The organism is Bradyrhizobium sp. HKCCYLS3077 (genome assembly GCF_051167555.1).
GTDB lineage: Bacteria > Pseudomonadota > Alphaproteobacteria > Rhizobiales > Xanthobacteraceae > Bradyrhizobium.
Genome location: NZ_JBNPTH010000001.1, coordinates 1,235,001 through 1,350,343 on the forward strand (window position 1 = coordinate 1,235,001; position 115,343 = coordinate 1,350,343).

At 64.9% G+C, this 115,343-nt stretch carries 94 protein-coding genes, 2 tRNA genes and 4 pseudogenes (1 of these 100 only partly in view); 54 read left to right on the top strand and 46 right to left on the bottom strand.

The window, feature by feature from the left end; all coding sequences use genetic code 11:
* Positions 1–18 precede the first annotated feature (18 nt).
* The gene (locus tag ACQR0Z_RS05470; RefSeq protein ID WP_434879595.1) at positions 19–612 is read left to right on the top strand and encodes a hypothetical protein; all 594 of its coding nucleotides are present in this window, start codon (positions 19–21) and stop codon (positions 610–612) included.
* A gap of 76 nt (positions 613–688) precedes the next feature.
* Here the strand turns inward: ACQR0Z_RS05470 and ACQR0Z_RS05475 are convergent, their stop codons facing one another.
* Positions 689–1,993 (bottom strand): NAD(P)H-dependent oxidoreductase, encoded by a 1,305-nt coding sequence (locus ACQR0Z_RS05475; RefSeq protein WP_434917908.1) that lies wholly within the window; start codon positions 1,991–1,993, stop codon positions 689–691.
* A 126-nt stretch (positions 1,994–2,119) separates the two neighbouring features.
* A complete protein-coding gene (locus ACQR0Z_RS05480) occupies positions 2,120–2,920 on the bottom strand; it encodes a phytanoyl-CoA dioxygenase family protein (protein WP_434859898.1) in 801 nt (266 codons plus the stop codon).
* A gap of 174 nt (positions 2,921–3,094) precedes the next feature.
* Here ACQR0Z_RS05480 and ACQR0Z_RS05485 point away from each other — a divergent pair, with 174 nt between their 5' ends.
* Both ACQR0Z_RS05485 and ACQR0Z_RS05490 read left to right on the top strand, forming a co-directional pair.
* Positions 3,095–3,637, top strand: coding sequence for a methylated-DNA--[protein]-cysteine S-methyltransferase (locus tag ACQR0Z_RS05485; RefSeq protein WP_434917909.1), 543 nt, complete (start codon positions 3,095–3,097; stop codon positions 3,635–3,637).
* 92 nt (positions 3,638–3,729) lie between these two features.
* Positions 3,730–4,062, top strand: a complete 333-nt coding sequence (locus ACQR0Z_RS05490) for a DHCW motif cupin fold protein (RefSeq protein WP_434917910.1) — start codon at positions 3,730–3,732, stop codon at positions 4,060–4,062.
* A 2-nt stretch (positions 4,063–4,064) separates the two neighbouring features.
* Here the strand turns inward: ACQR0Z_RS05490 and ACQR0Z_RS05495 are convergent, their stop codons facing one another.
* The 4 genes from ACQR0Z_RS05495 to ACQR0Z_RS05510 all read right to left on the bottom strand — a co-directional run bounded on the left by ACQR0Z_RS05495 (position 4,065) and on the right by ACQR0Z_RS05510 (position 7,480).
* Entirely contained in the window at positions 4,065–4,928 is an 864-nt protein-coding gene (locus tag ACQR0Z_RS05495) for an MBL fold metallo-hydrolase (RefSeq protein ID WP_434917911.1), read from the bottom strand.
* A gap of 22 nt (positions 4,929–4,950) precedes the next feature.
* Positions 4,951–5,565: a glutathione S-transferase family protein gene (locus ACQR0Z_RS05500; RefSeq protein ID WP_434917912.1), complete on the bottom strand. Its 615-nt coding sequence runs from the start codon at positions 5,563–5,565 to the stop codon at positions 4,951–4,953.
* 130 nt (positions 5,566–5,695) lie between these two features.
* Positions 5,696–6,538, bottom strand: a complete 843-nt coding sequence (locus ACQR0Z_RS05505) for a fumarylacetoacetate hydrolase family protein (RefSeq protein ID WP_434917913.1) — start codon at positions 6,536–6,538, stop codon at positions 5,696–5,698.
* A gap of 78 nt (positions 6,539–6,616) precedes the next feature.
* Positions 6,617–7,480 (bottom strand): MBL fold metallo-hydrolase, encoded by an 864-nt coding sequence (locus tag ACQR0Z_RS05510; RefSeq protein WP_434918030.1) that lies wholly within the window; start codon positions 7,478–7,480, stop codon positions 6,617–6,619.
* Between the two features lie 115 nt (positions 7,481–7,595).
* Here ACQR0Z_RS05510 and ACQR0Z_RS05515 point away from each other — a divergent pair, with 115 nt between their 5' ends.
* Positions 7,596–8,051, top strand: a complete 456-nt coding sequence (locus tag ACQR0Z_RS05515) for a DUF3775 domain-containing protein (RefSeq protein ID WP_315722017.1) — start codon at positions 7,596–7,598, stop codon at positions 8,049–8,051.
* A 258-nt stretch (positions 8,052–8,309) separates the two neighbouring features.
* Here ACQR0Z_RS05515 and ACQR0Z_RS05520 read toward each other — a convergent pair whose 3' ends face one another.
* Together ACQR0Z_RS05520 and ACQR0Z_RS05525 are read right to left on the bottom strand one after the other, a co-directional pair.
* Positions 8,310–9,092: an SDR family oxidoreductase gene (locus ACQR0Z_RS05520; RefSeq protein ID WP_434859904.1), complete on the bottom strand. Its 783-nt coding sequence runs from the start codon at positions 9,090–9,092 to the stop codon at positions 8,310–8,312.
* Positions 9,093–9,209: 117 nt separating this feature from the next.
* The gene (locus ACQR0Z_RS05525; RefSeq protein WP_434859905.1) at positions 9,210–9,725 is read right to left on the bottom strand and encodes a CvpA family protein; all 516 of its coding nucleotides are present in this window, start codon (positions 9,723–9,725) and stop codon (positions 9,210–9,212) included.
* Positions 9,726–9,838: 113 nt separating this feature from the next.
* Here ACQR0Z_RS05525 and ACQR0Z_RS05530 point away from each other — a divergent pair, with 113 nt between their 5' ends.
* Entirely contained in the window at positions 9,839–10,600 is a 762-nt protein-coding gene (locus tag ACQR0Z_RS05530; protein ID WP_434859906.1) for an SDR family NAD(P)-dependent oxidoreductase, read from the top strand.
* Here ACQR0Z_RS05530 and ACQR0Z_RS05535 read toward each other — a convergent pair.
* Positions 10,597–12,198 (bottom strand): GMC family oxidoreductase, encoded by a 1,602-nt coding sequence (locus ACQR0Z_RS05535; RefSeq protein ID WP_434917914.1) that lies wholly within the window; start codon positions 12,196–12,198, stop codon positions 10,597–10,599. The genes ACQR0Z_RS05530 and ACQR0Z_RS05535 overlap by 4 nt on opposite strands.
* Before the next feature lie 159 nt (positions 12,199–12,357).
* Complete coding sequence (locus ACQR0Z_RS05540) at positions 12,358–13,791, bottom strand: coniferyl aldehyde dehydrogenase (RefSeq protein WP_434917915.1); 1,434 nt, start codon at positions 13,789–13,791, stop codon at positions 12,358–12,360.
* A 486-nt stretch (positions 13,792–14,277) separates the two neighbouring features.
* On the opposite strand from ACQR0Z_RS05540, the gene ACQR0Z_RS05545 reads away from it, so the two are divergent.
* From ACQR0Z_RS05545 to ACQR0Z_RS05565, 5 genes are all read left to right on the top strand, one after another.
* A tRNA-Met gene (locus ACQR0Z_RS05545) sits at positions 14,278–14,354 on the top strand.
* A gap of 281 nt (positions 14,355–14,635) precedes the next feature.
* The gene (locus ACQR0Z_RS05550; RefSeq protein ID WP_434917916.1) at positions 14,636–15,490 is read left to right on the top strand and encodes a type IV toxin-antitoxin system AbiEi family antitoxin domain-containing protein; all 855 of its coding nucleotides are present in this window, start codon (positions 14,636–14,638) and stop codon (positions 15,488–15,490) included.
* Positions 15,477–16,391, top strand: coding sequence for a nucleotidyl transferase AbiEii/AbiGii toxin family protein (locus ACQR0Z_RS05555; RefSeq protein WP_434917917.1), 915 nt, complete (start codon positions 15,477–15,479; stop codon positions 16,389–16,391). The genes ACQR0Z_RS05550 and ACQR0Z_RS05555 overlap by 14 nt, the downstream gene beginning before the upstream one ends.
* Positions 16,392–17,159: 768 nt before the next feature.
* Complete coding sequence (locus tag ACQR0Z_RS05560) at positions 17,160–17,366, top strand: hypothetical protein (RefSeq protein WP_434917918.1); 207 nt, start codon at positions 17,160–17,162, stop codon at positions 17,364–17,366.
* A 138-nt stretch (positions 17,367–17,504) separates the two neighbouring features.
* The gene (locus ACQR0Z_RS05565) at positions 17,505–17,975 is read left to right on the top strand and encodes a hypothetical protein (protein ID WP_434917919.1); all 471 of its coding nucleotides are present in this window, start codon (positions 17,505–17,507) and stop codon (positions 17,973–17,975) included.
* Positions 17,976–18,087: 112 nt separating this feature from the next.
* On the opposite strand, the pseudogene ACQR0Z_RS05570 reads toward ACQR0Z_RS05565, so the two are convergent.
* Positions 18,088–18,507: pseudogene (locus ACQR0Z_RS05570) on the bottom strand (MobA/MobL family protein); the annotation flags it as partial.
* Positions 18,508–18,677: 170 nt separating this feature from the next.
* On the opposite strand from ACQR0Z_RS05570, the gene ACQR0Z_RS05575 reads away from it, so the two are divergent.
* Together ACQR0Z_RS05575 and ACQR0Z_RS05580 are read left to right on the top strand one after the other, a co-directional pair.
* The gene (locus tag ACQR0Z_RS05575) at positions 18,678–19,004 is read left to right on the top strand and encodes a conjugal transfer protein TraD (protein ID WP_434917920.1); all 327 of its coding nucleotides are present in this window, start codon (positions 18,678–18,680) and stop codon (positions 19,002–19,004) included.
* A 51-nt stretch (positions 19,005–19,055) separates the two neighbouring features.
* Positions 19,056–19,178, top strand: a complete 123-nt coding sequence (locus tag ACQR0Z_RS05580) for a conjugal transfer protein TraD (RefSeq protein ID WP_434917921.1) — start codon at positions 19,056–19,058, stop codon at positions 19,176–19,178.
* Positions 19,179–19,599: 421 nt separating this feature from the next.
* On the opposite strand, the pseudogene ACQR0Z_RS05585 reads toward ACQR0Z_RS05580, so the two are convergent.
* Positions 19,600–20,482, bottom strand: a pseudogene (locus ACQR0Z_RS05585) (IS630 family transposase); the annotation flags it as partial.
* Between ACQR0Z_RS05585 and ACQR0Z_RS05590 the strand changes: the two are divergent.
* From ACQR0Z_RS05590 to ACQR0Z_RS05605, 4 genes are all read left to right on the top strand, one after another.
* Positions 20,475–20,711, top strand: a complete 237-nt coding sequence (locus ACQR0Z_RS05590) for a hypothetical protein (RefSeq protein ID WP_434917922.1) — start codon at positions 20,475–20,477, stop codon at positions 20,709–20,711. The pseudogene ACQR0Z_RS05585 and the gene ACQR0Z_RS05590 overlap by 8 nt on opposite strands.
* 221 nt (positions 20,712–20,932) lie before the next feature.
* Positions 20,933–21,415 carry a toxin-activating lysine-acyltransferase gene (locus ACQR0Z_RS05595; protein WP_434917923.1) on the top strand — a complete coding sequence of 161 codons (483 nt, stop codon included), beginning with the start codon at positions 20,933–20,935 and terminating at the stop codon, positions 21,413–21,415.
* Positions 21,416–21,647: 232 nt separating this feature from the next.
* Positions 21,648–23,798, top strand: coding sequence for a type I secretion system permease/ATPase (locus tag ACQR0Z_RS05600; RefSeq protein WP_434917924.1), 2,151 nt, complete (start codon positions 21,648–21,650; stop codon positions 23,796–23,798).
* A 4-nt stretch (positions 23,799–23,802) separates the two neighbouring features.
* Positions 23,803–25,293 (top strand): HlyD family type I secretion periplasmic adaptor subunit, encoded by a 1,491-nt coding sequence (locus ACQR0Z_RS05605; RefSeq protein WP_434917925.1) that lies wholly within the window; start codon positions 23,803–23,805, stop codon positions 25,291–25,293.
* Between the two features lie 176 nt (positions 25,294–25,469).
* On the opposite strand, the gene ACQR0Z_RS05610 is transcribed toward ACQR0Z_RS05605, so the two are convergent.
* Positions 25,470–26,108: a hypothetical protein gene (locus ACQR0Z_RS05610; protein WP_434917926.1), complete on the bottom strand. Its 639-nt coding sequence runs from the start codon at positions 26,106–26,108 to the stop codon at positions 25,470–25,472.
* Between the two features lie 75 nt (positions 26,109–26,183).
* On the opposite strand from ACQR0Z_RS05610, the gene ACQR0Z_RS05615 reads away from it, so the two are divergent.
* The gene (locus tag ACQR0Z_RS05615; protein ID WP_434917927.1) at positions 26,184–38,876 is read left to right on the top strand and encodes a beta strand repeat-containing protein; all 12,693 of its coding nucleotides are present in this window, start codon (positions 26,184–26,186) and stop codon (positions 38,874–38,876) included.
* A gap of 167 nt (positions 38,877–39,043) precedes the next feature.
* Here the strand turns inward: ACQR0Z_RS05615 and ACQR0Z_RS05620 are convergent, their stop codons facing one another.
* The 5 genes and pseudogenes from ACQR0Z_RS05620 to gspD all read right to left on the bottom strand — a co-directional run bounded on the left by ACQR0Z_RS05620 (position 39,044) and on the right by gspD (position 44,661).
* Positions 39,044–39,268: an SMP-30/gluconolactonase/LRE family protein gene (locus ACQR0Z_RS05620; RefSeq protein WP_434917928.1), complete on the bottom strand. Its 225-nt coding sequence runs from the start codon at positions 39,266–39,268 to the stop codon at positions 39,044–39,046.
* 45 nt (positions 39,269–39,313) lie between these two features.
* A pseudogene (locus ACQR0Z_RS05625) lies at positions 39,314–39,496 on the bottom strand (hypothetical protein); the annotation flags it as partial.
* Between the two features lie 246 nt (positions 39,497–39,742).
* The gene (locus tag ACQR0Z_RS05630) at positions 39,743–41,623 is read right to left on the bottom strand and encodes an alkaline phosphatase family protein (RefSeq protein ID WP_434917929.1); all 1,881 of its coding nucleotides are present in this window, start codon (positions 41,621–41,623) and stop codon (positions 39,743–39,745) included.
* Positions 41,624–41,843: 220 nt separating this feature from the next.
* A complete protein-coding gene (locus tag ACQR0Z_RS05635) occupies positions 41,844–42,392 on the bottom strand; it encodes a tetratricopeptide repeat protein (RefSeq protein WP_434917930.1) in 549 nt (182 codons plus the stop codon).
* The gene (gene gspD, locus ACQR0Z_RS05640; RefSeq protein WP_434917931.1) at positions 42,364–44,661 is read right to left on the bottom strand and encodes a type II secretion system secretin GspD; all 2,298 of its coding nucleotides are present in this window, start codon (positions 44,659–44,661) and stop codon (positions 42,364–42,366) included. Before gspD ends, ACQR0Z_RS05635 begins: the two co-directional genes overlap by 29 nt.
* Before the next feature lie 250 nt (positions 44,662–44,911).
* On the opposite strand from gspD, the gene ACQR0Z_RS05645 reads away from it, so the two are divergent.
* The 10 genes from ACQR0Z_RS05645 to ACQR0Z_RS05690 are packed head-to-tail and all read left to right on the top strand — an operon-like array spanning position 44,912 to position 53,045.
* Positions 44,912–46,567: a GspE/PulE family protein gene (locus ACQR0Z_RS05645; protein WP_434917932.1), complete on the top strand. Its 1,656-nt coding sequence runs from the start codon at positions 44,912–44,914 to the stop codon at positions 46,565–46,567.
* Between the two features lie 8 nt (positions 46,568–46,575).
* Positions 46,576–47,787 (top strand): type II secretion system F family protein, encoded by a 1,212-nt coding sequence (locus ACQR0Z_RS05650; RefSeq protein ID WP_434918031.1) that lies wholly within the window; start codon positions 46,576–46,578, stop codon positions 47,785–47,787.
* 20 nt (positions 47,788–47,807) lie between these two features.
* Positions 47,808–48,284 carry a type II secretion system major pseudopilin GspG gene (gene gspG, locus ACQR0Z_RS05655; protein ID WP_434879579.1) on the top strand — a complete coding sequence of 159 codons (477 nt, stop codon included), beginning with the start codon at positions 47,808–47,810 and terminating at the stop codon, positions 48,282–48,284.
* Positions 48,277–48,741 carry a pilus assembly FimT family protein gene (locus tag ACQR0Z_RS05660; RefSeq protein ID WP_434879578.1) on the top strand — a complete coding sequence of 155 codons (465 nt, stop codon included), beginning with the start codon at positions 48,277–48,279 and terminating at the stop codon, positions 48,739–48,741. Before gspG ends, ACQR0Z_RS05660 begins: the two co-directional genes overlap by 8 nt.
* Entirely contained in the window at positions 48,713–49,132 is a 420-nt protein-coding gene (locus ACQR0Z_RS05665; RefSeq protein WP_434879577.1) for a prepilin-type N-terminal cleavage/methylation domain-containing protein, read from the top strand. Before ACQR0Z_RS05660 ends, ACQR0Z_RS05665 begins: the two co-directional genes overlap by 29 nt.
* On the top strand, positions 49,132–49,869 hold the full coding sequence (locus ACQR0Z_RS05670) for a type II secretion system protein (RefSeq protein ID WP_434917933.1): 738 nt from the start codon (positions 49,132–49,134) through the stop codon (positions 49,867–49,869). Before ACQR0Z_RS05665 ends, ACQR0Z_RS05670 begins: the two co-directional genes overlap by 1 nt.
* Positions 49,869–50,798: a general secretion pathway protein GspK gene (locus ACQR0Z_RS05675; protein ID WP_434879575.1), complete on the top strand. Its 930-nt coding sequence runs from the start codon at positions 49,869–49,871 to the stop codon at positions 50,796–50,798. Before ACQR0Z_RS05670 ends, ACQR0Z_RS05675 begins: the two co-directional genes overlap by 1 nt.
* Positions 50,795–51,868 (top strand): PilN domain-containing protein, encoded by a 1,074-nt coding sequence (locus ACQR0Z_RS05680; protein WP_434917934.1) that lies wholly within the window; start codon positions 50,795–50,797, stop codon positions 51,866–51,868. Before ACQR0Z_RS05675 ends, ACQR0Z_RS05680 begins: the two co-directional genes overlap by 4 nt.
* Positions 51,865–52,428 (top strand): type II secretion system protein GspM, encoded by a 564-nt coding sequence (gspM, locus tag ACQR0Z_RS05685; protein ID WP_434917935.1) that lies wholly within the window; start codon positions 51,865–51,867, stop codon positions 52,426–52,428. Before ACQR0Z_RS05680 ends, gspM begins: the two co-directional genes overlap by 4 nt.
* Positions 52,428–53,045, top strand: coding sequence for a hypothetical protein (locus tag ACQR0Z_RS05690; protein ID WP_434918032.1), 618 nt, complete (start codon positions 52,428–52,430; stop codon positions 53,043–53,045). Before gspM ends, ACQR0Z_RS05690 begins: the two co-directional genes overlap by 1 nt.
* 5 nt (positions 53,046–53,050) lie before the next feature.
* On the opposite strand, the gene ACQR0Z_RS05695 is transcribed toward ACQR0Z_RS05690, so the two are convergent.
* The 5 genes from ACQR0Z_RS05695 to ACQR0Z_RS05715 are packed head-to-tail and all read right to left on the bottom strand — an operon-like array spanning position 53,051 to position 56,699.
* Positions 53,051–53,533, bottom strand: a complete 483-nt coding sequence (locus tag ACQR0Z_RS05695) for a prepilin peptidase (RefSeq protein ID WP_434917936.1) — start codon at positions 53,531–53,533, stop codon at positions 53,051–53,053.
* A gap of 46 nt (positions 53,534–53,579) precedes the next feature.
* Positions 53,580–54,197: a HupE/UreJ family protein gene (locus ACQR0Z_RS05700; protein ID WP_434917937.1), complete on the bottom strand. Its 618-nt coding sequence runs from the start codon at positions 54,195–54,197 to the stop codon at positions 53,580–53,582.
* Positions 54,194–54,805 carry a HupE/UreJ family protein gene (locus ACQR0Z_RS05705; protein ID WP_434860072.1) on the bottom strand — a complete coding sequence of 204 codons (612 nt, stop codon included), beginning with the start codon at positions 54,803–54,805 and terminating at the stop codon, positions 54,194–54,196. The genes ACQR0Z_RS05700 and ACQR0Z_RS05705 overlap by 4 nt, the downstream gene beginning before the upstream one ends.
* A 17-nt stretch (positions 54,806–54,822) precedes the next feature.
* Positions 54,823–55,803, bottom strand: coding sequence for a HupE/UreJ family protein (locus ACQR0Z_RS05710; protein WP_434917938.1), 981 nt, complete (start codon positions 55,801–55,803; stop codon positions 54,823–54,825).
* On the bottom strand, positions 55,800–56,699 hold the full coding sequence (locus ACQR0Z_RS05715) for a peptidyl-prolyl cis-trans isomerase (RefSeq protein ID WP_434917939.1): 900 nt from the start codon (positions 56,697–56,699) through the stop codon (positions 55,800–55,802). Before ACQR0Z_RS05715 ends, ACQR0Z_RS05710 begins: the two co-directional genes overlap by 4 nt.
* A gap of 266 nt (positions 56,700–56,965) precedes the next feature.
* On the opposite strand from ACQR0Z_RS05715, the gene ACQR0Z_RS05720 reads away from it, so the two are divergent.
* The 3 genes from ACQR0Z_RS05720 to ACQR0Z_RS05730 all read left to right on the top strand — a co-directional run bounded on the left by ACQR0Z_RS05720 (position 56,966) and on the right by ACQR0Z_RS05730 (position 60,177).
* Positions 56,966–58,990 carry a hypothetical protein gene (locus ACQR0Z_RS05720; RefSeq protein WP_434859923.1) on the top strand — a complete coding sequence of 675 codons (2,025 nt, stop codon included), beginning with the start codon at positions 56,966–56,968 and terminating at the stop codon, positions 58,988–58,990.
* A gap of 128 nt (positions 58,991–59,118) precedes the next feature.
* The gene (locus tag ACQR0Z_RS05725; protein WP_434859924.1) at positions 59,119–59,457 is read left to right on the top strand and encodes a hypothetical protein; all 339 of its coding nucleotides are present in this window, start codon (positions 59,119–59,121) and stop codon (positions 59,455–59,457) included.
* A 96-nt stretch (positions 59,458–59,553) separates the two neighbouring features.
* Entirely contained in the window at positions 59,554–60,177 is a 624-nt protein-coding gene (locus tag ACQR0Z_RS05730) for a 2OG-Fe(II) oxygenase family protein (protein ID WP_434859925.1), read from the top strand.
* 4 nt (positions 60,178–60,181) lie between these two features.
* Here the strand turns inward: ACQR0Z_RS05730 and ACQR0Z_RS05735 are convergent, their stop codons facing one another.
* Together ACQR0Z_RS05735 and ACQR0Z_RS05740 are read right to left on the bottom strand one after the other, a co-directional pair.
* On the bottom strand, positions 60,182–62,698 hold the full coding sequence (locus tag ACQR0Z_RS05735) for a spermidine synthase (protein WP_434918033.1): 2,517 nt from the start codon (positions 62,696–62,698) through the stop codon (positions 60,182–60,184).
* Positions 62,699–62,980: 282 nt separating this feature from the next.
* Positions 62,981–63,820, bottom strand: coding sequence for an SDR family NAD(P)-dependent oxidoreductase (locus tag ACQR0Z_RS05740; protein ID WP_434859926.1), 840 nt, complete (start codon positions 63,818–63,820; stop codon positions 62,981–62,983).
* Between the two features lie 148 nt (positions 63,821–63,968).
* Between ACQR0Z_RS05740 and ACQR0Z_RS05745 the strand changes: the two genes are divergently transcribed.
* Entirely contained in the window at positions 63,969–64,373 is a 405-nt protein-coding gene (locus ACQR0Z_RS05745; RefSeq protein WP_434859927.1) for a response regulator, read from the top strand.
* Positions 64,374–64,515: 142 nt separating this feature from the next.
* On the opposite strand, the gene ACQR0Z_RS05750 is transcribed toward ACQR0Z_RS05745, so the two are convergent.
* Complete coding sequence (locus ACQR0Z_RS05750; protein ID WP_434859928.1) at positions 64,516–64,713, bottom strand: hypothetical protein; 198 nt, start codon at positions 64,711–64,713, stop codon at positions 64,516–64,518.
* Between the two features lie 256 nt (positions 64,714–64,969).
* Between ACQR0Z_RS05750 and ACQR0Z_RS05755 the strand changes: the two genes are divergently transcribed.
* Together ACQR0Z_RS05755 and ACQR0Z_RS05760 are read left to right on the top strand one after the other, a co-directional pair.
* Positions 64,970–66,199 (top strand): GGDEF domain-containing protein, encoded by a 1,230-nt coding sequence (locus ACQR0Z_RS05755; RefSeq protein ID WP_434859929.1) that lies wholly within the window; start codon positions 64,970–64,972, stop codon positions 66,197–66,199.
* Positions 66,200–66,217: 18 nt separating this feature from the next.
* The gene (locus ACQR0Z_RS05760; RefSeq protein ID WP_434917940.1) at positions 66,218–66,841 is read left to right on the top strand and encodes a peptidoglycan recognition protein family protein; all 624 of its coding nucleotides are present in this window, start codon (positions 66,218–66,220) and stop codon (positions 66,839–66,841) included.
* A gap of 71 nt (positions 66,842–66,912) precedes the next feature.
* Here ACQR0Z_RS05760 and rpoH read toward each other — a convergent pair whose 3' ends face one another.
* Together rpoH and ACQR0Z_RS05770 are read right to left on the bottom strand one after the other, a co-directional pair.
* Entirely contained in the window at positions 66,913–67,812 is a 900-nt protein-coding gene (gene rpoH, locus ACQR0Z_RS05765) for an RNA polymerase sigma factor RpoH (RefSeq protein WP_434859931.1), read from the bottom strand.
* 220 nt (positions 67,813–68,032) lie between these two features.
* A complete protein-coding gene (locus ACQR0Z_RS05770; protein WP_434918034.1) occupies positions 68,033–69,028 on the bottom strand; it encodes an RluA family pseudouridine synthase in 996 nt (331 codons plus the stop codon).
* A 31-nt stretch (positions 69,029–69,059) separates the two neighbouring features.
* Between ACQR0Z_RS05770 and ACQR0Z_RS05775 the strand changes: the two genes are divergently transcribed.
* On the top strand, positions 69,060–69,398 hold the full coding sequence (locus ACQR0Z_RS05775) for a hypothetical protein (RefSeq protein WP_434859932.1): 339 nt from the start codon (positions 69,060–69,062) through the stop codon (positions 69,396–69,398).
* Positions 69,399–69,849: 451 nt separating this feature from the next.
* Positions 69,850–69,924 (top strand) — tRNA-Glu (locus ACQR0Z_RS05780).
* Positions 69,925–70,032: 108 nt separating this feature from the next.
* On the opposite strand, the gene ACQR0Z_RS05785 is transcribed toward ACQR0Z_RS05780, so the two are convergent.
* Positions 70,033–71,412: an aspartate aminotransferase family protein gene (locus ACQR0Z_RS05785; RefSeq protein WP_434917941.1), complete on the bottom strand. Its 1,380-nt coding sequence runs from the start codon at positions 71,410–71,412 to the stop codon at positions 70,033–70,035.
* A 1,221-nt stretch (positions 71,413–72,633) separates the two neighbouring features.
* Here ACQR0Z_RS05785 and ACQR0Z_RS05790 point away from each other — a divergent pair.
* The 3 genes and pseudogenes from ACQR0Z_RS05790 to ACQR0Z_RS05800 form a co-directional block, all read left to right on the top strand.
* The gene (locus ACQR0Z_RS05790; protein WP_434917942.1) at positions 72,634–72,903 is read left to right on the top strand and encodes a hypothetical protein; all 270 of its coding nucleotides are present in this window, start codon (positions 72,634–72,636) and stop codon (positions 72,901–72,903) included.
* 11 nt (positions 72,904–72,914) lie between these two features.
* Positions 72,915–73,727: a hypothetical protein gene (locus tag ACQR0Z_RS05795; RefSeq protein ID WP_434917943.1), complete on the top strand. Its 813-nt coding sequence runs from the start codon at positions 72,915–72,917 to the stop codon at positions 73,725–73,727.
* Between the two features lie 1,610 nt (positions 73,728–75,337).
* Positions 75,338–75,880 (top strand): annotated as a pseudogene (locus ACQR0Z_RS05800) (Dps family protein); the annotation flags it as partial.
* A 330-nt stretch (positions 75,881–76,210) separates the two neighbouring features.
* Here ACQR0Z_RS05800 and ACQR0Z_RS05805 read toward each other — a convergent pair.
* From ACQR0Z_RS05805 to ACQR0Z_RS05825, 5 genes are all read right to left on the bottom strand, one after another.
* The gene (locus ACQR0Z_RS05805) at positions 76,211–77,407 is read right to left on the bottom strand and encodes a cytochrome P450 (RefSeq protein WP_434917944.1); all 1,197 of its coding nucleotides are present in this window, start codon (positions 77,405–77,407) and stop codon (positions 76,211–76,213) included.
* Between the two features lie 268 nt (positions 77,408–77,675).
* Positions 77,676–77,978 (bottom strand): hypothetical protein, encoded by a 303-nt coding sequence (locus tag ACQR0Z_RS05810; protein ID WP_434917945.1) that lies wholly within the window; start codon positions 77,976–77,978, stop codon positions 77,676–77,678.
* A 466-nt stretch (positions 77,979–78,444) separates the two neighbouring features.
* Positions 78,445–79,203, bottom strand: coding sequence for an SDR family NAD(P)-dependent oxidoreductase (locus ACQR0Z_RS05815; protein WP_434917946.1), 759 nt, complete (start codon positions 79,201–79,203; stop codon positions 78,445–78,447).
* 166 nt (positions 79,204–79,369) lie between these two features.
* Complete coding sequence (locus tag ACQR0Z_RS05820; protein ID WP_434918035.1) at positions 79,370–79,891, bottom strand: ParB N-terminal domain-containing protein; 522 nt, start codon at positions 79,889–79,891, stop codon at positions 79,370–79,372.
* Positions 79,892–80,150: 259 nt separating this feature from the next.
* Positions 80,151–81,062, bottom strand: coding sequence for a LysR family transcriptional regulator (locus tag ACQR0Z_RS05825; protein ID WP_434917947.1), 912 nt, complete (start codon positions 81,060–81,062; stop codon positions 80,151–80,153).
* Between the two features lie 179 nt (positions 81,063–81,241).
* Between ACQR0Z_RS05825 and ACQR0Z_RS05830 the strand changes: the two genes are divergently transcribed.
* From ACQR0Z_RS05830 to ACQR0Z_RS05855, 6 genes are all read left to right on the top strand, one after another.
* Positions 81,242–82,258, top strand: a complete 1,017-nt coding sequence (locus ACQR0Z_RS05830; protein ID WP_434917948.1) for an alpha/beta fold hydrolase — start codon at positions 81,242–81,244, stop codon at positions 82,256–82,258.
* Positions 82,259–82,338: 80 nt separating this feature from the next.
* Positions 82,339–83,319: a catalase family peroxidase gene (locus tag ACQR0Z_RS05835; RefSeq protein ID WP_434878517.1), complete on the top strand. Its 981-nt coding sequence runs from the start codon at positions 82,339–82,341 to the stop codon at positions 83,317–83,319.
* A 31-nt stretch (positions 83,320–83,350) separates the two neighbouring features.
* On the top strand, positions 83,351–83,905 hold the full coding sequence (locus ACQR0Z_RS05840; RefSeq protein ID WP_434878428.1) for a hypothetical protein: 555 nt from the start codon (positions 83,351–83,353) through the stop codon (positions 83,903–83,905).
* A gap of 210 nt (positions 83,906–84,115) precedes the next feature.
* Positions 84,116–85,621, top strand: a complete 1,506-nt coding sequence (locus tag ACQR0Z_RS05845) for an outer membrane protein (RefSeq protein WP_434878429.1) — start codon at positions 84,116–84,118, stop codon at positions 85,619–85,621.
* A gap of 152 nt (positions 85,622–85,773) precedes the next feature.
* A complete protein-coding gene (locus ACQR0Z_RS05850) occupies positions 85,774–88,602 on the top strand; it encodes a DUF3160 domain-containing protein (protein WP_434917949.1) in 2,829 nt (942 codons plus the stop codon).
* The gene (locus ACQR0Z_RS05855) at positions 88,599–90,023 is read left to right on the top strand and encodes a CapA family protein (RefSeq protein WP_434878431.1); all 1,425 of its coding nucleotides are present in this window, start codon (positions 88,599–88,601) and stop codon (positions 90,021–90,023) included. The genes ACQR0Z_RS05850 and ACQR0Z_RS05855 overlap by 4 nt, the downstream gene beginning before the upstream one ends.
* A 164-nt stretch (positions 90,024–90,187) precedes the next feature.
* On the opposite strand, the gene aroQ is transcribed toward ACQR0Z_RS05855, so the two are convergent.
* Positions 90,188–90,646 (bottom strand): type II 3-dehydroquinate dehydratase, encoded by a 459-nt coding sequence (gene aroQ / locus ACQR0Z_RS05860; protein WP_434878432.1) that lies wholly within the window; start codon positions 90,644–90,646, stop codon positions 90,188–90,190.
* Positions 90,647–90,900: 254 nt separating this feature from the next.
* A complete protein-coding gene (locus ACQR0Z_RS05865) occupies positions 90,901–93,093 on the bottom strand; it encodes a methyl-accepting chemotaxis protein (protein WP_434917950.1) in 2,193 nt (730 codons plus the stop codon).
* Positions 93,094–93,459: 366 nt separating this feature from the next.
* Here ACQR0Z_RS05865 and ACQR0Z_RS05870 point away from each other — a divergent pair, with 366 nt between their 5' ends.
* Both ACQR0Z_RS05870 and adh read left to right on the top strand, forming a co-directional pair.
* Entirely contained in the window at positions 93,460–94,458 is a 999-nt protein-coding gene (locus ACQR0Z_RS05870) for a helix-turn-helix domain-containing protein (RefSeq protein ID WP_434917951.1), read from the top strand.
* A 138-nt stretch (positions 94,459–94,596) separates the two neighbouring features.
* Entirely contained in the window at positions 94,597–96,114 is a 1,518-nt protein-coding gene (gene adh / locus ACQR0Z_RS05875) for an aldehyde dehydrogenase (protein WP_434917952.1), read from the top strand.
* Positions 96,115–96,197: 83 nt separating this feature from the next.
* Here adh and ACQR0Z_RS05880 read toward each other — a convergent pair whose 3' ends face one another.
* Positions 96,198–96,872, bottom strand: a complete 675-nt coding sequence (locus tag ACQR0Z_RS05880) for a helix-turn-helix domain-containing protein (RefSeq protein ID WP_434878436.1) — start codon at positions 96,870–96,872, stop codon at positions 96,198–96,200.
* Between the two features lie 246 nt (positions 96,873–97,118).
* Between ACQR0Z_RS05880 and ACQR0Z_RS05885 the strand changes: the two genes are divergently transcribed.
* The 4 genes from ACQR0Z_RS05885 (at position 97,119) to glnT (ending at position 101,410) form a co-directional block, all read left to right on the top strand.
* Positions 97,119–98,012 carry a class II glutamine amidotransferase gene (locus ACQR0Z_RS05885; protein WP_434917953.1) on the top strand — a complete coding sequence of 298 codons (894 nt, stop codon included), beginning with the start codon at positions 97,119–97,121 and terminating at the stop codon, positions 98,010–98,012.
* Positions 98,012–98,695, top strand: a complete 684-nt coding sequence (locus ACQR0Z_RS05890) for a protein glxC (protein ID WP_434917954.1) — start codon at positions 98,012–98,014, stop codon at positions 98,693–98,695. The genes ACQR0Z_RS05885 and ACQR0Z_RS05890 overlap by 1 nt, the downstream gene beginning before the upstream one ends.
* Before the next feature lie 10 nt (positions 98,696–98,705).
* A complete protein-coding gene (locus tag ACQR0Z_RS05895) occupies positions 98,706–100,031 on the top strand; it encodes an FMN-binding glutamate synthase family protein (protein ID WP_434917955.1) in 1,326 nt (441 codons plus the stop codon).
* 80 nt (positions 100,032–100,111) lie between these two features.
* Entirely contained in the window at positions 100,112–101,410 is a 1,299-nt protein-coding gene (gene glnT, locus ACQR0Z_RS05900) for a type III glutamate--ammonia ligase (protein ID WP_434917956.1), read from the top strand.
* Between the two features lie 314 nt (positions 101,411–101,724).
* On the opposite strand, the gene ACQR0Z_RS05905 is transcribed toward glnT, so the two are convergent.
* Genes ACQR0Z_RS05905 through ACQR0Z_RS05920 form a run of 4 tightly spaced genes read right to left on the bottom strand, consistent with a single transcriptional unit; the run spans position 101,725 to position 106,812 of the window.
* The gene (locus tag ACQR0Z_RS05905) at positions 101,725–102,321 is read right to left on the bottom strand and encodes a sarcosine oxidase subunit gamma (RefSeq protein ID WP_434917957.1); all 597 of its coding nucleotides are present in this window, start codon (positions 102,319–102,321) and stop codon (positions 101,725–101,727) included.
* The gene (locus ACQR0Z_RS05910; protein ID WP_434917958.1) at positions 102,314–105,292 is read right to left on the bottom strand and encodes a sarcosine oxidase subunit alpha family protein; all 2,979 of its coding nucleotides are present in this window, start codon (positions 105,290–105,292) and stop codon (positions 102,314–102,316) included. The genes ACQR0Z_RS05905 and ACQR0Z_RS05910 overlap by 8 nt, the downstream gene beginning before the upstream one ends.
* Positions 105,289–105,552 (bottom strand): sarcosine oxidase subunit delta, encoded by a 264-nt coding sequence (locus tag ACQR0Z_RS05915; RefSeq protein WP_434859980.1) that lies wholly within the window; start codon positions 105,550–105,552, stop codon positions 105,289–105,291. Before ACQR0Z_RS05915 ends, ACQR0Z_RS05910 begins: the two co-directional genes overlap by 4 nt.
* Positions 105,553–105,561: 9 nt before the next feature.
* A complete protein-coding gene (locus tag ACQR0Z_RS05920; protein ID WP_434917959.1) occupies positions 105,562–106,812 on the bottom strand; it encodes a sarcosine oxidase subunit beta family protein in 1,251 nt (416 codons plus the stop codon).
* A gap of 56 nt (positions 106,813–106,868) precedes the next feature.
* Between ACQR0Z_RS05920 and ACQR0Z_RS05925 the strand changes: the two genes are divergently transcribed.
* The gene (locus ACQR0Z_RS05925) at positions 106,869–107,852 is read left to right on the top strand and encodes a GlxA family transcriptional regulator (protein ID WP_434917960.1); all 984 of its coding nucleotides are present in this window, start codon (positions 106,869–106,871) and stop codon (positions 107,850–107,852) included.
* A 15-nt stretch (positions 107,853–107,867) separates the two neighbouring features.
* On the opposite strand, the gene ACQR0Z_RS05930 is transcribed toward ACQR0Z_RS05925, so the two are convergent.
* The 5 genes from ACQR0Z_RS05930 to ACQR0Z_RS05950 all read right to left on the bottom strand — a co-directional run bounded on the left by ACQR0Z_RS05930 (position 107,868) and on the right by ACQR0Z_RS05950 (position 112,523).
* Positions 107,868–108,335, bottom strand: coding sequence for a J domain-containing protein (locus tag ACQR0Z_RS05930; protein ID WP_434878446.1), 468 nt, complete (start codon positions 108,333–108,335; stop codon positions 107,868–107,870).
* Positions 108,336–108,382: 47 nt separating this feature from the next.
* A complete protein-coding gene (locus tag ACQR0Z_RS05935) occupies positions 108,383–108,721 on the bottom strand; it encodes a Rieske 2Fe-2S domain-containing protein (protein WP_434917961.1) in 339 nt (112 codons plus the stop codon).
* Positions 108,722–108,925: 204 nt separating this feature from the next.
* Positions 108,926–109,873 (bottom strand): ABC transporter substrate-binding protein, encoded by a 948-nt coding sequence (locus ACQR0Z_RS05940; protein ID WP_434917962.1) that lies wholly within the window; start codon positions 109,871–109,873, stop codon positions 108,926–108,928.
* Positions 109,874–109,969: 96 nt separating this feature from the next.
* Positions 109,970–111,007 (bottom strand): ABC transporter permease subunit, encoded by a 1,038-nt coding sequence (locus ACQR0Z_RS05945; RefSeq protein WP_434859986.1) that lies wholly within the window; start codon positions 111,005–111,007, stop codon positions 109,970–109,972.
* A complete protein-coding gene (locus ACQR0Z_RS05950; protein WP_434917963.1) occupies positions 111,000–112,523 on the bottom strand; it encodes a sugar ABC transporter ATP-binding protein in 1,524 nt (507 codons plus the stop codon). Before ACQR0Z_RS05950 ends, ACQR0Z_RS05945 begins: the two co-directional genes overlap by 8 nt.
* 326 nt (positions 112,524–112,849) lie before the next feature.
* On the opposite strand from ACQR0Z_RS05950, the gene ACQR0Z_RS05955 reads away from it, so the two are divergent.
* The 3 genes from ACQR0Z_RS05955 to ACQR0Z_RS05965 form a co-directional block, all read left to right on the top strand.
* Positions 112,850–113,686, top strand: a complete 837-nt coding sequence (locus ACQR0Z_RS05955; protein ID WP_434917964.1) for an SDR family oxidoreductase — start codon at positions 112,850–112,852, stop codon at positions 113,684–113,686.
* A 171-nt stretch (positions 113,687–113,857) separates the two neighbouring features.
* Positions 113,858–114,982: a diguanylate cyclase domain-containing protein gene (locus tag ACQR0Z_RS05960; RefSeq protein ID WP_434917965.1), complete on the top strand. Its 1,125-nt coding sequence runs from the start codon at positions 113,858–113,860 to the stop codon at positions 114,980–114,982.
* Between the two features lie 88 nt (positions 114,983–115,070).
* Positions 115,071–115,343: the beginning of an acyclic terpene utilization AtuA family protein gene (locus ACQR0Z_RS05965; protein ID WP_434917966.1), read on the top strand. 1,062 nt of this gene lie beyond the right edge of the window; 273 of the gene's 1,335 nt are visible here — the first part of the coding sequence; its start codon is at positions 115,071–115,073; its stop codon lies beyond the right edge, outside the window.

Sequence of the window (115,343 nt, forward strand, 5' to 3'; positions counted from 1 at the left end):
GTCCCACAGGAGATCCTCATGCGCATGTTCGTCCGGACCACCTTCGTCGCGTTGGCCCTTGTGGGGTCAGGCGCCGCGATGACGGCCCTTGCCACGCTTCCGGCCCTTGCGCAGGCCGCCAAGGATTCGCCGGCTGCGCCGGCGGGCCCCACGATCAGCCAGCCGCCGCAACTGAAGCAGATCGCGCTGACGGACAAGCAGATCGAGAACGTGCTGGCGTCGCAGAAGGACATGGACGCGATCACCGACAAGCTGCCGGAGAACGCCCCGCCGGACCAGAAGGTGGTCACGCAGCTCGACGGCGTCGCCAAGAAATACGGCTTCGCGAGCTACGACGATTTCAACGTCGTGGTCGACAACATCAGCCTGGTGATGGGCGGCATCGATCCGAAGACCAAGAAATATGTCGGGCCGGAGGCCGTCATCAAGGACCAGATCGAGCAGGTCCAGGCCGACAAGAAGATGAAGCCCGACGACAAGAAGAACGTGCTCAACGATCTCAATGCGGCGCTCAAGGCAAAACCGCCGGAGGTCGAGAACAAGGGCAACATCGACCTCGTCGTGAAATATTACGACAAGCTGGCCGCCGCCTTCGGCGAGGACGACAATTGAGACTCTGACCCATCAGGACAACAAAGCCCCGACCACCGGTCGGGGCTTTTTTATTGTGCATGTGGAGGCACAGTGCTCAGCGGACGAACGCCGCCTCCATCGTCTTGCGAACCGCGACGGTCTCGTCCGATGCGTCCACCGCGACGTCGCTCCAGCGGACGACCGCACCATGGGCGACGTCGTTGATGACCTTCACCCGATGCGCAAGACCGATCGGCAGCGCGCCGATTGCGAGGCTCGATGCGGCCGGCAGCACCTTGCCCCAGACCGTATAGCCGCCTTCGCCATCGAGCATCTCGCCGGCGCGGAGCTGCTTCTTGGCGACGGCGACGACATCGCCGCGGAAGCCGAGCGGCTGTCCCGTCGGCTCACGCCGCAGCGCCGCCGACAGCACCGACACGTTCAGCTCCAGCCCGATCAGATGATAGGGCTTGTACATCGCGGCATAGCGGCCGCTTACATCGGTCTTCAAGCCGTACTGACGGAAGCAGTCGGACGCGTAGTCGTTCGGCGCTTCCAGCACGACATAGACGCCCCAGCGCAGATCGCGAAACACCGGGCGGCCGTCACGCTCGAGAGATGACACCACCTCGACCATGCCCGATCGCTCGAGCACGCCGCCGCGCTCGCGCGGCCGCAGCACATGCGGCAGGTCATCGACGCCGCAAGGCGGAAACAGCAGGCCGTCCGACGGCACGTCGAGCCCGGTCGCATTGGCGATCGCCGCCATCTCGATCGCCGACTTGGTGCCGTCGAGGAAGGAGTTGAACATCTGCGGATTCATGCCTGCGGACTGCGCTTCGCCCGCGGTCAGCCCGTAATGCTGCCAGACGCCGTCGGGCGTCACATCGTGATAGGCCGGCAGATACTTCGTGCCCTTGCCGGCGGCGACGACGTGAAAGCCGGTCGCGCGCGCCCAGTCGACGAGCTCGGCCGTCAGCGCTGGCTGGTCGCCATAGGCGAGCGAATAGACGACGCCCGCCTTGCGGGCCTCGTCCGCGAGCAGCGGTCCCGCCAGCACGTCGGCCTCGACATTGACCATCACGATGTGCTTGCCGGCCCTGATCGCCGCGCGCGCATGGCGGATGCCCGCGGCCGGGCTGCCGGTTGCTTCGACGACGACCTCAATGGTGTCGGCCAGCGCTTTCGCGCCATCGGCGCTGAATGTCGTGCGTTCGATCAGTTCGGTGGGCCAGCCGACCGTGCGGCAGGCGTCGCGGGCGCGCTCGGGATCGAGATCGACGATGACCGGCACCTCGAGGCCCGCGACATGCGGCACTTGTGACAGAAACATCGAGCCGAACTTGCCGGCGCCAATCAGCGCGACGCGGACGGGCTTGCCGGAGGCGGCGCGGGCCTGGAGGATAGCGTGGAGGTTCATGGGCGACCTTATCAGTTGTCGTCATTCCGGGGCGTGCGGAGCACGAGCCCGGAATCCATACTCACGATGGTGGTTATGGATTCCGGGCTCATCGCTGCGCGATGCCCCGGAATGACGGAGGGAGTGTTACTCGGCCGCCTCGCGATGCGCTCGCGCGAGTTGCAGCAACGTATCATCCGGCAGCGTTTCGATCGGCGTGAAGTCGCGGTGCGCGATGTATTCCGGCCTGGTCGGCGTGCGAATGTGGTTCGAGACGGCGTTCAGCGTCAGGTACACGATCTTGCGCGGATAGGGGGTGATGTTGCCGGCGGAGCCATGCACCAGATTGCCGTGGAACATCAGCATGCCGCCGGGCTTGCCGATCGGCGCGACGATGCCGCCCTCGGCGACCAGGCGGGTGACCGTCGCCTCGTCGAGCGTCCACAGCGGATAGGAGGTCGTGGCAAGATCGTGCGAGGCCTCGAGATCGCCGGCGTGCTGGCTCTTCGGCACCAGCATCAGCGGACCGTTGATCGGCATCACCTCGTCGAGAAAGATCGCGATGTTCATCGCGCGCGGCTCCGGCATGCCATCGTCGCGCTTCCAGGTGCCGTAGTCCTGGTGCCATTGCCAGACATCGCCGGTGAACGCCGATTTGGCGTTGATCTTGAACTGATGCATGTAGAGCTTCTCGCCAAAAATCTGCTCGATCGGCTCGATCATGCGGGGATGCGCCGCCAGCACGCGGAACGCGTCATTGTAGAGATGCGCCGCGAACGCGGTGCGCGGCACGCCGCTCTTCTCGCGCCAGACCTCGGGCCTGTCGGCCGCATAGATCGCCTCCGCCTCGCGGGCGAGGAAGGCGGTCTCCTCCGGGCTGAACAGCTCGGGCAGGAACAGCCAGCCCTCGCGGTTGAAGAATGCGACCTGTTCCGGCGTCAGCTTCATGGCGTTCTCCCTTGTTGTTTTCCTCGTTCGAGACGTCCGATCTTGCGCCGGCCGGTCTCCGCGGGCTTCGTATACGCACCTGTCGACATTGGCAGAATCCGGGTGGATCGCAACATTCTCCAAGCCTAGTTTGATCGGCAGATGATACGGGGCAGCGCGACGATGGAGCCCGCCATGTCAGACCAGAGCTACGCCATGTTTGAAACCGCGATCGGCACCTGCGCGATCGCCTGGGGACCACGCGGCATCAACGCGGTCCAGTTGCCGATGGGCGGCGCCGCCCAGATCCGGACGCGGATGCAGCAACGCCATGCCGGGATCGCCGAGGCTGAGCCGCCGCAGCATGTGCAGCGCGTCATCGGACGCATCAAGGCGCTGCTGGCGGGCCAGCCGGATGATCTCAGCGACATCGACCTCGATCTCGACGGCGTCAGCGCGTTCCAGCGCGGCGTCTACGACATCGCCCGCCGCATCCCGCCGGGGCAGACGCTGACCTATGGCGACATCGCCAAACAGCTCGGCGGCGTCGAGCTGTCGCGTGAGGTCGGTCAGGCGCTCGGGCGCAACCCGTGCCCGATCGTCGTGCCGTGCCATCGCGTGCTCGCCGCCGGCAACAGGCCCGGCGGCTTCTCCGCCAATGGAGGCGTCGACACCAAGCTGAAGATGCTCGCGATCGAGGGGGCCGCGGTGAACTACACGCCGAGCCTGTTCGATTGACGGGCCGCCCGTCAGGCTGTTTGATCTCAGGCGCGGGGCGTTCTATGCCATGAGGCAGCTTGTCTTCGCCTGATCCTGCAACGAGCCCGCCGATGAAAATCCCGACGCTGCCCTTCACCGTCACCGACTGGTCCGCCGTTCCCGTCACCGAGCATCCGGGCGAGCAGGGCAAGGCGTATTGGCGGACACTGATGATCGGCGACATCAGGGTACGCCAGGTCGAATATACGCCCGGCTATCTGGCCGATCATTGGTGCGATCGCGGCCACATCCTGCTGGTGCTGGAAGGCGAGCTCGAAAGCGAGCTCAAGGACGGCCGCAGGTTCACGCTGTCGGCGGGAATGAGCTACCAGGTTTCGGATTTCGGCGATGCCGCACACCGGTCGTTCACCGCGACCGGCGCAAAGCTCTTCATCGTCGACTGAGGCTAGATCGCCTCGCAGGCGAAGCCGGTGCCCTTGCGCGTGATGCGGCCGACCGAGGGCGACGGGAAATGCGCCGTGCAGCACAGCGTCGGCGTGTCGCAATAGCGATCGAGGAAAGCACGTCGAGTCCCCGCAGCCTGCGCCGGATCGACGTCGAATTTCGGCGACAGCTCGGGATAGGCGAGTTGCAGCGGCGTGTGGATCAGGTCTCCGGCAAACACCGCATCGTCCTGGCCCTTGCCGACGGCGACCGCGATATGACCGGGCGTATGGCCCGGGGTCGGCAGCAGCCGCACATGATCGCCAATCGCAAATGTATCGCTGACGATGTCGGCCCGCTGCGCCTCGACCACCGGCAGCACGCTGTCGGCGAAGGCGGGCACCTCGGCCTTGGCATTCTGCGCAAGCCAATAGTCGTATTCGGTCTGCGCAAACACGTAGCGCGCCTTCGGAAACGTCGGCACCCAGCGGCCGTTGTCGAGCCGCGTGTTCCAGCCGACATGGTCGGTGTGCAGATGCGTGCACATCACGACGTCGATGTCATAAACCCCGATGCCGGCAGCGGCGAGCGCCCGCATGTAGGTGTCGTCGGACTTCATGTTCCAGACCGGCCGCGCGCGCGGCTTGTCGTTGCCGATGCAGCTGTCGATCAGGATGGTGTGGTGAGGCGTCTTCACCACATAGGACTGGAAGCACAGGATCAGCGTGTCCTGTGCGTCGAGTGCGTTGGCCGTTTGCAGAGCGCCGCGCTCGGCTGCCAGCATCTCCGGCGTCAGATCCGGAAACATCTCGCGCGCCGGCAGGAAGGTGGTCTCCTGCTCGATGATGCGATGGATGGTCGTGTCGGCAACCGAGAACGTCAGCATCGCGGCGCTTTCTTTCAGACAATCACGCTGCCGGCGGCACCGAGATCTTCACCGACTCACGCTCCAGCATCTTCTGATGGAAGGCGTCGAGCGTCGGATAGGCCTTGCGCCAGCCGCAATCGGCGAAGCGGAAATCGGCATAGCCGAGCACGCAGACGAGGCCGATCGAGACAATGTCGAACGGGCGCGTCAACAGGTCGGGCTGCGCATTGAAGCGCGCCATGCCCATCCACGCCCTGTTCCAATGATCGTCGGACCAGGCCTGCCAGCGCGTGCCCTCGGGCCGCACCATCGCCTCGTAGCGGCACAGCAGCATGGAATCGAGCATGCCCTGCAGCATGGAATGCTCGCTCTTGACCTTCCAGCGCGACGGGCCGGAGGCCGGGATGAGCTTGTTGCCGCCGGCGAGCTCGTCGAGATATTCGACGATGACGTAGGAATCCAGAATGACGTCGCCATTGTCGAGGATCAGCACCGGCAGCTTCTTCAGCGGCGTGATCTTCATATACTCGTCATTGGCCTGGCCGGGCATGACAGCGGCGGGCGTGAACTCGATCTTGTCGATCAGGCCGAGCTCGATGGCGGCGATGCGCACCTTGCGGGCGAACGGCGAGGCGGGCGAGAAGGTGAGTTTCATCGAGGCATTCCTGTTGGCTCGCTGCGGATTGTTTGTCCGTCATTGCGAGGAGCGAAGCGACGAAGCAATCCAGAGCCGCGTGTGACGCCCTGGATTGCTTCGCTTCGCTCGCAATGACGGAGAGTGACGTTTAAGCCTCGATGATCTCCTGGCGCTGCTCGCCGAGGCGCTCGATGCCAAGCGTCACGACGTCGCCGACGTTGAGGAAGGCCGGCGGTTTCATGCCCATGCCGACGCCCGGAGGCGTGCCCGTGGTGACGATGTCGCCCGGCAGCAGGGCCATGAACTGCGAGACGTAGGAGATGCACTTGGCCATCGAGAAGATCATCGTCGCCGTCGTGCCGGTCTGGCGGCGCTGGCCGTTGACGTCGAGCCACATCGACAGGTTCTGCACGTCCGGAATCTCGTCCTTGGTGACGAGCCAGGGGCCGACGGGCCCGAACGTGTCATGCGACTTGCCCTTCGTCCACTGGCCCAGGCGCTCGATCTGGAAGTTGCGCTCGGAGACGTCGTTGCAGATCGTGTAGCCGGCGACGTGGTTGAGGGCATCGGCCTCGGAGACATACTTGGCGCGGGTGCCGATGATCGCGGCGATCTCGACCTCCCAGTCGAGCTTGGTCGAGCCGCGCGGCTTCTCGACCTGGTCATAAGGGCCGCACAGCGCGGTGTTGGCCTTGAGGAAGAAGATCGGCTCGGCCGGGATCGGGTTGCCGGTCTCCTTGGCATGATCGGAGTAGTTGAGGCCGATCGCCACGAACTTGGAGATGCCGGTGACGGGCGCGCCCAGCCGCGGCTTGCCGGACACCGCTGGCAGGGAGGCCGGGTCGATCGCGGCGAGCTTCTTCAGCGACTCCGGCGCGTAGGCGGCGCCATCGAGGTCCTTCACATGGGCCGACAGGTCGCGCAGCTGGCCGGATGCATCGATCAGGCCCGGCTTTTCCGCGCCTTTGTCGCCGTAGCGAACGAGCTTCATCTGGTTTCTCTCCCTCAGATCCTTGGTATTCCAGAGCCCTGTCATGAAGCATGGCGGGGCGAAATTCAACCGTGCGGGCTATGCGCTGCCGCCGCCCGGCACTGCTTCGAAGCGGAAGGCGGCCCCGTCGCGGCGGATGTGGCCGGCGTCGAAATGGCCGCCGATCACCAGCGTGCCGGTGTCGGCGAAACGGGAGAACAGCGCCCGCCGCGTGGCCGCCGCCTGCGCCGGATCGGAATCGACCGTCGAGCTCCACTCCAGATGCGCCATCTGGCAGGGATGGTGCGCGACGTCGCCGCTCAGCAGTGCCTGCGCACCATCGGAGCGGATGTGCAGGCTGACGTGCCCGGGGCTGTGGCCGGGCGTCGGGATCAGCGTGATCTCGTCGCTGATGACGGCATCGCTGGCCACCAGCTCGGCCCTGCCGGCGTCCACGATCGGCTGTACGGAATCCGCGAAGGTCGCGGTCTCGTCCGCTGCCGCGCTGTGGTCGCGCCAGTGCTCATATTCAGTGCGGCCGAAGACGTAGCGCGCGTTTGGAAAGGTGGGAATCCAGCGGCCGTCGACGAGGTGCGTATTCCAGCCGACATGATCGACGTGGAGATGCGTGCAGATCACCATGTCGATACTGTCAGGAGGAAATCCGGCTGCGCTCATCGTCTCCAGGAAGGGCGTCGAGCGGGCATTCCACACCGGCACGCTGCGCCCCTGCTTGTCGTTGCCAAGGCCGGTGTCGACCACGATCCGCTCGGTCGGCGTCTCCAGCACCAGGCTGTGGATCGACATTTTCAGCCTGCCTTCGGCGGTCGCGAAATCGGGGCTGAGCCAGGAGAGCTCGCGGATCGCCTCGGGCGTCGCCTGCGGCAGGATGAAGCGGGTGCCGCCCACCGTCTCCAGCTCGGTGAATTTGGTGATCCTGACCCTGCCGACCGTCCACTGCATACGCGCTTCCTCGTTTGTTCTTATAGGGCGCGACGATGCCGTGTCGGACGTTCCAGCGCAATGGATCGAGTTTCGGGAACAAGCGTTGTCGTGACCAATCCACGAGGAGAGGGTCATGCCCGAGCTGACGATATCACCCGAGAAGGTCGCCTTCCTGATCGAGAAGGCCCGCGAGTTCGACGTCAAGGAGCAGGCGACGGATGACGATTCCGGCTCGAATGCCGCCGATGACGACATGATCGATGTGTTGCAGGACAGCGGTGACGATCCCGTCGTGCGCGAGATCACCGGCTTCATCAACGCCATGACCGAAGACGAGCAGACCGATCTGGTGGCCCTGATGCGGCTCGGCCGCGGCGACGGCGACATCGACGAATGGGACGATCTGCGCCGTGAAGCCGCCGGCCAGCGCGACCGCCACACCGCGCGCTATCTGCTGGGTGAGCCGATGCTCGGCGATCTGCTCGCGGAGGGCCTGGACGCGTTCGGCATCGACTGGACGGAAGGGCGAACGACGGCGGATTCGTCGAGCCCGAGCCAGCGCGATGAGGACGAGATCACGAAGCAGTAGTTGTCAGTTCGAGCCCGGCTGATTTCCGCGCGGTCGGTGCGCTCCCTCTCCCCGTTCTTCACGGGGAGAGGGTTGGGGTGAGGGGCAGCCGCACGGGAAGTGTGAGAAGGGCATACGCGCCGGGAGTGTTTGCCGTTGGACCTGTACCCCCTCACCCGGATTGCATCTTCGATGCAATCCGACCTCTCCCCGCAAGCGGGGAGAGGTATGCGCGCGTGGCTAATTCTACGCCCAAATGATCGAGAGCAGGCGCTGCGCTTACAGCGTGCCCGGGAACGCACCACCATCCAGCAGGATATTCTGTCCCGTGATGTAGCCGGACTTGGCGGCGCAGAGGAACGCGCAGGCCACGCCGAACTCTTCGGGATCGCCGAAGCGGCCGGCGGGGTTGGTCTTGGCGCGGTCGGCCAGGATCTGCTCCGGCGTGACACCGCGCTTCTCGGCTTCGCCCTTCGCCGTCGAACGCAGCCGGTCGGTCTCGAACGGGCCCGGCAGCAGCGCGTTGATCGTGACGTTGTTGATCACCGTCTTGCGCGACAGGCCGGCGACGAAGCCGGTGAGGCCGGCACGGGCGCCGTTGGACAGGCCGAGAATGTCGATCGGCGCCTTCACCGCGGCCGAGGTGATGTTGACGATGCGGCCGAACTTGCGCGCCATCATGCCGTCCACGGTCGCCTTGATCAGTTCGATCGGCGTCAGCATGTTGGCGTCGATCGCCTTGATCCAGTCGTCGCGGGTCCAGTTGCGGAAATCGCCGGGCGGCGGCCCGCCGGCATTGTTGATCAGGATGTCCGGATCCGGGCAGGCCGCGAGCACGGCGGCGCGGCCCTCGGGCGTGGTGATGTCGCCCGCCACTTCGGTCACGGTGATGCCGGGATTGGCAGCGCGAATCTCGGCCGCTGTCTTGGCCAGCGCCTCGGCGCCGCGCGCGGTAATCGTGACATGCACGCCCTCATTGGCGAGCGCGATGGCGCAGGCGCGGCCCAATCCCTTGCTGGAGGCGCAGACGATGGCGCGGCGGCCCTTGATCCCGAGATCCACGATTGATCACTCCGATATGTCAGTGGCTGGATGATGCGCGCATTCTAGCCGCCCGGACCGCCGCTGATAAGAGCAGCCGGCCTGTGCCGAATTGCATGGCTCGACGCGCGCATGCGCTCAGATGCGGCGTTCCTGCTTGAGCCGGTCGATCAGGCCGGCGACTTCAGGCGGCAGCGAGCGAAAGCCTTTTGCACCTGCGAGCGACAGGATCGGCCGCAGCCGGGAGCCTTCCAGAAAGCGCGGCTGGCGTTCGACCGGAACGATTCTGTCGAACACCAGCACGAGCGTGGTGGCGACCATCGCGACGCGGATGGCGCCGAGCAGGGCGCCGCCGAGCCGGTCGCCGAAGCCGGCTTCGGGACCGATCGCCTCGTCGAGCAGGATGCGGCCGATCTTGCCCAGCGCCGCACCAATGACCACGAACGCCGCGAAGAACTGCAGCCAGCCCTGGGCCAATGGGAGACCGCGCACGTCCTGCAATTGCGGGCTCATCGCGGCGACCACCCCCATCGCCAACGGCATCGCCAGGAGATAGGCGAGGATCGTGATCGCGCTGCGCAAGAGGCCGGTCGAGAAGCCGCTGTAGACGGCAATCACCAGGGCGATACAAGCGGCGAGGTCGAACATATTCATGATGGATATGCTTGGGTTGTAGGGCGGCTCCGTAAACAATTCGCCTTCTCGCTCCGTCAAATCGTCTGTATCAATCGCGGCAACGAAACGAGGGAAACGCGAGGGATCTCTGCATGTCCAACCTGTTCGACGTCAGCCGCGAGGTGATCCTGATCACCGGCGCGAGCCAGGGACTTGGCCGGCAGTTCGCGCGCGTGCTGTCGGCCCATGGCGCGGCCGTTGCGCTGGCGGCGCGCCAGACCGGCAAGCTCAAGGCGCTGGAGGAGGAGATCAAGGCCAAGGGCGGCCGCGCCGCCGCGGTCGAGATGGACGTGACCAGCAATGCCTCCATCGCCAAGGCGCTGGATGCCGCCGAGGCTGCGCTCGGGCCGGTCACCGTGCTGATCAACAATGCCGGCATCGCGGCGGAGAAGCTCGCGGTCGAGCAGAGCGAGGCCGATTGGGACGCGGTGATCGGCGCCAATCTGAAGGGCGCCTATTTCGCCGCGACCGAAGTTGCGCGCCGCATGATCGCGCGGAAGGCGCCGGGCAACATCATCAACATCGCCTCGGTGCTCGGCTTCAGCGTCGTCAAGTTCGTCTCGCCCTATGCGATCTCCAAGGCCGGCGTGGTGCAGGCCACCAAGGCGCTGGCGCTGGAACTCGCCGCCAACAACATTCGCGTCAATGCGCTGGCGCCAGGCTATATCGACACCGACATCAACCGCGACGTCTGGGAGACGCCGGCCGGCGAGAAGCTGATCAAGCGCATCCCGCAGCGGCGGGTCGGCCATGAGAGCGATCTCGACGGCGCCATCATGCTGCTGGCCTCGAACGCGTCGCGCTACATGACCGGCAGCGTGGTGACCGTGGATGGCGGCTTCCTGCTGACCTAATTGGCGCGCATCTCGCCCTTGATCATGTCCGCGGCCTTCTCGCCGATCATGATCGTCGGCGCGTTGGTGTTGCCCCCGATCAAGGTCGGCATGATCGAGGCATCGACGATGCGCAAGCCCGAAAGCCCGTGCACGCGGAGCTGAGGATCGACGACGGCGAGCGGATCATCCACGCCCATCTTGCAGGTGCCGACGGGGTGATAGACGGTGTCGACGCGGTCACGCAGGACGGCGCGGATATCATCGTCGGTTCTGACGTCGGCTGTGAACAGATCGCGCGTCTGGAGTCCGCGCATCGCTGGCGTCTCCATCAGCCGCCGCGTGGTCTTGTATCCGGCCACCATCGTCTCGACGTCCTCCTCTTCGCCGAGGAAGTTTGGATTGATCAGTGGCGGTGCGAGCGGATCCGCTGTTTTCAACGACACGCTGCCCCGGCTCTTTGGCCGCAGCAGACAGAAGTGACAGGAGAAGCCGTTGCCGTGACGCTTGCGGCCGTGGTCGTCGGTGACGGCCATGCCGAAATGCAGCTGGATGTCGGGGATGTCGAGGTTGGGATCGCTCTTCAGGAAGCCGCCGCATTCGGCGAAATTCGATGTCAGCACGCCGCGCCGTTCGCGCCGGTACTGGCCGATACCGGCGAGCAGCCTGCGGATGCCTTTCGGCGACAGCGACGAGAAGTTCGGGTTGTCGGAGGTGTAGGCGAAGATGAAGTCGGGATGGTCCTGCAGGTTCTGGCCGACACCGGGCAGATGATGAACGCTGGCAATGCCGTGTTTGGCGAGTGCCGTCGCATCGCCGACGCCGGAGAGCATCAGCAGTTGCGGCGTCTGGAATGCGCCGGAAGCGAGGATCACCTCGCGGCGGCAGCGGATCTCCTTGACCTCCTTGCCCTGCCGATACTTCACGCCGACCGCGCGCTGGCCGTCGAACAGGATCATCGAAGCGTGCGCCGAGATCTCGACGCGCAGATTGCGGCGGCCGAGATGAGGCTGGATGTAGGCGCGCGCCGCGCTCCAGCGTTCGCCGTTGTGCTGGGTGACCTGGTAGAGGCCGAGACCTTCCTGGGTTTCCGCGTTGAAGTCCTCGCGGATCGGAAACTGCGCCTCGCGCGCCGCCTGTAGGAAGATCTCGTGCACGGGATTTCCGGTGCGCAGCCGGTTGACCGGCAGCGGGCCGGATTGGCCGTGATATTCGCCGTTGAACTCCGCGTTGTTCTCGGCGCGCTTGAAATAGGGCAGCACGTCGTCATACGACCAGCCGGGATTGCCGAGCGCGGCCCATCGGTCGTAGTCGGCGCGATGGCCACGGATATAGACCATGGCGTTGATCGCGGAGGAGCCGCCGAGCCCGCGGCCGCGCGGCTGATAGCCGACGCGGCCGTTGAGACCCTTCTGCGGCACCGTCGTGAACGCCCAGTTGTTGACGGTACCTGCCACCATCAGGAACAGCATGTACGGCGTGGTGACGATCCAGTTGTCGTTGCGTCCGCCGGCATCGAGCAGCATCACCGACGTGCCCGGATCCTCGGATAGCCGCCCCGCGACCGTCGCCCCGCCACTGCCGCCACCCACGACGATGAAATCGACTTCCTCCGCCACGCGCGTTTTCTCCCTGATGGACTTATTGTTGTTTTGACGTCATTCCGGGGCGCCGCGCCTCTGCGCGGCGAACCCGGAATCTCGAAGTTGATTCACGTGCTGGTCACCTCCAGATTCCGGGTTCGCGCTTTGCGCGCCCCGGAATGACCGGGCACGTGACTAGCTCAGAAACCGCAGCAGCTTCTCAATCCGTGCGATGCTGGCGCCATAGGGCGGATAGAGATCCTTCATGCGGTTGAAGGGCGAGCGGTAGAACACCGGCTTCAGCTTACTGAAGCTGTTGAAGCCCCATTCGCCGTGATAGTGGCCGATACCCGAGGCGCCGACGCCGCCCATGGGCTGGTTCATCTGCGCGAAATGCAAGAGGCAATCGTTGATGGTGACGCCGCCGGACACGGTGCGCGCTAGCACCTGGTCGCGGGCGGTCTCGTCGCGGCCGAACCAGTACAGCGCCAGCGGCCGGTCGTGGGCGTTGATGGAGCGGATCACCTCGTCGGCATCGCGATAGGTGAGGATCGGCAGCAGGGGACCGAAGATCTCCTCCTGCATGATCGCCATCTCGGCGGTCGCGCCGACCACGACCGTCGGCGGAAACTTCCGCAGCTTCTTCCAGGCGGGGTCTTCCGGGCTGGTCGTGCTCAGCGGCTTGGCGCCGCGTGCGATCGCATCGCGCAGCAGGCCTTCCAGCCGGGCATAGTGCCGGTCGGAGATGATCGACGTGTAGTCGCCATTGGCGGGGTTGGTGCCGAACATCTGCATCATGTGCCGATGGAGCTTGCCGGCGAAGGCGTCGCGCTGCGGCTCCGGCACGAAGACATAGTCCGGTGCGATGCAGGTCTGTCCGGCGTTGAGCAGCTTCGCATAGGCGATGCGCTCGGCAGCCTCGTCGAGATCCGCCGAGACGTCGACGATGGTCGGCGACTTGCCGCCGAGCTCGAGCGTGACAGGGGTGAGGTTGCGTCCGGCGGCCTCGGCGACGATGCGGCCGACGCGGGTCGAGCCGGTGAACACCAGATGATCGAACGGCAGGGCCGCGAAGGCTTGTGCTACACCATCCTCGATCCCCGTGACGGATAGCTCCGTCGGGGCGAAGGTCGCAGCGACCAGCTCCTTCAGCAGCGCCGAGAACCGTGGCGTGAGCTCGCTCGGCTTGATCAGCACGCGGTTGCCGGCGGCGAGGGCTCCGATCGCCGGCGCGAGCGTCAGTTGCAACGGATAGTTCCAGGGCGCGATGATGCCGACGACGCCGAGCGGCTGCGGCAGCAGGCGATTGCGCGCGGGAAAGAACTGCAACGAGGTGGCGATCCGCCGCGCGGCCATCCAGCGCGGCAGCATCTTCAGCGTATGCTTCAGTTCGGTCTGCAGGAACAGCGTCTCGGCGATGGTGGTCTCGACCGCGCAGCGATGGCCGAAATCGTCCGAGATCGCCTGCTTGAGGCGCTTCTCGTTGCCGGCGAGCATGGTCCGCAACCGCGTCAGGCTCGCCTGCCGCGCGGCCAGATCGAGTGGTGGCGCGTTGCGCGAGGCCTCGAGCATGGCATGGAATGCGTCGTCGAGCGCGGTGACCGGGGGGGTCTTCAGGGAGTGGTCCATCGACGTCTCCTCGCATGTCCTGCGGCCGCGTTCCGGCCGTCATTCTGGTCGCATCGAAGCTGCCGCGTTGCGGAACCAATGGCAAGCGCGGCGAGGCCGCGGATACTGTCTAAGGGCCGGACGGATGCGGCGGTAGCCTGCCGCCGATTCCCCGTGTCCCGCAGGCGGCCATGCCGTTGTCCATGACGTTTGCGCCAGCGCGCCCGCCAGAGATCGCTGACGTTTCTGAGCCAAGCTTCTAATCCATTGATTAAAAGAGGATTTTTGAACAGCGGGCGGAGGAGTCGCCGGTGTCACAATCCGGCAAAAAAACTTCCGAAAAGGCCTTTCCAAACCCGCCTCGCATTGGTACATACCGCCCGCACCCGATGGCCGGCACGGCCGACGGGCTCAAGCCTTCTCAGGAAGCTTTGGGATGAACTCGGCGACGCTCAGACGCGTCAGCCAGGAGCACCCGGCAATTCCCTGAAGGCGTGCACAAGTTAACGCGGGGTGGAGCAGCCCGGTAGCTCGTCAGGCTCATAACCTGAAGGTCATAGGTTCAAATCCTATCCCCGCAACCAAAAATTCCTAGCGAAATCAAAGAATTAGCCCGCCCCTGGCGGGCTTTTTCATGCCTTACCAATCTCTCTCAATCAGTACAAAAGAAATCTAATTATTTTCAATTGGTTACGGGAATTTCGGCGAGAATTACCAATCGTTCCCAGATTCTCCACAGCACAAAAATGGCACAAAAACCTGTGAGCCGAAGGTTTGAGAAACTTCCTACATATCAATAATGGCTTGATGTAACATGATTTTTTCAAACTGGATTTCGGTTTGAGATTGTGCTATATTATCAAGTATGGATAGACAAAGAGGCAAACTTTTAAACCAGCTCGCCGACATGCTCCCCGAAGGGATGCTCGTCGATGCTGCCTGGCTAAAGGCCCACGGCTATTCCCCCCAGTTGCAGCATCAGTACGTGAAGTCGGGCTGGCTTGAGCAACCCGCTCGCGGGGTCTTTCGGCGTCCGCGCGGCTCCCTGAGCTGGCAACAGGCCGTAATCTCGCTTCAGACAATTCTGAACTTTTCGCCCCTTGTCATCGGGGGCCGAACCGCGCTCGAATTTCAGGGCTATGCACACTATCTGACGCAGTCGACGATACGCGTCCATCTGTACGGTCCGAAAGCGCCCCCGGCCTGGCTCCAAAAGCTGCCACTATCGGTCACGTTCGTCTATCACAACGACCGGCGCCTCTTCAAAAACGATCCCGTGGCCAAGGGCATAAGCAGCGTTCGCTGGAACGTCGAGACCGGGCAGATGACCGATGTCACGGCCTTCCGAGGCGGCGATGTTACTCAGCTGAATTGGGGCCAGTGGGATTGGCCTTTGACTCTCTCGATGCCAGAGCGCGCTCTCTTCGAACTGCTTGATGAGCTTCCCAAGGACGAAAGCTTCGACCAGGTCGATGCCCTGTTCGGCGGCCTAGCCAATCTACGTCCCGACCGGCTGCAGAAACTCCTCAATGACTGCGCAAGTGTAAAGGTCAAGCGACTGTTTTTCTACTTCGCGGATCGCCACAAGCACGCCTGGCTCAAATATCTCAAGAAAGACACGGTTGACCTCGGTCATGGCAAGCGCATGCTCGTGCGGGGAGGCGTTCTCGATCCCACCTACCAGATAACGGTGCCGGGAGATCTCCATGGCGTTCGCTGAGATCTACAGAAAGCAGGTCGCCCTGCTGCTCCGCGTTCTACCCATCGTCACGGAAGAAGATTGCTTTGCCCTCAAGGGCGGTACTGCGATCAATCTGTTCGTGCGCGACATGCCGCGTCTTTCGGTCGATATCGATCTGACTTACGTTCCCGTTGCGCCGCGACCAAAATCGTTGGCCGACATCGACGCCGCGATGAAACGTATCGCGGCCAAGATCAGACAAGCCATACCGGGTGCCCAGGTTCACGAAACGCAAAAAGAAAATGCGATTATCAAGCTCGTGGTCAGATCGCAGGGAGTCCAGATTAAGATCGAAGTAACCCCGGTCCTGCGCGGTTGCGTATTCGAGCCGGTGCTTGCTCCTGCTACCCCTGCCGTCCAAAACCAGTTCGGCTTTGCGGAGGCCCGGATCGTATCCTTTGCCGATCTGTATGGCGGAAAGATCGTGGCGGCGCTCGACCGTCAGCATCCCCGAGACCTTTTTGACATACGCGACCTCCTCGCGAATGAGGGCGTGACAGACGATCTCCGCAAAGCTTTCATCGTTTATCTGTTGAGCCACGATCGGCCAATGTTCGAAGTCCTCGGATCATCCGCCAAGGACATCAGCGACGAATTCCTGCATGGCTTTCAGGGGATGACCAATGAGGCGGTTTCAAAAGACGAGCTCCTTGCTGCGCGAGCGGCTCTCGTCGCGGCAATCCTAGACGAAATGCCCAACGATCACCGAAAATTTCTTGTTGCGTTCGAACGGGGTGAGCCGGACTGGCATCTGCTTGGTGTTCCGGCCGCTCCTGATCTGCCGGCCGTAAAATGGCGCCAGCAAAACCTCAACACGCTGCCCCAGGAAAAGCGCGATGAACTCGTTGCAGGCCTTGAGCGCGTACTGGCTTCCAAATAAGGTCTGGGCGTTTCCGTCCGCCTCTAGTTCGGCCGGTGAATGCGTTTTTCCTGGCTTGCTATGAAGTCAACGAGCACCGACTTGCGTGCACACAGGACTGACCCAAGTCTAAACACGGGCAACTTTGAAGTTTCCGCCCAATGGTAGACCTTGCGGCGGTAACGGTGCCCGTCCGAGCCGAAAAGATATGAGGCGATGGCTGCGGCTCCCTTGAGGATGTCGTCAGCCAAAGGTTCTGTTGTCACCTCCTGTAGCACCATGCGCCCTCCACGTTCTTTTCGAATTCATACGTAACCTGCTAATCCCCTGGTTCAGTCTCGTGCCGCGTTGCTGCGGTCTATTATGCTGCCAATAAAAGGTAGTCCCTGCGATCGTCTGCTTGAAAACCTCTGGCTGCAGAAGCCCTATTGTCTTTTTTTTGGGTAGGTGTGGAGTCAAACGTAAAATGGTGCAGTGCGGAACGTTTGCAATCATTCCGCCTCTGTCATGATCTTGATGCTGACGCGCTTCCACGGTGAGATACGATTCCCCTTACATATCGGCGGTTGCTATTAACAGACTTTCTCAAAGATTCCGCGTTTCGGGCACATGTAAACGACAAGCCGGCAAAGTCTAAAAGTCCCTCCTTTCAATCGAGCCGTTCGGCTGCCACTAGCTCTGCCTACCAACGAATACCAATCATTCCGTGGGCGTTGGCATCTTCTTGCGAGTAATAGAGGTCAGTACCGTCACGATTAATGGTAACGACCTGTTCCGAGGGAGAGCGCAGTGTGGGAGCCGCTGACAGCAACAGGCGAGCCGAACCGTGGTGTCACAGCCGCGCAGCGGGTTGAGATCGAGCGTTCTCCGGCCTGGGCTTACAATATCAATGGTGGTGGCGGTGCGATTGACTATTTCGACGGTTACAGGTGGTACGAAATGGCCTGCCGTCATATCGCCAATGACGACGAGCGGCGTCGCGAGCGATCACGCTGACAACGCTCTATGTCGCGGATGAGACCGCATCTACCAGAGATTCTCAGTCATTCCGCTACGATTCCCAATCCTTCCGATGGGGCGTCTGTGCTGCCTTCAGTAAGCTGATCTCCATCAACCACAACCAAGGAGATCATCATGAAAGTCATCACGATCGGCAAACGCCTCGTTCCCGTCGAACAGATCGCTTACGTCGAACCGTTCGATCCCGCGAGCAATCCAGACTTCAAGAAGGAGTTCAAGGGATGTGTAGTCCTGCTCAACCGCGAGATGGTTCTCACCGAACAGACGCCGCAAGACTTCGCGGTGGAGCATGCACTGCATCTGTTCACGGAGGACAGTGTCGCGGTCAACAAGGCGATCCAGTTCAAGATCGAGACCTTTGAGCCAACCGAGAGCTTCAAGCCGGCCAAGCCGTACCAGACGCGCCTCAAATGGCGGGATCATGCCGGCGAGGAGCAAAGTAAGCTGCTCGTCACGTCTCCCGAGATCGTCATCGCGGAAATACTGAGCGCCAAGGTGGAGATGGCGCCCGTCCCAAAACGGTCACCACGCCGTCCGCAAAGAGGCCGAAACGGCTCTCGCCGGATGGAAGGGTTTCAGGCCTGAGGTCGGACGAAACCTGAAGGATCGAGTGTAGAGCGCCTCTGCCGAAAGCTCCGGCAGAGGCGTTTCTCTATGAGTTCAGAAATACAGGCCTCGTATGGTCATCACCCGGTGTCACATGGGCATGGGTTTTCTGCAGTCCGTCCTCACCCCTGTCCCAATGCACATTGAGATCGGCAACCATGCCCAGACCAACGAACTCGTCGCGAACGAAGTCCCGCGCTAGCTCGATGCCCTGCGCCTAAGTCAGTTCTCGCGGAAGGGCGAACTCGATCTCCCGGGCAAGCTGGGCGTCCTTGCGGACTTCGAACGCTTCTATATCGTTCGAGAGCCGCTCGCCGTCGCTCCGGTCTTGCGGCGCGTTCTCCGGCAGCATCACCTCGGAATGAACGACGCCGCGCTTCCCGGAAAAATCTTGCTCACGACCAAGCCGCTCGTCCCGCAGCCGCGAGCCGGAGCGGTAGGCCGCCGCAGCCACCGCACTGCTCCCGGCTTTCCGGCCAATGATCTTGACGTGAAGATGATAGATCGCCATCGCGATCAGATCACTGGCACAGCGAAGTGTACGTCGGAACGACGTATAAGCGCGCCCTCCCTCGAAAAAATCTCGGGAGGGATCGCACCGTCCCAGGCCGTCCTGATGACCTTACAGCATTCTGTCGTGTACTCGCCTATCATTTCTCTATCGAACTCTTGGAGACGACGATGCGCCAACTACGCGACTTTGACGCGGACCTTAAGTCACTCGAAGACAAAGCGCGCGGGCTGAAAACTCGTAAGGTGCGTCAGCTCGACGATCTGGTCATCGCCACCGGAGCTGACGCGCTCACTGCGGAAGAGCTGGCCGACGCACTGATCGTGCTGGCCGAGACGAAAGAGGCCGGAAAGAGGGAGGCATGGGTCAAGCGCGGGGCCGCGTTCTTTCAAAGCCGGTCGCTGCGAAATGCGCCAGCAACTGACCGCAACACGGACAGCGCTCCTGCGCAGTCGAGCGGCCCGCAACCGGCACCAGGCCGCAAAGGCACGACATGACATGCGCGAGTGGCAGGTCAAGCGCCGAAAACTACACGGCATCTCATCGAGATGGGCGGCCTGGTTGTCAAGGCCGGCGTGGTAGGCCTGACCGGCGATGATCGCGCCATCATCTTTGGCGCGCTCCTCTGGGGGGCGACAAACTCCAAAGCGATCAAGGCGAAAGGTGCGTAAGCTTTGGGCCGCAAAGGGAAAGCAAGCGTTCGAGGCGGACCCGGCAACACCCGCGGGACGGATCGAACTATTTCAGCAGTTCGCCGATTATGTGTGACAAGAACACGTCGATGATTGACTGGGTACGAAATGTCCCTCCAGAATGAAATCGGCTTTGGAAGTGAGCTAATGGAGCTCGTGCTGCGTCAAAAAAGACCGCTGGCTGCGCGGGCAGGATATAGTCAATTCATGCCGTCAGCTGGTGTAGAGACAGTATGCATACGACGACCATCTGATCGACGCCGGCAGGCTGGCGCGAAGCTTTAGGCGGCCTGCTCAATGGCTTGGCGTTCGCCTTGGCGCAGGAGGTTGCATTGCCAGAGAGTAAATCGTGTAGACGCAATACAGCAAGATCCGCGACAAGGGCGAGTACCTCGACACAAAAGGTCAGACGGCGCAGCAGCCGACGCGTCTGGTCGGCCGGGAATGTCTGGTAGAGCGCGCCAGCCGTATGGGTGATAGATTGTCGATCACAACGCGAATGCGATCGGCCTTGAGACAATGCACGTCGACGAATTCGCACATGCGCTGGGCGAAGTAGGTGGCGGCGCGGTGCTCGGTGACCTTCACCTTGCGCCATGACGGTTCACGTCGATGAGCACGAACAGAATGGACGTGCCATTGCGTCGATACTCGTAATCATAGCACTCGATCCGTCCAAGCTTTGCCGAGATCGGTGGCCGGATCTCGCCGATGAGCTGGACCGGACTCTCATCGAAGCAGATCACAGGCTGATGCGGATCAGTTGGCTCGGCGTACAGATCGAGCACATCCTCCATGCGCGCGACATACTCCGCGTCGACCTTGGGCACGTACCACAAGCGCTTGCGCTACGGCTTGAGATCGTTCTCGGCCAGGCGCCGCGGCACCGTCTCGCGCGACAGGCTCTCGTGGGGCGTCAACCTGACCATCTCGTCGGCCAGAAGCTCCAGCGTCCAACGCGCCCGGCCCGCAGGCGGGCTCGAGCAGGCGGTGGCCACCAGCAGGGCTTCCTGCTTGTCGGTGAGCTTGCGTTCTGCACCTGCCCGTGGCTCCTCACTCAGGGCGGCAGTCAGCTTGCCTTCGACGAAACGCCGGCGGGGCCGATACACCGTCGAATGACCGACGCGACGCTAGTGGCGATGTCGTCGTCGCTCATCCCGGCATCGGCTGCCAGCAGATCTGCGCCCACTTGAGCTTGCGTACGGCTTGGCTGCCGCCGGCCAACAAGAGCTCCAGTTCCGACCGCTCGGCGCTGCTCCGACAACATGATAGCGTATGTTCATCGTGGCCTCCGCCCCGGAGGCCGAGTTGAATCGACCGATGAATCAAATGTCTGGCAAGGCCGCGGCCGGCTTCACTCCCAAGCAAGGCCAGTATCTGTCGTTCATCGACGCCTACACCCGCGTCAATCGGCGGCCACCCGCCGAACGCGACATTCAGCACTATTTCGGCGTCACGCCGCCGACCATGCACCAGATGATCCTCACACTTGAGCGCGCCGGATTCACCTGAAGAACCCCGAGCGCCTCACACAGCATCCAAGTCTTAGTCGCGCCCGAAGACCTGCCGATCCTGCAGGACCCTGATCAACGGGTCAAAACCTCTGTGTCGAGATACTAGCCCGAAGATTCCGGTCAAATGTGACCTCGACGCATTTTCAAGAATTCGCTCAACTTTCTCGTCGGTTCGGTTTAGGACCTAGTCGTTTCATTGTCGGGAGGAAGGAACGACACATGACCGAAAATCAAGCCGACGTCAGGGCGGGGCCAGCCGCACACGGGGCTTCTGCACCAGAGCAGCCGCGCAATCCGCCGCCGGATGCGGTGCTCGGCCAAGTTGTATGGCTCATGATGAATATGCCGCGGTACAGGCACATCTTTCTCGCAGATCTCGAATGGATGGTCCTGCCGCCAATCCTTCTCAACCAATATCGGCTGTTTCGCGCCGGGAACCACATCGTCGCTTTCGCGGCCTGGGCGTATCTGTCCGAAGAGGCGGAGGCGCGATTGCAGGAGCCGCATCCTCGGCTTGCACCGACCGACTGGAAGAGCGGCGACCGGCTGTGGCTGATCGATCTGCATGCTCCGTTCGGACAGCAGGAGCTTGCCTTGAAAGAACTGGGTGAGACGGCGCTGAAGGGGAAGACATACAAGATGCATCGCTGGACGCCCCATGGTCGGCAGACTGTGGAAGTCGCGCCGCAAGCGGGGTCCTGATTTCAATTCTTGAGAGTGATCGAGAGGAGTGCAAGCGACAATGCTGCGACGCTTTCTCTCGTTCACTACGTACTCCAGCCAACGCATAATAATAAGTTTTTGTTTCTGAAGGTGGCTGCGATTGACAATCGAGCCGCAGAGCGGCTACGTAGGGTTGTGCTGACAAGCGAGGTATTAGTAATTGCCGAAAGTCGGCTACTCGCGTTTTGGTAGAAATATTTTGTGGGGGCGCATGGCGGACGTTGGGGGCAACGCCAGCCAGCAAGGTGGCAGTCCCGATGTTGCGGATACGGGGCTCGGCTGTCTGGGGCTAGTCTTGGCGATTGCTGGCGAGGCGTTCGATGTCGAGCGCGCACGCCGCGAATATTTGCGGCCCGGCTGCGTTGCGGAAAGCCATGATCTGCTGCGCATTGCGAAGGGAGAGGGCCTGAAGGCGCGACTCAGTCGGTCCTCGATCGGACGGATTCAGGCGTTATCGTTGCCGGTGATTGCCAAGCGCGTCGATGGCCGATTCTTCGTCATTGGTCGTCGTACAGAGGCGGGCGTGCTGGTGGGGCTGGCGGGTGGTCCGCCGCTGTCCTGGACCTTGGAAGAGCTCGCGCAGCAGTGGACTGGTGAAATCCTACTGGTCGTGAGGCGTGATCGCCTCGCCGGCGATGTCGTCGGCTTCGGGCTGAAATGGTTTCTGCCCGTGGTTCGGCGCTTCGCGCGAATCCTGGCGGAGGTGCTGGTCATCTCGGTGTTCATCCAGCTCGTGGCGCTGGTGTCGCCGTTGTTCTTCCAGGTCGTGATCGACAAGGTTCTGGTGCATCGGGCGTTGACGACGCTCGAAGTGCTGGTGATCGGGCTCCTGCTCATCAATCTCGCTGACGTTGCGCTGAACTGGCTGCGGACCTATGCCTTCGCGCATACGACCAGCCGGATGGATGCGATGCTGGGCTCGCTGCTTTTCCGCCATCTGGTCGCGCTTCCGATCGGCTATTTCGAGTGTCGCGCCACCGGGCAGACCGTCGCGCGCGTGCGCGAGCTGGAGAACGTCCGCCAGTTCATCACCTCGTCGGCGCTGACGCTGGTGCTCGACGTCGTGTTCGGCCTGCTCTTTCTCGTGGTGATGTTCTGGTACAGCCCGAAGCTCACGCTCGTCGTGGTGCTGTCGATTCCCTGCTACGCCGCCATCTCGATCGGGATCACGCCAGCGCTGAAGGCGCGGGTGCAGGAGAAGTTCCAGCGCGGCGCCGTCAACCAGTCGCTCCTGGTCGAGAGTCTCGCCGGTATCCAGACATTAAAGGCGATGGCGGTCGAGCCGCAGGTGCGCCAGCGTTGGGAGGAGCAGCTCGCCGGCTACATCGGCGCATCGTTGCGCGTGGTGACGCTCGGCGCCACCGGCTCGCAGCTGGTCTCGCTGGTCAACAAGGCGACCTCGGCGGCGCTGCTGTGGTTCGGCGCCCAGGCGGTCATTTCCGGGACGATGACGATCGGTGAGTTCGTCGCCTTCAACATGCTGGCGGGACAGATCTCCGGCCCGGTGCTGCGGCTGGCCCAGCTGTGGCAGGATTTCCAGCAGTTCCGGCTGTCGATCGAGCGGCTCGGCGACATCATCAACACGCCGACAGAGCGCGCGGTGGCCAGCGCGCGGCAGAATCTGCCGCCGGTGCAGGGCCACATCCGCTTCGAGAACATCGTCTTCCGCTATCGTCCGGGCACGCCGGAGATCCTGCGTGACCTCTCGCTCGACATCCGCGCCGGCGAGGTGGTCGGGCTGGTCGGCCGGTCCGGCTCCGGCAAGTCGACGCTGACCAAGCTGCTGCAGCGGCTGTACGTGCCCGAGCGCGGCCGCGTGATGGTGGACGGGATCGATGTCGCGCTGCTCGATCCGGCGTGGCTGCGCCGGCAGATCGGGGTCGTGCTGCAGGAGAACGTGCTGTTCAACCGCTCGGTGCGCGACAACATCGCGCTGATCGACCCGTCGATGCCGCTGGATCAGGTGATGCGGGCAGCGCAACTGTCCGGCGCGCACGAATTCATCCTCGAGCTGCCGCACGGCTACGACACCGTGCTCGAGGAGCGCGGCGCCAATCTTTCGGGCGGCCAGCGCCAGCGCATCGCGATCGCGCGCGCGCTCGTCAGCAATCCGCGCATCCTGATCTTCGACGAGGCGACGTCGGCGCTGGACTATGAGAGCGAGCGCATCATCCAGAGCAACATGCGGGCGATCTGTCAGGGCCGCACCGTGCTCGTCGTCGCGCACCGGCTGTCGACCGTGCGCAACGCCGACCGCATCATCGTCATGGAGCGTGGCCGGCTGGCCGAGGCCGGCACGCACGACGCCCTGATGACCCACGACGGTCTCTACGCCAACCTCGTGCGACAGGCGGTGGGATAGAGCCATGGTCGAGCCGACACCGCTGCGCAGTTCCGACAATGGAAGAGCATCCGCCGAGCCGCCTGCCGCGGCCAAGCCGGCTGCCAAGGTCATGGCGTTTCCGGGCAAGCCGATCCGGCTGAACGCCGAGGAGCGCGAGTTTCTCCCCGCCGCGCTCGAAGTGATCGAGACGCCACTGTCGCCGACCTTGCGGCTCACCGCCGCTACGTTGTGCGTGATCATCGTCGGCTCCGTCTCCTGGGCGTCGCTGTCGCACATCGATATGGTCGCCGTGGCCGAAGGAAAGGTCGTGCCGCTCGGTCAGGTCAAGGTGGTTCAGCCGCTGGAGACGGCGATGATCCGCGCCATCCATGTCGACGAGGGTGATCACGTGAAGGCCGGGCAGCTGCTCGTCGACCTCGATCCGACCGAGGCGCGGGCCGATCTCGATTCGCTGCGCTCGGTCCGCGCGCAGGCGGCGCTCGATGCCGAAGTGGCGCGGGTGCTGCTGAGCCGCAATCCCGAGGAGGAGTTCCGGCCGCCGGCCGACGCCGATCCGGTGCTGGTGGCGCAGTCTCGCGACCAGGCGCATCGCGAGATCGAGAAGCATCTGGCGACCATGGCCGCCTATCAGGCCGATATCGCGCAGAAGAGCGCGGCGCTCGAGGCCAACGACGCGCAGATCGAGCGCGCGCGGCTGACGATCCCGTTGCTGCAGGAAAAGAACGACGTGGCGAAGGGATTGTTCGAGAAGGGCTACGGTCCGCGTCCCCCGGTGCTCGAGAGCGAGCAGCAGCTGGTCGAGAAGCGCGCCGAACTGCGGTCCGCGCAGGTCAATGTCGACCAGATCCAGGCCGAGATCCGCGCGCTGAAGGCGCGGCTTGCCGAGTCCGCCGCCGGCTATCTCGCTGACGCCACGGACCGCCGCACCAAGGCGCTGACCAAGATCGCGCAGCTCGACCAGGATCTCACCAAGGCGCGGCAGAAGGAGAGCTATCGCCGGCTCGCCGCCCCCGTCGACGGCAGCGTCCAGGGACTCAAGATCCACACGCCGGGCGCGGTCGTCACCACCGCCGACACGCTGATGACCATCGTGCCGGACGGTACCGGCATCGAGGTCGACTGCCTGATCCAGAACAAGGACATCGGCTTCGTCAGCGAAGGCCAGGACGCCGAAGTGAAGCTGGAGGCGTTCCCGTTCACCCGCTTCGGCCTCGTGCACGGCCGCGTCCGTAAGCTCGGCCGCGACGCCGCGACCTCGCCGAACGCGCCGCCCGGCAGCGCCGCTGCGCTAGTGACGCAAGGTGCGCCGATGAGTCCGGGCGTGCCTCCCGAATTGTCCTATCCAGCTAAGGTGACCCTGCTGCAGGACTGGATCGCCGTGAACGGCCGCCACGAGCCGATCCGTCCCGGCATGCGTGTGTCGGCGGAGATCAAGACGGGAGAGCGGCGCGTAATCGAATATCTGCTGTCGCCCGTGATCCAGGCGGTGACGGAAGCGGGGAGGGAGCGGTGATATCAAAACCATTCATCCAAACTAAAAATAGGCGGTCAGTCCACCTCTTCAAGGCGATCGACGACTCGGCAAAGCAAGATGCTGATCTTCTTGCGAGTAAATTAATCGATGCACTTAGCTCTTCGAGGGAGCGTTGGAAAAAGTCTCTCCTGGGAGCCGAAGAGTGGCTGATCTCCTTAGTCCTTAGCTCGCGCGACTATGTTTCCGTAAAAGCTGTCTTCGCTCCATGTTTCTCGATTTTCTTTAGCGGAGTGGATGTTCTTGCACTCAGTGTACGACCACTTCATCGGGTTGAACGGGCGTCTCCGTTTTGGAAAGTCTATGAAGTGCGATGCGCCCGACATCGGTTCGGGGGCAACGTGAGGTCGCCACTGCAGCTTTGGATTTCGGTAGATAATACATTCACCCATGTAGATGCCGATATCGAACACAACATTCAGACCAAGCAGTGAGCCTGTCCAAGGAGCTTCGAACCAATTGTAAGCTCGCCAGAGGGCGTCACTCTCTTGGTGCTGAAGTCCGTCGACCAAAAGGTCTGCATAGGTAGGAAGCCAAGTCGACACTTCTCGAATGTTCTGGTCCGTGAAACCTTGCGCAACATCAAACTTCTCAAGGAAGCGACGCAATGCCTGCAGCCGAGGATGCCGCTGATCAATAAAATAGCGGACGTATTCCTCGTTCGCACTCTCGGCCGACTGCGCATATGAGTTCCAGATCGGTGGCGTGTAGGGCGGATAGCCACGAAGGGCGTCAAGTACACGGAGCTTCTCAGAGCTAAGAGCCGATGTTCTTCGGCGACTCAACCAAGAAAACATTCAATGCCTCCAGATCTGCTGCAGCTAACGTCGCATCCGCCACGGGGTAGGCGCAACCATTCGGAGATATCTTAGATGACCGACTCACCCGTTCCGACATCTTTTCTCGTTTCGACTGGTACGTTCACCATTGGAGCTGGCTTCTCGGCGATTTTGACCTATCCATCAATCCAGAACAATTGGGGATTTTGGCAGTCGCCCAACAATCAATATTGGGATCCTTCGGCGCGCCTACGCGCGCAACTTGAGATTGGGGGAGCCAACATCATTGAGATACCCGGGGCTCCGGATGGGTCCATGACATTCGCAGAAGGATCGCGTCTCGGCTTTAATCGCTCACAAGTAAATAATAGTAACGGTACTGTTGCTGCAGAGCAGTTAAACGAGTTGCTAGTTAGTCCGAGTGGCAGAAATTACGGGAGTCAAAGTTTCTACACCATGACGGCCGACGGCAAGATGGAGCTGTTCACACAAATTGACGGTGTGACGACCAGTCGGTCGGCATGGTTTGGCACAACGATTGGTAACAATGAGAGCAAGCTCGGTTTCTCAGATGCGGTCAGGCAGTTTGCCTTTGATGAGCGATTCGTCGCGATTCCCTCAGACATTGCTCAAGGGCTCAGAATTCCAGGTGTGCTATCTGCGGAGGGCAGAGCAACAACTCTTATAACCTCCGCGGCTGCGGACGGAATTGCGAACGCACGCTTTTGGGGTGCGTTGGGGGCTTGGACAGGCGCGGCGATCACGGTTGTCGGAGTACCAATTGATCTCTATTCGGGCTACCAAGCTTACCAGGCTGGTGGTGGAGAGTGGTATAGTTGGCTTGGCACCTCAGGTGTCTCGTACGGCGGCGCGGCGGCAGGTGCCGGATACTCGTGGTTGGCAGGATCCTCGGTTGTAGCCGGAATTCAACTGGGTGCTATCCCGGGATTCGTAGCCGGCGCGTTGGTCATGAATTACCAAATGTTCCGCAAGCTCGATGCCGCAGATCCGCAGTGGGCGATGAACCTGCGCTATGCCGCGAGCGGAGATTTCAACGGCTTGGCCGGCGTGTACGAGCCCACCAATAACGCTTACACGGCTCCGCTTCCTGCTTTGCTGACTCCTTGGCGTGCCTTGGCGCCTAGTAGCGCGACCATACCATGGCCGGGCGAAAGCCAGCTCATTTCGACTGAGGCCGGCACTTTAAGCGTTCCCATTCCGGCCTTGAGCTCGGTGCCGTATGTTTCGGAGCAACAATACTATGATTCCGCAATCTATGGCAGCAACAGTGGATATCGGCTGTCAGGTGTAACAGGAGGTGTTTCTCCTTGGGTGGCTTTAGGCGTATGGCCGACGCAGGCTTTATCCGGACAAAAACTCGATCTAGACACGATTAATCTGCCGAGGTGGACTGCGCCGAATGCAGATGCTGGACTCTATAACGATACAACGGATCTGATAGAGGGAGACACTTCCGTTGCGCCGATCGTTCTTGATCTGAACTATAACGGGATCGACATTACTCGGCTGGACCAGTCCAACACGTTCATGAACGTGGTGGGCGACGGCATGAAGCATCGCACAGCGTGGGCCGGGGCGGGCGATGGCGTGCTGATGTATGATGCGGCCGGCAATGGCGCGATCGACGATCCCAAGGCGTTCGAGTTCACGCGCTGGGATCCGACGGCGGCGACCGACATGCAGGCGCTGGCCGACATCTTCGATACCAACCACAACGGCAAGCTCGATGCTGGCGATGCCGGGTGGGACAAGTTCAAGGTGCTCGTCACCAATGCCGACGGCGTGACCACGCTGGAGACGCTCGGCCAGCTTGGCATCACCGCGATCAATCTGACGTCGGACACCAAGACGCAGACCTTGGCCGACGGCTCGGTGATCTCGGGCCAGACCACGTTCACGCGCGCCGACGGCTCGACCGGAACGGTGGCCGACGTGTCGTTTGCCTATGATGCGAGCGGTCACGCCGTGCAGACGGTGACGACGCACAATGCCGACGGCTCGACCACGACCGACGCCACCTTGTTCAACGCCGACGGCAGCCGCGCGGGCGAGAGCATCAGCACCATCTCCGCCGATGGCCGCAGCCACGCGTTGCGCCGGGACACCACCGGCAGCGGCATCTTCGATTCCGTCCAGTCGGACGTAACCGTCGTCAATGCCGATGGCAGCCGCACCGAGACGCTGTCCGACTTCAACGCGGCCGACGTGCTGCGCGACCGCACGGTCACGACGACCGGCGCGGACGGCCACAGCCAGATCATCGCGCGCGACCTCGACGGCAACGGCTTTGCCGAACAGTCGGAAATCCACGTCACGGCGGCGGACGGGTCGACCATCGTGACGACCTCCGACCTCGTGCCGAACGGGGCGGTGCGAGATCGCACCGTGCTGACGACCAGCGCCGATGGACTCGGCAAACGAACCGATGTCGATCATGCCGGCAGCGGCACGTTCGACGTCTCCGTCACCGACGTGACCATGGTCGCCGCCGACGGCGGCCGCACGGAGACAATCGCGACGCTGTCTGCCAACGGTACGGTCGAAAGCCGCAGCGTCAAGGTCACCAGCGCCGACGGCCGCACCAAGACCACCACGAGCGATCTCGACGGCAACGGTACGACGGATCTCGTTCAGGTCGCGGCCATCGTCGTCGCGGCGGACGGCAGCTCGGTCACCACCCACAGCGACAGGAACGGCGATGGCAGCCTGCGCGACCGAACCGTCAGCTCGCTCAGCGCCGACGGTCTCTCCCGGACGGTTCAGAGCGATTTGGACGGCAACGGGGCCGTCGACCTGACCACGACCGATGTCACCGTCCTGAATGCCGGCGGCTCCCGCACGGAGACGGTCACCGAGCTCAATGCCGATGGCTCGCGGCGTGACCAGACCGTGACCGTCTACGGCGCCGACGGCCGCTCGCGCACGATCTCGGCCGACAGCAACGGCGATGGCGTGATCGATCATCTCGAGACCATCCTCATCGCTGCGGACGGCAGCAGTATCGACATGATCGATGACGTCACGCCCAGCGGCACGCTGCGCAGCCGGACCATCGTCAGCACCAGCGCCGACGGCCTCTCCAAGACCACGCAGATCGATGCCACCGGCAGCGTCGATGCCAACGGCCACGTTGTCGATGATCTGGTTCGCAGCGACATCACGGTTGCCAATGCCGACGGTAGCCGCACCGAGACCTTGACCGAGACCCATGCCGACGGCTCGCTGAAGGACAGGACCGTCACGACCGTCAGCGCGGACGGCTTGAGCCGCACGACCCGGCAGGACTCTTTTGGTGTCGGCAATTTCAATTTTAACGAGCATAATGAGATAATAATCAATCAAGACGGTAGTCGCGTCGAGACGGTGACGGACACCCGTGCGGACGGCTCGCTGATCAGCCGCAGCGTGACCACGACCAGTGCCGACCATCTCTCCGTGCTGGCCGTGATCGATGCGACCGGGGCAGGGGCGGCCTCGCAGACGCAATCCACGATCATCAAGGCCGACGGCAGCGCGGTGAAGACCGTGACCGATCTCAACGCTGACGGATCGGTGCGGGATCGCAGCGTCACGACCACCAGCGCCAACGGGCTCGCGGTGACGACGCAGACCGATTCCAACGGCGACGGGCACTTCGAGCAGACCCGCACCGACGTCACGATGCTCAACGCCGACGGCAGCCGCACCGAGATCATCACCGACCTCAACGCCGACGGCACGGTCCGCGACCGCACGGTGAAGACCGCTACGGCGAACGGGCTGTCGGTCACGACGCAGAGCGACTTGACCGGCCACGGCCGCTTCGACCGCACGCGCGCCGATGTCACTGTGCTCAATGGCGACGGCAGCCGCACGGAGACCGTCACCGATCTCGCTGCCAATGGCGCGGTGATCGACCGCACGGTCAAGACCGTCAGCGCCAACGGCCTTGCGGTGACGACCTCGTCCGATCCGTCGGGCAGCGGCACGGTGGTGACGACCACCGATGTCACCGTGCTCAACGCCGACGGCAGCCGGACCGAGACGATCAGCGACATCGCTGCCAACGGCGCGCTGCTCGATCGAACCGTGACCACGATCTCGGCGTCGGGCGAGAGCAGGACCGTAAGTCGCGATGTCGACGGCGACGGTCATGTCGACCAGACCGAGACCATCCTGATCGGCGCAGACGGCAGCCGGATCGATACGGTCTCTGATCTCAACGGCGATGGCTCGGTGAAGGACCGCGTCGTGACCACGACTACGGCCAACGGACTTGCGGCAACGATCCAGCGCGATCCGACTGGCACGGGCGGCTACGCCCAGACCGAGACCGATGTCGTCCTGCGCAAGGCGGATGGCAGCCAGGTCGAGACCGTGACCTGCCGCAACGCGGATGGCGGGGTGCGCTATCGCGTGGTGACGACGACCAGCGCCGATGGTCTCTCGAAGACCACGCAATGGGATGACACCGGCACCGGCCGCCACGATCGGACCAAGACGGACGTGACCGTCATCAACGGCGACGGCAGCAGGACCGAGACCGTCACCAATCTGAACGCCGACGGCTCCGTCCACGATCAGACCGTGACCACCACGAGTGCGGACAACCGCACGGTGTCGGTGCAGCGCGTGGTCAACGGCGCGACGTCGACCGAGATCCAGAAGGTCATGGCGAACGGCTCTGCCGTGACCACCGTCTCGGATCTGAATGTCGACGGTACGCTCAAGGACAGGATGGTGACTACGGTGAGCGCCGACGGGCTCACCACCATTGTCCAGCGCGAGCCGGCCGGCAGCGGCAGCTTTGTCCAGACCGACACCGACAGCATTGTCGTCAACGCCGACGGCAGCCGGGTCGAGACCAAGGCGGCGCGCAATGCCGACGGCGTGCTGCGCTACCGCACGGTGACGACGACCAGCGCCGACGGTCTGTCGAAGACGACGCAGTTCGATCTGGCCGGCGCCGGCCGCTTTGATCAGATCCAGACCGACGTGACCGTCCTCAACGCCGACGGCAGCCGCACCGAGACCGTCAGCACCTTCAAGTCCGACAATAAGCTGATCAATCGGCGGGTGCAGAGCGTCAGCGCCAATGGCCTCAGCACCACCACGCAGTGGGATACGACCGGCTCCGGCACCTTCAATCAGACGGCGACCGACATCACCGTGCTCAATCGGGACGGCAGCCGCACCGAGACGATTACCGACCTCAACGGCGACGGGACCGTCCAGGCGCAGACCATCATCACCACGTCGCCCGACGGCCGGACGGTGACGACACAGACGCGAAAGACCTCGGATTCGCGGTTCGACCAGAACCAGACCGTGGTGACGACGAAGAACGCGGACGGCAGCGCGATGCAGATGCTGACCGACAGCGCCGACGATGGCAAGCTCCGGGATCGTGCGGTTACGACCACCAGCGCCGACGGCCTCACCGTCACGATTGCACGTGATTCCAATGGCGACGGCAAGGTCGACCAGACAGAGACCGACGTCACACAGGCCGATGGCAGCAAGGTCCAGACCATCGCGGACTACGCGGCCGACGGAAGCCTGCTCAACCGTACGGTCATCACGACCAGCTTCGATGGCCTGACCCAGAGCACCCAGCAGGACGAGAACGGCAACAACACCATCAGCCGGACCCGCAGCGATGTCACGATCGTCAATCTCGACGGCAGCAAGACGGAAACGATCATCGATCGCAACAGCGACAACACGATCCGTCAGCAGGCGGTGGTGACCACGAGCGCTGACGGCCTCAGCACGTTCTCCAAGCTCGATTCGCAGGGCAAGAGCTTCTACGGCCACACCGAGACGATGACGGTGAACGCCGACGGCAGCACGCTTACGATCGCCAAGGACGTCGACGTCAACGGCAAGCTGCTGGACGAGACGGATACGATCATCAGCGCCGATCGCCACAGCAAGACCGTGAAGATCGATTCCAAGGGCACCGGCGTCTTCAACTCGGTCGCGGTCTCGCAGTCCAATATCGACGGCAGCATCTCGACGACGATCACCGACTACAACGACGACAAGAGCGTCAAGGACCGGGCGGTCACGACCCTCAGCGCGGACGGACGCACCAAGGTCATTCAGATCGATTCGAAGAATGCCGGATCGTTCGACCTCACCACGGTCAGCATGATCGGGATCGACGGCAGCAAGACCGTCACCTCGACCAACATCAACGGCACGGTAGACCGCCGCTTCTACGACTCGATCGGCAATCTCGACAGCGAAACGATCACGGCCGGCAACGGCTCGACGCTGAAGACGACTTACAAATATGGCATTCCGGTCAGCACCAGCTACACGAATGCCAATGGATCCGGAGGTCAGGGGGCCTCCGGCATCGGTTCCGCCTATGGCGCGTTCCTCGGCGGAAATTCGATGATTGCCGGCATCGGTCGCTCGTACCTGATCGGCCAGTTGGGCCAGGCGATCGCCAAGTCTGATGCCCTGAACGAGCTCGCGAGATCAATCGCTGATGCCGCGGGGAATGCTTCTCCGCTCAATGCGGCCCTGAGCCAGTCCGCGGGAACGACGGATCTGAACATCGCCGATGGCGTCAACGGCATGATCTCATCGCTGCTATTGACGGAGGCAGCGCAGGCGCTCGGGATCAAGGGCTTTGCCGGCACTGTGTTTACGATCACTGGATCGGCGATCACCAGGCAGATTCTTGGTAATCTCGAGGACATCGCCAAGTCGGCGGTCAATGGCGTAGCGCTCGATTCCTCTACGGTCGGTCAGCTCTTCAAGGGCTTTGACCCCGCCACATTCTTCACCAACCTCGGCGACGCGATCGGCGGGGCGGCGGGCAGCTATCTTGGCTCGCAGGTCGTGGCACCGACCAACATCGTAGGAGCGATCGGTGCGCAGATCGGTAGCACGATCGGCGGCACCGTTGGCCTCATTATTGGTAACGCTCTTCTGCCGGGCATCGGCGGCATCATCGGTGACTTCATCGGCTCGTTCGTCGGTGACATTCTCGGGACCTTGTTCGGAAATCTGTTCGGTCCTGATGGGCCGCCTTCAGCCTCCATCACGCTCGGCGTTCTCAACGGAACCCTCGGTGTCGTCGCGACATCTCACGACAATGGTGGTGAAGTCGGGCCGCTGATGGGAATCGCGAGTGCTGTCGACAACATGGTCGATGGGCTTATTGGCATGACCGGGGGCAAACTGAGCCTCGGCGCGCAACCGTCAACGACTGGAGCTGCAACGGGAGACGGTTTCCTCGGGAGTGCGCTGGGCGGCGGCATCGGGTTGATCGGCGGATCCGCGGACGTGACGTTCTCCTATTCGGGCAACAAGGCCAGCGTCTACATTCCGGGCATCGGCACCGAGGACCTGCCGACCTCGGGAGATACATCGGCGGCATGGACGAAGGCCGCGCAGGATAGCGTGTGGGCCATCATTCAGGAGGCGCAGCTGTCGGCCGGCGATCCGATTCTCACGACCGCATTCGCCGCGGCACGCGTGCAGAACGGCAATTTCGAGGCCGTGGCCTCCGACCTGCAGGTGGCCAAGGACTATGAGACCTATCTGGCCAATACGGCTGCGATCAATCAGCTCATCGCGCAGAGTCCGGATTCCGCCTTTGCCGCAGGCTGGTTGCTCACCTTGCTGCGCGCCGAGGAGCTGGGCCTGACCAGGGTGCCTTACGAACAGGGCTGGACAGCCAATCTGGTGGCCGGCACCGGTACGGTCGGTGCGATCGAGAAAGTCTACGACAACAACGGCATTCTGGTCGAGGAGGTCGACTTCAACAAGGACGGCAGCCAGGTCGACCAGCAGTACTTCAAGAACCTCACTGTCAATCTGAGCAACGCGACGCTGCATGACCCTGACGGATCGACATGGTCGATCACCGGGGATAACGACACCGTGACTGCCAAGCGCCTGTCGATCGTGAATCTGACGGGCAATAACGACCGCGTCACGGTCACTGGATCGAAGGCGACGGTCAATGTCACGGGCAGCGCCGATGATGTGACGATCACGGCCGGCACGGTCATGGCCGCGGGGCAAGGCAGCTGCGTCAGGATCCACGGCAACAATGACGTGATCATCGGCGGCAAGGGCACGACGCTGACGGTGTCCGGAACCGCCGAGGCGATCACGCTGGACGGCAGCACGCTCACCCTGACCGACGACGGCATCAATGCTGCCATCGCCGGCACCGGTGGTCAGATCACCGTCGCCAACAGCGTAACCGTGGATCTCACGGCAGCGGCGAGCGCCCTGACGGCCGGCTACGGCCTCACCGCCACCGTCGAGGGAGCCGGGTCCAGCATCACTGCGTCGACGCTCGCGCACGTCGTCGCTACGGGTGGCGGTGAGGCGGTCAACGTCGGGGAGACGTCGAGCGTGTTCATGAACGCGGACGGCGGTAGCATCACTGCAGGCACCTCGTCCCAGATCACGCTGAACGGCAACAACGCAAGCATCACGGCCAAAGACAGCGAGCAGATCACCGTTACTGGCAACAACGACACGACCAAAGTCGGCGACCAGTCGACCGTGACCGTCAACGGGTCGGGTGATACGACGAGCGCGGGGGCACTGGCGGTCATCAACGTCACGGGCTCAGGCGACGTCACCACCGCCGGAAGCGGCTCGACGTTCGTCGTGGACGGCGACGGCAACACACAGACCTCCGGCGACGGCGCCACGATGACCGTGACCGGCGCCCACGAGATCAACTCGGCGGGCGATAAGTCCACGATCATTCAGAAGGGGGCTGGTAGCGCCACGACTGCGGGTAAGAACTCGACGGTGACGGTAACGGGTGATCAAGCTAAGATCACCGTCGGTGACGGCTCCCGTGCTACTATTGCCGGCTTGTCGGAAGTCGTCGCCGGCGGAATGCAGTCCGTTCTTTCGGTGCAAGGTGATTCGGCGACGATAACTGCAAGCGATTTTTCCATTGTTACAGTCACCGGTAACTATGCAACGATATCGGCGGGCGCCGGCGCTCAGGTCAACGCTGTCGGTGGCCATGAGACGATCAACGTCGGAGCGCAAGCTAGCGTGGTCGCCGTAGGCGGCTTCAATACCGTTAATGCGCTCGGCCTCGGGGCATCGATCTCTCTCAGCGCGACTGGCAGAAGCAGGTCGATCGCCAATCTGAGCGGAGGCTCGGTCTTTCTGAACAATGCGCAGGCGCTGATCAATGGCACGGGCAATATCATCACGCAAAATACGAACACCAACATAACCGTGGTCGGGGCTGCGAACGCCGTGGATGTTCTTGGCGTTGGCAATACGACCACAATTAGCGGTGGCTCGATCACCGTCGAAGCCGACGCCAGCATCGCTGCGGTCGGCAACAATGATGCAGCACTCGTGAAATCGAATGCAACATTGTCGCTGAGCGGAACCGGGAACTCGATCGACGTGACAGGGACTGGCGCCGCCGTTACCGCGGCTAACGCCAGCATCCGGGTCGAGAACGGCGCCGGCGGAACGCTGAACGGCTCGTCAGATACGATCGTGGTCGGCAGCAACGCCTCGCTCAGTCTCATCGGCAGCAATTCGATTGTGACGGTGAACGGTACGGGCACCAGCATCGGCGTGACCGGCAGCACGGACTCGATTGTGATCAACAACGGCAACGTTGCGCTCGGGTCGTCTTCCAGTGTGATCATCTCCGGCGACGCAAATGCGATCGCAGTAACCGGTCACGACACCGTCATTGCGAGCGGCAAGCAAGATAGTGTCGCCGTCTCCGGCACCGGCAACGTGGTCGCGATCTCCAACGCGACCATCTACCTCTCGGATGGCGCGGACGCGGTGATCGTCGGCTCGAACGACACGATCATTGCCGGCAGCAATGCCTCACTCACGCTGATCGGAAATAATGACGGCGTTACCGTGAACGGCACAAATACGTCGATCGATCTCGCCGGTAACGGCGACTCGATCAAGATGAGCGGCGGCTCGCTGACGCTTGAGCCTGGAACGGTGGCGACCGTCGTCGGCTCCAACAACAACATCCAGCAAGGCAAAGGACTGACGCAAGGCGACAACGCGATCATCCAGACGACCGGCGGCGACGGCATCTTCGTTGCGGGCAACAACGCCCATGCGGATGTGACCGGTACCCACAACGTCGTCGTCGTCGACGACAGTTCGACTGCGAACGTGTCTGGAGCCTCGAACCTGGTCAGCGCCGGCAACAAGGCCGCTGTGACCATGTCGGGCAACGACAACTCCGTCTCGGTTGGCGACGACGCCAACGTCAACATCACCGGGTCGTCCAACATGCTCGCCGCGGGCGCCAACCTGACGGTGGACGAGGGCGGGACGCACAACTCGGTGACGGCAACGACGGGGGCGCATGGCATCTTGAGCGGCACCAGCGATCAGCTCATTCTGGGGAGCAACGCCGCTCTGCAGGTCACCGGAAGCAACGACACCTTTACCGCGGGAACCTCTTCGAGGGTCATCGTGACCGGAAACAGCAACCAGGGAAGCGTCGGCGACGGTTCGTCTGTGACCGTTAACGGTACCTCTGACATCATTAGCGCGGGCAGCTACGCGACGATCACGGTCGGCGGTGCCCAGGATACGATCAGCGCAGGCGCCAACGCCTGGCTGACGGTCAACGGCAATTCCAATGTGGCCTATGCGGGCGACCATTCCAGCGTGTGGCTCAACGGCGCCCATGACACGCTGGGGTCTTCCACCGCCGCAAGCGCCTGGATCTCGCTGAACGTCGCGGGCAGCTACGATCAGGCGACTATGGGCAACAACGCCAGCGTGACCCTGAGCGGCTCCAATGCCCTGGTGACGGCAGGGGCCGGGTCGACCCTCAGCGTCGGCGGCATCGCCAACAACGCGTCGCTCGGAGACGCCGCGAAGATCACGCTTGCTGGCAGCGGCAATACGGTGTCGGGCGGCAAGACGTCGTCGGCGACGGTCACGGGGACCTCGGATACGCTCACGCTGGGCGCCGGGGCTAGCCTGACGGTGCAGGGCAATGCCGATACCTCGATCGTCGGAGACGGGTCGACCGTCGTGGTGTCCGGCTCGCAAGACACGACCACGACCGGCGCGAGCTCGACGCTTACCGTAAGCGGCGCGGGAGACACCAGCTATGTCGGCAATGGCACGTCGGCGGCCGCGTCCACAGTCGTCGTTTCCGGAAGCGGCAATGCGACGACGGCCGGGGCCTATGCGTCGGTTCAGGTGATCGGAGACTCCAACACCACCACCGCCGGCGCGTCGTCGACCGTGGTCGTCAACGGCGCCAAGAACGGCACGACGGCCGGTCCCAATGCCACCTTGACGATCAACGGCAACATCAACGGTATTGCAGCCGGATACGGGTCGTCGGCGACCGTCAATGGGGCGAACAGCCAGATCAGCATGGACTACTCGGCCTGGCTGCAGGTGAACGGCAACTATGATACCAGTACGGTTGGCACCGGCTCAACCGTCATCGTCGCCGGCAACCACGATGGCACCACTACAGGCAGCGGCTCGAACGTGACACTCACTGCAACCGCCACCGCCGATCAGGTCTCGCTCAACGACAACACCAAGCTCACGGTGAACGGAGCTGGAAACACGATCAATGGCGGTTCGGGCGATACGCTGACACTCGCCGGAAGCTCGAATGGTATGACCGTCGGCACCGGCGCCAGCATCACGGTAGCAAGTGACAACAACACAATCTCAGCCGCAGCTAAGGCTTGGATGCTGATCAGCGGTAATTCGAACTCCGAAAATGTGGGAGCGGGGTCAAACGTCACGGTCGGGGGAACCGCGAACAACACTCTGTTGGGTGATGGCTCGACAGCGGCAATCACCGGATCGAAGAATTCGACATCCTACAATGCGAGCGGTGTCAACGAGAACGTGATTGTCTCCGGCGACAGCAATTCGCTCTACGTCGGTGCAGGAGCACACGTCATGGTGAGCGGCTCCAGCAACTCGACAACAGCGTTGGCGAGCGCTTGGATGTACGTCTCAGGCAATTTCAATGCTGAGAACGTCGGTGCCGGAGCCAGCGTGACGGTCAACGGCAACGGAAACCAGACTTGGCTTGGAGATAACTCCGCCGCCGCCATCAACGGGTCGAACAACACGACCTCCTACAATGCGACTGGGTCGAACGAGAACCTAAACATCTCGGGTAACTCCAACACAACGACCGCCGGCAACGGGGCGAGCGTCTATATTGGGGGCGCCGGCAATAACACCATCCTTGGGCAATCGGCGGGGATTCAAATCGTCGGAAATTCCAATTCAACGACGGTGGGGAACTCGTCGACCGTCACGGCTGGCGGTTCGTCTAACTCCACCACGATTGGTGCTGGTTCAAATGTAACCGTCTCCGGCTTGTCTGATACGACATCCGTCGGCGCAGGATCGTCTATCAACGTGTCGGGGAGCAGCAACTACACGACCGGCGCAAGCAGCGAGACCGTATGGATTAACGGAGGGAACAACCAGCTCTATATCGGCAATAGTGCCAATGTAACTGTTTCCGGGAACGGCAACGTGGCCAAAATGGGTGATAGCTCCTGGCTGACCGTGAACGGAAGCTCTAATAATCTGACGGCGGGAAACGCCTCTGGCATCATCGTCAATGCAGCTAACGACTACATCGTTACTGGGCAGTATTCAGGTTTTCACTACAATGACTTCAGCGTCTGGCAGGCGTATTTCTCCCCTCCGCGTGGGACACAGCCGGCAGGAGCGGCTATCGGAGGTCATGGAACTCAGTATTTCTTGGGAAGCCAATATGAATTCCAAGTTTGATGCTGCCGGTCGGTTCAGCTGCCGCTTGATGCGCCACGAAGACCGAGTAGGCGTTCCTTGTCGGCGCCGATGGTCTTTTTTATCGAACGCTGAATAAATGGCGCGTACACTGGTTGGTTAAGGCCAAGAAAGTCGAGGAACAACGCAAGACCAATCGTTTGGATAGTCTATCGATGCACCCGACTTGAAGGCGCCGTCGGCACCTCAGATGACGACAGCAAGCGAATGTCGGAATCGGTGGTTGCGCCTCCCCGCAACAAGACTGAACTCCCGTAGCCGACCGGCTGCGGGAGTTTTGTTTTTGTGCGTCCTTTTGCCGTCGTGACGAACAGCGTCTTGAGGTCCGGTCCGCCGAAGCAGACGCATGTCGGGTTGGTCGCTGTTCGCGCCAACGCATGCGCCGTCAGGTCTTTTCTTGGACGCTAGGCAAAGCGTTATCAGTACCTGGTCGGCGCCGGCACCGCAGTGCGGTTCGCGGGCACCGTGACAGGCTGGTAGGAGAATACGTCGCGGCTGCGCGGATCGACGGTGACCTCGAGCCAGCGTACATCGTTGTTGTCGTTGCCCTGGTTGTCGCCGAACGTTTCAACGCGGACGAAATTCTCCAGCCGCTGGCCGCTGCCCGCTGGCCGCTGGCCGCTGCTGCTGAGGATAATCGAAATTGCATGTGCAAGATCCCCTAAGATCTCGGTTGCGCGGCCGCTTGCAGGGAAGCGGCCGCGCAACGATGCGGAGCCTCGATAGCGGGGGCGTGACGATGACATCCTCCTGACGGATCTGCGATGCCGGTCGCGGCCAATACGCTGGATCAGATGATCAGAGCCCGCCGTATTGTGCAGCGGGCTCCTCATCATGGTCGCTTTCAATTACCAGCGATCGACGCCGTAGCCGTGATGATCGTGGTCGTGATGGTGCCAGCCATCATCGCCATCGTGATCGCCGTCCCGATCCGCGAACACGAACAGATTCATGAGGTCGCCGATCGCCGGGCGGTTCCGCGGCACATACAGGTGATCGTCGCGATCATGGATCGGATTGGGGAGATGGTCGCGGCTCACGGCCGAGATCGTCGGCAGCCGCCAGTTGCGCTCGATGAACTTCAACAGCGAGACATGGTCGTAGTAGGTGTGGTCGACATGACCCTTCTTGGCGAGCGGGGAGACGACGATGAACGGGATGCGGGTGCCGTCACCGAGGAAATCCACCGGCTGGACGTAGCCGGAGTCGTAGTAGCCGCCGCCTTCGTCGGTCGTGATGAAGATTGCGGTCTTGGCCCAGATCTTCGGATTGGCCTTGACGCGATTGATCAGCGCCTCGAGGAACTTCTCGTAGAGGTCGGTGGTTGAGTCGGCCGGGTGGCCGGCCAGTGCCTCGAACGGGCGCACGAACGAGACGGCAGGCAGCGTGGAGTTCTCGACGTCCTTGATGAACGCGCCATAGTTCTGCAGCTTGGCTTCCTCCGACGGGGTCTTCATGATCTTGATGAAGCCGGTCAGCGGGTCGCAGATGCCGCAGTAGGAGTGGAACAGCAGCGGAACGCCGTCGACGCTCTTGGCGAAGGTCGTGGCGTCGTCGCCGCGATCGGCGCTGTAGTACTTCCACGACACGCCGCGCGCCGTCATCACGTCGGCAATGGTGGGGGCGCTCTGCGGCGGCAGCACGAACTTGTCGGAACCGAGCGCATTCGGCTTCGTGCTGCTCTGATTCCAGAACATGTTGTAGTTGTTGACCAAATAATAGTGGTTCGGCGCGCAGCGGTTGTCGTAGACGCCGTTCTTGAGCAGCTGCTCGTTGATCGCGGCCACCCCCGGTGCGGTCGGATCGGAGCAATTGACATAGGAGCCGCCGCTATAGCCGTCCTGCTTGTAGTAATTGTTGGTGCCGGGGACCGGATCCGGGTTCTCGATCTGGTTGGCATAGGGCACTGCGGGAGCGCCGTTCATGGTTTCGGGGTTGGTGAAGAACGCCGCGTGTCCGGTCACCAGCGACTGGAAGTTGGCGCCGGTGCCGCCCATGATCGCCTGGTGATAGTTGTCGCTGATCGCATATTCGTCGGCCAGCTGCTTGAAGAACGGCGCATCGCCGGGCTGCGCCTTGCCGGTCGCGTCGGTGAACGGGTTCATGTTGTAGAAACCCATCGAGATGGCGCCTTCCATCGGATTGAAGCCGCCGGCCGGATAGGGCTTGCCGTTCGAGCCGGTGCCGATGGTCTGTTCGACCCACACGAACTTGTCGTGCTTGCCGCCGTCGATGTCCTGCCACATCTGGAAGAACCGATGCACCGGATCGCCAGTGTAGGCGGCATAGGTCACGTATTTCGAGATCTGGTACGGCCCGTTGGGAAGATTGGCCGGAAAGCGGGTGTCGAGCACGTTCTGCGGCAGGCCGATGCCGTAGGTCGTGTAGGGCTGCGGCAAGGTCGCATAGGCGCCGGTCGAGGCGGTCTCGGCGCCGTAGCGCACCTCATCGCGGCCGATCCGCTGCTCGGCCTTCTTGAAATGCCGGCCGGGTGAGCCGTCTTCATTGACGATGCCCTTGCTCAGCAGATTGTCGATGCTCTGGCCCGGCTTCGGCTTGTAGGTGCCGAACAGATTGTCGAAGGTGTGGTTCTCACCGACGATGATAATGACGTGCTCGATGGGCGTGCTGGTCGCAGGGCCTGCGAAGGCCGGTGCGACGCTGGTGCTTGCGAACACAGCAGTGGTCGCGAGCGCGATCGCCTTGGATCGCGTGACTATTCTGGTCATGGATGTCTCCCGACGGAGTGGTGGTCGGCACCGGCTCGGAGTGATGCAGTGCCTGCGACGATTTATCGCGGCAACAAATTGCAACGCAGTGTCGATCTCGATGCGGTTTTGTGACAGCGCGCAACGAAACGACACGCGTGCGCCGTTCCGCGGATCGCAGCGATGCGTCAGCTGGCAGCGGATGTCTGCTGATGGGATGTGCGGGAGCGGCGAGCCGCGATCAGAGCTGGCCGGGAATCCAGGCGAGCGCCAGCGCCTGGCCTTGCGCGATCTGGCTCGCCGACATCTTCGACGCGACCGCGTTGCGCAGGCGCAGATAGTAGCTGCGCTGCGCATGGCCGGTATTGGCAGCTGCAAGATTCAGCCATTTGTAGGCGAGCACTACGTCCTGCGGGACGCCGTGGCCCTTGTCGTACATCAGCCCGAGCATGGCTTGGCCGAACGGGTTGCCGGCGGCGGCGGCCTGACAATAGAGATCGCTGGCGACGACATAGGCCTGCGGCGTGCCGAAGCCGTTCTCGTACATGAAGCCGAGCATGGCCTGGGCGCGCGGATCGCCGCGCAAGGCGAGCGGCGTGAGCACGCGGACCGCACGGACGAAGTCGCCCAGCGCATACGCGCTCCGGGCCGCCGCGACCGAGTCGGCATGCGCAAGTGAGGGCCAGCTGCCCAGCAGCAGGCAGGCCGCGGCGAGCGCGAGGATGGAGCCGCGCCGCGTCGGCATCGCCGTACGACGGGTCTCAGCGCGTGGTGCGGACACGCAGTTCATCCGTGATGGCGGCTCCGACCGAGCCGCGGAGCTTGGAACGGAGTTCTTCGGCCACTTGATGCGCATCGCTGCCGTCCCTGATGATCTGCGGGCGGATGAAGATGATCAGCTCGGTCCGCGTGCCCTTCTTGCCCTGATGCGAGAAGGCGTCGCCCAGCACCGGAATTTCATCGAAGCCCGGAATGCCGTTGCGGTTGCCGTTCTGCTGCTCACTGATCAGGCCGGCGAGCAGCACGGTCTGGCCGTTGGCGACCGAGATCGCGCTCTTGACCTTGCGCTGCGACACCGTCGGCGTCAGGCTCGATGAGCTCTGCGCCGCGACGTTGCTGATTTCTTGCTCGACCTCGAGCCGCACATTGCCGTTGGCCGCGATGCGCGGCACGACGCGCAGGATGATGCCGGTGTTGCGATAATCGATGGTGTTGACGACGGTGTTGCTCGACGACAGCACCGTGGCGCTGCCGGTCGAGACCGGCACGACGTCGCCGACCTGCAGCGTCGCGGTCTGGTTGTTGATCACCACCAGCGACGGATTGGACAGCACCTTGACGCTGGTCACGGTGTGAAGCGCGTCCAGGATGATGTTGGGCGACGTCTCGCTGCCGATCAGGAAGTTGAAGCCGGGAAGCGCGCGATTGATGAGAGCGCTCGCGGCAGTTGACGCCGTGGCCGTGGCGACCGATGTTGCCTGCGTGTTGGAGATCGAGCCCCGATCGGTGCCGAGGCCGAGGAACTTGCTCGAGAGATAGGACTGCACGCCGTAGGACAGCTCGTTGGTCAAGGTGACCTCGGCGATGGTCGCCTCGATGCCGACCTGGAGCACCGGCTGGTCGAGCTGCTGCAGCGTGCTGGAGATGGTGCGGTAGTTCTCGCGGTCCGCGTAGATCAGCAGCGAATTGTTGACCGTGTCCGGCGTGATGCGCACGTTGGGCATCAGCGCCTGTCCGCCCGCGCCGCCGCTGCGCGACTCCAATCCGGTCGAGGTCGGCGGGGTGCTGGCGGGACTGGAGTTCGAAGTGGCGGTGCCGGTCAGGCCCGATGCGCCCTGCATGCGGCTCGACGGATTGGCGCCGGAGCTGGACGAGCCCGTGTTGAAGGACAGTCGGTCGGCAACGGAGGTCGTGGTGCCGTCCGAGCCCGGCGCCGTCTGGCCGTCTGCGCTATCCGTGGATGACGACGAGCCGGCGCCGCCGAACATGTCGGAGAGGATCTTGGCGAGCTGCCGCGCATCGCCGTAGCGGATTCGATAGACGTGGACGCTGGTGCGCCCGGAGTCCGCCTGGTCGAGCCGTCGGATCCAGGTCGCGGCGCTCTGCAGCAGCGCCGGCTTGCGTGCCACCACCATGATCGCATTCAGCCGGCTGATGACCTGCAGCTTCACCAGGTTCTGGCTCAGCCCGTTCTCGCCGCTGTCCATGATCTTCTCGAGCTCAGCCACGATCGGCTCGGGCGCCGAGTTGCTGACCGGAAACACGCCGACCGATTGGCCGCGCATCCAATCGACGTCGAAGCTCAGCGCCGTCTCGATCGCGGAGCGCCGCTCGGGTCCGGTGCCCTGGATGAGCAGCAGGTTTCGTGTCGAATCCGCGCGCACGCTGCCGGCGCGGGTGGCGAAGCTGTCCATCAGCTTGAGGATGGTCTGCGCGCCGACATATTGCAGCGGCACCACTGAGACGCCGTAGCCCGGCTCGGCGCGGCCCGCCTCGCCATCGACCCGGCCGCCGCCGATCGCGTCGCCGAGCGGCGTCAGCTTGTAGCCGCCGCCCTCGCGCACCAGCACGACGCCGGACAGCCGAAGCGCGCTTTCAAGAACAAAGAGAATATCGGACTTCGGCACCGGGCGCGCCGACACCAGGCTGACGCTGCCCTGCACGCGCGGATCGATCGAGTAACCGACGCCGAGAATGTCGCCGATCACCACTTTGGCGACCGCGGCAATCGGCGTGTTCTCGAAGTTGAGGTCATAGCCTTTGCCGTCGGCGGCCGGCAGCGGCCTGGCCTCGGCAACCTCTTGCACCATCGTCCCCTGATAGGTCCGGGCCGTCGCACGCTCGGCCTCGGGGCGGCTCTGGATCGATGCCACCGGTGTGTTGTCACGCGGCAGGATGTCGAGCGACCGCACCTTGTCGGTGACGTCGACGTCCGCCGGCGCGCTGGCCTGGGAGTTCAGGGTCGCCATGTTGCATGACGCGAGCGACACTGCGATCGCGAGCAATGAGGCATGACGGACAACCGCAGCGGACTGGCTTCGATTGCCGAGACGAAACATGGACTTGCCGATCTACTCGTGTGGACTGGCCCAAACGTCATGAGGCACGTCCGGACCCGAGCCTGCATAGCGGCCTAATATGACACTTATGTATCTTCGCTGAGGGCGGCCGACCTTTGCGCCGCCTGTGTGTCTCAAATGTCGGCGTCGCTGTTTTCGTACAGCCGTCATGTTCGCGATCGATAACGTCGGTCGCCAGTTGCGGGGTGCCGAGACGTTGTGCCGGCACGGGCGCCACCCGGATCACGCCATGAGCGGTACACTGTCGACTCAATTCCAGGCCTATTTGCGCGAGCGCCATCCGCGGGCGTCCGGCGAAGTTGCGGCCGCAGGCGAGGCGCAGACGGCGCTGTGGGAAAAGTTCGGCCTCACGGCCGAGGTGTTCGCGCAGGAGGTTGCGGACTTCACGGGCCTGGAGCGCGCGCCGCTGCGTGATCTCCTCGCGGCCCAGCCGGCCGTCGGAGAATTCTCCGAGCGTTTTCTGCGCGAAGTCCTCGGCTATCCCTACAGGACCGCCGAAGGCGGGGCCGTGTTCGCGATGGCCGATCCGACCGATCAGGCGGTGCGCCGCGCGGCCGAACTGGTGCTCGGTCCGGCCACGCTGTTCAAGGTCGCCTCGCACGAGGACATTGCCGTGGTGCTCGACCAGCGGCTCGGCTCGGGTGACGACTCCGAGATGTCGCCGGCCCAGGAGCTTCGCGACGACGATATCGAAAGCCTTCGCGACCTCGCCAGCGGCGCGCCGGTCGTGCGCGCCGTCAACGATCTCATCGAGAGAGCGGTGGAGATGCGCGCCAGCGACATCCACATCGAACCGTTCTCGACCGGACTCGTGGTCAGGCTCCGGGTCGATGGCCTGCTGCGGCCGATCGCGGCGCCCACCGGCGTCCTGCCCCAGGCGGTGATTTCGCGCATCAAGATCGTGGCCGGTCTCAACATTGCCGAGCGCCGCCTGCCGCAGGACGGTGCGGCGCGCATCCGTGCCGGTCGCGCGGAGATCGACGTCCGCGTCGCCATCATGCCGACGCAGCATGGCGAGTCCGCCGTGCTGCGTATCCTGCCGAAGGATCGCTCGCAGCTGGTCGCGAGCCGCCTCGGGCTCTCGACGCGCGACGACGCGGCTCTTCGGCGCCTGATGACGCTGCCGCATGGCATGATCGTGATCACCGGGCCGACCGGCAGCGGCAAGACCACGACGCTGGCGACGATCCTGTCGATGCTCAACACGCCCGAGCGCAAGATCCTCACCGTCGAGGATCCCGTGGAATATGAGATTCCCGGAATCAACCAGTCGCAGATCAAGCCCGCGATCGGGCTGACCTTCGCCAGCGCGCTGCGCTCCTTCGTTCGCCAGGATCCCGACGTCATCATGGTCGGCGAGATCCGCGACAGCGAGACCGCGCATGTCGCGGTGCATGCGGCGTTGACCGGCCATCTCGTGCTGACCACGCTGCATACCGAAACGGCGGCGGCGGCCGTGCCGCGCCTGCTCGATCTCGGCGTGGAAGGCTATCTCCTGCGCTCGACGTTGCGCGCGGTCATCGCCCAGCGCCTGGTGCGTCAGCTCTGCGAGCACTGCAAGGTCGCCCGGCCGATCGACGACGAGACCTGCCGCGACGATCCGCGCCTCGGTCACCTCGGCCTCGTGCCCGGCGACATCGTCTGGCATCCGGCCGGCTGCGAGCGTTGCGGCGGAAGCGGCTATCGCGGCCGGGTCGGCGTGTTCGAATTGCTCGAGCTGACCGGCAGTGTCCGTCAACTGATCGCCGACGGCGCAGATGGCCTCGCGATCGACCGGCAGGCGACCCAGGAGGGGATGACGACGATGCTGGATGATGGCGTCGCCAAGTGCCGCGCCGGCGTCACCTCCGTGTCCGAACTGCTTCGTGTTCTCGTGGCGCGCTGAGGTGCATGGTGCCGAACTATCGCTATCGCGCGCTGACACAATCCGGGGAGATCGTCGTCGGTTCGATCGAGGCCCCGTCGCGCGGCGAGGTGGAGCAGCGCATTTCCTATCTGCAACTGCTGCCGATCGAGACCGTCGAGGAGAAGAAGGCGGGCGCGGGATCTTCGATCGGACTCTCGTTCGGAGGCCCGACGGCCGCTGAGGTCACGACCTTCACGCGTGATCTGGCCTTGCTGCTCAAGGCGGGCGCACGGCTCGATGATGCCTTGGATCTGCTGTCGAGCGATTCCGATCTCGGCCGTCTTCGCCCCGTCGTGGCTCGGCTGCGCGCGGCCATCATGAGCGGTGAGAGCTTCGCCGATGCCGCCGCGGCGCAGCCGGCGCTGTTCTCGCCGATGTACGTCGCCTTGATGCGTGTCGGTGAAGCCTCGGGAACACTCGATCACGTGCTGACCGCGCTCGCCGGCGAGCGGGAGCGATCCGAGGCGACGCGGCGCAAGCTGACCGATGCGATGCAGTACCCCGCCTTTGTGTTCCTCGCCGCGATCGGCGTGATGCTGTTCTTTCTCGTCGCCGTGCTGCCGAATTTCTCCGCGGTGCTGCGCGATTTCGGCGGCCGGGCCGATACCGCGCTCGGCTTCTTCATGACGCTGTCGGACCTCCTCCGCGCCAATGCGACGGTCATCGCGCTGTGCTGTGCTGCCCTGATCGTTATCGCCTGGTGGCTCCTGCGACAGGCCGCCGTCCGCGCCGCGCTGACCAGCGCGCTGGCCGTGGTGCCCGGCATCGGCAGCATCCTGATGTTCTATCGAACGAGCCTGTTCTGCCGGAATCTCGGCCTGCTGCTCGGCTGCGGCGTCAATCTGAGCGCGGCGCTGCGCATCCTGGTCGACGTGATGTCGGTGACATCGTCGCGCACGCCGTGGTCCGCGGCCGCGGACCGCGTGCGTCACGGCGGCAAGCTGTCCCAGGCGCTGTCGACGGACAACATGCTGCCGCCGATGGCGCTGCGCATGCTGCGGCTCGGCGAGGAGACCGGCCAGTTGCCGACGCTGTCGACGCGCATTGCCGAATTCTATGAGGCCAAGCTGCAGCGCGGGCTCGATCGCGTCGTCGGCATCGTCGGGCCTGCCGCCATTCTGCTCATCAGTATCGTCGTGGGAGGTCTGATCGTGTCGATCATGACGGCCCTTCTTTCAGTCACCCAGCTGGTCGGCTGATCGCGTTCAAGGAGAGTGACATGACATCTGACATGCGAACCAGGTTGGCGATCCAGGCCGGACGCGACGGCGAACGCGGCTTCACGCTCGTCGAGATGCTGGTCGTCATCACCATCATCGGCCTGATCATGGGACTGATCGGCCCGCGCGTGCTTAACTATCTCAGCGAGTCCAAGACCAAGGCGGCACGGATTCAGTTGCAGAGCTTCTCGGCCGCGCTCGACCTGTTCTATCTCGATGCCGGCCGCTATCCCTCGACATCCGAGGGGCTGGCGGCGCTGGCGCAGCGGCCGGCCGGACTGAGCGCCTGGAACGGTCCCTATCTCAAGGGCGGCGCCGTGCCCAAGGACCCCTGGAATACGGCCTATGTCTACCGCGCGCCGGGCGACCACGGGCCCTATGACATCATGTCCTACGGCGCCGATGGCCAGGAGGGCGGCACCGGCACCGCGGCCGATATCGTGCTGGGCACGCAGACGAGCGCGCGCAGTGAGTGAGGTGGGACAGCGCGGCTTCACGCTGCTCGAGATGGTCTGCGTGCTCGCGATCATCGCGCTGCTGGCGTCGGTCGCGCTGCCTTATCTGCCGCGGCAGACCTCGCGGCCGCGGCTGCAGGCCTATGCGCTGCAGGCCGTGACGCTGTTGAAGTCGGATCGTGCCGCGTCGCTTCGCAACGGGACGCGGATCGACACGCAGATCGACACGTCGCGGCGGTTGATCCGTGCCGGCGGCAGCGCGACCGCCCTGCGGCTGCCAGATGACGTCGGCTTCCAGGCGACGCTGCCGCGCAGCTGCCAGCATCGGCCGGTGCCGTCGACGATCAGCTTTTTTCCGGACGGCCTGTCCTGCGGCGGAGCGATCACGCTGTCGCGCGCCGATCTCAGCCTGGAGATCAGGGTCAACTGGCTGACGGGGAGGATCGACATTGTCTCGCGCGCACACGCCGCTGGCTGAACATGCCGGCGCCACCGAGGCCGGCTTCACGCTGATCGAGGTGCTCGTCGCGCTCGCTGTCGTCACCGTGTCGATCGTCGCCATCGGCGCCGTGGTGTCGCGCAATGCGGCAGGCGTTCGCAAGCTCGAGCAGCATGTCACGCTCGTGACCGATGCGCGGCTGGCGCTCGCGACGGCGCTGGCCGATCGCAGCCGCCTGCAGCCCGGCAGCAGCGCGCAGCGCTCCGGCTCCGGATCGGTGGCGCTGCAGATCGCGCCGCTCGGCGGCGACTGGGGCCAGCCCGCGGGACAGCAGGGCTGGGTGCCGGAAGCCGTCAGCTTGCGCGTGACAACTGGCTCCGGCGCCGTCGCCGAACTGCAGACGGTGCGGCTCGTTCGGGCACAACGCTGATGAGCGCCAGATCCGATCGTTCAGGCACAGCCGGTTTCGCGCTGATCGAGGCGCTCGGCGCGCTCGCGATTGCGGGAATCGTGCTGTCCGCGCTGCTGGCCGTGACATCGCAATGGCTGCCGGCCTGGCAGCGTGGGCTCGATCGCGTGCAACGCGCCGAGATGGTCGCCGCCGCGCTGCGCCGCGCGGGAGAGGATCTTGCGGCGGCGGAGTTCGTCTCGGTCAGCCGCGAGCAGAAGGGGCCGCTGTTCATCGGCGAGGAGTTTTCGGCGACATTCGTCCGCACGGACATCGGCCCCAACTCCGGGCACGGGCTCGCGGTCATCAGGATCGGCGAGGAGGATACAGGCAGCGAACGCGCCGTGCTGCGGTCGCGCGCGGCATTCGATGTTCTTCCCGCGGGCCAGGTGGCGAGCGATCATTTTCGCTTTGGCGAGTCCGTCGTGCTGCTGTCTCGACCGTTTCGGATGTCCTTCGCCTATGCCGACCGGTCGATGGCCTGGAGGCCGGAATGGCACGACGCCGCCAGGCTGCCGTTTGCGGTCCGGATGACGATCCGCGACGAGAGCCGCGGTGGGCGGCCTATCCTGGTCAGCGCGGTCCGTATTCAGGTCGATACGCCTGGCGGCGCGGCGATCGCTGCCGACAGCGGCGGCGGTCCCAAACCGCCGCCGGCCGCGCCCGAGCCGCCAACGCCTGAGCCGCCACCCGCCAGCAATGATGGGCTGATCGACTGATGCGCGCGACGCAGATCAACAGACGGGACATAGATCAGCGCGGCGCTGAGGACGGCTTCATCCTCATCGCCGCGCTGTGGATGCTCGCTGCGCTCTCAGTGCTCGTGGTCGTCGTCTCGCAGCAACTGGGAGCTTCGGCGCGATTGCTGCGGCTCGAAGACAAGACGGTCGAGGCGGATGCGCTGATCTCGGCGGCGATCGAATTGTCGGCGTATCGGCTGATGCTGCCCAAGGAAGAGGAGCGGCCGCAGCAGGGGGGCTTCCGTTTGGCGCTCGCAGGCAACGACATCGTCGTGTCGTTCGTCAACGAGTCTGCTCGCGTCGATCTCAACACCGCGCCGAGGGAGATGCTCGCAAATCTCTTCGTCACGACGGGCGTCGAACGAGACGCCGCCAAGGAGATGGCCGAGCGGGTGGTGGCATGGCGGTCCAAGCCGTCCGATGCCGCGAAGGCCAGGGACGAGGAGGCGCGCTATGCCGCGGCGGGCCTCAAGCGCATGCCACGCCTGGCGCCATTCCCCCATGTCGGCGAACTTGCGCTGGTTCTCGGGATGCCGGCCGCGCTCATCGCGCGCGTGCTGCCGCTGGTGACGGTGTTCAATGGCTCTCCAGGAATCGATCCGGCGATTGCACCGCCGGAGGTGGTGGCGGCCCTGCCGGGCATGACGCCGCTGATCCTGAAGGATTTCCTCAGCACGCGGGACGCCGATGCCCTGGCCAAGACGCTGGGGCCGGCTGCGAAGGATGCCGCGCGCGGCAAGAGCAAGGCCTATCGATTGAAGATCGTCGTCGATCCGGCGGGCGGGCTGCGATACGCGGCGACGGCCGTGATCATCCCTGGCGAGGGCGAGGAGCCATATCGGCTGCTGGCGCGCCAGGACGAAGGACCGCAACCGAGGGGCGCGCGCCAAGCGCGACGGATGCCATGAAGCTGACCGAGACGATCGAGCGCGGCCTGACCGCATGGACCGCGACGGTCGCGATCGCGGCCGAGACGATCGCCGACCGGCAACTGACCCGCGGCCGCGTCGTGATCCGCTATGCGCGGCCGGACCATATCACGCTGACGGTGATGCCGTCAGGCAAGGGGAAGGCGGCCCTGCCGGGAATCACGATGAGCTTCGCCCCGGGCGCACCGCGCCATGCGCTCTCGCCGGAATGGCTTCGAGCGCTGCGCGGCTGTGTGCTGGAGGTGCATGTCGCCGCCGACAACATGCTGGTCCGTCCGCTCGACTTCCCCAAACAGGCCGAGCCGTTTCTCGACGGCATGATCCGGACGCAGATCGGCCGGCTGACACCGTGGACGCTCGATCAGGTCCTGTTCGGCTTCAGCGCGCCGCGCCCTGCGTCCAACGACCGGATTGCCCTGACGCTGCTGGCGACGCCGCGTGCGCTGATGCAGCCGCTATTGGCCTTTGCCGAAGAAGTCGGCGCAGCGAGGATCGTGGTCGTCGCCGAGGCCGACGCGCCGGAAGGCGAGGCAACCCCGATCTACAAGGCCTCGCTGCGCTCTTCGCTGCCTGGCGGCCGTGATCTCGGGAGCGTTCTGAAGCTGGGATGGGTTTCGGTCGCCGCTCTAACGGCCGTGGTGCTGATCGCTGCCACGCTGACCGGCCGATATCTCGACGGTGAGCTGGAGGATGCGCAGGCGCAGGTTGCGCGGCTGCGCGCGGCGCTGCGGCCGGGCATTGGCGCAACCGCGGCCGACGGGCTTCTCGCAAAGCGCAAGCAGACCAGCCCCGCGAGCGTGATCGCGCTGGAGACTCTGTCGAAGATCCTGCCCGACGGCACCTATGTCATCGAGCTGCATATCGAGAACGATCGCCTGCAGATCTCCGGCGTGACCCAGGACGCGCCGGCACTGATCCGGCTGATCGAGCAGTCGCCGCAATTCAGCCGTGCCACCTTCTACGCGCCGACCACGCGGACGGCGGGCGAGGCGGGCGAGCGCTTTCACATCGAGGCGCGCCTCAACGCCTATTTTGGAGACCGCGCATGAACTGGTCGAGCTGGCCGCGCCGCATCTTCGTCAACTCGCCGGCTGCGGCTGCGGCGATCTACGTGGTCAGCGTCGTCACGCTGATCTGGCTCGGCACGTCGGCCGTCGCCGATCTCCTCGCGAAACAGGATGAGCTTGGCGACGCCAAGGCGCAAATGGTCCAGTTCACCGGACGCAGGCGGCCTGCCGATGCGGCCACCGTGAACGTCTCGACCGGCCCCAGCGGCTCGGTGTTCGTCGAGGGGCGAACGGTGACCATTGCCGGGGCCGCGCTGGTGCAGCGGCTGACGGAAGCGATCGCCAAGGCGGGCGGCAACGTGCTGTCGACCCAGGTCGATCTGCCGGCCGCCCGGACCAACGCCAACGTGATCAGCGTGGTGGCCAGCTGCGAGCTGGAGCAGCCGGGCTTGCAGCAACTGCTCTATGACATCGAGGCCGGGCTGCCGTTTCTGTTCGTCGATCAGCTGCATGTCCAGCAGCCGCTGGCGGCGGCAGCCAGCGAAGGCGCGCGGCTGCGGGTGCAGCTCACGGTGTCCGGTCAATGGAGGGGGCAATCGTGATGCGTTGGCTCCTCTGCCTGCTTGCCATTGCGGTGGCGCTCAGTCCCGCCCTGGGAGAGGACGTCGAAGGCCTCGAGCCGGCTGCGCCACCGCAGGCCCCTGCAAGCTCTCCCGATCCGCAGGTGGTCAGCGCGATTGCACCGGGCGCGCAGCTTCCGGCAAGACCCGCAGGGAGCAGCGTCAACCCGCTCTGGGACGTGCCGATCGCGACGCTGTCGGCCATGCGCGACCGGCCGATCTTCTCCGCCTCGCGGCGGCCGCCCGAACTGCCGGCCGTCGCTCCGGTCGTGGAGATGCGTGCGCCGCCGCCTCCGCCGAGCGAGCCGGAACGGCCGAATTTGCAGCTCGTCGGCACGGTGGTCGGCGGCGAGGACAGCTTCGCCATCTTCATCGATCCATCGTCGCAGGCCGCGTTGCGGCTGCGCATGGGGACCGCGCATGAGGGCTGGACGTTGCAATCGCTGCAGGCGCGCCAGGCGGTGCTGCAGAAGGATGGCGAAACCGTCACGCTGGCGATGCCGCAACCGAGCGAGACCGCGAGCAGCGATAGCGACAGTGACGTCGACGCCCCGCCGCCGCCAACCGGGCGGGAGCGGATGGCGCGGCGGTCGCGCTGAGGGCGTCAGAGCGTCATATCGAGGCCGCTGGCGCGCAGCACGAGCACCGCGAGCAGACCCCCGACCAGAAACGGACCGAACGGCAGCGCCGTCTGTCCGCTTAGCTGCCGCCCGGTCGAATAGAGGACGAGAACCATCGCCAGCGCCGAGAGCGTTGCCATCAGCAGCAGGATTGGCAGGCCCGCCAGCCCTGTCCAAAACGTCGCGGCCATCAGAAATTTGACGTCGCCAAGCCCCAGGCCCTGCCGGCCGCGGGCAATGAAATAGAGGCGGCGCAGCAGCAGCAGCGCCGCGCCGACAGCAAGCGCGGCGGCCGCAGTCCAGAGCGCGTCCTGCAGATCAGCCCATGCCGCTTGCACGAAGCCGCTTGCGGCCACCAGCGCGTTCATCCAATCCGGCAGGATGCCGCTGCGCAGATCCGTCCAGATCAGGCCCGCGCAGGTCGGCAGCAACACGAGCAGGCAGATGAGGGGGATGAGGTCGGTCACGAAGCGAGGTGGTGGGTGAGGCGAGACACCAGCAGCATAGACGCGCTCAGGTGGCGAAGGATAGTCCGGCCATCATCAGCCCGACCGCGGCGACCCAGCCGCCGACCGCGCGGAGCGTAATTCCGCGCCAGCTCGACGTGGGCTCGGTGTCGGGGCGCCGGAACGACAGCGCGACCGCCGTCACCAGCGTGATGACGACATAGCCGGCGCATGCGAGACCCGCCGCGTAGAGCAGACGATCGGTCTGCGCGACGAGCTCTTCGGCGTTTGCCGTGCCACGCATCACCCCGAGGGTGAAGGCAATGGCGCACAGCAACGCGACCGGAATGCGGAGACTGGCCGCGAGCAGCAATCCGAGCAGGAGAATGGTCGCGGCGTCCACGACCGGCGGCAGCGCAGCGATGCTCGTAGTTGTGGCCAACGCCAAGCCGGCACAGAGACCGAGCGGAAACACCACGATCAGCCAGCGTCCACTGGCTGCGCCGAGCGAGCCGGCGAGCAGGCCGAGTGCCATCCAGACCAGCACGTCCTGCAAGGTCAGCAGCGGATGCAGCGCGCCGGCATAGAAGTCGCCGAGCCGGGCGGAGACGATGTGCGCGTGCGCGATGTGGCTTTGCGTCAGCAGCAGCGCTGCAAGGACAACCGTTCTCAGCCGCCCGCTCATGCCGACGCTCCGAGACTGGCGACGAGGAAGTAGCCGCCAAGCGCGGCGATGGCCGCGCCGACGCCCTGGATCACCCGTTCTCCCGCCGGCCAGCGGGCCAGCGCGCCGATGGTGATGCCGCACGCATGCAGCAGGCCCGTCGCGACCACGAAGCCGCAGCCATAGGCGAGCGGATTGGCAGCGGAGGGCAGCTCGACGCCGTGCGCATGGCCGTGGAAGATCGCGAACACCGCAACGATGGCCGCCGCCGCGACGAATGGCACCCGGATGCGCATGGCGACCGCAAGACCGAGGATCAATCCCGACAGCGCAATCACCAATTCCGGCACGGGCAGCCCGATCTTGAGGATTCCGAGCACCGCGCCGAACGCCATCACCATCGGAAACACGATCGGCAACACCCAGACCGCAACGCCGCCGAGCTGCGCGCCCCAGATGCCGACCGCGACCATCGCGACGAGATGATCGAGCCCGGTCAGGGGATGCAGCAGTCCGCTTGCCAGGCCGCCGCCGACCCCGGTCTGCTCATGGGCCAGACCCGGGCTTGCCGTCAGCGCCGAGAGCAGCGCGGCCGTCAACGCGGACTGCAGGACTTTGCGCGCGATCATGATCATCCCGTTCGTCCTCATGCGGCCGCCAGCACCCGCACCAGCCGGCCGAGAAACCAGAACATCGACACCGAGCCGATGGCATAGGCCGGCAACTCGACGCCCCACCGGGGCATCCCTGCGCCGAGACGGCGATGCGCCCAGATCAATGCCAGAACCAGCAGCACGAACAGGATCTGGCCGATCTCGACGCCGATGTTGAAGAACAGCAGCGCCGCCGGCAGGATGCGTCGTTCGAGACCGAGCCCGGCCAGCGCACTGGCGAAGCCGATGCCATGCACGAGACCGAAGCTGAAGGCGACGGCCCAAGGATACTTCGCCGTCAGCCCGATCTCGCCGCGCTGCTGCTTGACGATCTCGACGCCGACGAAGACGATGCTGAGCGCGATGCAGGCGTTGAGCGGAGCCTCGGGAACGCCGATCCAGCCGAACGCCGTGGCCGCGAGCGAAAAGCTGTGGCCGATGGTGAAGGCCGTGATCGTCTTGAACAGGCGCCAGCCACCCTGCACGATCCAGATCAGCCCGAGCACGAACAGCAGATGATCGGCGCCGAGCAGGATATGGTCGATGCCGAGATTGACATAGGTCTTCGCGAGCTCGAGCCAGGTCTCGAGCGTCGGAGCGTCCGTGCCGAGCACGGTCGCGACCGGATTGGCCGCCGAGATCGTGTAGCTGCGCGTCTCGCCCGCCAAGGACGTCACGCGGATGATGGCGGCCGACATGTCCTCGCCGAGATTGGCGATCGTCATCTGCCCGACGAGGCCCTTGTCGCCGCAGTTCAGTTCCGGCAGGCGGAGGAAGCAGTGCGGCGGCATCTTGAGCTCGATGCGATTGTCGCCGTCTTTCGGCAGCGTCGTCCACCGTCCGATGAAGACGCCCGCGCGCATCTCGCGAAATTCGAGCACGGCGATGGTCGCCTGATGCGCCGCCGCCGGCCGCGCGAGCAGCAGTGCGGCGAGCGCAAGCGTGATGGCAAGCAGAGCCCGGGCCGCGGTCACGGCTCGTACCTGATCGTGTAGTTGGCCTTGAGCCGGCTCACCGCCTCCCAGGCCCGCTTGCGCGTCTCTTCGGTGTGCCAGATCTTGGCCGCCTCGGCCCGGATGTCCTCAAATTTGGCCTCCGCGCCCGGCGACCGCGCGTCCAGGCGAACCACGTGCCAGCCGTCCTTCGACTGCAGCAAGGTCCATTCCTGCAGCGGCGCCTTCAGCAGGCCCTCGCTGAAGCCGTCACCGAAGCTTGCGGCGAGACTCGGCACCGGACGATCGAGAATGGCGCGCGTCTGGTCGCGCAGCTCCTCGGTCTCGCGCTGCTCGCGAATGTCGTCCAGATGGCGCCGCGCCGTTGCTTCGTCGCTGGGCGGCGTCATGAAGAAGCTGACGCGCTCGGGCTCGTCGAATCGGGCGTGATTGTCGGCGAACCAGGCCCGCAACTGCTCGTCGTTCGGCTGCGGCACGCGGACCTGGTCGAAGATCAGATATTGAAGCTTGAACGCGACGCGGTCGCGGATCATCTCGTCGCCCCGGTCGACGCCGAGGATCTTGCCTTCACGATAGAGAATTTCGCTGGCGACCCAGGCCTCGACCATCTTCTGCAGCTCGGCCTCGCTCGGAGTTCGCTGCTTGTCTTCGTCGAACGTGTCGATGAAGGATTGGCGGAGCGCCTTGCTCACCGTGATGACCTTCTCGTCCTTCGCGGGTGGATGGAGGAGAGCGTCGGCCGCGAAGATCAGGCCGCCGAGAACGAGGAAATGCAGCAGCGGCTCCCGGGCGAGACCGCGCATGGCTCCGAGGACTCCTGCTCGTGCCTGCGATGCGCCGCCGCCATCCTGCGGGCTGGAGCGTGCGGAGGTGCCATCAAGAGTTTGCGCCGCATTCGACAAGGCAGGGGCTGACATACGTTCTTTTACAACTCGGATCGCGCTCGTTGCGCGGCGCGTATATGCAACGGCGCAGTCGCCCTTGTCACCGGACAAACCGCGCTGTCACAAAAATTTCGCAACGCTCGGCGCGGCGAATGTTCGTGGGAGACATCGGTCCAGAAATAAATCCTTCAACAAACTGTCTCCGAGTTTTGCTTTGGTCGCGGCGCGAAGGACAACGGCGCATGGGACGCGTTGTCATCATGGTTTAGAGTTCGATCGAATTCTCAGGGGCGACGATAATGGTTCCATCCACCAAGAAAATCCTGCTGACGGCGGCCTCGGTCTCGCTCGCCTTGTCGCAGAGCGCCGACGCAGGCGAGCGTTGGGGCGAAACGAGCAAGAACAATCCGTATGTCGCGGGCGACATGCACAACCATAATACCTGCACGGACGGTTCGGTCGCGGCCGGCTATTCGATCGATCGTTCGGTCGGCAAGGGCGCGGCGGCCGCCGGCGGCAACAATTTCGATCTCGACTGGTTCACGCTCGGCAACCACGGCGGTTCGGGCAACCGCGATTGCCGCTTCAGCGATGCGAGCGCCAACATTCCGGGCGACAACACGACGACCTATTGGAGCCAGACGCTCGGCAAGACCATCGACGGCATCACCATCACCAGCCTGAAGGGCACGCCCAACGGCACCGACACCAACGCCAAGATGTGGCGCTGGCAGTCGATCAAGGAGATCGAGTATCCGACGATCGTCAGCCGCACCGCGACCTACAACAAGGTGCTGGTCGAAGGTCTGGAGTGGATCCTGCCGGGCCACGAGCATGGCGACGTCGCGGTCATCGCGGGCCAGAACCCGCGCGGCTACGGCAATGCCGACAAGATGGCTGAGTTCGAGTATCGTTTCGACCGCGCCGACACCGATGCGATCGGTCCGGTCGACAGCGGCAACAACCCGATCTGGGCCGGCAAGGACAACGTCAACAATTCCGGCACCGCGGGTCACCAGAAGGCCGTCGCCGGCATCACCTGGCTGCAGGCCAACCATCCGCTGCAGTCCTACGCCATCCCGACCCACACCGAGCGCCAGGGCCCGTTCAACCCGAATGGCACGGCAGGCTACAACATCGAGCATTTCCGTGACTTCAACAATGCCGGCCCGACGGTTGCCTTCGGCATCGAGGCGCCGGGCCACATGGCCGAGGGTGGGCTGAACGGCGGCTCCGGCTCCTACGGCTCGGGCGCGGTCGGCGGCGGCACCTACGGCATGCACGGCGTCTACACCGCCAAGGTCGGCGGCCTGTGGGACGGCCTGCTCGGTGAGGGACGCAACATTTTCGTGTTCCAGAGCTCGGACTGGCACAGCCGCGGCATCTACGGCGCGCGCGACGCCAGCACCACCGCGGACTTCATCCCTGGCGAGTACACCCGGCTCTACGTGCCGAACGAGCGGCGCTTCAACCAGCAGTCGATCATCGACGGCATGCGCTCGGGCAATTCCTATTCGGTGAACGCCCAGATCATCGACTCCGACATGGTATTCCGCGCCAAGGGCGAGTGGGATTTCGACTGGAAGACGATGGGCGAGACGCTCGTCGTGCGTCCGGGCGAGAAGGTCACGCTCGAGATGGAGATGACCGTTCCGGCCTCGAACAACAGCCCGTACAGCTTCAACAATCCGCTGCTGCTGCCGGTCGGCATCAAGCAGCCGTTGAACAAGCCCTATCTCGATCACGTCGATCTGATCACCGGTGACATCACCGGTCCGATCGCGCCGGGGGCGCCGGGCTATGCGGTCGCCAACGCCAAGGGCGTCGACGGCGCGGCCATCGTCTACAATCCGTCGGCCAAGATCGCGAAGCAGATCCAGGCGACCAAGATGCGGAGCCACAAGCTGCGCGATGGCTCGCTCCGCCTGAGCTTCACGACCACCTTCATCGCCGGCAAGACGCCGTTCTACATCCGCGCCCGCGGCACCAACATTCCGCCGGCGACGCCGAACGTGTCGGACAGCGCCGGCAATCCGCTGCTTGACCTCAACAATGTCAGCGTCAGCTGCACCGACGCGGCGTGCCCGTCGCATCTGGGGACGGTGAACGGCGTCAAGAAGGTCACCAATGACGTGCAGGCCTGGTCGAACGTCTGGTTCTACGCGAACCCGATCTTCGTTCGCACCTACAGCACGCCGGAACTGCTGGTCGAAAAGAACCATGAGCTGGCGCGCAAGCTGGCTCACAGCCATCACCACTGGCACGATTGGGACCATTGGGGTCACTGGGGCCATTGGGGTCGCTGGGCCTTTAACCGCGACTGATGGCTGCAGATCGATCCGGCGAGACGTCTTCGGCTTGCCGGAATCGATCAAAGCGGACACGACAACCGGAAGCGCCGGTTCTTTGCAAGCCGGCGCTTTCTCTTTGCGATCGAACCTTCCGACGTGCCATGGACCCGATCTCCCGTTTCGTTGCTCCGCTGCTGATCGTCCTGACCCTTGGGATCTCCGGCGCGTTCGCGCACGAGGAGGAGCCGACACAGGAGACGTGTGATGCCGTCGTCGCGCAGGCGCGCGCCGCGGCGGCCGTGCTGCCGGCCGACGACGTCTCGCGCTATTTCGCCGAGCGCGACATTCAGCAGGCGCTGGTCGAAGCCGGCAATGGCGAGTTCGACGACTGCGTCGAGAAGGCCGAGCGCGCCATGCTGGAGGTGCGGGAGCGGCCGCACAGTCTCAAGCCGGGCGAGCGGCTTCACATCCTCCGGGCCGACGAAGTGCCGCCGCGCTGAACGGCAACGACGCAAGTTCGCGACGTTCCGTCATCCGTCTGTCATGCTCATCGGCAAAGTGTCGCCCTCGTTGATGTGCGTGCGAGGTTGCCAGACATGGACCAGATCGAAGCTCTGTTTCCGATACCGTTGATGCGCTCGCCCGGGCTCCTCAGCGCCGAACTCAAGGATGCTGCGGTCGCAGCCATCCGGAGTTCGAAGATCGAGAGCAATCTGCGCTCGGGGCAGCTCTTCCATACCGAGGTCGCCGATCCCCGTGCCAACAATCTGTTTCAGACCATCGCCGCCCTGGCGGGGCCGAAGCTCGTCGATTTCGGCGAACTGCTGTTCGGCGAGAAGCTGAACTGGACGGTCAAGGAGATGTGGACGAACATGCTGGAGACCGGCGGCAACCAGACCCTGCATGCCCACGCCAACAGCTTCATCTCCGGCATCTTCTACCTGACGCCGTCGCATCCCGGCAGCCGCACCGTGTTCGTGCGTCCGCCCGGCGGCAGCGACTTCTCGTTCCGCCATCACACGCGCAGCGCCTCTGTCGGTCCCTTCAATGCCGGAAAATACGTGCTGCCGGAGGCCGAGCCCGGCGACCTCGTGCTGTTTCCGAGCTATCTCTATCACGAGGTTCCGCGCAATCAGGGCGACCAGCGCATCACGATCGCCTTCAACGCGATCCCCGATCATCTCGATTGCTGGGGCTATCGCGTCAGTTTTTCGTCTTGAGGCGTCACCGCCCGAATTCTCGCGCCAGCAGCTCGCGCGCCTCGTGCCGCGACGGAGCCGCCGCATCGATGGCCTGAAGCAGGCGTTCGGCCGCGGCCCGGTCCGATCCGAGCAGCGATCTTGCCATGCTGATGAGCGGTGCATAGGCCGGCTCGAATTCGGCACTGGCGCGGGCCGATTCCAGCAGCCCGGGCGTCGCGGCCGCGATCAGCGCCGATCCTCGCGGATCACCGGTCAGTGCCGCGCCAGCCTGGATGAAGCGGTTGCGCGCGCGCCAATAGGCATCGAGCCGGTCATTCCACATCGCGTGTTGCACGGGCGCCAGCAATTCGGCAGCGTCGGTGTTCGCTTCCGTCAGGACCGTGAGCAGCAATTGCCAGGGCGGTGTCGAGAGCGCATGGACGTTGCTGCGCGCGTCGAAGGTCACGAACGGGAAATCATCGGTGTTGCGCGGGCCCGTCCCTGCGAAGCGCGTGAGCGACGCCGCGCCGGCGACATATTGGCCGAGAAGATCGATGGGTCGCTCGAAGCCGAGGGGTTGGAGAATCGGACGCAAGCCGGCATTCGAGATCCGTGCTGCAATCAGTTCAGGGTCGATCACCCCGCTCGTCCGTTTGCCGATCAAGGCCAGCATCGGCGTGCGGACGCTGTAGTGGTTCAGCCACGCCGAGCCGTCGGGGAACACGGCCAGGAAGCTTCTGATGATGGCGCGCAACGACGGGGCATCGAGCTGATAGAGCGGCAGCCACTGGCAGAACACGCCGCCGGCCGCCAACCGTTGCTTGACGGCCTCGAAATGCTCGACGGTGTAAAGCGCGCCGCTGCCATCCAGCGCCGGGTGAAACAGGTCGGCCACGACGACGTCGAAATGGTCCCGATCCGCGACGACGAAGCGCCGCGCATCTGCGATCGAGATCGGTGGCTTGTCCGGCTTCGAGGCGGGGGGATCGAACCAGGGCAGCAGCGCGACCACCTCGGCGGAGAGTTCGACGGCCCGCACGTCGAGGTCCGGCATCTGCGCCCCGCCGAGCACGGTGGCACCAGTGCCGACACCCAGAAAGAGGGCGCTGCGCGGCGAAGGATGCAGCAGCAGCGGCAGCATGGCCTGGCGGACATCCGATCGCGCCGAGCTGGTGCCGCCCATGCGGAAGTGGCCGTTCACCTCGAGATAGCGCGCGCCCGATGCATCGTCGACGACGCTCGCGGTCGCCATCGGTCCCTCGCGCATGGCGAGGAGCTTGCCCCCCGGCGGGACCGTGACGAGCAGGGGAGCGGGGCCCCACAGCAGCACCAGTCCCAGCAGCGCCGGCACGGCCGCCCATCGCAGCAGCGCTCGCTGCGGCGGCAGGAGCAGCAGATATCCCGTGGCCACCAGCACAAGTGCTTTCCAGCTGCCCAAGGCGGGAATGAGCAGCTTGGCTGCGAGAAGCGGCGCGATGGCTGCGCCGATGCTGTTGATGCCGACCGCCCAGCCGACCGATCCGCTGACGTCTCGCACGTCCTGTATCAGCCTGCCGAACAGGGCGCCCATCGCCATCGCCGGCAACAGGAACAGGAGCAGCGCAATCCCGAGCTCGCCGGCCACGCCGAAGCTCGCCGCACGGTCGGCGAACCCTGCCAGCAACGGAATGACGAGTGCGGTCCCCATGCCGACCAGCGCCGCGATGCTCAGCAGCGCGGCCCTGCCGAACGCGATGGTCTGTCCGACGCGCTGGCAGATCATCGCACCAACAGCCGTTCCCAGCAGATAGGCCGCCAGCAAACAGGCGAAGCTGTAGACAGTGTCCTGCATCATCTGCGCGGCAAGTCGCACGACCAGCACCTCGAAGGCGATGCCGAGCAGGCCGGTGACGAACAAGGTCGCTGTCAGGCGGACGTCTGCGACAGCAGACCTGCCGGCGCGCGCGGGCGCATGGGCCGGCGAGGGCGTGCCCAGGCCGAGGGCTGCCAGCGCGCACGCCGCGTTGACCGCGGACAGACACAGCAGCGTGGTCGACAAGCCAAGGGCCGGGATCAGGACGAAGGTCGAGAGCAGCGTGCCGGCGACGGCACCGGCGGTGTTGGCGCCATAGACGCCGGCGCTGACGGACGACCGGCCCTGCGCGGCCGATAGCATGCGTTCGAGCGCCGTCAGCGTGCCGCCCATCGCTACCGTCGCCGGCAGCAGCACCAATGTCGGCAGCAGGAAGCTCGCGCTCCACAGCAGGATCGGCGAAGGCGCGGTGCCCAACACGGGCGCCAGCGCGCGTGCGCTCGCAGGAAGCAGCCAGATCGCACACAGGCCCCACACGCCGATGATCGTCTCGAGCACGGCATAGAGCCGGTGCGGATTGGCTGCGCGACGGATGTAGCCGTCGAGGGCGAATGCGCCGAGCGCCAGCCCTGCGAAGAAGCCTGCGATGGCGCCGAGCACGGCCATCATCTCCGTGCCCAAAGCGAGGGCGAGCTGGCGCGTCCAGACGATCTCGTAACCCAGACCGGCGAGGCCGGAGCTGGCGACCAGGAGCTTCAGCGCCCAGATCCGGGCCGTGCTTCGATTAGAGACGGTGCCTGCGGGACAGACGTCTCGTCGCGCTGTGAACGAGCCGTCATCGCGCGGATCGGCTTGGCGTGCGTCAATCAAGGGGTCATACCTGCGCTTGGCTGGACTGGGCAGCAGCGCCACGCGGGCGCAGCGTCCAGCGCTCGATCAAGCGGAGGGCACCTCGGCTGCCGATGCCGTCTCCTTCTGTTTGCGTTTGATGACGGTGGTTTGACACACAGCCGGGCCGGCCGGCCGTTTTGAAAGGATTTCGGCGGCGTTCTAGCTCTGCTGCGCAGCCGCCTTTTCCAATCGCTTCGCCAACACGCGCCAGTAGGTGCCGGGCAGCACACGCTGCAACAGATCCATGAACCGTGCATCGCCGCCGATCAGGATGCGCGGCTCGTTGCGTTCGATGCCCTGGATGATCCGCTGCGCGGCCTCGCGCGGGCTGGTCTTGGCGAGACGTTCGAACCGCTCGATCGCCTGCACGCGGCGCGCGTTGTCGGTCATGCCATGTCCGGCGCGGGCGTTGCGCGCGATCGCCGTCGCAATGCCGCCGGGATGCACCACCGACAGCCGCACCGGGCTGTTGGCGGCCGCGAGTTCGTGGCGCAGGCTCTCGGAGAATCCGCGCACCGCGAATTTCGCGGCGGCATAGGCCGACTGGCCGGGCGGCGCGATGATGCCGAAGATCGAGGACAGGTTGACGACATGTGCCTCAGGTCGTCGCGACAGATGTGGCAGGAAGGCGCGGGTGCCGTGCACGACACCCCAGAAGTTGATGTTGAACAGCCACTCCATTTCGGACTGATCGATCTCGGAGAAAGTGCCGAACAAGGCCACGCCCGCATTGTTGATGACGATGTTGAGCGCGGGATGAGCCCGCGTCGCCTCGTCGGCGAACCGCGCGATGGCGGCGGGGTCGCTGACGTCGACCTTGTGCGACGTCACCTTGCGCCTCGTCGATGCAAGCTCATCGGCAAGGCTTGCAAGCCCGGGCTCGTCCCGGTCGGCAAGCGCGAGATCGCAGCCCCGCGCTGCCAGCTCCAGCGCGAGCGCGCGGCCGATGCCGCTCGCCGCTCCGGTGATCGCCGCCGCCGCTCCATTGATGCCAGTCATTGCCGCATTCTCCCCCAAGCGCTTCGCTGCGGTTCCAAATTGCCGCAGTCACATTGCGTCACTTTTTCGCATTGGAACCGAACCATCCGCCGGGTTTGCTTTTAACCTACGTCGGGTTTTGGAAAGGCAGATTTTTGGAGGTTTTTGCATGGGACAGTCGCAGCCCTTTCGCGCGACGGCGCTGATCGTGGAGGACGATCCGACCCAGCGCGAGATGATCGCACTGCTGCTTGAAGAGAGCGAGTACGACGTGATCGCGTGCGAGAGCGCCGAGGCGGCCGAGCTGGTGTTGAACAAGCCCGGCAACCGCGTCGTGCTGCTGATGACCGACGTCAATCTCGCGGGCCGCATGAGCGGCGTCGAGCTCGCGCATATCGCGCGGGCGCGCCATCCCCACATCAACATTGTCGTGACCTCGGGGCGGCCGCTGTCGCAGCCGCTGCCCGGCGGGATCAAGTTCTGGAGCAAGCCCTGGGCGCCGCTGGACGTGTTGAGGGAAGCCGAGGTGACGCTCAAGCATGCGCCCGAACTCCAGAGGCGGTTGGGCGAGTGAGGAGCAGTCCCGATCGCCTGATCCTCTGGCTGCCTGGGTCCTGACCTAAGTCCCGGCGGGCCGGCGATGTTTAGAAGACCATTGAGGGGAACGTGGCAGGGACCGGGTGGGAGGCTGCGCTCCCACCCGGGAGGCAGTACAGCTACTTCTTCTTGGCGGCCTTCTTGGTCTTCTTCGCCGCTTTCTTGGTGGCCTTCGCGGCCTTCTTCGCCTTCTTCGCCATGGAATCCTCGTCAGGAGTTGATGGATTGCAACGCGACTTCGAGGCCTCGCAGGCGAACGCCAGCCATGCATCGGCCTCGGGAATTGATCCCAGCAGATTCGCGAAGTTCTGCCTCACGCTGTCACCTGGGGCGTTCTTCTTATCCACAGCTCGATGCAATCGTTCGCGCGCGCGGTCCATCGTGCCGGGGCGGCACAAGGTTAGCAGCGGGTAAAAGGTGTCTTCATTGTTTCAAAACCAAGGCACAACCTTGGTTGTGCGCTTGAGGAACCGTTAAGCGCGATGCGCGCATGTTGCCGCCGAACACAGGGTAGCTCATGAGCGCGACGTTGCTTGATATCGGGGAGAGGACCTGCGGCGTCCTGCGGCGGGAATGCTGAGCGTTCCGACGCTGTGGACCGCTTTCGTGGTCAACTTCCTGGCGCTGGGTCTGATCTGGGCCTACGTCATGCGCAGCTATCCCAACCTGGAATCGGCGCGCTACTGGACGGCCTCGTCCTTCATGTGCGCGCCGGCCGCGCTGTTTGCGCTCGGACGGTTCTATTTCGGATCGTTCACGGCGCTGCTCGCCGGGGGCTTGCTGATGACCTTCGCCATCTGCCTTGCGGCGATGGGCGTGGAGCGCTTCTACGGCAAGAAGCCATCCTGGCGGCTGAGCTTCGCGGTGGTCGGTCTGAGCTGCGCGGCGATCATCTTCTTCCTCCATGTCTATGACAGCAGCCCGCTCCGGATCCTGAGCTATTCGATCGGGCAGACCATCCCGATGGTCATCATCGCGCGCCTGGTGCTCGATGCGCGGAACGGGCCGATCAATCCCGGCGCGAGGCTGGCCGGACTGTTGTCGCTGCTCATCACCGCGGTCTTCATCGGCCGGTCGATCGCGGGCTTCATCGGCGCGGATTTCAACTTCGGTCATTCGAGCAACGGCCAGGCGGCCGCGGTGCTGCTGTTGATCTTCCTGTCGATGTCGCTCAACTTCGGCCTCCTGCTGATGGCGGTGGACCGGTTGCGCAACGAGGTCGCTGACCTGGCGCTGCTCGACGACCTCACCGGTGTCGCCAACCGTCGCCACCTGATGCAGCGGCTGGCCGAGGAGTGCGCGCGCGCCGAGCGGTCGAGAAAACCGTTCGCGCTGTTGGTGATCGACCTCGACGGCTTCAAGCTCATCAACGACACCCATGGCCATGCGGCGGGCGATGCCTGCCTGCAGCATTTCACCCTGATGGCCCAGACCCGGCTGCGGCCCGGCGACCTCTTGGCCCGCACCGGCGGCGACGAATTCTGCATCGTGCTGCCGGCGTCGTCCTCGCGCGAGGGCGCGATGATCGCGCGGCGGATCCTGCAGGTCTGCCGCGACGACGCCGAGGCCTGCGCCGGCGACGACGTGCCGATCGAGGTCTCGATCGGCGTCGCCGAATGGAGCGACGACGTCGGCGCGTTTCCAGACCGGTTGATGGCGCGGGCGGACCACGCGCTGTATGCGGCCAAGAAGGACGGCAAGAACCGCTATGCCGTGTTCGACGGCCGGCCCGATACGCCGGCGCTGGCGCCGGACCAGATCGAGGCCATCCTCATTCCTCGCCAGGATGCCACCGCCGAGTAGCGGTGCTATCCTTCGGCCATGCCGCCGCTTTCGTTCCTCCTCCACGCAGCGCTGACGCTGCTTCTTCTGTCTCCCGCCGCGGCGGCGGAGGATTTCGCCGCGCTCGCCCGCGCCTCCGGCACGCCGGAGATCCCGGGCCTGAAAATCGTCTGGCTGGCGCCGTGGGGCGCGCCGGACCAAGCGCATCCCTGGACCAACATCATCGTCCACCAGACCGAGGGCCCGGCCGGATCGGCGAGGGCAGGGGCGATGGCGCAGGCCAAGAACCCGAAGAGACGCGGCGTCACCCTGTGGGTGGAAACCGACGGCACGGTGTATTGGGCGGTATCGGAAACCCTGGTGACGCTGCATGGCGACGGCGCCAATCGCAACGACAACCGCTATATCGACAACGGCCCGACCTATCGCAAGGTCGTGCGCGACAATTCCATCGGCGTGGAGTTCGCCGGCAACTATCCCGACGTCACCACGCCCGCCACCGAGGCCCAGATCGCCGCGTGGCGCATCCTCTCGAAGCTGCTCCGGCTGCGCTATCAGATCCCGCGGGAGCGGATCTATGCGCATAACTGGATCGACTACAAGGACGCCCGCTATTGCGAGGGCTGTGCGCTCGCCGAGCTCGCGCGCGCCATGCCGGACTGATCACAACAAGAAGCCGGCGTCTCCGCCGGCTCCGATCGCATCCAAAAACCACCTTCAAGCCAGCCGCGCCGCTAGTGCGCGGCCTCCAGCGCCGCCGCCTCCTGCTTGGCGATGGCGCCCTTGACGGCGGACTGCACCTTCTCGAACGCGCGCACCTCGATCTGGCGGACGCGCTCGCGCGACACGCCGAACTCGGCGGCCAAATCCTCGAGCGTCATCGGCTCGTCGGCCAGGCGCCGCGCCTCGAAGATGCGGCGTTCGCGCGCGTTGAGCACGCCGATCGCGCCGTTGAGCGCCTGCCGGCGGTGGTCGTACTCCTCGTGCTCGGCCATGATGGCTTCCTGGTTGGGCGAGTTGTCGACCAGCCAGTCCTGCCATTCGCCCGCTTCGCCGTCGTCGCGGATCGGCGCATTCAGCGAGGCGTCACCGCCGAGGCGGCGGTTCATGTCGACCACGTCCTGATCGGTCACGCCGAGGCGCTTCGCGATCAGCTTGACCTGATCCGGATGCAGATCGCCTTCATCCAGCGCCGAGATCTTGCTCTTGGCCTTGCGCAGGTTGAAGAACAGCTTCTTCTGGTTCGCGGTGGTGCCCATCTTCACGAGCGACCACGAACGCAGGATGTACTCTTGTATCGACGCCTTGATCCACCACATGGCGTATGTGGCGAGGCGAAAGCCCTTCTCGGGCTCGAACCTCTTCACCGCCTGCATCAGGCCGACATTGCCTTCCGACACGACTTCGGATATCGGCAGGCCGTAGCCGCGATAGCCCATGGCGATCTTGGCCACGAGTCGGAGATGGCTGGTGACGAGTTTCTGTGCTGCGTCGCTGTCGTCATGCTCGCGCCAACGCTTGGCGAGCATGTACTCCTCCTGCGGTTCCAGCATCGGGAACTTGCGGATCTCGGAGAGGTAGCGAGCAAGTCCGGATTCTCCATTGAGAACCGGCAGTGTAGCTGTACGGGCCATTGAGCGCCCTCCAGTTGGGTTCAGGCCCCCGATAGCGGCGGGCCAGGCAAAGCGGTCACTTGGTTAAAGCCAACCGGTTTGCGACGTTCCATGCGTCGACCATTCGACGCAGGCGCAACATACACCATTTTCGCTTCCCGGTGGAAGGATTCCGGGGGTCACGACCCCGTGTGAGCGCATTAAGAATTTGACATGATTGCCTTTTTCTGAACGGCCTGCGTCATAGCGCCGCTTTCAGCGCCTCCTCCAGGAGTGAAAGATCCTCCGGCAGCTCCGATTCCCAGCGCATTATTTCTCCCGTGCGCGGGTGCTCGATTACCAGCAGATAGGCATGCAGCGCCTGCCGCCCCAGCGACTCCAGCGCCGCCCGCGCTCCCGGCGCGAGCTGGTTCGCCTTGGTCTTGAAATGCGGGCCGTAGACGGAATCGCCCATCAGTGGGTGGCCGAGATGCGCGAGATGCACGCGGATCTGGTGGGTGCGTCCGGTCTCGAGATGGCAGGCGATCAGCGACGCCACCGGCTTGCCGTCGCGGCCGGTAAAACTCTCCTGCACCTGGTAGTGGGTAATGGCCTCGCGCCCCTTCGGCCGCACCGCCATCTTGTCGCGCGCATGCGGATGGCGGTCGATCGGCGCATTGATGGTGCCATGCGGCCGGTGCGGCAGGCCCCAGGCGAAGGCGAGATAGCCGCGCTCCATCGCGCCGGTGCGGCCGTGGTCGGCGAATTGCGCGCTCAGCGAGGCGTGCGCCATATCGTTCTTGGCGATCACCATCAGCCCGGTGGTGTCCTTGTCCAGCCGGTGCACGATGCCCGGCCGCTTGACTCCGCCAATGCCTGAGAGACTGGCGCCGCAATGCGCGATCAGCGCGTTGACGAGCGTGCCGCTCTCGTGCCCGGCGGCGGGATGCACCACCAGGCCCGCGGGCTTGTCGATGACGATGATGTCGTCGTCCTCGTAGACGATCTGAAGCGGAATCGCTTCGGCGGCGGGCTCGGCCGGGACGGCCTCGGGTACGTCGATTGTGATCGTGTCGCCGGCCGTGACGTGATAAGCGGGGTCCCGCACCGCCGCCGCGCCAAGGCTCCCTTTAATAAGCGACACCTGTCCGGCCAGGATCAGCGCCTTCAGCCGGGACCGCGACAGCTCCGGCAGTTTGGCTGCCAGCACGCGATCGAGCCGCGGCGAGCCTTCGTCGCCGGCGACGATGACCGTCATCAGACCGTGGGATTGTGAAGTCGAGATGTCCATGAACTCTACCGTTGCGCCCGAGCCGTCCTCGCCCGAGCAGGCCCAGCTGATGGCGCGGCTGCGGCGCATGATGATGATCGCGGGCGTGACCACCTCGGTCGCGATCGCAGTGCTCTTAGTCGCCATCGGCTATCGCCTTTTCCGCGGCGAGGGAAGCTCCGCGTCCGGCCCCGACCTCACCGCCATGCTGCCCAAGGGCGCCCGCATCGTTGCCACCGGCACCGCCGGCGACCGCCTGGCCGTGACCGTGGACATCGCCGGCGCCACCGAAATCCGCACCTTCGACGCCAAAACCCTCAAACCCACCGGCCGCCTCCGCTTCGCGGTTGAGCCGTAAGGGGCAGGGCGGTTTCGTCCGGCGATTTCGGCCCAACTCTTCCGCCTTGGCCATCTGTCTCCCCGCTTTGGCCCCTCTCCCTCGCCTCGGGCAGTCAGCGCCTCCCCCGCTTGCGGGGCGAGACGAGCGAAGCTCGCTCTGAGAGCTCGCATCGCATCGCGAGATGCGATGCGGGTGGGGGACACTCTCTCCACGCGCACCGCCGCCGCGGCGCCCCCACCCCAACCCTCCCCCGCAAGCGGGAGAGGGAGCCCATCGCCCCCGCGGCCGGCCGTTTTCGTCCCCATTGAGACCCGCTCCCCTTCACCACGGGCAGTCCGCCCCCCTCCCCCTTGCGGGGAGGGGTTGGGGGTGGGGGTCCCCCACGGGGACTCTCTCCCAACCACCCCCAAAAAACTCCCATCCCCCGTCTTGCGGCGCGGCGCGTTCAAGGCTATGCGGTTCACCTCACGCTCCCTTCGTCTAGCGGTTAGGACGCGGCCCTCTCAAGGCTGAAACAGGGGTTCGATTCCCCTAGGGAGCGCCAATTCCGTTGCCTTCGCCCCGCGAAGGAACGAAGGCCCGGAGAGGCGGGTTTCTCAACCCTCAGTTTTCAGCCCTCAGTTCTCAGCATTCACTTTCCAGCCCCCATTTCTCACCCCTCCGGCATGCCGGCTGCGACCCAATCGGTCACATCGTCGAGCGTTGCCTTGAAGCGCTTCAGCAACTCGTCGACCTGGGCGGTCGTGATGATCATCGGCGGGCAGATCGCGATGCTGTCGCCGACATTGCGGATGATCAGGCCGTGATGGTGGGCGGTGTCGAAGAATTTCAGCCCGACCTTGCCGACCGGCTCGAAGCGGGCCTTGGTCGCCTTGTCGGCGACCAGCTCGACGGCGGCGATCAGGCCGCGGCCGCGGACCTCGCCGACCAGCGGATGGTCGGCCAGGCGTGCGAGCTTCTCATGCAGATAGGCGCCGACCTCGGCCGCGTTGGCGACGAGATTGCGCTCCTCGATGATCGCGAGATTCTCCAGCGCCACTGCGGTCGCGACCGGATGGGCGCTCGCGGTATAGCCATGGCCGAAAGTGCCGAGCCGGTCGGACTGGTCGGCCATCGCCTGGTACATCTCGTCGCTGATCAGCACGGCGGCGAGCGGCTGGTAGGACGAGGTGATCTGCTTGGAGCAGACCAGGATGTCCGGCTTGATCCCAAAGCTGTCGCAGCCGAACAGCGTGCCCAGCCGGCCGAAGCCGTTGATGACCTCGTCGGCGATCACCAGCACGTCGTATTTGCGGCAGATCTCCTGCATGCGCTGCCAGTAGTTCACCGGCGGCACGATCACGCCGCCGGCGCCCATCAGCGGCTCGCCGATGAAGGCGGCGACCGTCTCGGAGCCCTCGCTGAGGATCAGGTCCTCGAGCTCCTTGGCCAGCCGCTCGGTGAACGCCTCCTCGCTCTCGCCGGGCAGGCCGAAGCGGTAGTAATGCGGGCAGGTGAGATGCCGCGCGAACGGCAGCGGCAGGTCGAAGCCGCGCTGATTGGCCTGAAGGCCGGTCAGACTGCCGGCGGCGATGGTGATGCCGTGATAACCGCCCTGGCGGGCGATGAACTTCTTCTTCTCGGTCCGGCCGAGCGCGTTGTTGTAGTACCAGACGAACTTGATGGCGGAATCGTTGGCCTCGCCGCCGGAGCTGGTGAAGAACACGTGCTTCAGATTGGCAGGGGTCATCGCCACCAGCTTCTCGGCCAGCAGGGTCGAGGGCTCGTGGGTCTTGTGCGCGAAGATGTGGTAGTAGGGCAGCTTTGCCATCTGCCGCGTCGCGGCCTCGACCAGGCGCTTCTCACCGAAGCCGACGCCCACGCTCCACAGCCCCGCCAGCCCCTCGATATACTCGCGCCCCTCGTCGTCATAGACATAGATGCCGGAGCCGCGGTCGATCACGATCGGCCCGATGCGCTCGTGCCGCCGCATGTTGGTCGCGGGATGGATCTGGTGGGCGATGTCTTTGCTCTGCAGGGAATTGGTTCGCATGGAGGCGGGGACTTTCTGGTGGCGGAAGCGCCCAGTCTATCGCGATCCCCACGGAAACCATAATGTCTTCAAGGAGCCCGGGCGCGGCAGCCGTGCGGGAGCGCCATTCCCGGCGTGCAAGTCTCGATCTCCGGCCGCCGAGCCTTCCGACTCCCAGGATTCCCCGACCCTCGAGATCTCCGACCCTCCAGCCATGGCGTCTCCGCCTCGCGGCGCGCTTGATTGGCCTCGCGGCGCGTTTGCGCGTCCGAGCTTTGCTCTCAGGCACGCCCTCTCTAGAGAAGGGCGCAGGGAAGGCCGGGTGCAGGCCGCACCCATGGCCCGCCTGCAGACAAAAAAGCAGGCGGCAGTCACCACAGGATTGGCCGAACAACCGGCCTTCCCTGCGCGGTGGGTTGAACGGCTGCTCCGTGCTCTCCCAGGGGACCGGGCTTGCTTGCCCCCGTCATCGGGATGTCGCCGACCAAGACACCAGCGTCGGGGTGTCGGGACCACACGGCTTGACCGTCCGCGAAGGGTTCGTTCGTCCGCACGCGAAACGCGCACTGCGACCCCAAGCGGCCACCGCATCTCCCGCTCCACGGTCCGTGACGATCGCGAAACGCCCCTTCAGTGAGCAGGAGACGGCGGAGAGTGTCGATCCGATTTGCCCGACGACACAAGGCCGGATTTGCCCGACGGAATGCGACAAACTGGCACGACGGGCCGTTTGGCGGACGCGGAGCCGTATCAGACAGTTCGGGGCGATGGACGGAAGCTTTCAAGGCCAAGTTCCTGTCCCGGTTGAGTGCGCTGTAACCGCAAGACGCTGCGCGTCTTGGGCTCCAGCCAAGCTCATCTTCATGATTGAATTAATAAGGCTCGTCATCCTTACCTAAGGAACCTTCGCTTGTTTCGAAAACATCAGACAGCGTGGGTTCGTTCGCCCCGAGGCGCCTCTTCTTTACTCCCTTCTTTGCCTTGAGGGCTTTCTTAGCGAGGGCTTTCTTAGCGCTTCCTCCGACTTTTTTTGCTATCTTCGAGTGCTTCGATTTTTTGATCGGTGAGCCCTTTTTGCGGCTGGTCGACTTTTTTCCCGACCGATTGCCCAACATTCGCTTTCGAACCATTGCTTCCCTGCCATCGAAATTGTCGCTCAATCATAGGTGTAGACACTATCTTTTGGCCGTTATAGTTGGCAAGATAATCAGAACCTTGACGTAAGGTAATGGGAGGATTGTCGTGGATACTACCCTTGCCCTAGTGATTGGCGCCGTAATACTCGCGTTAGTTATTTTTGCTTTTTTGATGAGAAAGAGGTTTTCGCACGGTCGCATAAAGTTCGGCAAGTTCGTGGAAGGAGAGGTTAAAGGAGATGTCGCTGGAGCCACCGTCGTGGACAACCGAGCTAGAGGTAAGGGCAACAAAATTGTTGCGCAAGGCGCTGCTGCAACCGCTGCTCGAAATGATGTTGAAGGCGAAGGTAATGAGATAAGTGCAAAAACAAACTAACGTGCTTGAGCATGCCCCATCCGATTATCGCGAACTACCAAGAGCCTCGTCAGAAGATCCGCGAACTGGCGAATCCAGAGTGTCCGTTGCGAGTGTTGTTTCTGGAGGGCGGTGAGAATTACGGCAAAAGCTACTTGATCCAATGCGTGAGTCCAGAGTGGAGAGCCCATTCTAAGTTCGTTGTTGTTGAGCTTGACAAGCGGCGAGATATTCCGTCTCCCTTGGAGATACTCGTTGAAATCAGCTCCGCCTTGGGCCCGGAGAACTTCCCTCATCTTGAGGCTGAGGTCCGGCGTGCTCAGCAACGTCGCCTCCAGGCCAATGCAAACAACAATACCATTTCAGGTACTAATATTCGTGTGGAGGTGCTTGCCCAAGAAACCGATGATGATCGGTTGATCACGTCAATTCAGCTTACATCCGCTTTCGCAAAAGACCTTGAGAATCTTCGTGATGTGCTTGGCGCATTAATTCTTGTGTTTGACGGATACGACCATCGATTGATGAATCTAGTTGATCGTTGGTTCGATCGAAGTCTTATACGCACGCTGAGTAATATCAGTTATGTACGCCTCATCGTCTGCGGAAGAGATCTGCCGATGACAACGGTCAAGGCGCGAGCTGCGCCGGATACATCTTTCCAATTGAGTTTGGCCGGCGTGACTGAAGAAGGGGATTGGCTGCCTGTAGTTGCCGCTCTCAGGCGTCGACTTCCTGGCGAGGCAATTGAGGAAAAAAAGGCGTTCTTAAATGGATTGATTTTCGCGCATGAGGGTGCGCCCGGTTTGATCATGCGAAGGATTAAGATGTTGGAAGTAGAGTAGCTATGAACGATGATCGCGGGGCGGAGTTTATAAAGGCCGTAGATGAGCGCATTGGAAGGCGCTCGGCAACTGCACTGCGATGGCTATCGGTTCCCCATTGGATTAGCGCGGAGATCATAGAAGAGCTTGCGGGCTTAGAACAGGATATAGACTGGAACGAGGCCATCTCTGATCTGAGCGGCTACGATTTAGTCGAGCGATGGCAAGACAGCTCGTGGGCGGTGCCAAACGACGTCAGGGGTCTTGTTCTACGATCTGTAGACCGTTTTCAGTACGTTGAGCTCAGCGGCATCTACGCACGTATATTGGGGCGGGTCGCGGACAACGGCGGAGATATATTCGACCGTGTTGAGGAGACTTATCATACGCTCGCCTACGAACCGCTACGTGGTCTTGGCATGCTTGTAGAACTTGGTCTCGATCTCAAGTCTGAGCCCCTATTCGCCTACGATGTCCTTGGTAAGCTGGCTGACAAGGGGCGGGAGCAGTATTCGCGTCTAGGTGAGACCGAGGCCTCGACCATTGCATTAGATTTTTTCGACTTGTTCCGTCCTGGTTATCGCAGGCGCCCCCGAGAAGAGGCTGAGATTCTCGGCAAGGCGCTAAGCTCCGCCGAGTGGCCTAACTCTCGTTTGCGAGGTGAGATCTGTCTCCGCTATGGCTTAGCTTTGCTGAACCTCGGTTCAACTAGCGAGGCCGAATCTAAGTTTAATGAAGCTCTTGGAATCTTCATCAATAGCGGCTTCTCCCATGGCGTTGCTGATGCATTGCGTGCCTTGGGGCGCGCTGCTTTTAAGCAAGATATGCTAGGGATCGCCTCTGACCGCTTTCTGCAAGCGCGCAACATTTCTTCGGAGCTAAATCTTACCATTTCGGCGACGCACTGCACAAAGTCTTTAGCCGAAATAAGTTTGTTCAGAGGCGACTTGGTGATGGCAGGAGCCCTGCTCGATGAAGCTCTTCAGGGCTTTCAGGAACAAGGAGGGTTTCTCGGCGAAGCAAACACCCGAGTAGCCTTGTCTCAATTACTTTCAATGCATGGGGCCTTCGGATCTGCGCAAAGCCATCTAGATCTTGCGAGTGCGATTTACAGCGCGGTCGATCAAGGGCAGGGGATTGCTAATTGCCTAAAAAACGAAGGATTTCTCCATTTTGAGCGGGGCCAGTATTCCGAGGCAATTCAAAAGCTTTCCGAAGCGGCAGGTCTTTACGAACGGTGGGGTAGCGCTTCAGGTGAAGCAGGTTGCAAATTATGGACGGCTGCCTGCGAGATACGAGCTGGATCTCCTGAGAGAGGCCTGCAACTTCTTAGTGATGCGCAAAATGGTTTCAGGAAGGTAGGCGACCTGTTCGGGCAGGCAACGAGCTTGCGCGAAGAGGGGTTGGCCCTTGCAGCTCTGGGGAGAATTCAACCCTCTCTTGATTCGCTGAACCAAGCAGAGCGCGTATTTTCCGCAATAGGCAATCAAGTCGAGATCACAGCCACTCTCATCGCAAGAGGGAAGATATTGGTGCGGTCGCGCCGAATTTCCGAAGAAGATCGTACCCTCTTAGTCCAGCAGGTGGGTAGAGCAATTGAATTATTCACCGACCTAGGATGCGCTCGCTTTTTGTATGAAGCCCAGGAACTTGCGAGGCTTCTCGAATTTGATACAGTCGGGCGGCTCGATATCGATAGTCCGACCGACCTTTCGTCCGACGGGGTCCAGAAGGTATCGGAGGCGCTCAACGTGCTTCTGGCAAACGCGTTCGCGCTCTACCTAAAAACCAAGAACTTTCATTGGCACATCAGTGGCCGAAACTTCCATGAGTATCATATGATGCTTGACGAGCATTCAGATGCGATCTTCTCTAGCACCGATAAACTTGCCGAGCGCGTACGTAAGATTGGCGGCTCGACCCTGAAGTCGATCAGTCAGGTCGCCAAGCTGCAGACTATCAAAGACAACAATGAGGACCACGTCCCTGCCCGTGAAATGCTGCGCGAGCTAATGTTGGACAACAAGCACATTGCCACCCAGATGCGCAATGCGCATTTGCTGTGCGATGAGGTCGGCGACTTCGCGAGCGCGAGCATCCTTGAAAGATTCATCGATGAGACCGAACGTCGCATTTGGTTCCTGTTCGAAGCTAGCCGCTACCAGGGAAATAATGTTGATCCTCCCGTCGATCGCGTCGAAACCCCCGAGAGGGGGGGGCTCAAACAGCGTCTTACATGATCCAAAGCGTATAGACGAAGGAGCGCGGTTAATGCTCGTTCGGTGGAGCGTTTCTCCGGCTTTTGCCATACATGCAACCCGCCGCATATAGCCATCCCGGTGTTCGTTTCGCGGAGGGCACTCGCGGGTTTGGTGCCCATTGTTAATTTTGCGTCGGTCAATGCTTCTAATGTTCCTCTGAGAGATATGCGAGCCTAACTTGTAGCGTTGAGTTGTCCTTGGAGGACTGATCTTTAGTACGGTCGAACTACCCTCGGCCCGATCCTACCGCAACCCCACCACCAAATTCAGCGGGCCGCGAAACCCGAACCCGTGCCACCGCACGCTGGCGGCATCCACGAGCTCCAAACGCGCAAACCGCTCGAACAGCATCGGCAGCAGGATGGTGCCGACGGTGCGGCGGGAGAGGTGGGCGCCGGCGCAGTGATGGGGGCCGTTGCCGAAGGCCTGGTGGGGGTTGGGCTCGCGCAGCGCGTTGTAGTGCTCGCCGTCTTCGAACAGCTCCTCGTCGCGGTTGGCGGAGGCCTGGATGGTCATCACGGTGTCGCCCTTCGGGATCAGGCAGCCGCGGATCTCGGTGTCCTCCATGACCAGGCGTGAGCTCGCCTGGATCGGCGCCACCCAGCGCACGCCTTCCTCGAAGGCTGAGCGCCATTTGTCCTGCGCCTTGATGGCTTCGAGCTGGTCCGGGTTGGTCAGGAGGCCGTAGAGGATCGTCAGCAGCGCGTCGCGCGGCTCGTTGATGCCGCCGCCGATCGCGATCTTGATGTTGGCGATGATCTGGCTGTCGGGAATGGGGTTCTTGGCGTTGACCATGAAGGACAGCGCGGAGGAGTCCGGCTCGTTGCGCACGCGCGCCATGTTGGCGCGGATGCAGCGGTCCATCTCGGCATTCGCGACGTCGGTGGCGTCGAACGGCCCCGGCGTCCAGCCGAAATTGCCGGCGCCGTCGATCAGCGCCTGCGACCAGCGCTGCATGTCGGCGTCGCTGGCGTCGGGAATGCCCATGACATGCGCGAGGATGCGCGCGGCCAAGGGGCCGGCGAGCGCGGGGAACAGATCGACGATGTCGCCGCGCGGCAGGCGGCCGAGATAATCAGCGGCGAGTTTGGTGTAGAGCGGCTCCCAGACGGCTTCGATCGTCTTCGGCATCAAGGCCGGCATCATCGCCATGCGCTCGGCGCGGTGCTCGTCGTGATCCTTGCGCATCAAGGTGTGCGCGAGGAAGGCGCGCTTCATCGGCGTGTTCGGATCGTCGGACGAGAACAGCGCCGCATTGTCCTTCACGTACTTGGTGTCGGCCGCCTTGGTGAGGAACGTCCGGCCCACCGACTTGACCCGCAGCACCGGCGCCTCGCGCCGCAGCCGCTGATAGATCGGATAGGGATCGCGCGTGAGCTCCGCGATCGTGATGGTCTCGTCGAGGGGGGCCAGTCCAGGAGCCAGGGTCGCGGTCGGCATGGGGCGCTCCTTGCGAGGATGCGGGCCAGCGTGGATCTCTCCCTATGAGGATAGGTGTGCGAATAGGGCGGTGCAATGCTCGTCCAATGTCCTGATGAGGACGAGCATGCTGTACCGGCATGTGCTGCAGCGCGGCGGTGCACGTGCAGCATGCTGATGGTGGTCGTCGCGCGCCTGCTGTTGCGGCGAGCCGGACACGCTGCGGCTGCCGGGCGTTCCGTCTCGCACGGGCTCCGTGGAGGACCGTGCGAGACGGATGTCGGTTGGCCTACGGGCAGAACCACGCGGGGCCGATCTGCATGCAGCCGCGGCGGTGATAGTCGTGCGGGCGGGAGCGGAAGCGGTGCCAGCCGGACGGCGGGCCATGACGCCGCTCATAGCCGCGATGATGATGGCGCCGCTGCTCGCGCTGCCAATGCCCGCGCCCGTCGCGGTCGTAGTCGCGCTGCGCCAGGCGCATCGGCGCGGCCGCCGTGGCGCCGGCCTCCGCAGGCGCGGCCACCGGCGCCGCGGAGACGCCGACGGTGCTCGCGAGAAGAAGAACGGACAGGGCAGCGATGGTTGCTCGCATCGGGAACTCCAATGATGTGTGGTGGCTGATGTGGCCGTAACGGCCAGGGGCGAGACGGACGCGTCCAGTGGAACGCCGGCGATGCGCGCGTGTCCCGGCTCTGTCGTCCGCGTCGCGCCTATCGGCAACCGCCGGGCTGGGCGACCGTTCCGGCTGTGCGTGGCCGCGGAGGCGCGTCAAACTGTCCTGCGCGGAAGGGCGCAGGTCCGGATCGGCTGAGATGATGATGCACGGCGTCGCGCTGCGGCGGATCACGCTGCGCTGATCCGCCCTACAGGCCTGCTACATCGATTCGACGATCGTCGTTTTGGGCTCGTCTCTCTCTACGTCGTCATGGCCGGGCTTGTCCCGGCCATCCACGTCGTCCGGCATGCTGAGAACGACGTGGATGCCCGGGACCAGCCCGAGCATGACGGAACAACTAACTACTAAGTTCGTGCGCCGCGATACCGGCGCGAGCCTGACCTCACACCCAGCCGCCGTCGACGATGTAGTTCTGGTTGGTGCAGGCGCCGGAATCGTCGGAGGCGAAGAACAGCACCACGCGGGCGATGTCGTCGGGCATGATCTTGCGCTTGAGGCATTGCCGCTGCATCAGCTCCGCTTCGCCCGCAGGCGTCAGCCACAGCTTGAGCTGGCGCTCGGTCATGGTCCAGCCGGGGAGGATGGAGTTGACGCGGATGTTGTCGGGGCCGAGGTCACGGGCGAGCGAACGCGTCAGGCCCTGGATGGCGGATTTCGCTGTGGTGTAGCAGGGCATGCCGCCCTGGCCGAGCACCCAGCTCACCGAGCCCAGATTGACGATCGAGCCGATGCCGGCCGCGCGCATGTCAGGCGCCACCGCTTGCGCGGCGAAGAACTGGTGCTTGAGATTGACCGCCATGCGCTCGTCCCAATAGTCCGGCGTGACGTCCTCGATGCTGTGGCGGTCGTCGCGCGCGGCGTTGTTGACGAGCACGGTGATCGGGCCGCAGGCGCGACGGACGCCCTCGACCGCGGCGCGCAGCGCTGCAATGTCGCGCAGATCGGCGTGCTCGAAATGGACGCTTGCATCGGACGGCAGGCTCGCGAGCAGCGCCTGCGAGGCCTCGCGGTCGATGTCGATGAAGGCGGTGCGCGCGCCCTGGTCGAGGAAATTGCGCACGATGGCCTCGCCGATGCCGGAGCCGCCGCCGGTGACGAGGACCGTGCGGTCTTTCAGGCTGGGATAGATGGCGGTCGGCATGGGCGTCCTCTTGATCGGGGAATGGGGGATAAGAGTGAACTGCATTGCAGCGGCGGGCCTGATCAGCCGGGCCGAGACGGAACGATCGCACAGGCGCGCGCAACTTGGTAGTCCGGGCGGGCTCGTGGCCCGCCATGACGATGGGAGAGAGGCGGCGCGGGCGGCGTCAGTAGCGGCCGCCGCTGCGCTCCTGCTGCTTGATCCAGTCGGACAGCGTCTTCGGCGCGGCTGCGGCGGCGCGGGCCGGCTTGGCGGCGCCGCTGCGGTCCTTGCGGGGCGTGTCCGCGGGACCGCGCGGACGTGTCGCAGCGTGGGCGCTGGCGCTGCCGCGCGACGCAGCATTGAGCCTGTCGGCCTCTTCCTTCTCCAGCCGCAGCTTGCGCAGCCGCTCCATCTTCTCGCGCTCGGGATCGGGCGGAGGCGGCGGCAGCTCGCGCAGGCGCGCGTCCTCCGCCGAGATCAGAAGGCCGGTGATGGCGCCCTCGCCGAGCGCCTTGCAGGCCTCCAGGCGGTGCAGGCCCTCGACCAGGACATAATGATCCTTGTCGCGGCGGACGAGGATCGGCTCGCGCTGGCCAGACTCCAGGATGCTCTCGGCCAGCGCGTCGACCACGTCCGGCTTCAGCGCTTTGCGCTTCTTCTCGGGAACGTGGATCTTGTCGATAGGGAAACTTTCCGGTGCGGACACAGTCAAGGCTCCCTCATATTGGCGCGGTCGCTTGCTGGCTCGATGATGTCGACGCGCCCGGCGAGCGAAGACGATCGTCCGGTGGACGATGGCTGCGGCATCCAGGTCTGGAACAAGGACGCGCCGGAAGACAGCGACAGGAGCATGCCGCTTTACAATACGGACATTCCCCGGGCTTCCGCAAGCGCCGCGGGCGGAGGGCGGGCAGGCGGCTGCCCTGCGCGTGCCGCCTCTTGACGCGGCTGAAGCAGCCGCAGCGTCACGAGGCGGAGCCTGGTGCGTTGAACTGCGCCTTCAGCCGCGGCGTCATCCAGTTGAGGAAGGTGCGCAGCTTGAGCGGCATCGGCTTGCGCGGCGGATAGAGAATGTGCACCGGCAGCGGCGCCGGCTCGAACGGGTCGAGCACGATCTCGAGCTGCTTCGCGCGCAGCGCGGCCTCCATCTTGTAGGACATCACGCGCGCGAGGCCGGCGCCGTCGATCGCCGCGAGCACCGCGGCTTCCGACGTGTTGACGCACAGCCGCGACGTGATCGGGACCACGCGGGTGCGGTTGCCGGCGACGAACTTCCACGCCGCGGGCGTCTTGTGGTCGTCGATCGTGATGCACTGATGCGTGGCGAGATCGGCCGGCTTCTTCGGCCGGCCGCGCGCCTTCAGGTAGGACGGGCTGGCGCAGACGACGGTGCGGATCGACCCGATGCGCGTCGCGATCATGCTGCTCTCCGGCAGCGGCCCGACGCGGACCGCGACGTCGAAATTCTCGTCGCCGATGTTGACGACGGTATCGGTCAGCTTCAGGCGGAGCGAAATCTCCGGATGGGCGTCGAGGAAGGCGATCGTGTGCGGCAGCAGATGGGTGTGGCCGAGCCCCCACGGCGCCGTCACTGCCAGCTCGCCCCGCGGGATGCGGTACTCGCCGGACAGCTCTCGCTCGGCGTCCTCGACCTGCTCGACGATGCGCCGGCAGGCGTCGATATAGGCGCGTCCGGCCTCCGTCAACGTCACGCGGCGCGAACTGCGCTGAAACAATTGCGCCTTCAGGCGGGCTTCAAGTTCCGAGACCTTGCGGCTGATGGTGGCCACCGGAAGCTTGAGGCGGCGCGATGCGGCCGAGATCGAGCCCGTCTCTGCGACTGCAATGATCGCCGTCATCGCCTCCAGGCGATCCATCGCGCCACCTTTCCGAAATCACCAAAGCAACTTCTCATCTATATGGGCTGCACTGCAGCGGAGCAATGCGATACCTCCGAGGACGATCATCCGCCGCGGGCCGCGCAGGTCGTGTCGCGCGGCGCCGGATGATGCCGCCGTCGCGGTGGCTCGCACCTCAATCTGCCTTGGAGTCCGACATGAAGCACGTTCGTCCGACCGGTCCGCTCGCCGCCCCGAGCCGCCGCCGCTTTGCTTTCGGTCTGCCGCTGCTTGCGGCCGGCGCGGCCGTGTCGCAGAGCACAGCCACCGCGCGCGCCGCGCCGGCCGGCACGGCGCCGGTGGTGACGCATCATCGCACGGCGACGATCGACGGCATCAATATCTTCTATCGCGAGGCCGGGCCCAAGGACGCGTCCAAGGACGCGCCGGTGGTGCTGCTGCTGCACGGCTTTCCGACCTCGTCGCACATGTTCCGCAACCTCATTCCGCAGCTCGCCGACCGCTATCGCGTGATCGCGCCGGACTATCCCGGCTATGGCCAGAGCGACATGCCCGACCGGACGAAGTTCACCTACTCGTTCGATCGCTTCGGCGAGCTGATCGACGGGCTGCTCGGCCAGCTCGGCGTGACGAAGTTCGCGATGTACGTCATGGACTACGGCGCGCCGGTCGGCTGGCGGTTGGCGCTCGCGCATCCCGAGCGCGTCACGGCGCTGATCGTGCAGAACGGCAATGCGTATGACGAGGGCCTGAAGGAGTTCTGGGATCCGATCAAGGCGTACTGGGCCGACCACTCCGAGGCGCGCCGCAAGCCGCTCTACAAGCTGGTGACCTTGGAGATCACCAAGTTTCAGTACACCGACGGCGTTAGCGATTTGAGCCGCGTCTCGCCCGACAACTGGGTCCACGACCAGGCGCTGCTCGACCGTCCGGGCAATGCCGACATCCAGATCGACATGCTCTACGACTATCGCACCAACCTGCCGCTCTATCCCAAGGTCCAGGCCTATTTCCGCAAGCATCAGCCGCCGACGCTGATCGTCTGGGGCAAGAACGACAAGATCTTCCCGGCCGACGGCGCCCATCCGTACAAGCGTGACCTGCCGCAGCTCGAGTTCCACCTGATCGACACCGGGCACTTCGCGCTGGAGGACAAGGCCGACGAGATGGTGCCGCTGATCCGCGACTTCCTCGGCCGCAAGCTCGGCGCGTGATGCGCCGTCACGATATTCGCTCCCGTCGCGAATTTGTGGTGTGATGATGGATGACTGACGACAACACAGGGAGCCGCTCCATCATGACACGCAAAATCGTGGCCGCGCTGGCCGCGCTGGCCTTCGTGCTGCCCACCGCTGCCTACGCCGAGGACGCGCCGCTCGAGCAGCAGCTCGTCGATGCCATGAACAAGGTGTTCGGCGTGCACGCCGGCTTCCGCGCCAATCACGCCAAGGGCGTGGTGGTCGAGGGCAGGTTCAAGCCGTCGGCGGAGGCGGCGACTTTAAGCAAGGCGTCGCTGTTCAGCGGCGGCGAGATCCCGGTGACCGTGCGGTTCTCGGATTCGACGGGCGTGCCGAACCTGCCGGATGGATCCGACGACGCCAATCCGCACGGCATGGCGGTGAAGTTTCGCCTCGCTGACGGCAGCGACATGGACATCGTCATCAACTCGCTGAAGTTCTTCCCCGTCTCGACGGCGGCCGATTTGCGCGACCTGTTCCTGGCGATCGCCGACTCCGGGCCGAACGCGGCGAAGCCGACCAAGCTCGAGCAGTTCATCGGCAGCCACCCGTCGGTGCCGGCCGCGCTCGGCACCATCGCGACGCCGGACAGCTTTGCCAACGAGGCCTATTTCGGCGTCAACGCCTTCGTGCTCGTCAACAAGGCCGGCGCGAAGCAGGCGATCCGCTATCAGATGCTGCCGGAGAAGGTGGTGCATCTCGACAAGGCCGAGGCCGCCAAGCGCGCGCCCGACTATCTGATGGCCGAGCTGCCGGCGCGGCTGAAACAGGGGCCGGTGACGTTCCGCTTCATGGCCCAGCTCGCCGCCGCCGGCGACGACACCAAGGACCCCGCGAAGCCGTGGCCCGACGATCGCAAGCTGGTCGAGCTCGGCGTCGTCACGATCGACAAGGCGGTGGCCGACAGCGATGCCGCGCAAAAGCAGTTGTTGTTCCTGCCGAGCCAGCTCCCCGACGGCATCGAGGCCTCCGACGATCCGATGATCGACATCCGCAGCGCCGCCTACGCAATCTCGTTCTCGCGGCGCAATCCCTGAGCGCCTCTCCTGCGCGGCGCGCCGCAAGATCGTGGCGCGCCGCAATCATGCACGCTTTGCGGCGCCTTTGATCAGTCTCCGTCGCGGCACCGACGAGGGATCGCCGCATTCGCCGGGATTGCGGCGGTGGGCGCCATGGTTTGTCCGCATCGGTGGCGCGCCGCGATCGGCAGTCTCGCGCGCGCTCGAGGGAACCTCGACCTCGACGCCGCGATCAGCCGCGACGCGTGTTGCCGAACCGACGCACCGATCCTCGCGCGACTGCGACATCATCCGCATCTACCTGCGCGAGCAATCAGCATCGACTGATCGGTCGTCCCATCGAGAGTGCGCACGAATCAGCCTGCAGCCAGCGATGCATTCGCAACGCGCCGCCTCGCGCGGCCACCTGCGTTCGTCGACGAACGATCGCAGCGGACCGAGCGGCCCGCGCACTCTGCGTCGCAATCGTGTCGGGCGTTGCTTCATTTTGCCTGAATTCTGCATCTCCGGCGCAACACTCGAAACGGAATCGTTAACGGCTCATCACGGCGATCTGCATTCCTTTCGATTGACATTTTTCAATTCAGGTCGCGACACAATCTGACCCTCCTGATGCGGCCGCCGTAGTTGCGGCCCGTGTTCAGGAGTTGTGAGTTCGATGCGTCGCGTATTTGGCGTATGCCTTTGCCTAACTACTTTCGCAGGAAGTACGACATCGGTTTGGGCGACCGACCTCGCCCTGCCGCCCCCGCTCCCGCCTCCCGACGTATTCGCCTACAGGTGGAGTGGCTGCCATGTCGGCGCCAATGGCGGCATGGCGTGGTCGCGTCAGCAGCAGACGTGGAGTCAGCTCGCCAATGCCGGCGCCGCGCCCGCGCAGCCTGCGCAGCAGCAGCCTGCCGGCAATGCCAACACTCCGCCGGCCAAGCCGCCGGTGGTTGCAAACCCGCCGCAGAACCCGCCGCCGCCGAACAACCCCGGCGGGAACAACGGCGGAGGCAAGCCGCCCTACAAGCCGCCTCACAAGCCTCCGGTTTATGGCGATCACGGCGGCGGCTGGTGGAAGCCCAGCAAGCCCGCTCTCTGCGAAAAGGATCACGACGGAGGTTATAGCAAACCGCCCTCCAAGCACGATCACGGCGACCATCATTGGCCGCAGGTCGGGTCGAAAGGTGGCGACAAGCCGTCCTGGCCGTGGCAGACGCCGTCCAAGGACAAGGACGACAACTACAAGGATAACTACAAGGACGTCAAATATAGCGACAACTGGTCCGGCAAGCGCCACGACGACGATCATGACAAGTCGGGCGGCTGGTCGCAGCTGCATTCGAACGGCTATTCCGACCGTTACTCCTGGCTGAGCCACGACAAGCATGATGACAACAAGGCCGGCGGCGGCTGGGGCAAGAAGGACGGCGGCTACGACAAGCCGATTTCGTTCGGCTGGTCGAAGCAGCCGGCAAAGCCCGGCTATGACAGCTACGCCTGGGCGAAGCCGGATCACGACGACGACAAGGGCGGCCACGGCGGCAAGCCCGACAAGGATCATTGGCAGCAGCACGGCGGCAAGCACGATCACGACGGCTGGCCGCAGCATCCGGACAAGCCCGGTTGGCCGCCGAAGACTCCGCCGAAGGACGGCGGCCAGCCGAAGCCGCCACCGCAGGGCAACAACAATCCTCCGCCGCAGAACCCGCCGCCGCAAAATCCTCCGCCTCAGAATCCACCGCCCGTCGCCGGAGGCGGCAACGTGGCGCCGCTGCCGGTTGCGGCCGTGCAGATTCCGACGGCCTCATCGAGCAATGGCAGCGACGTCCTCGGCGGCCTGCAGCTCGGCTGCGACTACCAGTTCGACCGCTTCGTCGTCGGCATCCAGGCGATGGCCGATCTCGGCAACATCAATGCGACGACGTCGCTGGCGCCTGGGATCGCGCTGGATACGCGCGTCAGCAACCTCTACACCGCGACGCTGCGTGCCGGCTATCTGGTGACGCCGGAGGTCCTGCTGTACGCCAGAGGCGGCGCCGCCTGGACGCGCACCCGCGTGGCGGTGACCAACACGGCGACGGGGCAATCGGCGAGCACGGCGTTCAACCGCAGCGGCTGGACGGTCGGCGCCGGCGTCGAGTGGATGTTCGCCCGCAACTGGTCGGCCTTCGCCGAGTATGACTATGCCGATTTCGGCACGGTCACCGGCACCGTGCCTGGCGCGGCCGCGATCACCGGCGGACCCAACGTCGTCAGCCAGAAGACGCAGATTCACACGGCTCTGGTCGGCGTCAACTACCGCTTCGACATTCTGCCGCGCCTCGGCCGCTGACGGCGCGCTCCGATCTCCACAGACGACAGGCCGCCTGGAGCCCCCAGGTGGCCTTTTCTGTTGCGCACGCCCATGCGTCGCCGCATTGAACGTTTCGACGCCGCGCACGGACAAAATGATCCGGCCGCGTGAACGGCAAAACGGAGGATGGCATGACAATCGTCTCGCGCGCGTTGCTCGTCTGTGGCGCCCTGCTGATCGGGGTGACCGGCACCCGCGCGCAGACGCCGCTCGTCGACGAAGCCGCCGCGCCGAGCGAGCCTTATCAAGGCCCGTTCGCCTATGACGAGGAGGAGATCGTGGTGGCGCGCTCGCCGGCCGAGCCGGTCGCGCTCGATCTGCCGCAGGGGCTGTCGTTGCGCGACTACGAGGCGTCGCCGACCGGCCGTGAAGCCGCCGTCATCGTCGAGGACGCCGCGCGCCGCCAGCAGGTGGCATTCTGGGCGTTCGGCCGCGACGGCTTCTCCCGCCGGATCGACGTGCCGGCGCAGACGCGGCTCGTCTCGATCACCTGGCATCCCCGCGGCAAGGCGGTGTTCCTGCTTGCCACGACCGAGCGCGGCTCGCAGATCCTCAGGCTCGATGCGACCGCGGCGAGCTTCACGCCGACAACGGTCTACAGCAGCGCCGCATCGCTGCGCCGGCTGGTGGTCGGCCCGCGTCCGTTCGAGGTCAACGGCGAGAAGGCGCCGGTGCTGCGCCTGTTCTTCGGCGAGAAGCTCGCCAGCGGCGCCTATGCGTTGCGCACGGTGACCGAGACCGGCAAGGGGCTCTACACCGTGGTCGGCCCGCAGCGCGACGCTGGCAAGAAGAACGATGATGAGGCGCCGAACACGACCATCGCGGCATCGGCGCTGCCGCTGCAATTCCATCCCGCCGGCAATCAGCTCGTGTGGGAAGACCAGAAGAAGTGCCTGCACAAGCTCACCTACGCCGCCGACAATTGGGGCAAGAGCGCGCCGCTCGGCCGTGATTGCGGCCATACCTTGACCTACACGCCGAACGGCATCGCCATGATCGACTGGCAGCCCGGTCAGCCCGGCGTCCGCATCAGGGGTCTCGTCGACAATTCCGACCAGGTCGCGCTCGGCGAGTACAAGCTCGACTCGGTGCCGTCGCAGATGCCGGACGGGCGCGGCGTGATCGCGCTCACCACGAACGGTGCCGTCAGGAGCCTGCGGTATCTGCCGATCTCGGTGCCGCTGGCCGACGTCGCCAACGCCTGGATGTACATGGAGAGCGCCGCCGACCAGCAGGCGTTCGTGCGTGACCGCGGCTTGTTCCGGCGGCTGCCGGAGATGGACCAGCTCTACAAGCTGTATGACACCGAGTCCTATCAATGCGGCGCGCCCGACACGCGGGTGCCGACGCGGCCCTATTTTGTCACCACGGATTTGTTCTGGGAATTGTACAGCGCCGCCTTCGACGGCCTGTTCATCATCCTCGAGCGCGAGCAGGCCGGGCCGGCCTTCGCCCGCTTCGTCGCTGCCGCCGATGCGGAGCTTGCCAGGCGGCATCCGGGCAGCCGCATGGCCAAGGCGTTCGCCGCGGCGCATGCCGTGCTCGATGGCCGTAGCGAGTCGAATGCCGAAGCACGTCTCATCGTCGCGGCCCGCGGCGCCGAACAGTCCCTGGCGCTGCAGGAGACGCTGGACTTTGCGCAGTTCAAGCCGCGCGGGCACTACACGACGGACGCGCAGAAGCGCTATTTCGGCGCGGTGCGCTATCTCAGCGCGCTGCCGCTGTCGGCGGAGGACACCGCGATGCTGCGCGGCCTCGATGCGTCCGTCGGCAGGGCGGCGACCGACTGGATCGCGGTGTACCGGCCGTTCATCGCCTCATCGCGGCTCGACCTCGTGTGGGGCGGCGCGGCCTCGACCATCGCCTCGCATCCGGACACGCGCGGCCCGCGGCTGTTTCCGTTGTCCTGGGGCTGGGACAATGAGGCGCTCGACAATGTCGTCGACCACGCCGACCGGCCGGCCGCCGAGCGGATCGTGACGCGCGACGGCGGCTCGCGCCTGTTGCCGTCGGGCCTGGACTTCGCGGCCGTCGCCGGCAATCGGTTGGCAAGCGAGCTGCTCAGCCGCGACTTCGCCACCTATCCCAATCTCGCCGGCCGCATCGCCGCGGTGCGCCAGCGCTTCGCCGCGGCCGGCGGCCAATCGCGCAGCAGCCTCTACGATTCCTGGATCGCGGCGCTGGCAACGCAGTGGGCCGACAGCACGACGGCTTCAACAGTCGCGGGCCCGGTCTGGAACGCCAAGCGCCTGCAGACGGGGCTCGCATCCTGGGCGACGCTGCGCCACGCCACGGTGCTGGTCAACGACAAGACGGTGGCCGAATGCGGCGAGGGCGGCTTCGAGGCGATCGTGATGCAGCCGCCGCGCGGCTATGTCGAGCCCGATCCGGCGAGCTTCGCGGCGATCGCCGATCTGTTCGAGGCGACCATCGCGATGGTGCGGGACGGCCGGAGCCTCGCGGCAGATGCCGCGGCCAATGCGCGGCTGCGCGACGGCATCATCCGGCGCCTGACGGAGTCTCGCGACTCCATCCGCAAATATCAGAGGATTGCCGAGAAGGAGTTGAAGGGCGAGACGCTGAGCGCGGAGGACTACAGGCTGATCCAATATGTCGCCCGCGCCGCTGAGCACAATTTCCTGATCTTCTCCAGCCTGTCGAACCCGCAATATGCGCTGTCCAACCCAGATCCGATGATGAAGGTGGTCGACGTCGCCGACGCGCCCGGGACGACGCGCGAGCTCGGCGTCGGACGGCCGCTGGAATGGGACCAGATCGTGCCGCATGGCGGTCGCTCGCAGATCGTCAAGGGCGGCGTCTATTCCTATTACGAGTTCGCCTCGCCCCGGCCGCTCGACGATGCCGAATGGCGCAAGATGGTCGATGCGCAGCCGCGGCCGGACTGGGTGGCGCGGCATCTGTCGGCGAACGTGTTGTCGTGTCCGGCGCGGCAGCCGTGAGGCGCGCAGCGCTAGCGCTGCTGCTGATGTTGTCCGGCGTGGCAGTGGCGGATGCGGCGGAGTCCGAGGCGGCGCGGCTGCTGTTCACCGGCGACATCATGCTGGCGCGGCAGGTGGCGCGGGAGATCGACGCCCGCCACGGCCTGTCGCCATGGCATGGCCTGCGAGACACGTTTCGGGGCGCCGATCTCGTGGTCGGCAATTTCGAAGGCACCGTCGGACCGGCGGACGCCTGCGATGCGCCGAAGGAGCTGTGCTTCGCGGTCGAGCCGAAGCTGGTGCCGCTGCTCAAGGACGCCGGCTTCACCGCGCTCGGCCTTGCCAACAATCATGCGGGTGATCTCGGCGCGGCGGGGCGCAAGGCGACCCGCGCGGCGCTGCAGGCGGCCGGGCTCGGCGCGATCGGAGCGGCGGAGTCGCCGGCCTTCGTCAAGGTTCGCGACCGTACGCTGGCGCTGATCAGCGTGAACCTCGTTCCAGGCCGCGATGATCTTGTCGATCGGATCCCATCGTGGCAGGTCGCGCGGAAGCTGCGGCTGGCGCGGGCGCTGGCGGACTGGGTGATCGTCTCCGTGCATTGGGGCAAGGAGCTCGCCGACTGGGTCGTGCCGGAGCAGGAGGCTGCGGCGAGGTGGCTGGTCGCGCAGGGCGCCGATCTCATCATCGGCGCGCATCCGCACGTCGTGCAGCCGCCGGCCTGCGTCGATGGCAAGCCGGTGTTCTACTCGCTCGGCAATCACGTCTTCGACCAGAAATATCCGCTGACCAAGCGCGGCCTGATCGCCGATTGCGCGATCAAGGACGACCGGCTGGCCTGCGGCGGCCTGCAGACGAGGACGCCGGAGGGCTCGGCCTATCCCGCCTTGGCGGCGCCCGAGCAGCCGCAGGCGGGTCTCGCCCAGTGTTCCGTGACAGCGGGAGCGCCGTTGCGCGTGTCAGGGCTTGCCATCGGTCCCTGGATTCGCGACGGCGAGATTGTCTCGGACCGCTTCGTTATCGAAGGCCGCGCGGCGGCGAGCCGCTGGCGAACGCCGCCGCGTGCGCTGCTGTCAGCGGAAGCCGGACGCCTGATGGCCGGCGAGCCACCGCTGCTGTTCACGCTCGAACGCCATGCCTCGCCGATCGACGGTGAGGACGGTCCCCGTCCCTATGTCTACGACGTCACGCCGCACGGCCTGGTGGCCAAGTGGCGCGGCTCGGCGCTGGCCTGGCCGCTGCTCGATGCGGTGCTGATCGCCGATGATGCGGGGCAATCCTATCTCTGCGCCCTGCATCGCGGCGATTCCTTCATCATGCTGGATACGGCGACGCCGTCATCGACACGGACCCAGGTCTATGCCTGGAACGGCTTCGGCTTCACCGGTGTGAGCGACGGCGCGCTCGATGCGCGTTGCGCGGGGCGATTCGCCCAGGGCGATTGAGCAGGCGCATGGCTTCAAGTGGATCGCTGCGGCGGGCGCCTGCGGTGCTGATGTCTGCAGCCGTCATTCCGGGGCGCAGCATCCAACCCGGAGTTCCGAGCTGATCAGGCGATCTCGAGAGTCCGGGTTCAGCCCCTTCAGGGCTGCCCCGGACTGACGGCGTCTCAGCCAGCAACGGCCTTGCCGTCATCGAGCAGCTTGGCGACGCGTCGCAGCGCGAGCTGATAGCCCTGGGTGCCGAAGCCCGCCATCACGCCGTCGGCGCGTTTGGAGACGAACGAGTGGTGACGAAATTCCTCGCGCTTGTGCACGTTGGAAATGTGCACCTCGATGACCGTGCCGTCGAACGCATTGAGCGCATCGAGGATCGCGACCGACGTATGGGTGAACGCGCCGGGATTGATGACGATGGCGGCGGCGGTCTCGCGCGCCTCGTGAATCCAGTCGATCAGCTCATATTCGCGATTCGACTGCTGGAAGCGGATCTCCAGGCCGAGCTCGGTTGCGAGCGACCGGCAGTCGCGCTCCACATCGGCCAGCGTCTCATGGCCGTAGATCTCAGGCTGGCGCTTGCCCAGCAGGTTCAGGTTGGGGCCGTTGAGAACATAGACGAGGCGGCTCATGAGAGGACTCCAATCGGCGATGCGCAGGACCTTTGCCGCCTGCAGCTTAATGGCGGGTTTCGGATTGCGCGATCGCGCTGGGGCGGACAATCGCACCAAGTGGGGGCGGTCTGCCAGCATCTTTCTGACGACAGGGGATAAGTCGTCATCTCTGGGCGTCTCGATCGTCACCCTGAACGACATGAGCCCCGCCGATGGGCGGGGCTCTGGTCAGCTCCGGTCAGAGAGTGTGGTCGTCTGCCGGACGCGACGGCTCAGCTGGCGCGGACAGAGCCGAGGAACCTGCTTACCTCGTCCTTGAGCCGGCCGCTGTCCCGCGACAGCAGCTTCGCGGCCGACAGCACCTCCGACGAGGCGGTGCCGGTCTGCGTCGCACCACGTTGCACGTCGGTGATGTTGGATGAGACCTGCTGCGTGCCTTGGGCGGCCTGCTGCACGTTGCGGGAGATTTCCTGCGTCGCGGCTCCCTGTTCCTCGACCGCGGCCGCGATCGTGGCCGAAATCTCCGACAGCCGCTCGATCGTGTCACTGATCTCGCGGATCGCGGTGACCGACTCCTGGGTCGCGGTCTGAATGCCCGCGATCTGCTGGCCGATGTCGCCGGTCGCCTTCGCCGTCTGCTCGGCGAGCGCCTTGACCTCGGTGGCGACCACCGCGAAGCCGCGTCCGGCATCGCCGGCGCGCGCCGCCTCGATGGTCGCGTTGAGCGCGAGCAGGTTGGTCTGGCCGGCGATGCTGTTGATCAGCTCGACGACATCGCCGATCCGCGCCGCGGCCTTGGAGAGCTCGCCGACGCGGCCCGTGGTGCTTCGCGCCTGGGTCACCGCATCGTTCGCCATCTGCGCGGATTGTTGCACCCGGCGGCTGATCTCGGTGACCGACGACGCCATCTGCTCGGTCGCCGACGCCACCGACTGCACGTTGGTCGACGCCTGCTCCGAGGCGACGGCGACGGTCGTGGCGAGCTTCTCGGCCTGGTCCGCGGTCATGGTCAGCGTACCCGCCGACGTTTCGAGCGTGTGCGAGGCGGCCGAGACCGTCTCGACGATACCGCCCACCGAAGCCTCGAACTGGTCCGCCATCACGTTCATCGCCCGCCTGCGCTCCGCGTCCGCGGCCGCCTGGTCCTCCGCACGCTGCGCGATGCTGCGCTTCAGGTCGCCCTGCATCGCCTTCAGCGACGTGGCGAGCGCGCCGACCTCATCGGCCTGGTCGATCGTCAGGTTCTGGTTGAAGTCGCCCTTGGCGATGCCGTCGGCGAAGACAGCGCAGGCCTGGATCGGACGGGCGATGCTGCGCGCCGCAACGGCGATCAGGAAGATCGCGAGCGCCGTGATCACGATGCCGACGCCGAGCTGCCAGATCGTGTTGGTGGTCGAGCGGCCGCTCAGCGAAGCGTCGAGCTGCTGCGCCGAGGCCAGCACGACATGGCGTGGGATCGAGATCACGACCGACCACGGCGTGTTGGTGAGGCCAAGGCGAATGGGTGCGTAGATGTCGATGTCGGTGACATTGGGATCGTCCTGAACCGTTCCCTTGCCGGTGCGGACGATGGCGGCGCTGTCGGTCCAGCGCGGATCGGCTGATGTCGCGGCCTTGCCGATGACGTCGTGATTGGCGCTGTCGGCGACCACGAGCCCGGTGTCGTTGAGGATCACGACCTTGCCCTTGCCGCCGAACAGCGAGGCGTTCATCTTGGTCGCGAGCGTCTGAACGAAATCGAGATTGTAGTCGGCGCCGGCGAGGCCGCGGAATTTGCCGTCGATCATCACCGGCACCGACATCGTGGCCAGAAACACCGGCTTGCCCTGGACGATGTAGGGCAGCGGTCCGAGGATGTTCTCCTTACCCGTGCTGCTCGGGTTGATGTACCAGGCGCCCTTCACGAGACCGTTAGGATGACGCTCGCTGCTGTCGTATTCGACCAGCGGCTGGACCGCGATCGCGCCGCCGGCGCTGCGCGTCCAGTAGGGCAGGAAGCGGCCGGTCTGATCGGAGCCGACGTCCTTGCGTCCCTTGAACGCGTTGTCATTGCCGTCGAGCGCGCCGGGCTCCCAGGCCGAGTAGGTGCCGTTGAACGCCGGGTTGAGCTCCAGCACGCGCCGCAGAACGGCGTTGAGCTGCGTGCGGCGCGAGGCGGCGTCGATGCCGCTCTTGTCGTCCGCCAGCACCGCGAAGGAATGCGCCAGGGTGCGCGCCGCATCAAATCCGACCTCCAGCTCGGCCTTGATGACGTTGGCCTCGGCGGCCGCCCGGTTCATCAGGCTTTCCTTGGTCTGCTGATCGACCAGCTGCATCACCTCGCGGTTGACGAACTGATTCATGCTCTGTGTCGAGAACAGGCCGTAGCCGATCAGGACAATGCAGGTGAGGACGAGGCAGACGCCCGCGATCAGGGCGATCTTGGTCTGGATGGAGCGGATGGCCGCAAAGGATATCAGTCGCATGGTTCTCTCTCTTGATGTTTGTCGCGCGACCTCAGTCTCGGGGCGTGCGGTGGGCGCATGCGGGAACCATGGGGGAACCGGGATTAACGCGTTTTGAGGAATGGCGCCCGCAGACTGCCTCGCCGGTCGTTTCGCGTCCGCTTGTGTCGCAGCCTTGCGACACCCGGTAATTGTCCGGAAACGTAGAGGTTGCCGGTCGTCGACGTAACACGCAAAAGGGGTGGCCGCTGCCGCATGCGTCTTGCGGCTAATCGTTCGCAGTCAGGCTTCCGGGCGCGTTGCTTGACCTCGGTCAATCAGGGGTGCTGTATTCGCCATAATCTGACGGCAAAGAAGATCGGCTGGGAGAAGGCCAGGAGGAGAGACATGCGGCGCGCGCCCGGGAGTGCGCATTCCGATCGCGTGCTGGATGCTGTCGCCAAAGGCGATACCAAAGGCGATCTCAAGGACGATGCCACCGCCAGCCCGGCGGTCTCGGCGCTGGCAGCCTCATGGCGTCGCTCCGGCCATCTCCATGCACTCGATCCGGCGACCCATGCTCCCTCCCGCCGTCTGACGGCCACCGAGATCAATGTGGCGCGGGAGCGCCTGGGACGGCTGCTCGCGATCGCGCAAGCGAGCCTCGACCGGCTGTTTCTCGCCGTCGGCGGCGTCGGCTGCTCCGTGCTCCTGGCCGATGCCGACGGCACGGTGCTCGACCGGCGCGGCGCCCGCGGGGACGATGGGACATTCGAGTCCTGGGGGCTGTGGACCGGCGCTGTGTGGAGCGAGCGGCACGAGGGCACCAACGCGATCGGCACCTGCCTGGTCGAGAAGCGGCCGCTGACCATCGACCGGGACCAGCATTACCTCACCCGCAATTCCCGGCTGTTCTGCACGACCGCGCCGATCTTCGACGAGAATGGCCAGCTCAGGGCGGCACTTGACGTGTCGTCATGCCGGACGGATCTCACCGAAGGTTTCGGCCGTCTGATCTCGACCACGGTCGCGGACGCCGCGCGCCTCATCGAGGCGGAGAATTTCCGCCAGGCCTTTCCGCAGGCGCGCATCGTGCTGACACCGGAGAGCGAGCGCGAGATCAACTCGCTGCTCGCGGTGGACAGCAACGATCTCGTCGTTGGCGCCACGCGTGCGGCGCGTCGTGCGCTCGGCCTGTCGGCGTCGGCACTGGCGCGGCCGGTCCCGGCGAGCGACCTGATCAGGGGGGCGCGGAGCGAGAGTGACGATATCGACGCGGCCGAGCGCGCGGTGCTGAAGCGCGCGCTCGCGCGTGCCGCCGGCAACGTCTCGAAGGCCGCCAAGGAGCTCGACATGTCGCGCGCCACCCTGCATCGGAAGATGAAGCGGCTCGGGCTGGAGCGCTGAAGCGCGGTTTTGCCAGTCGCCTTGTCGCAGAACTGCGACACTTCCGGCGACGCACCGCCGCCTGCCACTGGTCCGAAAACCCGGTTTGACCGAGCCTCTCTCCAACGCCGTGGACATCGGCGTGTATGGGAGAGAGAAATGACCAAGGTTGACGTCCATGCGGCGCTCAAGCCGCCTTTCGCTGCGCGTTACGACAACTTCATCGGCGGCGCCTGGAAGGCTCCGAGCGCCGGAAAATACTTCGACAATATCTCGCCGATCACCGGCCAGCCGGTGTGCCAGATCGCGCGCTCCGATGCCTCCGACATCGAGGCCGCGCTCGATGCGGCGCATGCCGCCAAGGACGGCTGGGCGCGCAACAGCGTCACCGAGCGCGCGCTGATCCTCAACAGGATCGCTGACCGCATGGAGGCCAATCTCGCCACGCTCGCGCTGGCCGAGACCTGGGACAACGGCAAGCCGATCCGCGAGACGACCGCGGCCGACATTCCGCTCGCGATCGATCACTTCCGCTATTTCGCCGGCGTCATCCGTGGCCAGGAAGGTTCGATCGCCGAGATCGACCACGACACCATCGCCTATCACTTCCACGAACCGCTCGGCGTCGTCGGCCAGATCATTCCCTGGAATTTCCCGATCCTGATGGCGGCGTGGAAGCTCGCCCCCGCGCTCGCGGCGGGCAATTGCGTCGTCATGAAGCCGGCGGAGCAGACCCCGGCCTCGATCATGGTCTGGATGGAGATCATCGGCGACCTGCTGCCGGCGGGCGTGCTCAACGTCGTCAACGGCTTTGGCCTGGAGGCCGGCAAGCCGCTGGCCTCCTCGCCGCGCATCGCCAAGATCGCCTTCACCGGCGAGACCTCGACGGGCCGGCTGATCATGCAATACGCCTCGCAGAACCTGATTCCCGTGACGCTCGAGCTCGGCGGCAAGTCGCCGAACATCTTCTTCAAGGATGTCTGCGCCGAGGACGACGATTTCCTCGACAAGGCGATCGAAGGCTTCGTGATGTTCGCGCTCAACCAGGGCGAGGTCTGCACCTGCCCGAGCCGCGCACTGATCCACGAGTCGATCTACGAGCGGTTCATGGAGCGCGCGCTTCAGCGCGTCGGCGCGATCGTGCAGGGCAGCCCGCTCGATCCGGCCACGATGATCGGCGCCCAGGCCTCGTCGGAGCAGATGTCGAAGATCCTGTCCTATATCGACATCGGCAAGAACGAGGGCGCGCAACTCCTGATCGGCGGTGAGCGGAACGTGCTCAGCGGCGATCTCGCCGGCGGCTACTACGTCAAGCCGACGGTGTTCAAGGGCCACAACAAGATGCGCGTGTTCCAGGAGGAGATCTTCGGGCCCGTCGTCTCGGTCACGACCTTCAAGACCGAGGACGAGGCCTTGTCGATCGCCAACGACACGCTCTACGGCCTGGGGGCCGGCGTCTGGAGCCGCGACGCCAACACCTGCTACCGCTTCGGCCGCGCCATCCAGGCCGGGCGGGTCTGGACCAACTGCTACCATGCCTATCCCGCGCATGCCGCGTTCGGCGGCTACAAGCAGTCGGGCGTCGGCCGCGAGACCCACAAGGTCATGCTCGACCATTACCAGCAGACCAAGAACATGCTGGTGAGCTACAGCCCGAAGAAGCTCGGTTTCTTCTGAAGGCTGCTCGCCGCGCGCCAAGCCGGTCGGTCAAGAGCGCCTGACCGGCTTGTGCGTGTGCGCGCGGCAGCCGCGCTTCGCGGCTACCGGCTGCGCCTGGGATAGATGATCACCGACAGATAGGTCATCGGCGCCTTGATCAGCTCTTCGGGCCCGTGGCGCGCGGCGGCGTCGAAGAACAGCGCGTCGCCCGGCTCCAGCAGATACAGCCGGTCGGCATGGCGGTAGCGCACCTTGCCGGAGAGCATGTAGATGAACTCGACGCCGGCATGGCGGAAATCGGTGTAGGGGACGGCGTCGCCCTTCAGCGTGATCAGATAGGGCTCGACCACGACGTCGCCGCCGAGCGAGTGGCCGAGCAGGTCGTAGAGATGGCCGGCCTTGGTGCCGCGCCGCTCGATGCGCACGCCCTGGCCGGCTTTCACGAAGGAGCAGTCGCGCTCCTCGCCGTTCTCGCGGAACAGCCGCGCGATCGGCACGTTCAGCGCCTTGGCGAGCGCCGACAACGTCGCCAGCGACGGCGAGATCGAGCCGTTCTCGATCTTCGACAGCATGCCCGCCGAGATCCCCGCGGCGATGCCGAGCTCGGAGACGGTGAGATCGAGATCCTTGCGCAGCCGGCGGACCTCGGCGCCGATCTCCGATTCCAGCGTCGGCGTGGCCTCTTTCGGCGCCAGCGAGCCGGTGAGCAGCTCGGGCTCCGCTGACGGCGTGTCCGCCTTGCCCTTCCTGGATTGCTTCGCGGCGCCTTTCGCCACAGGAAACCTCGCTCGCTCGCCGGCGGCTTGCCGCGGCCTGACCGTTCTATTCTCTATACGCCGCGGCAGCCCTCGCGGCCAGGGCGCGGGCTGGTCGTGCGCGTCGCCATCGGTCTCGCACGTTCACAGATGGGCGGAAGATTGATTTTCTTGCAATGAATAAAAGTTTCTTGACGAGAATGGTTGGCTCGCTATCCTGATGGTCGGACGGGGGCCAGTCCGTCCGACAATGAGGTGGATCGGAGCATGTGCGGAATCGTCGGGCTGTTTCTCAAGGCTCCGCGGCTGGAGCCGGAACTCGGCGCCCTGCTCGGCGAGATGCTCGTCGTGATGAGCGATCGCGGTCCGGACAGCGCGGGCTTCGCCGTCTATGGCGGTCGTACCCAGGGAATGGTCAAGCTGACGATTAGCGGCGCTGATGAGGAGACCCTGCGGCGCGCGGTCGCCGAGCTCGGCAAGGCAATCGGCATGATGCCCGCGCTGACCTTGCACGATACCCATGCCGTGGTGTCGATCTGCTTCGACAAGGAAAAGGCGGCGCGCGCCTTCATCGAGAGCCGCGACGACATCAGCTTCGTCGGCGCCGGCGCGCGGATGGAGTTGTACAAGGAGGTCGGCCGTCCCGAGCAGGTCACGCAGCGCTTCGGCCTGTCGCGCATGACCGGCAGCCACGGGATCGGCCATACCCGCATGGCGACGGAATCAGCCGTGACGACGCGCGGCGCGCATCCGTTCTCGACCGGGCTCGATCAGTGCCTGGTGCACAACGGCTCGCTGTCGAACCACAACGGCGTCCGCCGCATGCTGCAGCGGGAGGGCATGCGCTTTTCGACTGAGAACGATACCGAGGTCGCGGCCGGCTATCTGAGCTGGCGCATCCGCGAAGGCGCCTCGCTGAAGGAGGCGCTGACCAGCAGCCTGTCCGATCTCGACGGCTTCTACACCTTCGTTGTCGGCACCGAGACCGGCTTCGCCGTGCTGCGCGACCCGATCTCCTGCAAGCCGGCCGTGATGGCCGAGACCGACGACTACGTCGCGTTCGGCTCGGAGTATCGCGCGCTCGCGGGCCTGCCCGGCGTCGACAAGGCGCACATCTTCGAGCCCGAGCCCGCCACCGTCTACGTCTGGGAGCGTGGCTGATGCCGAGCTTCGATCTCGCCAAGGCGCCGCTGCGCGAGCTCAATGCCGCGCTCCACGCGCTGTCGCCGACCACCAATGAGACGCATTGGGTCGTCAGCAATCCCCTTGGCAAACATGCCGTCGCCTGCGGGCTCGACGCGCCGGTGACGGTCGAGATCGAGGGACACGTCGGCTACTACTGCGCGGGCATGAACAAGACCGCGACGGTCGTCATCTCGGGCAATGCCGGCGTCGGTGTCGCCGAGAACATGATGTCGGGCGAGGTCCGCGTCAAAGGCGACGCCAGCCAGTCGGCGGGCGCTACCGGCTGTGGCGGCCTGCTTGTGATCGAGGGCAATGCCTCGGCGCGCTGCGGCATCTCGATGAAGGGCATCGACATCGTCGTGAAGGGCTCGATCGGGCCGATGAGCGCGTTCATGGCGCAGGCCGGCAATCTCGTCGTGCTCGGCGACGCCGGCGATGCGCTCGGCGATTCCATCTACGAGGCGCGGCTGTTCGTGCGTGGCCGCGTCGCAAGCCTCGGCGCCGACTGCATCGAGAAGCCGATGACGGAGGAAGATCGCGCGATCCTCACCGCCGTGCTGAAGCGCGCCGGGGTTGATGCCGTGGCCGGCGACTTCAAGCTCTACGGCTCGGCGCGGCGCCTCTATCACTTCCACATCGACAATGTCGACGCTTATTGAGGCCATGCCGATGTCCATGCCTCCGCATCGCACCCCGCCGCGCTTCTCCGCGACCTTCAACCCGAACGTGATCGCCGAGATCCAGCGCGCGGCCGCGACCGGCATCTATGACATCAGAGGCGGCGGCGCCAAGCGCGCGCTGCCGCATTTCGACGATCTCTTGTTTCTCGGCGCGTCGATCTCGCGCTATCCGCTCGAAGGCTATCGCGAGAAGTGCGGCACCGACGTCACGCTCGGCACGCGCTTCGCGAAGAAGCCGATCAAGCTGAAGATTCCCGTGACGGTCGCCGGCATGAGCTTCGGCTCGCTGTCCGGTCCCGCGAAGGAGGCGCTGGGCCGCGGTGCGTCCGCCGTCGGCACCTCGACGACGACAGGCGACGGCGGCATGACGCCGGAGGAGCGCGGGCATTCCTCGATTCTCGTCTATCAGTATCTGCCGTCGCGCTACGGCATGAACCCGGATGATCTGCGCAAGGCCGATGCGATCGAGATCGTGATCGGGCAGGGCGCCAAGCCGGGCGGCGGCGGCATGCTGCTGGGGCAGAAGATCTCAGCCCGCGTCGCCAAGATGCGCACCTTGCCGGAGGGCATCGACCAGCGTTCGGCCTGCCGGCATCCGGACTGGACCGGACCCGACGATCTCGAGATCAAGATCGAGGAACTGCGCGAGATCACCGATTGGGAGAAACCGATCTACGTGAAAGTCGGCGCCAGCCGTCCCTATTACGACACGGCGCTGGCGGCCAAGTCCGGCGCCGATGTCATCGTGCTCGACGGTATGCAGGGCGGCACGGCGGCGACGCAGGATGTCTTCATCGAGAATGTCGGCCTGCCGACCTTGGCGGCGATCCGCCCTGCGGTGCAGGCGCTGCAGGATCTCGGCCTGCATCGCAAGCTGCAACTGATCGTCTCCGGCGGCATCCGCACCGGCGCTGACGTTGCCAAGGCGCTCGCGCTGGGCGCCGACGCCGTTTCGGTCGGCACGGCGGCGCTGATCGCGCTCGGCGACAATGATCCGCAATGGGAGGCCGAGTACCAGAAGCTCGGCACCACGGCCGGCGCCTATGACGATTGGCAGGAGGGGCTCGATCCCGCGGGGATCACCACGCAGGACCCTGAGCTCGCCGCGCGGCTCGATCCGGTCAAGGCCGGTCGCCGGCTCGCCAACTATCTCTCGGTGCTGACCCTGGAGGCGCAGACCATCGCGCGCGCCTGCGGCAAGAGCCACGTGCACAATCTCGAGCCTGAGGATCTCGTCGCCTTGACGATCGAGGCGGCGGCCATGGCTGGCGTGCCGCTTGCAGGCACCAACTGGATTCCGGGGCTCGACAAATAGGCTGGCCGTGCTGCGCGCGCCGCTGACGAGATCGACGGATTGAAGATGCCGGGGTCTTTCGAGGACTCAAAGGGGAAACCATGTCGAGTAGTCTTCATGCCGTCGCGTGCGAGCGGGGCATCAAATACTTCCTGATCTCCTACACCGACCTGTTCGGCGTCCAGCGCGCCAAGCTGGTCCCGGCCGCGGCCATCGACGGCATGGCGAAGACCGGTGCAGGCTTTGCCGGCTTCGCGACCTGGCTCGATATGACGCCGGCCGACCCCGACGTGTTCGCGATGCCCGATCCGGCGAGCCTGATCCAGCTGCCGTGGAAGCCGGAGGTCGGCTGGCTGGCCGCCGATCCCTGGATGAACGGCAAGCCGGTGGCCCACGCGCCGCGCAATCTGCTCAAGCGCATGATCGCGGACGCCGCCGCGCAGGGCTATGAGCTGAAATCCGGCGTCGAATGCGAGTTCTTCCTGATCACGGCGGATGGCAGCGCACCGTCCGATGTCGCCGACAAGCAGTCGAAGCCGTGCTACGACCAGCAGGCGCTGATGCGCCGCTACGAGGTGATCGCCGAGATCTGCGATTCCATGCTGGCGCTGGGCTGGAAGCCGTATCAGAACGACCATGAGGACGCCAACGGCCAGTTCGAGATGAACTGGGAGTTCGACACCGCGCTGAAGACCGCCGACCGCCACGCCTTCTTCAAATACATGGTGCGCTCCATCGCCGAGAAGCACGGCCTGCGCGCCACCTTCATGCCGAAGCCGTTCGTCGACCTCACGGGCAATGGCTGCCACGCCCATGTCTCCGTGTGGAAGGACGGCCGCAATCTGTTCGAGGACGAATCCGGCGAGCTGGGCGTCTCCAAGCTGGGCTATCAGTTCCTCGGCGGCATCATGCATTCGGCCGACGCGCTGGCCGCGCTGTTCAATCCCACCGTCAACTCCTACAAGCGCATCAACGCGGCGCGGACGACGTCGGGCGCGACCTGGGCGCCGAACTCCGTCACCTATTCCGGCAACAACCGCACGCATTTGATCCGCATCCCCGAAGCCGGCCGCTTCGAGGTCCGCCTCGCCGACGGCGCCGCCAATCCCTATCTGCTGCAGGCCGGTCTGCTCGCCGCCGGCCTCGACGGCATCGCGCATGATCGCGACCCCGGCCCGCGCCTCGACATCAACATGTATACCGATGGCCACACCGTGAAGACCGGCAAGAAGCTGCCGCTCAACCTGCTCGACGCCATCCGCGCGCTGCAGGCCTCGGAGGTCCTGAGCGAGAAGCTCGGCGATTTCATTCCCTGCTACGTCAAGCTCAAGACCGAGGAATGGAATTCCTATGCGCGGCACCTGACGGAGTGGGAGCGCGAGACGACGCTGGACTGCTGATGCGGCGGCGTCCGAGAACATGACGCTGGCCATGTCATGCCCGGCTCTCTCCACGTCATTGCGAGGAGCGACGCGACGAAGCAATCCAGAGTCCCGCGTGCGACTCTGGATTGCTTCGCTGCGCTCGCAATGACGTTGGAAAGAGCGGGCGTGTAGGGTGGCAAAGACAGCGCGCGGCGGAAGCCGCGCGATGGTGTGCCCACCGACTGTCTGGTTCAGCTCTATCGAGATGGTGGGCACGGCGCGCGACATCGCGGCCGACAACTCACGGCGTGCAACGCGCCTTTGCCCACCTTACGGCCGTGCGCGCTGCGCTACGTCTTCACCTCGCCGCCGAACTCCGCCGCGGCGTCGGAGAACCAGCGCCAGAAACTTTGCGACAGGCTGCGGAAGACAGCGATGTTGAAGCAGGGATGGCCGTGCTCGTCGGCATTGCGCCACATGATCGCGCCGATGTGGCCCACCACCGTGGTTGCTGCAGCACCCGGCGGGAAGGCACCGTCGTGCAGGTCGATCGGAAAGCCCTTGGCGAGGACGTCGCGGATGGCCGGGCCGCCGACGCGGACCACGGCATAGCCGCCGCTCTGGTCGACGACGGAGCCGAGCGGGCCGATCGCGGCCTTCAGCGACGGGGCGAGCAGATGGCTGCGCCCGTCGGAGACGGCGAGCCAATGCTGCGGACCGAGGCCGACGAAGGCGATGGAGTCCGTGCCCACGACGGCCGGCGTGCGTGGCAGCGTCAGGCCATAATGATGTTGGACGGCTTCGCGCAACGAAGTGTCCTGGCCCTTGCGCGCCTGCAGGGTGGCGAGGCCGAGATCCGCGCGCTCGACGATCGTCACCCGGCTGCCCTGCGGAGGCACGATGTGATCGGTCAGAGCGGCCCGCGATGACAAGCTGCTGTCAGGCATGCAGCCGCGCTCCTTCTGGATCGACAAAGACCGGTGACACCAGCTCGACCTCGGTGTCGCCATCGCGCACCGGATCATAGGCGCGCATACGCTCGCCGATCCGTTGCGGCCCGCGCTTGACGAGCGCGAGGCCGATCCAGTGACCCAGCATCGGCGAGAACGCCACCGAGGTGACGTAGCCCTCGTCATTCTCAGTGGTCGGCGCCGCGCCACGCGCGAGGATGTGGGCGCCGGCGCGCAGCCGCGCCAGCGGGTCGACGGGACGAAGGCCCACCAGCGTCGGCCGCTCGGGATCGACGAGGCCCGGGCGTTGCGCCAGCACGCGGCCGATATAGTCCTTCTTCGTTGACATCATCCGCCCCAGGCCGAGATCGGCGGCGGTGGTGGTGCCGTTGATCTCGTTGCCGGCGACATGGCCCTTCTCGATGCGCATCACGCCGAGCGCCTCGGTGCCGTAGGGCGTGATCCCGAATTCGGCGCCGGCCGCCATGATCGCGCGGATCGCCGCGTCGCCATGTTGCGCGGGCACCGCGATCTCATAGGCGAGCTCGCCGGAGAACGACACGCGGAACAGCCGCGCCGGTACGCCGCGCCAAGTGAATTCGACGCAGCCGAGATAGGGCAGCGCGGCGTTGGAGACGTCGATGGCGTCGCCGAGGAGGCGCTCCAACAGCCGCCGCGCCTGCGGGCCGGCGATGGAATATTGCGACCATTGCTCGGTGACCGAGACGAGCTGCACGTCGAGCTCCGGCCACAGCACCTGGCGCGCATGTTCGAGGTGCTGCATGACCTTGGCGGCATTGGCGGTCGTGGTCGACACGACGTAATGGTCGGGCGCGAAGCGGGCGGCGGTGCCGTCGTCCAGCACGATTCCGTCCTCGCGCAGCATCACGCCGTAGCGCGTCTTGCCGACGGGCAGGGTCGAGACCATGTTGATGTAGACGCGATCGAGGAAGAGGCCGGCATCGCTGCCCTGCACGTCGATCTTGCCGAGCGTCGACACATCGCAAACGCCGACCTTGCTGCGGACCTCGCGTACCTCGCGCGAGACGATCGGCAGCCAGTCGGCTTCTCCCGGTCGCGTGAACCATTGCGCACGCAGCCAGGCGCCGGTCTCGACGAAGCTTGCGCCGTTCTGTTCGGCCCAGGCATGGCCCGCGGTCAGCCGCGTCGGCCGGAAGTCGCGGCCGCGATGATGGCCGGCAAAGGCGCCGATCGCGACCGGCGCCACCGGCGCGCGGAACATGGTGGTGCCGATCTCGGCCATGGTGCGGCCGGTCAGCTCGGCCATCATGGCATGGCCGTTGATGTTCGAAGTCTTGCCCTGGTCGGTCGCCATGCCCAGGGTCGTGTAGCGTTTCAACAGCTCGACCGAACGGAAGCCTTCGCGCGCCGCCAGCGCGACGTCGGCGCTGGTCACGTCGTGCTGGAAATCGACGAAGGCTTTCGCGCGCGATGCGGCGACATGCCAGAATGGCGACAGTTCCACCTTGTCATCGTCGGCGCGCGGCACCGGAGGAGCGGCGCCGGCGAAGCCCGCGGCGTCCGCGGCAGCGGCGCCCAGCATGGTGCCTTGCCGGAGCGCCTCCGCGAGGCTGAACGCGCCCGATACGGCGCCGGCGATGCTTATGCCCGGTGGCAGGCCGTCAGGAACGAAGGCTGTCGCCGTCTCCGACCAGCGCGGCCGGTGACCGAGATGGGTGGTCAAGCCGAGATTGGGCGACCAGCCGGCGGACATCGCCAGCAGATCGGCGCGCAGCGTTGGCGCGCGACCGTCAGCGGTGCGGATCGTGATCGCCCGCAGGCCGTGCCGTCCGCGCGTGTCGATCACGTCGGCGCCGAGATGGACGGGGATGCCGAGCCGCGTCGCCTCGGCGCGTAGCGGTGCGGCGACGGTGGAGCGGTGATCGATGATGGCGGCGATCGTGACACCATGGCGCGCCAGATCGAACGCGGTGGTCCAGGCATCGTCACAGCCGGTGTAGATCGCGGCCTCGCGGCCGGGCGTCACCGCGAAGCGGTTGACGTAGCCGCGCACGCTGGCGGCCATCATCACGCCCGGACGGTCATTGCCACCGAACACGATCGGGCGCTCGATGGCGCCGCTGGCGAGCACGGCGCGTTTCGCGACGATCTTCCAAAGCCGCTGGCGTGGCTGATGCGGCCGCGGCTCGGCGAGATGGTCGGACACGCGCTCGAGCGCGCCATAGGTGCCGCCGTCATAGACGCCGAACACGCTGGTGCGCGTGAGGATGCGGACGTTCGGCAGCGCCATCAGTTCGTCCGCGATGCCCTCCGCCCATGTGACGCCGGGCTTGCCGTCGATTTCCCTGATGTCGGCGTTCAGCCGGCCGCCGAGGGCAAAGTCCTCGTCGCACAGGATCACGCGTGCGCCGCTGCGGCCGGCGGTCAGCGCCGCTGCGAGCCCCGCAGGTCCGCCGCCGATGACCAGCACGTCGCAGAAGGCGTTGATCTTCTCATAGCTGTCCGGATCAGCCTCTGCGCTGGCGCGGCCGAGGCCGGCCGCATGGCGGATCGCCGGCTCGTAGACCTTCTCCCAGAACGCGGCCGGCCACATGAAGGTCTTGTAGTAGAAGCCGGCGACGAACAGCGGCGACAGCAGCGAGTTGATCGCGCCGACATCGTGGCGCAGCGACGGCCAACGGTTCTGGCTCCAGGCCTGCAGGCCGTCATGGAGCTCGATCGTCGTCGCGCGCGTGTTCGGCTCGCGCCGTGCGCCTGCGCGCAGCTCGACCAGCGCATTCGGCTCCTCCGGCCCGGCGGTCAGGATGCCGCGTGGGCGATGATATTTGAAGGAGCGGCCGACCAGGCGGACGTCGTTCGCAAGCAGCGCCGAGGCCAGCGTGTCGCCGGCGTAGCCCTGATAGGAGACGTCGTCGAAGCTGAAGCGGATCGGCTTGCTACGATCGATCTGGCCGCCCGATGCAAGACGATGGAGATGCGCCGTCATGCCGCGCCCTTCCTGGCGAGCGTCGCACCGAGGATCTCGTGCGAACGCGTATCGCGCGTGACTAGCAGCCAGCTGCGGCAGCCCTGCGCGTGGTACCAGAGCTCCTGGTGCCGGCCGGCCGGGTTGTCGCGCACATACACTGCATCGAAGAAGCGCTGCGGCGCGTCGGCAGCGGCCGGATCCGGGCGCGGCTCGGGATCTCCATGATAGGCGAACTCGATCAGGTCACGCTCGCCGCAGAAGGGGCAGGGGAGACGCATGGACGGCCCTCAATGCAGGTTCGGCTGCGCGCCCTGACCTTTTTCGTCGATCAGGTGGCCGGTCGCGAAACGGTCGAGGCGATAGGAGGATGCAACGGGATGCGGCGTGTCGCGCGCCAGCAGATGCGCGAAGCACCAGCCGGAGCCCGGCGTCGCCTTGAAGCCGCCATAGCACCAGCCGGCGTTGAGATAGAGCCCAGCCAGCGGCGTGCGGTCGATGATCGGCGAGCCGTCCATCGACATGTCGACCAGACCGCCCCAGGAGCGCAGCATGCGCACGCGGCCGATCATCGGCATCAGCGCCATGCCGCCCTCGCAGACGTCCTCGATGGTCGGCAGATTGCCGCGCTGGGCATAGGAATTGTAGCCGTCGATGTCGCCGCCGAACACGAGCCCGCCCTTGTCGGACTGGCTGATGTAGAAATGGCCGGCGCCGAAGGTGATCACGCCGGGGATCAGCGGCTTGATCGCCTCCGAGACGAAGGCCTGCAGCACGTGGCTCTCGATCGGCAGCCGCAAGCCCGCAAGCTGCGCGACCCGCGAGCTGCTGCCGGCGACCGTGAGCCCGACCTTGCCGGCCTGGATGGGGCCGCGCGTCGTCGTGACGCCGGTGATGCGATCGCCGTCGCGCAGGAAGCCGGTGACCTCGCAGTTCTGGATGATGTCGACGCCGCGATCGCTGGCCGCCCGCGCATAGCCCCAGACCACGGCATCATGGCGCGCGGTGCCGCCGCGCCGCTGCAGCAGGCCGCCCTTGATCGGAAACCGCGCATTGTCGAAATCGAGCCACGGCAGCATGCGCCTGACGGCGTCGGCATCGAGCAGCTCGGCATCGGCGCCCGCCAGCCGCATCGCATTGCCGCGCCGGGCAAAGGCATCGCGCTGCGCATCGGAGTGATAGAGGTTCAGCACGCCGCGCTGGCTGACCATCGCGTTGTAGTTCAGGTCCTGCTCCAGTCCTTCCCACAGCTTCATCGACCATTCGTAGAACGGCTCGTTGCCGGGCAGCAGATAATTGGAGCGGATGATCGTGGTGTTGCGGCCGGCATTACCCGAGCCGATCCAGCCCTTCTCGACCACGGCGACATTGCGGATGCCATGCTCCTTGGCGAGGTAGTAGGCGGTGGCGAGCCCATGCCCGCCGCCACCGACGATGATCACGTCGTAGCTCGCTTTCGGAGCGGCGTCGCGCCAGGCCGGCTGCCAGTCGCGATGACCACGCAGGGCCTGGCGGGCGAGGGAGAACAGCGAGTAGCGCATGCGCGTGGGACCACCGGATTGCGTCGGGCACTGTGCGTTGCTATGGCAGGGCGGACATGTCCAGAAACGACCAGAAGATGTCGAGAAACGACGAGGCGCGGGTACACCGCGTCGGCTTCCTGCTCATCCCGGGCTTCGCGCTGATGTCCTATGCGTCGGCCGTCGAGCCGCTGCGGGCCGCCAACGTGCTCAGCGGCCGGACGCTTTATCGCTGGCGTCACGTGGCCATCCGCGGCTCCGACATCCCGGCGTCGAACGGCGTGCGCATCCCGGCCGACGCGACGATCGGAAGCGCGGCGCGGTTCGACTCGATCGTGGTGTGCGCCGGCGGCAATCCGACGGCGTTTTCACATCCGCCGACGCTGGCCTATCTCCGACGCGCCACGCGCTACGGCATCCGCCTGATCGGGGTCTCCGCCGGCCCGTTCATCCTGGCGCAGGCGGGGTTGCTGCAGGGCTATCGCTGCACGATCCACTGGGAGCACATGCCGGCGTTCCGGGAGACGTTTCCGGCGCTGCCGCTCAGCCGCTCGCTGTTCGAGATCGACCGCGACCGCTTCACCTGCGCCGGCGGCATCGCCGCGCTCGACATGATGCATGCGATGATCCGGATCGATCACGGCGCGCGTCTCGCGTCGGCTGTCAGCGACTGGTTTCTGCAGACCGAGATCCGCCGTGGCGAGGCCGCGCAGCGGCTGTCGCCGGCGGAGCGTTTCGGCGTGCATCACCCCAAGCTGGTCGATGCGCTCTCGCGGATGGAGAAGCGGATCGAGCGGCCGCTCGCACCCGCGGAGCTGGCACGTCTCGCCGGACTCTCGTTGCGGCAGCTCGAGCGTCTGTTCGTCCGGCATCTCGGCACCACGATCCACCGCCGCTATCTCTTGGTCCGGCTCGAGCAGGCGCGGGTGCTGCTGCGCCAGAGCACGATGGCGATCGGCGAGGTCGCGCTGGCAACAGGCTTTGCCACGCCGATGCATTTCGCGCGCTGCTATCGCCGCCAGTTCGGCCTCGCGCCGCGCGAGGAGCGCGTGGCGCGCTGATGCTGAGCGTACATGTCAGCCGAGTTGCGCCAGCAAAGCTTCGCGTGCCTCGGAGATGCGTCGATACATGTCGTTGCTGCCGCCGGCGTCGGGATGCGCTGATTTGGCGAGCCGGCGGAACGCGGCGTTGATGTCCGATGCCGCCAGCCGGCCTTGCGGCGGAAGACCCAGGATGGTGCGAAAGGCGTCGTCCTCGTCGTCGCGCGAAAGCTGATCCAGCAGTGTGCGCCGTGCCGCGCGCGCCTCGCGCCGGAGCGTGTCCTGATCCTCGCGCCAGCGCTGCTGGGACATCACGAGGCAGGCGCCGAAGGCGATCCGGCCGTGCGTCTCCAACTCGTCGAGGCTGAACGGCCCGACGACGTCATAGGGCGGCGCCAGCCGCGCGAGCCGTCCGTCCGCTTCATCAACGACAGGGGCGAGCCGCACCGTATCGACGATCCCCATCGTGCCGTTCCAGATCACCCATTCCGCCGAGAGTGTCATGCTGCCGATCTCGCCGAGTCGATCTCCCGCCGGAGCATGCGAGGCGATCAGGCCGATGTCCGGGCCGGCTTGAGCGGCCCGACATCGACCTGAATCTCATCGCCCTCGATCTGCAGCGGGTAGGAATGCAGCGCGTTGCGGACGAGATGCGTGACGCATTTGCCGCTGACACTGTCGAAGCCCCATTGATGATGCGGGCAGGTGATGGTCTTGCCGTCGAAGGTGGCCTCGGTCAGCGGCACGTCGGCATGCGGGCAGCGGCCGCGCCACGCGGTCAGCTGGCCCCCCGCCGGCCAGAGCAGCAGCACGCTCTTCTTGCCGACCTGAAACAGGCCCATGCCGCCTTCGGAAACCGCGCTTGTCGGACAGACGACAGTGAAAGCCATGGAAAGGTCCGTGAAACGTGACGCCGGATCGTTTCACGCAAGTTCCGGACCAGCCGATTATGCGACCGATCATCGTCAGTTTGTCGCGAACGCGACATGCCGAGAGCGTCTCGCCCTACAGCTGTGGAGTGCGCTCCACCAAAGACAACGCCGCCCCGTGGGCGGCGTCTCTCGATCGCGATGGCAACGTGAACCGGCTGCGGCCTATTCCTTCCGCTCCGAGGTCCAGCCCTTGTACTCCGCGACATTGTCCCGGGTGATCAGCTTGGAGGGCAAGAGCTCGACGGTGGAGGCCGGCTTCTGGCCGTTGAGCAGGCCGACGCCAATCTGGACGGCGCGACGGGCCATGAAGAACGGGTCCTGCGAGGCTGAGGCCTGGATCTGCTTGGTGGCCGGATCCTTCAGCGCGGCTTCGATGTCGGGGGCGCCGTCGACGGCGGTGATGATGATGCCGGTGCGCTGCTGCTGGCGTGCGGCGAGATCGGTGCCGATCGCCTGCGGATCGTTGATCGCGAAGATGGCGTCGATCTTGGCAAAGCGCGTCAGGTAGCCCTGCGTCACCGTGAGGCCGCCCTCGCGCGAGCCCTTGCCGTCCTGGTCGCTCGACAGCACCTTGATGCCCGGCGCCTTGGCGAACACGCTCTTGCAGCCGTTGACGCGATCGATCACCGCCGACACTTGCGGGCCGTTCTGGATGATGACGTCGCCTTTGCCGCCGAGCTTGTCGACGATGTACTGGCACGAGATCTCGCCGGCCTGCACGTTGTTGGTGGTGACGGTGGCATCGGCGCCTTCGGCGGCGGTGTCGACCGCGACGACGAGAATGCCTGCCGCCTGCGCCTTCTTGATCGCGGGGCCGATCGCCTTGGGATCGCCGGGGTTGAGCAGGATCATGTCGACGCCCGCGGCGATGAAATTGTCGATCTGCGTGACCTGCTTGCCGAGATCATATTCGAAGCCGACCGTGGTGATCTTGACGTTCGGGTTGGTCTTCTTGGCCTCGAACTCCGCGCCCTTCGACAGGGCGACGAAGAACGGGTTGCCGAGCGAGCCGAGCGAGATGCCGATCGATTTCAGCTCCTTGGCCGAGGACGGCGCGGAGCTCATGACAAGCGCCAGCGCGGTACCGGCGAGCGATATCGTCTTCAACATGGGTGTCCTCCCTGGTCCTTGGCTTGTTGTCTACGCACGGCGGACCAGTGGCCGTGGAAGAATGCGTTGCGGCGAGCGCGGGCTCGCCGTTAATTCTCAGGTGCGGGCCGAGCCTTGCAGGCGGTAGCGGTCGAGCGCGACGGCGCCGATGATGACGAGGCCCTTGATCACGTACTGCCAGATGTCCGACACGCCGACGAGAATGAGCCCGTTCGACAACACGGCGATGATGAGCGCGCCGACCAGCGTGCCCCAGATCGAGCCGATGCCGCCGACGAAGGAGGTGCCGCCGAGGATGACGGCGGTGATGGCGTCGAGCTCGTAGGACTGGCCGAGCTGCAGGCCGTTCGCGGCATAGAGCCGCGCCGCCTGCATGCCGCCGCCGAGGCCGGCGAGCAGGCCCGACATGCCGTAGACGAACATCAGCACGGCCCAGACCTTGATGCCGGCGAGCCGCGCCGCACTCTCATTGCCGCCGACGGCATAGATGTGCACGCCGAGCACGGTGCGGCGCAGGATCAGCCATGAGCCGAGAATGACCAGCAGCGCGATCACTGACAGCCAGGGAATCGAGACGATGCCGGGAATGATCGTCAGCGAGGCGTTGCCGATGAAGGCGTAGGGGATCTCGGGGTTGAAGACGGTGGTGTCGGCGCCCATCAGCCGGGCAAGGCCGCGCACGGCGGTGAGCGATCCGAGCGTGACGATGAACGGCGGAAGCCGCAGCAGCGCGATCAGCGCGCCGTTGACGATACCAAAGGCGAACCCTGTCAGCACGGCCGCGGGTAGCCACAGCGCGCCGAGCTCCGGCATTTTCGACACCGTCAGGCCGGCCATCGCGGCGGCGGCGAGGATCGAGCCGACCGAGAGGTCGATGCCGCCGGTCAGGATGACGAAGGTCATGCCGGCGGCGAGCACGGTGTTGACTGCGGCCTGCTGCAGCACGATGCCGAGATTCTGCCCGGTGAAGAAGCGGCCGTCGGACAGCATGTGGAAGCCGATACACAGGATCAGCAGCACCGGCAGCATGCCAGCGGCGCGGATCATCAGCCGCAGGCGCTGCTGCTTGTTGTCAGTCGCGGACGGCAACCCAGCGGCCGGCGCGGTTTTGGCTTGCGCTGTGTTGTCAGGCATCGACGTGCTCCGTCCCGGTGGCCAGCGCCATGATGTCTTCCTGCGTGACCGGCGAAGTCGCGCTCTGCCGCAGCTCGCCGGCGAGATGTCCCTCGCGCATCACCAGCACGCGGTCGCAGATACCGAGGATCTCCGGCAGGTCGGAGGAAATCACCAGGATCGCGGTGCCGGACTTGGCGAGATTGTCGATGATCGAATAGATCTCGGACTTGGCGCCGACATCGACGCCGCGGGTCGGCTCGTCGAGGATCAGCACCTTCGGCGCGGTCGCGAGCAGTCGCGACAGCAGCACCTTCTGCTGATTGCCGCCGGAGAGTCCGCCGACGGTGACGCCCGGATTGGGCGCGCGGATGCCCAGTGCAGAAAACGCCTCGTCGGCGCGTGTGCGCGCCTTGTCGCGATCGAGAATGCCGCCGAGCCGGGCGTCGCGGCCGATCACTGCGAGGTTGATGTTGTCGGCGCAGGACATGTCGAGGAACAGGCCGAGCGCCTTGCGGTCCTCGGTGAGATAGGCAATCCCGGCATCGAGCGCGTCGCGCGGCGTCGCGATTTCGATCCGCTCGCCGTCGAGCTCGAGATGCCCCGTGGTCTTCGCTGTCGCGCCGATGATGAGATGCGCCAGCTCGGTGCGCCCCGCGCCGATCAGCCCGGCGAGGCCGACGACCTCGCCGGCATGCACGGTGAGCGAGCAGTTCCTGACGCGATGGCCGTCGCCGAGATCGACCGCCGTCAGCACGGCGCGATCGCGCCTGGCATGCGGATCGTGATCCTTCTTGTAGAACGAGGAGACGTCGCGGCCGACCATCATCCGCACGATGCTGTCGGCGCGGATCTCCGGCTTGTCGAGCGAGCCGACCAGGCGGCCGTCGCGCAGCACGGTGACGCGGTCGCCGAGCGCATAGACCTCGTCCATGCGGTGCGAGATGTAGATGATGGCGAGGCCTTCGCTGCGGAGCTGCCGGATCAGTGCGAACAGCTTCTCGCTCTCGCCGGCCGACAGCGAGGTGGTCGGCTCGTCCATGATCAGGATCTTGGAGCGCGCATGCAGCGCGCGGGCGATCTCGACCAACTGGCGCTGGCCCATCGACAGCTCGCCGACCAAGGTCGAGGCAGTGAAGTCGGCACCGAGCCGCGCCAGGATCGGGCCGACGCCCTCGCGCATCGCGCCGCGCGCCAGCAGGCCGGTCTGCGACAGCTCGCGGCCGAGATAGATGTTTTCGGCGACCGTCAGGTTCGGCGCCAGCGACAACTCCTGGTAGATGATCGAAATGCCCGCCGCGCGGCCGCCGAGCGGGCCCTCGATGCGCGCGACCTGGCCGTCGATGCGGATCTCGCCACCGGGATCGGGCCGATAGGCGCCGGACAGGATCTTCATCAAGGTGGATTTGCCGGCGCCGTTTTCGCCCATCAGCGCATGGACTTCGCCGGCATAGACGGTCAGGTCCACCTTCTGCAGGGCCTTGATGGCGAAGAATGACTTCGACACCCCGCGCATCTCGAGGATCGGACCGTTCATCGTGCCTCCCAATGCACGTCGTCTTATCGTCCGCTGCTCGTTGATGTCGGCAGCGGGGACGCCATTAAACTAGAGGCTGTTGCCGAATACAATATGAAAGACAAACCGCAGGCATTTGCGGGTGGAGTCGAAAGCCCGTTGAGTTCGAAGCCGATCAAGCTTTCGCCAGCGCGGCAGCCGCCCGGCATGTTTGGCCGATCGCGCCGATCGCGGTCTCCGCGCAACGCAGGATAGGCGTGGAGTGATGCCAGTCTCCGGATAGCTTTATCGCCGGATGCGGATTATCCCGAGGACTCGCGACGAGATCGACCTGAGGGAGTTGAGACATGCAGCCATCCGACCCGTCCGCCCGGCGTTCGCCGCGCCTGCTTGGCCATTATGTGCTGGTCACCGGCGCGGCGCAGGGGATCGGCCGCGCCATCGCGGTGCGGTTCGCCGAGGAGGGCGCGCATGTCGCAGTCAATTTCGGTGGCCCGTCGCCGTCGGGCGACGAGACGCTGGCGCTGGTCCAGGCGGCGTCCGCCGCGCATGGCCACGGTGCGCGCGACCATGTCGCCGTGAAGGCCGACATCGGCATCGAGACTGACATCGCGAGTATGTTCGAGACTCTGCTGAAGCGCTGGCCGCGGCTCGACTGCCTGGTCAACAATGCCGGCTTCCAGCGGGAGTCGCCGAGCGAGGCGCTCGATGTCGCCGCCTATCGCAAGATCCTCGAGGTGAATCTCAACGGCGCGGTGCTGTGCGCGCGCCATGCGCTGGCCCATTTCGTCGCGCGCGGCGGCGGCGGCAACATCATCAATACGTCGAGCGTGCACCAGATCATTCCGAAGCCCGGCTACCTCGCTTATTCAATCAGCAAAAGCGCGATGGCCGGCCTCACGCGCACCCTGGCGCTGGAGTTCGCCGGCCGCGGCATCCGCGTCAATTCGGTCGGGCCCGGCGCGGTCGACACGCCGATCAACGCGTCCTGGACCGGCGATCCGCAGAAGCGCTCCGTGGTGGAATCGCATATCCCGATGGGACGCGTCGCGTCGGCCGAGGAGATCGCCGGCGTATTCGCCTTCCTCGCCTCGTCGGAGGCGAGCTATATCACCGGACAGACCATCTATGCGTGCGGCGGCATCACCCTGTTCGGCGAGTTCCGCGACAATTGGGCGAGCTGATCGGCTGCCCGGCTCCTGCGTCGCCTCGTCCAGGCACGTTCGATCGAACCGTGCATGTCCTGGTGAAGCTTCGTTAAGCATCGCCAGCGCATGGCTGCTTCTCGCGGGTGCAGCGATATTTCATTAAGCTGCGGGTACGATAGTGCGCGCAATTCGTGAAGTGGAACTGCGATGCAACGCCTGGACCCGGAGATTCGTCGCGAGCTGGCGCATCTGCTGTACAGCTCGATGCCGCTGGTCGGGACGATTTCGGCCGCCGCGGTGGTGATCGGGACCGTGATGGCCTGGGTGGCGCGCGATGCAGCCTATGCATGGATCACGGCGGCGCTGTTCGTGGTCGGCGTCTTCCGTGTGGTGAAGCTCCTGATGTTCGCCGCGCGCTTCGATCAGCTCGATGACGTTGCGATCATCCGCTGGGAACGCCTGTACGGATGGGGCGCTGCCGCCTTTGGCCTCGCCGTCGGCGCGCTGTCTGCACGCGCATTTCAGATTGGCGATGGTCCCGGCATCTGGATGTGCTTCGGGCTGTCGATGGCGTTCTGCGTCGGCATCGTCTCGCGCGTCAGCCCGTGGATCGCGATGACCTCCTCGGCGGTGCTGCTGATCCCCACCGTGATCGCTTGCCTGATGCAGCCCGAGCCCGTGTATCGGATGGGCGCCGGCATGATCGTGCTGTTCTGGATAACCTTGCGCGGCACGTCGTATCGGCTGACCGCGGCCTTCACCGAGCGGATCATGGCGCAACAGGCGCTAGCGCGACAGGCGCATCGCGACTACCTCACAGGGCTGCCGAACCGCGCCGCCTTCGTCGCGGCGCTGTGGCGCGCTGAGCGCCCGATCGCGATCATCGCGGTCGATCTCGACGGCTTCAAGCTCGTCAACGACCGCTTTGGGCACCAGGCCGGCGACGAGCTCTTGTGCCAGGTCGGCGCGCGGCTGCAGGATTGTCTCGGCGGCAGCGGAACCGCGGCGCGTTTCGGCGGCGACGAGTTCATGCTGCTGCTGCCGGCCGCCGAACGCAATGCGGCGCTAGCGCTCGCCGAGGCCGCCGTGTCGGCGCTGTCGCAGCCGTTCACGCTCGCCGGAACGCGCGTGCAGATCGGCGCGAGCGCGGGCATTCTGGTCACCGACGATCAGATGGCCGAAACGGTGGCTTTGCTCGACCAGGCCGACCGCGCGCTCTATGCCGCCAAACGCGCTGGTGGACAGCGCTGCTGCTGGGCCGACGCGGATCTTTCCGTCGCCACCACATGGACGCAGGTTCCGGCGGCGCCGTCGCTCATCCTGTTCGACTAGCGCTTCGCTCACGCGGGGCACATGCTCTGGCAACACCGGAGCAGAGCCGCTATCCTCGCTATAACCAGGACGCAGGGAGGAGCAGCCGTTGCGCAGCATCAGGATCGGCGCAGGCGCCGGCTATTCCGGAGACCGCATCGAGCCCGCGGTGGAACTCGCCGAGAAGGGCGGACTGAATTATCTCGTGTTCGAATGCCTGGCCGAGCGCACCATCGCGCTGGCGCAGCAGGCGCGCATGAAGGATCCGTCCGCCGGCTACGATCCGCTGCTCGCTGCGCGCATGCAGGCGGTGCTGCCGATCTGCCGCGCCAACAATATCCGCGTCGTCACCAATATGGGCGCGGCGAATCCGATCGCGGCC

Bases quoted from the DNA above. Each gene is read 5' to 3' on its own strand.
- ACQR0Z_RS05945 (WP_434859986.1), bottom strand. From the start codon at position 111,007: ATGCCTGACAACACAGCGCAAGCCAAAACCGCGCCGGCCGCTGGGTTG.
- ACQR0Z_RS05850 (WP_434917949.1), top strand. From the start codon at position 85,774: ATGACAATCGTCTCGCGCGCGTTGCTCGTCTGTGGCGCCCTGCTGATC.
- ACQR0Z_RS05590 (WP_434917922.1), top strand. From the start codon at position 20,475: ATGTTCATCGTGGCCTCCGCCCCGGAGGCCGAGTTGAATCGACCGATG.
- ACQR0Z_RS05635 (WP_434917930.1), bottom strand. From the start codon at position 42,392: ATGAACTGCGTGTCCGCACCACGCGCTGAGACCCGTCGTACGGCGATG.
- ACQR0Z_RS05760 (WP_434917940.1), top strand. From the start codon at position 66,218: ATGCCGCCGCTTTCGTTCCTCCTCCACGCAGCGCTGACGCTGCTTCTT.
- adh (WP_434917952.1), top strand. From the start codon at position 94,597: ATGACCAAGGTTGACGTCCATGCGGCGCTCAAGCCGCCTTTCGCTGCG.
- ACQR0Z_RS05870 (WP_434917951.1), top strand. From the start codon at position 93,460: ATGCGGCGCGCGCCCGGGAGTGCGCATTCCGATCGCGTGCTGGATGCT.
- ACQR0Z_RS05805 (WP_434917944.1), bottom strand. From the start codon at position 77,407: ATGCCGACCGCGACCCTGGCTCCTGGACTGGCCCCCCTCGACGAGACC.
- ACQR0Z_RS05935 (WP_434917961.1), bottom strand. From the start codon at position 108,721: ATGGCTTTCACTGTCGTCTGTCCGACAAGCGCGGTTTCCGAAGGCGGC.
- ACQR0Z_RS05550 (WP_434917916.1), top strand. From the start codon at position 14,636: ATGGATAGACAAAGAGGCAAACTTTTAAACCAGCTCGCCGACATGCTC.
- ACQR0Z_RS05580 (WP_434917921.1), top strand. From the start codon at position 19,056: ATGGGCGGCCTGGTTGTCAAGGCCGGCGTGGTAGGCCTGACCGGCGAT.
- gspG (WP_434879579.1), top strand. From the start codon at position 47,808: ATGACATCTGACATGCGAACCAGGTTGGCGATCCAGGCCGGACGCGAC.
- ACQR0Z_RS05565 (WP_434917919.1), top strand. From the start codon at position 17,505: ATGAAAGTCATCACGATCGGCAAACGCCTCGTTCCCGTCGAACAGATC.
- ACQR0Z_RS05725 (WP_434859924.1), top strand. From the start codon at position 59,119: ATGGACCCGATCTCCCGTTTCGTTGCTCCGCTGCTGATCGTCCTGACC.
- ACQR0Z_RS05700 (WP_434917937.1), bottom strand. From the start codon at position 54,197: ATGAGCGGGCGGCTGAGAACGGTTGTCCTTGCAGCGCTGCTGCTGACG.
- ACQR0Z_RS05525 (WP_434859905.1), bottom strand. From the start codon at position 9,725: ATGAATATGTTCGACCTCGCCGCTTGTATCGCCCTGGTGATTGCCGTC.
- ACQR0Z_RS05915 (WP_434859980.1), bottom strand. From the start codon at position 105,552: ATGCGTCTCCCCTGCCCCTTCTGCGGCGAGCGTGACCTGATCGAGTTC.
- ACQR0Z_RS05475 (WP_434917908.1), bottom strand. From the start codon at position 1,993: ATGAACCTCCACGCTATCCTCCAGGCCCGCGCCGCCTCCGGCAAGCCC.
- ACQR0Z_RS05755 (WP_434859929.1), top strand. From the start codon at position 64,970: ATGCTGAGCGTTCCGACGCTGTGGACCGCTTTCGTGGTCAACTTCCTG.
- ACQR0Z_RS05530 (WP_434859906.1), top strand. From the start codon at position 9,839: ATGTCCAACCTGTTCGACGTCAGCCGCGAGGTGATCCTGATCACCGGC.
- ACQR0Z_RS05920 (WP_434917959.1), bottom strand. From the start codon at position 106,812: ATGCGCTACTCGCTGTTCTCCCTCGCCCGCCAGGCCCTGCGTGGTCAT.
- ACQR0Z_RS05950 (WP_434917963.1), bottom strand. From the start codon at position 112,523: ATGAACGGTCCGATCCTCGAGATGCGCGGGGTGTCGAAGTCATTCTTC.
- ACQR0Z_RS05845 (WP_434878429.1), top strand. From the start codon at position 84,116: ATGGCGTGGTCGCGTCAGCAGCAGACGTGGAGTCAGCTCGCCAATGCC.
- ACQR0Z_RS05925 (WP_434917960.1), top strand. From the start codon at position 106,869: ATGTCCAGAAACGACCAGAAGATGTCGAGAAACGACGAGGCGCGGGTA.
- ACQR0Z_RS05495 (WP_434917911.1), bottom strand. From the start codon at position 4,928: ATGCTGACGTTCTCGGTTGCCGACACGACCATCCATCGCATCATCGAG.
- aroQ (WP_434878432.1), bottom strand. From the start codon at position 90,646: ATGAGCCGCCTCGTCTATGTTCTCAACGGCCCCAACCTGAACCTGCTG.
- ACQR0Z_RS05715 (WP_434917939.1), bottom strand. From the start codon at position 56,699: ATGTCAGCCCCTGCCTTGTCGAATGCGGCGCAAACTCTTGATGGCACC.
- ACQR0Z_RS05480 (WP_434859898.1), bottom strand. From the start codon at position 2,920: ATGAAGCTGACGCCGGAACAGGTCGCATTCTTCAACCGCGAGGGCTGG.
- gspD (WP_434917931.1), bottom strand. From the start codon at position 44,661: ATGTTTCGTCTCGGCAATCGAAGCCAGTCCGCTGCGGTTGTCCGTCAT.
- ACQR0Z_RS05505 (WP_434917913.1), bottom strand. From the start codon at position 6,538: ATGAAGCTCGTTCGCTACGGCGACAAAGGCGCGGAAAAGCCGGGCCTG.
- ACQR0Z_RS05730 (WP_434859925.1), top strand. From the start codon at position 59,554: ATGGACCAGATCGAAGCTCTGTTTCCGATACCGTTGATGCGCTCGCCC.
- ACQR0Z_RS05910 (WP_434917958.1), bottom strand. From the start codon at position 105,292: ATGACGGCGCATCTCCATCGTCTTGCATCGGGCGGCCAGATCGATCGT.
- ACQR0Z_RS05630 (WP_434917929.1), bottom strand. From the start codon at position 41,623: ATGACCAGAATAGTCACGCGATCCAAGGCGATCGCGCTCGCGACCACT.
- ACQR0Z_RS05865 (WP_434917950.1), bottom strand. From the start codon at position 93,093: ATGCGACTGATATCCTTTGCGGCCATCCGCTCCATCCAGACCAAGATC.
- glnT (WP_434917956.1), top strand. From the start codon at position 100,112: ATGTCGAGTAGTCTTCATGCCGTCGCGTGCGAGCGGGGCATCAAATAC.
- ACQR0Z_RS05815 (WP_434917946.1), bottom strand. From the start codon at position 79,203: ATGCCGACCGCCATCTATCCCAGCCTGAAAGACCGCACGGTCCTCGTC.
- ACQR0Z_RS05895 (WP_434917955.1), top strand. From the start codon at position 98,706: ATGTCCATGCCTCCGCATCGCACCCCGCCGCGCTTCTCCGCGACCTTC.
- ACQR0Z_RS05600 (WP_434917924.1), top strand. From the start codon at position 21,648: ATGGCGGACGTTGGGGGCAACGCCAGCCAGCAAGGTGGCAGTCCCGAT.
- ACQR0Z_RS05905 (WP_434917957.1), bottom strand. From the start codon at position 102,321: ATGCCTGACAGCAGCTTGTCATCGCGGGCCGCTCTGACCGATCACATC.
- ACQR0Z_RS05810 (WP_434917945.1), bottom strand. From the start codon at position 77,978: ATGCGAGCAACCATCGCTGCCCTGTCCGTTCTTCTTCTCGCGAGCACC.
- ACQR0Z_RS05605 (WP_434917925.1), top strand. From the start codon at position 23,803: ATGGTCGAGCCGACACCGCTGCGCAGTTCCGACAATGGAAGAGCATCC.
- ACQR0Z_RS05955 (WP_434917964.1), top strand. From the start codon at position 112,850: ATGCAGCCATCCGACCCGTCCGCCCGGCGTTCGCCGCGCCTGCTTGGC.
- ACQR0Z_RS05930 (WP_434878446.1), bottom strand. From the start codon at position 108,335: ATGACACTCTCGGCGGAATGGGTGATCTGGAACGGCACGATGGGGATC.
- ACQR0Z_RS05510 (WP_434918030.1), bottom strand. From the start codon at position 7,480: ATGCAGTGGACGGTCGGCAGGGTCAGGATCACCAAATTCACCGAGCTG.
- ACQR0Z_RS05745 (WP_434859927.1), top strand. From the start codon at position 63,969: ATGGGACAGTCGCAGCCCTTTCGCGCGACGGCGCTGATCGTGGAGGAC.
- ACQR0Z_RS05595 (WP_434917923.1), top strand. From the start codon at position 20,933: ATGACCGAAAATCAAGCCGACGTCAGGGCGGGGCCAGCCGCACACGGG.
- ACQR0Z_RS05675 (WP_434879575.1), top strand. From the start codon at position 49,869: ATGCGCGCGACGCAGATCAACAGACGGGACATAGATCAGCGCGGCGCT.
- gspM (WP_434917935.1), top strand. From the start codon at position 51,865: ATGAACTGGTCGAGCTGGCCGCGCCGCATCTTCGTCAACTCGCCGGCT.
- ACQR0Z_RS05825 (WP_434917947.1), bottom strand. From the start codon at position 81,062: ATGGATCGCCTGGAGGCGATGACGGCGATCATTGCAGTCGCAGAGACG.
- ACQR0Z_RS05645 (WP_434917932.1), top strand. From the start codon at position 44,912: ATGAGCGGTACACTGTCGACTCAATTCCAGGCCTATTTGCGCGAGCGC.
- ACQR0Z_RS05575 (WP_434917920.1), top strand. From the start codon at position 18,678: ATGCGCCAACTACGCGACTTTGACGCGGACCTTAAGTCACTCGAAGAC.
- ACQR0Z_RS05500 (WP_434917912.1), bottom strand. From the start codon at position 5,565: ATGAAACTCACCTTCTCGCCCGCCTCGCCGTTCGCCCGCAAGGTGCGC.
- ACQR0Z_RS05740 (WP_434859926.1), bottom strand. From the start codon at position 63,820: ATGACTGGCATCAATGGAGCGGCGGCGGCGATCACCGGAGCGGCGAGC.
- ACQR0Z_RS05705 (WP_434860072.1), bottom strand. From the start codon at position 54,805: ATGATCGCGCGCAAAGTCCTGCAGTCCGCGTTGACGGCCGCGCTGCTC.
- ACQR0Z_RS05670 (WP_434917933.1), top strand. From the start codon at position 49,132: ATGAGCGCCAGATCCGATCGTTCAGGCACAGCCGGTTTCGCGCTGATC.
- ACQR0Z_RS05885 (WP_434917953.1), top strand. From the start codon at position 97,119: ATGTGCGGAATCGTCGGGCTGTTTCTCAAGGCTCCGCGGCTGGAGCCG.
- rpoH (WP_434859931.1), bottom strand. From the start codon at position 67,812: ATGGCCCGTACAGCTACACTGCCGGTTCTCAATGGAGAATCCGGACTT.
- ACQR0Z_RS05890 (WP_434917954.1), top strand. From the start codon at position 98,012: ATGCCGAGCTTCGATCTCGCCAAGGCGCCGCTGCGCGAGCTCAATGCC.
- ACQR0Z_RS05515 (WP_315722017.1), top strand. From the start codon at position 7,596: ATGCCCGAGCTGACGATATCACCCGAGAAGGTCGCCTTCCTGATCGAG.
- ACQR0Z_RS05680 (WP_434917934.1), top strand. From the start codon at position 50,795: ATGAAGCTGACCGAGACGATCGAGCGCGGCCTGACCGCATGGACCGCG.
- ACQR0Z_RS05610 (WP_434917926.1), bottom strand. From the start codon at position 26,108: ATGTTTTCTTGGTTGAGTCGCCGAAGAACATCGGCTCTTAGCTCTGAG.
- ACQR0Z_RS05720 (WP_434859923.1), top strand. From the start codon at position 56,966: ATGGTTCCATCCACCAAGAAAATCCTGCTGACGGCGGCCTCGGTCTCG.
- ACQR0Z_RS05785 (WP_434917941.1), bottom strand. From the start codon at position 71,412: ATGCGAACCAATTCCCTGCAGAGCAAAGACATCGCCCACCAGATCCAT.
- ACQR0Z_RS05940 (WP_434917962.1), bottom strand. From the start codon at position 109,873: ATGTTGAAGACGATATCGCTCGCCGGTACCGCGCTGGCGCTTGTCATG.
- ACQR0Z_RS05555 (WP_434917917.1), top strand. From the start codon at position 15,477: ATGGCGTTCGCTGAGATCTACAGAAAGCAGGTCGCCCTGCTGCTCCGC.
- ACQR0Z_RS05690 (WP_434918032.1), top strand. From the start codon at position 52,428: ATGCGTTGGCTCCTCTGCCTGCTTGCCATTGCGGTGGCGCTCAGTCCC.
- ACQR0Z_RS05485 (WP_434917909.1), top strand. From the start codon at position 3,095: ATGTCAGACCAGAGCTACGCCATGTTTGAAACCGCGATCGGCACCTGC.
- ACQR0Z_RS05540 (WP_434917915.1), bottom strand. From the start codon at position 13,791: ATGGACCACTCCCTGAAGACCCCCCCGGTCACCGCGCTCGACGACGCA.
- ACQR0Z_RS05795 (WP_434917943.1), top strand. From the start codon at position 72,915: ATGCCCCATCCGATTATCGCGAACTACCAAGAGCCTCGTCAGAAGATC.
- ACQR0Z_RS05615 (WP_434917927.1), top strand. From the start codon at position 26,184: ATGACCGACTCACCCGTTCCGACATCTTTTCTCGTTTCGACTGGTACG.
- ACQR0Z_RS05490 (WP_434917910.1), top strand. From the start codon at position 3,730: ATGAAAATCCCGACGCTGCCCTTCACCGTCACCGACTGGTCCGCCGTT.
- ACQR0Z_RS05775 (WP_434859932.1), top strand. From the start codon at position 69,060: ATGAACTCTACCGTTGCGCCCGAGCCGTCCTCGCCCGAGCAGGCCCAG.
- ACQR0Z_RS05770 (WP_434918034.1), bottom strand. From the start codon at position 69,028: ATGACGGTCATCGTCGCCGGCGACGAAGGCTCGCCGCGGCTCGATCGC.
- ACQR0Z_RS05960 (WP_434917965.1), top strand. From the start codon at position 113,858: ATGCAACGCCTGGACCCGGAGATTCGTCGCGAGCTGGCGCATCTGCTG.
- ACQR0Z_RS05830 (WP_434917948.1), top strand. From the start codon at position 81,242: ATGAAGCACGTTCGTCCGACCGGTCCGCTCGCCGCCCCGAGCCGCCGC.
- ACQR0Z_RS05470 (WP_434879595.1), top strand. From the start codon at position 19: ATGCGCATGTTCGTCCGGACCACCTTCGTCGCGTTGGCCCTTGTGGGG.